136 protein-coding genes and 3 pseudogenes (1 of these 139 cut by a window edge) are annotated in these 113,448 nt (G+C 39.0%); 48 read left to right on the plus strand and 91 right to left on the minus strand.

Annotation, left to right across the window (positions count from 1 at the left end; genetic code table 11):
• On the minus strand, positions 1-168 hold the start of the coding sequence (locus ACQKL5_RS07500; protein ID WP_427607642.1) for an ATP-binding protein. The gene continues 1,431 nt to the left of window position 1, outside the view; 168 of the gene's 1,599 nt are visible here — the first part of the coding sequence; the start codon lies at positions 166-168; its stop codon lies off the left edge, out of view.
• 294 nt (positions 169-462) lie between these two features.
• Here ACQKL5_RS07500 and ACQKL5_RS07505 point away from each other — a divergent pair, with 294 nt between their 5' ends.
• The gene (locus ACQKL5_RS07505; protein ID WP_427607643.1) at positions 463-993 is read left to right on the plus strand and encodes a methylated-DNA--[protein]-cysteine S-methyltransferase; all 531 of its coding nucleotides are present in this window, start codon (positions 463-465) and stop codon (positions 991-993) included.
• A 113-nt stretch (positions 994-1,106) separates the two neighbouring features.
• Here ACQKL5_RS07505 and ACQKL5_RS07510 read toward each other — a convergent pair whose 3' ends face one another.
• From ACQKL5_RS07510 to ACQKL5_RS07525, 4 genes are all read right to left on the minus strand, one after another.
• Positions 1,107-1,742: an NUDIX hydrolase gene (locus tag ACQKL5_RS07510; protein WP_427607644.1), complete on the minus strand. Its 636-nt coding sequence runs from the start codon at positions 1,740-1,742 to the stop codon at positions 1,107-1,109.
• Complete coding sequence (locus tag ACQKL5_RS07515; protein ID WP_427607646.1) at positions 1,723-2,019, minus strand: transporter suffix domain-containing protein; 297 nt, start codon at positions 2,017-2,019, stop codon at positions 1,723-1,725. Before ACQKL5_RS07515 ends, ACQKL5_RS07510 begins: the two co-directional genes overlap by 20 nt.
• Before the next feature lie 213 nt (positions 2,020-2,232).
• On the minus strand, positions 2,233-3,462 hold the full coding sequence (locus tag ACQKL5_RS07520; protein WP_427607648.1) for a cytochrome P450: 1,230 nt from the start codon (positions 3,460-3,462) through the stop codon (positions 2,233-2,235).
• A 241-nt stretch (positions 3,463-3,703) separates the two neighbouring features.
• Positions 3,704-4,369 carry a DUF975 family protein gene (locus ACQKL5_RS07525; protein ID WP_427607649.1) on the minus strand — a complete coding sequence of 222 codons (666 nt, stop codon included), beginning with the start codon at positions 4,367-4,369 and terminating at the stop codon, positions 3,704-3,706.
• 311 nt (positions 4,370-4,680) lie between these two features.
• On the opposite strand from ACQKL5_RS07525, the gene ACQKL5_RS07530 reads away from it, so the two are divergent.
• On the plus strand, positions 4,681-5,100 hold the full coding sequence (locus tag ACQKL5_RS07530) for an NUDIX hydrolase (RefSeq protein WP_427607651.1): 420 nt from the start codon (positions 4,681-4,683) through the stop codon (positions 5,098-5,100).
• A 136-nt stretch (positions 5,101-5,236) separates the two neighbouring features.
• Here ACQKL5_RS07530 and ACQKL5_RS07535 read toward each other — a convergent pair whose 3' ends face one another.
• Positions 5,237-6,841 carry an amidohydrolase gene (locus tag ACQKL5_RS07535; RefSeq protein ID WP_427607652.1) on the minus strand — a complete coding sequence of 535 codons (1,605 nt, stop codon included), beginning with the start codon at positions 6,839-6,841 and terminating at the stop codon, positions 5,237-5,239.
• Positions 6,842-7,024: 183 nt separating this feature from the next.
• Entirely contained in the window at positions 7,025-8,218 is a 1,194-nt protein-coding gene (locus ACQKL5_RS07540; protein ID WP_427607653.1) for an ornithine--oxo-acid transaminase, read from the minus strand.
• 289 nt (positions 8,219-8,507) lie between these two features.
• Here ACQKL5_RS07540 and ACQKL5_RS07545 point away from each other — a divergent pair, with 289 nt between their 5' ends.
• Complete coding sequence (locus ACQKL5_RS07545) at positions 8,508-9,923, plus strand: sigma-54 interaction domain-containing protein (RefSeq protein ID WP_427607655.1); 1,416 nt, start codon at positions 8,508-8,510, stop codon at positions 9,921-9,923.
• 163 nt (positions 9,924-10,086) lie between these two features.
• Here ACQKL5_RS07545 and ACQKL5_RS07550 read toward each other — a convergent pair whose 3' ends face one another.
• Positions 10,087-10,239: a hypothetical protein gene (locus tag ACQKL5_RS07550; protein ID WP_427607657.1), complete on the minus strand. Its 153-nt coding sequence runs from the start codon at positions 10,237-10,239 to the stop codon at positions 10,087-10,089.
• A gap of 20 nt (positions 10,240-10,259) precedes the next feature.
• Here ACQKL5_RS07550 and ACQKL5_RS07555 point away from each other — a divergent pair, with 20 nt between their 5' ends.
• The 4 genes from ACQKL5_RS07555 to yppF all read left to right on the plus strand — a co-directional run bounded on the left by ACQKL5_RS07555 (position 10,260) and on the right by yppF (position 12,980).
• Complete coding sequence (locus tag ACQKL5_RS07555) at positions 10,260-10,487, plus strand: hypothetical protein (protein ID WP_427607659.1); 228 nt, start codon at positions 10,260-10,262, stop codon at positions 10,485-10,487.
• Between the two features lie 285 nt (positions 10,488-10,772).
• Positions 10,773-12,161 carry an L-cystine transporter gene (locus ACQKL5_RS07560; protein ID WP_427607660.1) on the plus strand — a complete coding sequence of 463 codons (1,389 nt, stop codon included), beginning with the start codon at positions 10,773-10,775 and terminating at the stop codon, positions 12,159-12,161.
• A gap of 129 nt (positions 12,162-12,290) precedes the next feature.
• Positions 12,291-12,554, plus strand: a complete 264-nt coding sequence (locus ACQKL5_RS07565; RefSeq protein ID WP_427607661.1) for a hypothetical protein — start codon at positions 12,291-12,293, stop codon at positions 12,552-12,554.
• Positions 12,555-12,785: 231 nt separating this feature from the next.
• Positions 12,786-12,980: a YppF family protein gene (yppF, locus tag ACQKL5_RS07570; protein ID WP_427607662.1), complete on the plus strand. Its 195-nt coding sequence runs from the start codon at positions 12,786-12,788 to the stop codon at positions 12,978-12,980.
• A gap of 64 nt (positions 12,981-13,044) precedes the next feature.
• Here the strand turns inward: yppF and ACQKL5_RS07575 are convergent, their stop codons facing one another.
• Both ACQKL5_RS07575 and ACQKL5_RS07580 read right to left on the minus strand, forming a co-directional pair.
• On the minus strand, positions 13,045-13,719 hold the full coding sequence (locus ACQKL5_RS07575; protein WP_427607663.1) for a phosphatase PAP2 family protein: 675 nt from the start codon (positions 13,717-13,719) through the stop codon (positions 13,045-13,047).
• 188 nt (positions 13,720-13,907) lie between these two features.
• Positions 13,908-14,126 (minus strand): hypothetical protein, encoded by a 219-nt coding sequence (locus ACQKL5_RS07580; RefSeq protein ID WP_427607664.1) that lies wholly within the window; start codon positions 14,124-14,126, stop codon positions 13,908-13,910.
• Between the two features lie 204 nt (positions 14,127-14,330).
• On the opposite strand from ACQKL5_RS07580, the gene ACQKL5_RS07585 reads away from it, so the two are divergent.
• The gene (locus tag ACQKL5_RS07585; protein WP_427607665.1) at positions 14,331-15,491 is read left to right on the plus strand and encodes an MFS transporter; all 1,161 of its coding nucleotides are present in this window, start codon (positions 14,331-14,333) and stop codon (positions 15,489-15,491) included.
• A gap of 67 nt (positions 15,492-15,558) precedes the next feature.
• Here ACQKL5_RS07585 and ACQKL5_RS07590 read toward each other — a convergent pair whose 3' ends face one another.
• A complete protein-coding gene (locus ACQKL5_RS07590; protein ID WP_427607666.1) occupies positions 15,559-16,410 on the minus strand; it encodes an MBL fold metallo-hydrolase in 852 nt (283 codons plus the stop codon).
• A 188-nt stretch (positions 16,411-16,598) separates the two neighbouring features.
• On the opposite strand from ACQKL5_RS07590, the gene ACQKL5_RS07595 reads away from it, so the two are divergent.
• Positions 16,599-17,231: a LysE family translocator gene (locus tag ACQKL5_RS07595; RefSeq protein WP_427607667.1), complete on the plus strand. Its 633-nt coding sequence runs from the start codon at positions 16,599-16,601 to the stop codon at positions 17,229-17,231.
• Between the two features lie 64 nt (positions 17,232-17,295).
• On the opposite strand, the gene ACQKL5_RS07600 is transcribed toward ACQKL5_RS07595, so the two are convergent.
• The 3 genes from ACQKL5_RS07600 to ACQKL5_RS07610 all read right to left on the minus strand — a co-directional run bounded on the left by ACQKL5_RS07600 (position 17,296) and on the right by ACQKL5_RS07610 (position 20,737).
• Positions 17,296-18,498 carry a CynX/NimT family MFS transporter gene (locus ACQKL5_RS07600; RefSeq protein ID WP_427607668.1) on the minus strand — a complete coding sequence of 401 codons (1,203 nt, stop codon included), beginning with the start codon at positions 18,496-18,498 and terminating at the stop codon, positions 17,296-17,298.
• A gap of 105 nt (positions 18,499-18,603) precedes the next feature.
• Positions 18,604-20,025: a phospholipase D-like domain-containing protein gene (locus ACQKL5_RS07605; protein ID WP_427607669.1), complete on the minus strand. Its 1,422-nt coding sequence runs from the start codon at positions 20,023-20,025 to the stop codon at positions 18,604-18,606.
• A gap of 262 nt (positions 20,026-20,287) precedes the next feature.
• Positions 20,288-20,737, minus strand: a complete 450-nt coding sequence (locus ACQKL5_RS07610; protein ID WP_427607670.1) for a hypothetical protein — start codon at positions 20,735-20,737, stop codon at positions 20,288-20,290.
• A 175-nt stretch (positions 20,738-20,912) separates the two neighbouring features.
• On the opposite strand from ACQKL5_RS07610, the gene ACQKL5_RS07615 reads away from it, so the two are divergent.
• The 3 genes from ACQKL5_RS07615 to ACQKL5_RS07625 all read left to right on the plus strand — a co-directional run bounded on the left by ACQKL5_RS07615 (position 20,913) and on the right by ACQKL5_RS07625 (position 23,468).
• Positions 20,913-21,758, plus strand: a complete 846-nt coding sequence (locus tag ACQKL5_RS07615; protein ID WP_427607671.1) for an endonuclease/exonuclease/phosphatase family protein — start codon at positions 20,913-20,915, stop codon at positions 21,756-21,758.
• A 151-nt stretch (positions 21,759-21,909) separates the two neighbouring features.
• The gene (locus ACQKL5_RS07620) at positions 21,910-22,683 is read left to right on the plus strand and encodes an endonuclease/exonuclease/phosphatase family protein (protein ID WP_427607672.1); all 774 of its coding nucleotides are present in this window, start codon (positions 21,910-21,912) and stop codon (positions 22,681-22,683) included.
• A gap of 329 nt (positions 22,684-23,012) precedes the next feature.
• Positions 23,013-23,468, plus strand: coding sequence for a hypothetical protein (locus ACQKL5_RS07625; protein WP_427607673.1), 456 nt, complete (start codon positions 23,013-23,015; stop codon positions 23,466-23,468).
• A 214-nt stretch (positions 23,469-23,682) separates the two neighbouring features.
• Here the strand turns inward: ACQKL5_RS07625 and ACQKL5_RS07630 are convergent, their stop codons facing one another.
• The 3 genes from ACQKL5_RS07630 to ACQKL5_RS07640 all read right to left on the minus strand — a co-directional run bounded on the left by ACQKL5_RS07630 (position 23,683) and on the right by ACQKL5_RS07640 (position 26,028).
• The gene (locus ACQKL5_RS07630) at positions 23,683-24,045 is read right to left on the minus strand and encodes a VOC family protein (RefSeq protein ID WP_427607675.1); all 363 of its coding nucleotides are present in this window, start codon (positions 24,043-24,045) and stop codon (positions 23,683-23,685) included.
• A 65-nt stretch (positions 24,046-24,110) separates the two neighbouring features.
• Positions 24,111-24,422, minus strand: a complete 312-nt coding sequence (locus tag ACQKL5_RS07635) for a putative quinol monooxygenase (RefSeq protein ID WP_427607677.1) — start codon at positions 24,420-24,422, stop codon at positions 24,111-24,113.
• A gap of 157 nt (positions 24,423-24,579) precedes the next feature.
• A complete protein-coding gene (locus ACQKL5_RS07640) occupies positions 24,580-26,028 on the minus strand; it encodes a DHA2 family efflux MFS transporter permease subunit (protein WP_427608084.1) in 1,449 nt (482 codons plus the stop codon).
• Between the two features lie 256 nt (positions 26,029-26,284).
• Here ACQKL5_RS07640 and ACQKL5_RS07645 point away from each other — a divergent pair, with 256 nt between their 5' ends.
• Positions 26,285-27,193: a TetR/AcrR family transcriptional regulator gene (locus tag ACQKL5_RS07645; protein ID WP_427607678.1), complete on the plus strand. Its 909-nt coding sequence runs from the start codon at positions 26,285-26,287 to the stop codon at positions 27,191-27,193.
• Between the two features lie 124 nt (positions 27,194-27,317).
• Positions 27,318-27,524 carry a DUF5316 family protein gene (locus ACQKL5_RS07650; protein ID WP_427607680.1) on the plus strand — a complete coding sequence of 69 codons (207 nt, stop codon included), beginning with the start codon at positions 27,318-27,320 and terminating at the stop codon, positions 27,522-27,524.
• A 51-nt stretch (positions 27,525-27,575) separates the two neighbouring features.
• Here the strand turns inward: ACQKL5_RS07650 and ACQKL5_RS07655 are convergent, their stop codons facing one another.
• On the minus strand, positions 27,576-28,220 hold the full coding sequence (locus ACQKL5_RS07655; protein ID WP_427607682.1) for a hypothetical protein: 645 nt from the start codon (positions 28,218-28,220) through the stop codon (positions 27,576-27,578).
• Between the two features lie 201 nt (positions 28,221-28,421).
• On the opposite strand from ACQKL5_RS07655, the gene ACQKL5_RS07660 reads away from it, so the two are divergent.
• The 4 genes from ACQKL5_RS07660 (at position 28,422) to ACQKL5_RS07675 (ending at position 33,223) form a co-directional block, all read left to right on the plus strand.
• Entirely contained in the window at positions 28,422-28,865 is a 444-nt protein-coding gene (locus ACQKL5_RS07660) for a YwqH-like family protein (RefSeq protein ID WP_427607684.1), read from the plus strand.
• Entirely contained in the window at positions 28,862-29,149 is a 288-nt protein-coding gene (locus ACQKL5_RS07665) for a DUF5344 family protein (RefSeq protein ID WP_427607685.1), read from the plus strand. The genes ACQKL5_RS07660 and ACQKL5_RS07665 overlap by 4 nt, the downstream gene beginning before the upstream one ends.
• Before the next feature lie 15 nt (positions 29,150-29,164).
• Complete coding sequence (locus ACQKL5_RS07670; protein WP_427607687.1) at positions 29,165-30,718, plus strand: ribonuclease YeeF family protein; 1,554 nt, start codon at positions 29,165-29,167, stop codon at positions 30,716-30,718.
• A 1,695-nt stretch (positions 30,719-32,413) separates the two neighbouring features.
• Positions 32,414-33,223, plus strand: a complete 810-nt coding sequence (locus ACQKL5_RS07675; RefSeq protein ID WP_427607688.1) for a hypothetical protein — start codon at positions 32,414-32,416, stop codon at positions 33,221-33,223.
• A gap of 557 nt (positions 33,224-33,780) precedes the next feature.
• Here the strand turns inward: ACQKL5_RS07675 and ACQKL5_RS07680 are convergent.
• The 7 genes from ACQKL5_RS07680 to ACQKL5_RS07710 all read right to left on the minus strand — a co-directional run bounded on the left by ACQKL5_RS07680 (position 33,781) and on the right by ACQKL5_RS07710 (position 36,427).
• Positions 33,781-33,969 carry an IDEAL domain-containing protein gene (locus ACQKL5_RS07680; protein ID WP_427607689.1) on the minus strand — a complete coding sequence of 63 codons (189 nt, stop codon included), beginning with the start codon at positions 33,967-33,969 and terminating at the stop codon, positions 33,781-33,783.
• Positions 33,970-34,242: 273 nt separating this feature from the next.
• Entirely contained in the window at positions 34,243-34,602 is a 360-nt protein-coding gene (locus tag ACQKL5_RS07685; protein ID WP_427607690.1) for a hypothetical protein, read from the minus strand.
• Between the two features lie 38 nt (positions 34,603-34,640).
• On the minus strand, positions 34,641-34,850 hold the full coding sequence (locus ACQKL5_RS07690; RefSeq protein WP_427607692.1) for a DUF4083 family protein: 210 nt from the start codon (positions 34,848-34,850) through the stop codon (positions 34,641-34,643).
• 304 nt (positions 34,851-35,154) lie between these two features.
• On the minus strand, positions 35,155-35,298 hold the full coding sequence (locus tag ACQKL5_RS07695; RefSeq protein ID WP_427607693.1) for a hypothetical protein: 144 nt from the start codon (positions 35,296-35,298) through the stop codon (positions 35,155-35,157).
• A gap of 243 nt (positions 35,299-35,541) precedes the next feature.
• Complete coding sequence (locus ACQKL5_RS07700; protein ID WP_427607694.1) at positions 35,542-35,757, minus strand: hypothetical protein; 216 nt, start codon at positions 35,755-35,757, stop codon at positions 35,542-35,544.
• A 189-nt stretch (positions 35,758-35,946) separates the two neighbouring features.
• A complete protein-coding gene (locus ACQKL5_RS07705) occupies positions 35,947-36,165 on the minus strand; it encodes a DUF2922 domain-containing protein (protein ID WP_427607695.1) in 219 nt (72 codons plus the stop codon).
• Positions 36,166-36,208: 43 nt separating this feature from the next.
• Positions 36,209-36,427: a DUF1659 domain-containing protein gene (locus ACQKL5_RS07710; protein ID WP_427607697.1), complete on the minus strand. Its 219-nt coding sequence runs from the start codon at positions 36,425-36,427 to the stop codon at positions 36,209-36,211.
• 211 nt (positions 36,428-36,638) lie between these two features.
• Here ACQKL5_RS07710 and ACQKL5_RS07715 point away from each other — a divergent pair, with 211 nt between their 5' ends.
• Entirely contained in the window at positions 36,639-37,031 is a 393-nt protein-coding gene (locus ACQKL5_RS07715) for a thiol-disulfide oxidoreductase DCC family protein (protein WP_427607699.1), read from the plus strand.
• Between the two features lie 44 nt (positions 37,032-37,075).
• Here the strand turns inward: ACQKL5_RS07715 and ACQKL5_RS07720 are convergent, their stop codons facing one another.
• A complete protein-coding gene (locus ACQKL5_RS07720; RefSeq protein WP_427607701.1) occupies positions 37,076-37,591 on the minus strand; it encodes a hypothetical protein in 516 nt (171 codons plus the stop codon).
• Positions 37,592-37,777: 186 nt separating this feature from the next.
• Here ACQKL5_RS07720 and ACQKL5_RS07725 point away from each other — a divergent pair, with 186 nt between their 5' ends.
• Entirely contained in the window at positions 37,778-38,335 is a 558-nt protein-coding gene (locus tag ACQKL5_RS07725) for a cysteine hydrolase family protein (protein WP_427607702.1), read from the plus strand.
• Between the two features lie 123 nt (positions 38,336-38,458).
• Here ACQKL5_RS07725 and ACQKL5_RS07730 read toward each other — a convergent pair whose 3' ends face one another.
• The 5 genes from ACQKL5_RS07730 to ACQKL5_RS07750 all read right to left on the minus strand — a co-directional run bounded on the left by ACQKL5_RS07730 (position 38,459) and on the right by ACQKL5_RS07750 (position 40,475).
• The gene (locus ACQKL5_RS07730; protein WP_427607704.1) at positions 38,459-38,644 is read right to left on the minus strand and encodes a hypothetical protein; all 186 of its coding nucleotides are present in this window, start codon (positions 38,642-38,644) and stop codon (positions 38,459-38,461) included.
• A 21-nt stretch (positions 38,645-38,665) separates the two neighbouring features.
• Positions 38,666-38,884 carry a DUF2922 domain-containing protein gene (locus tag ACQKL5_RS07735; protein ID WP_427607706.1) on the minus strand — a complete coding sequence of 73 codons (219 nt, stop codon included), beginning with the start codon at positions 38,882-38,884 and terminating at the stop codon, positions 38,666-38,668.
• A 41-nt stretch (positions 38,885-38,925) separates the two neighbouring features.
• Entirely contained in the window at positions 38,926-39,144 is a 219-nt protein-coding gene (locus ACQKL5_RS07740) for a DUF1659 domain-containing protein (protein ID WP_427607708.1), read from the minus strand.
• 141 nt (positions 39,145-39,285) lie between these two features.
• A complete protein-coding gene (locus ACQKL5_RS07745) occupies positions 39,286-39,825 on the minus strand; it encodes a PadR family transcriptional regulator (protein ID WP_427607709.1) in 540 nt (179 codons plus the stop codon).
• A gap of 158 nt (positions 39,826-39,983) precedes the next feature.
• Positions 39,984-40,475, minus strand: coding sequence for a hypothetical protein (locus ACQKL5_RS07750; RefSeq protein ID WP_427607710.1), 492 nt, complete (start codon positions 40,473-40,475; stop codon positions 39,984-39,986).
• A 150-nt stretch (positions 40,476-40,625) separates the two neighbouring features.
• Here ACQKL5_RS07750 and ACQKL5_RS07755 point away from each other — a divergent pair, with 150 nt between their 5' ends.
• Positions 40,626-41,300, plus strand: a complete 675-nt coding sequence (locus ACQKL5_RS07755; RefSeq protein WP_427607712.1) for a hypothetical protein — start codon at positions 40,626-40,628, stop codon at positions 41,298-41,300.
• Between the two features lie 58 nt (positions 41,301-41,358).
• On the opposite strand, the gene ACQKL5_RS07760 is transcribed toward ACQKL5_RS07755, so the two are convergent.
• Together ACQKL5_RS07760 and ACQKL5_RS07765 are read right to left on the minus strand one after the other, a co-directional pair.
• Complete coding sequence (locus ACQKL5_RS07760; RefSeq protein WP_427607714.1) at positions 41,359-41,676, minus strand: sigma-G-dependent sporulation-specific acid-soluble spore protein CsgA; 318 nt, start codon at positions 41,674-41,676, stop codon at positions 41,359-41,361.
• A 45-nt stretch (positions 41,677-41,721) separates the two neighbouring features.
• Positions 41,722-42,270 (minus strand): TetR/AcrR family transcriptional regulator, encoded by a 549-nt coding sequence (locus ACQKL5_RS07765; protein ID WP_427607716.1) that lies wholly within the window; start codon positions 42,268-42,270, stop codon positions 41,722-41,724.
• Positions 42,271-42,428: 158 nt separating this feature from the next.
• Between ACQKL5_RS07765 and ACQKL5_RS07770 the strand changes: the two genes are divergently transcribed.
• Complete coding sequence (locus ACQKL5_RS07770) at positions 42,429-43,175, plus strand: SDR family NAD(P)-dependent oxidoreductase (RefSeq protein ID WP_427607717.1); 747 nt, start codon at positions 42,429-42,431, stop codon at positions 43,173-43,175.
• Between the two features lie 139 nt (positions 43,176-43,314).
• Here ACQKL5_RS07770 and ACQKL5_RS07775 read toward each other — a convergent pair whose 3' ends face one another.
• The 9 genes from ACQKL5_RS07775 to ACQKL5_RS07815 all read right to left on the minus strand — a co-directional run bounded on the left by ACQKL5_RS07775 (position 43,315) and on the right by ACQKL5_RS07815 (position 51,391).
• Positions 43,315-43,719, minus strand: a complete 405-nt coding sequence (locus ACQKL5_RS07775) for an Imm50 family immunity protein (protein ID WP_427607718.1) — start codon at positions 43,717-43,719, stop codon at positions 43,315-43,317.
• 223 nt (positions 43,720-43,942) lie between these two features.
• Entirely contained in the window at positions 43,943-44,518 is a 576-nt protein-coding gene (locus ACQKL5_RS07780) for a suppressor of fused domain protein (RefSeq protein ID WP_427607720.1), read from the minus strand.
• A gap of 29 nt (positions 44,519-44,547) precedes the next feature.
• Positions 44,548-46,113, minus strand: a complete 1,566-nt coding sequence (locus ACQKL5_RS07785) for a T7SS effector LXG polymorphic toxin (RefSeq protein WP_427607722.1) — start codon at positions 46,111-46,113, stop codon at positions 44,548-44,550.
• 336 nt (positions 46,114-46,449) lie between these two features.
• Entirely contained in the window at positions 46,450-47,055 is a 606-nt protein-coding gene (locus ACQKL5_RS07790) for an alpha/beta hydrolase (protein WP_427607723.1), read from the minus strand.
• A gap of 22 nt (positions 47,056-47,077) precedes the next feature.
• Entirely contained in the window at positions 47,078-48,022 is a 945-nt protein-coding gene (locus ACQKL5_RS07795) for a ring-cleaving dioxygenase (protein ID WP_427607725.1), read from the minus strand.
• 142 nt (positions 48,023-48,164) lie between these two features.
• Complete coding sequence (locus ACQKL5_RS07800; protein WP_427607727.1) at positions 48,165-48,764, minus strand: NADPH-dependent FMN reductase; 600 nt, start codon at positions 48,762-48,764, stop codon at positions 48,165-48,167.
• A gap of 14 nt (positions 48,765-48,778) precedes the next feature.
• Positions 48,779-49,762, minus strand: a complete 984-nt coding sequence (locus tag ACQKL5_RS07805) for a ring-cleaving dioxygenase (protein WP_427607729.1) — start codon at positions 49,760-49,762, stop codon at positions 48,779-48,781.
• A gap of 248 nt (positions 49,763-50,010) precedes the next feature.
• On the minus strand, positions 50,011-50,664 hold the full coding sequence (locus tag ACQKL5_RS07810) for a 3-oxoacid CoA-transferase subunit B (RefSeq protein ID WP_427607731.1): 654 nt from the start codon (positions 50,662-50,664) through the stop codon (positions 50,011-50,013).
• Between the two features lie 25 nt (positions 50,665-50,689).
• Positions 50,690-51,391, minus strand: a complete 702-nt coding sequence (locus tag ACQKL5_RS07815; protein ID WP_427607733.1) for a CoA transferase subunit A — start codon at positions 51,389-51,391, stop codon at positions 50,690-50,692.
• Between the two features lie 239 nt (positions 51,392-51,630).
• Between ACQKL5_RS07815 and ACQKL5_RS07820 the strand changes: the two genes are divergently transcribed.
• Together ACQKL5_RS07820 and ACQKL5_RS07825 are read left to right on the plus strand one after the other, a co-directional pair.
• On the plus strand, positions 51,631-52,182 hold the full coding sequence (locus ACQKL5_RS07820; protein WP_427607734.1) for a DUF2975 domain-containing protein: 552 nt from the start codon (positions 51,631-51,633) through the stop codon (positions 52,180-52,182).
• 9 nt (positions 52,183-52,191) lie between these two features.
• Positions 52,192-52,401, plus strand: a complete 210-nt coding sequence (locus tag ACQKL5_RS07825; protein WP_427607736.1) for a helix-turn-helix domain-containing protein — start codon at positions 52,192-52,194, stop codon at positions 52,399-52,401.
• Between the two features lie 170 nt (positions 52,402-52,571).
• Here the strand turns inward: ACQKL5_RS07825 and ACQKL5_RS07830 are convergent, their stop codons facing one another.
• From ACQKL5_RS07830 to ACQKL5_RS07850, 5 genes and pseudogenes are all read right to left on the minus strand, one after another.
• Positions 52,572-54,251, minus strand: coding sequence for a MutS-related protein (locus ACQKL5_RS07830; RefSeq protein ID WP_427607737.1), 1,680 nt, complete (start codon positions 54,249-54,251; stop codon positions 52,572-52,574).
• Between the two features lie 70 nt (positions 54,252-54,321).
• A pseudogene (locus ACQKL5_RS07835) lies at positions 54,322-56,117 on the minus strand (M3 family oligoendopeptidase).
• Positions 56,118-56,288: 171 nt separating this feature from the next.
• Positions 56,289-56,492 (minus strand): zinc ribbon domain-containing protein, encoded by a 204-nt coding sequence (locus tag ACQKL5_RS07840; RefSeq protein ID WP_427607739.1) that lies wholly within the window; start codon positions 56,490-56,492, stop codon positions 56,289-56,291.
• 278 nt (positions 56,493-56,770) lie between these two features.
• Positions 56,771-57,301, minus strand: coding sequence for a GNAT family N-acetyltransferase (locus ACQKL5_RS07845; protein WP_427607741.1), 531 nt, complete (start codon positions 57,299-57,301; stop codon positions 56,771-56,773).
• Positions 57,302-57,315: 14 nt separating this feature from the next.
• Entirely contained in the window at positions 57,316-57,834 is a 519-nt protein-coding gene (locus ACQKL5_RS07850; RefSeq protein ID WP_427607743.1) for a GNAT family N-acetyltransferase, read from the minus strand.
• A gap of 128 nt (positions 57,835-57,962) precedes the next feature.
• On the opposite strand from ACQKL5_RS07850, the gene ACQKL5_RS07855 reads away from it, so the two are divergent.
• The gene (locus tag ACQKL5_RS07855; RefSeq protein WP_427607745.1) at positions 57,963-58,397 is read left to right on the plus strand and encodes a DUF2383 domain-containing protein; all 435 of its coding nucleotides are present in this window, start codon (positions 57,963-57,965) and stop codon (positions 58,395-58,397) included.
• Positions 58,398-58,465: 68 nt separating this feature from the next.
• Here ACQKL5_RS07855 and ACQKL5_RS07860 read toward each other — a convergent pair whose 3' ends face one another.
• Together ACQKL5_RS07860 and ACQKL5_RS07865 are read right to left on the minus strand one after the other, a co-directional pair.
• Entirely contained in the window at positions 58,466-59,140 is a 675-nt protein-coding gene (locus tag ACQKL5_RS07860; RefSeq protein ID WP_427607746.1) for a nitroreductase, read from the minus strand.
• A 388-nt stretch (positions 59,141-59,528) separates the two neighbouring features.
• Positions 59,529-59,717, minus strand: coding sequence for a DUF4017 family protein (locus ACQKL5_RS07865; protein WP_427607747.1), 189 nt, complete (start codon positions 59,715-59,717; stop codon positions 59,529-59,531).
• A 405-nt stretch (positions 59,718-60,122) separates the two neighbouring features.
• Between ACQKL5_RS07865 and ACQKL5_RS07870 the strand changes: the two genes are divergently transcribed.
• Both ACQKL5_RS07870 and ACQKL5_RS07875 read left to right on the plus strand, forming a co-directional pair.
• Complete coding sequence (locus tag ACQKL5_RS07870) at positions 60,123-60,416, plus strand: hypothetical protein (RefSeq protein ID WP_427607748.1); 294 nt, start codon at positions 60,123-60,125, stop codon at positions 60,414-60,416.
• Positions 60,417-60,608 (plus strand): helix-turn-helix transcriptional regulator, encoded by a 192-nt coding sequence (locus tag ACQKL5_RS07875; protein ID WP_427607749.1) that lies wholly within the window; start codon positions 60,417-60,419, stop codon positions 60,606-60,608. It abuts the gene before it with no gap.
• Positions 60,609-60,759: 151 nt separating this feature from the next.
• Here ACQKL5_RS07875 and ACQKL5_RS07880 read toward each other — a convergent pair whose 3' ends face one another.
• Entirely contained in the window at positions 60,760-61,545 is a 786-nt protein-coding gene (locus ACQKL5_RS07880) for a GNAT family N-acetyltransferase (RefSeq protein ID WP_427608086.1), read from the minus strand.
• A 116-nt stretch (positions 61,546-61,661) separates the two neighbouring features.
• On the minus strand, positions 61,662-62,036 hold the full coding sequence (locus ACQKL5_RS07885) for a peptidylprolyl isomerase (RefSeq protein WP_427607750.1): 375 nt from the start codon (positions 62,034-62,036) through the stop codon (positions 61,662-61,664).
• A 236-nt stretch (positions 62,037-62,272) separates the two neighbouring features.
• Between ACQKL5_RS07885 and ACQKL5_RS07890 the strand changes: the two genes are divergently transcribed.
• The 4 genes from ACQKL5_RS07890 (at position 62,273) to ACQKL5_RS07905 (ending at position 64,269) form a co-directional block, all read left to right on the plus strand.
• A complete protein-coding gene (locus ACQKL5_RS07890; RefSeq protein ID WP_427608090.1) occupies positions 62,273-62,461 on the plus strand; it encodes a hypothetical protein in 189 nt (62 codons plus the stop codon).
• A gap of 28 nt (positions 62,462-62,489) precedes the next feature.
• On the plus strand, positions 62,490-62,918 hold the full coding sequence (locus tag ACQKL5_RS07895; RefSeq protein ID WP_427607752.1) for a DMT family transporter: 429 nt from the start codon (positions 62,490-62,492) through the stop codon (positions 62,916-62,918).
• Between the two features lie 13 nt (positions 62,919-62,931).
• Positions 62,932-63,399, plus strand: coding sequence for a DMT family transporter (locus ACQKL5_RS07900; RefSeq protein WP_427607754.1), 468 nt, complete (start codon positions 62,932-62,934; stop codon positions 63,397-63,399).
• 228 nt (positions 63,400-63,627) lie between these two features.
• Positions 63,628-64,269: a DUF4272 domain-containing protein gene (locus tag ACQKL5_RS07905; protein ID WP_427607756.1), complete on the plus strand. Its 642-nt coding sequence runs from the start codon at positions 63,628-63,630 to the stop codon at positions 64,267-64,269.
• A gap of 291 nt (positions 64,270-64,560) precedes the next feature.
• Here ACQKL5_RS07905 and ACQKL5_RS07910 read toward each other — a convergent pair whose 3' ends face one another.
• The 3 genes from ACQKL5_RS07910 to ACQKL5_RS07920 form a co-directional block, all read right to left on the minus strand.
• The gene (locus ACQKL5_RS07910) at positions 64,561-64,806 is read right to left on the minus strand and encodes a hypothetical protein (protein ID WP_427607758.1); all 246 of its coding nucleotides are present in this window, start codon (positions 64,804-64,806) and stop codon (positions 64,561-64,563) included.
• Between the two features lie 186 nt (positions 64,807-64,992).
• The gene (locus tag ACQKL5_RS07915; protein ID WP_427608088.1) at positions 64,993-65,244 is read right to left on the minus strand and encodes a YesK family protein; all 252 of its coding nucleotides are present in this window, start codon (positions 65,242-65,244) and stop codon (positions 64,993-64,995) included.
• A gap of 232 nt (positions 65,245-65,476) precedes the next feature.
• Positions 65,477-66,025: a GNAT family N-acetyltransferase gene (locus tag ACQKL5_RS07920; protein ID WP_427607760.1), complete on the minus strand. Its 549-nt coding sequence runs from the start codon at positions 66,023-66,025 to the stop codon at positions 65,477-65,479.
• 273 nt (positions 66,026-66,298) lie between these two features.
• Here ACQKL5_RS07920 and ACQKL5_RS07925 point away from each other — a divergent pair, with 273 nt between their 5' ends.
• Positions 66,299-66,784: a GNAT family N-acetyltransferase gene (locus ACQKL5_RS07925; protein ID WP_427607762.1), complete on the plus strand. Its 486-nt coding sequence runs from the start codon at positions 66,299-66,301 to the stop codon at positions 66,782-66,784.
• A 252-nt stretch (positions 66,785-67,036) separates the two neighbouring features.
• On the opposite strand, the gene ACQKL5_RS07930 is transcribed toward ACQKL5_RS07925, so the two are convergent.
• Both ACQKL5_RS07930 and ACQKL5_RS07935 read right to left on the minus strand, forming a co-directional pair.
• Entirely contained in the window at positions 67,037-67,771 is a 735-nt protein-coding gene (locus tag ACQKL5_RS07930; RefSeq protein WP_427607763.1) for a glucose 1-dehydrogenase, read from the minus strand.
• Positions 67,772-67,893: 122 nt separating this feature from the next.
• Positions 67,894-68,646 carry an SDR family NAD(P)-dependent oxidoreductase gene (locus ACQKL5_RS07935; RefSeq protein ID WP_427607765.1) on the minus strand — a complete coding sequence of 251 codons (753 nt, stop codon included), beginning with the start codon at positions 68,644-68,646 and terminating at the stop codon, positions 67,894-67,896.
• A gap of 495 nt (positions 68,647-69,141) precedes the next feature.
• Here ACQKL5_RS07935 and ACQKL5_RS07940 point away from each other — a divergent pair, with 495 nt between their 5' ends.
• Entirely contained in the window at positions 69,142-69,354 is a 213-nt protein-coding gene (locus ACQKL5_RS07940) for a DUF3951 domain-containing protein (protein ID WP_427607767.1), read from the plus strand.
• Between the two features lie 197 nt (positions 69,355-69,551).
• Here ACQKL5_RS07940 and ACQKL5_RS07945 read toward each other — a convergent pair whose 3' ends face one another.
• Entirely contained in the window at positions 69,552-70,037 is a 486-nt protein-coding gene (locus ACQKL5_RS07945) for a MarR family winged helix-turn-helix transcriptional regulator (RefSeq protein ID WP_427607769.1), read from the minus strand.
• Positions 70,038-70,247: 210 nt separating this feature from the next.
• A complete protein-coding gene (locus ACQKL5_RS07950) occupies positions 70,248-70,733 on the minus strand; it encodes a GNAT family N-acetyltransferase (RefSeq protein WP_427607770.1) in 486 nt (161 codons plus the stop codon).
• Positions 70,734-71,065: 332 nt separating this feature from the next.
• Between ACQKL5_RS07950 and ACQKL5_RS07955 the strand changes: the two genes are divergently transcribed.
• Positions 71,066-71,449 (plus strand): VOC family protein, encoded by a 384-nt coding sequence (locus ACQKL5_RS07955; protein WP_427607772.1) that lies wholly within the window; start codon positions 71,066-71,068, stop codon positions 71,447-71,449.
• Positions 71,450-71,717: 268 nt separating this feature from the next.
• Here the strand turns inward: ACQKL5_RS07955 and ACQKL5_RS07960 are convergent, their stop codons facing one another.
• From ACQKL5_RS07960 to ACQKL5_RS07990, 7 genes are all read right to left on the minus strand, one after another.
• A complete protein-coding gene (locus ACQKL5_RS07960; RefSeq protein ID WP_427607774.1) occupies positions 71,718-72,221 on the minus strand; it encodes a GNAT family N-acetyltransferase in 504 nt (167 codons plus the stop codon).
• 367 nt (positions 72,222-72,588) lie between these two features.
• Complete coding sequence (locus ACQKL5_RS07965) at positions 72,589-72,957, minus strand: VOC family protein (protein ID WP_427607776.1); 369 nt, start codon at positions 72,955-72,957, stop codon at positions 72,589-72,591.
• Positions 72,958-73,240: 283 nt separating this feature from the next.
• A complete protein-coding gene (locus tag ACQKL5_RS07970) occupies positions 73,241-74,191 on the minus strand; it encodes a helix-turn-helix transcriptional regulator (protein WP_427607778.1) in 951 nt (316 codons plus the stop codon).
• Positions 74,192-74,217: 26 nt separating this feature from the next.
• Positions 74,218-74,976, minus strand: a complete 759-nt coding sequence (locus ACQKL5_RS07975) for a DNA/RNA nuclease SfsA (protein WP_427607780.1) — start codon at positions 74,974-74,976, stop codon at positions 74,218-74,220.
• A 335-nt stretch (positions 74,977-75,311) separates the two neighbouring features.
• On the minus strand, positions 75,312-75,578 hold the full coding sequence (locus ACQKL5_RS07980; protein WP_427607781.1) for a CPCC family cysteine-rich protein: 267 nt from the start codon (positions 75,576-75,578) through the stop codon (positions 75,312-75,314).
• A gap of 169 nt (positions 75,579-75,747) precedes the next feature.
• Positions 75,748-75,975, minus strand: coding sequence for a DUF3953 domain-containing protein (locus ACQKL5_RS07985; protein WP_427607782.1), 228 nt, complete (start codon positions 75,973-75,975; stop codon positions 75,748-75,750).
• A gap of 162 nt (positions 75,976-76,137) precedes the next feature.
• Positions 76,138-76,344: a hypothetical protein gene (locus ACQKL5_RS07990; RefSeq protein WP_427607784.1), complete on the minus strand. Its 207-nt coding sequence runs from the start codon at positions 76,342-76,344 to the stop codon at positions 76,138-76,140.
• A 253-nt stretch (positions 76,345-76,597) separates the two neighbouring features.
• Between ACQKL5_RS07990 and ACQKL5_RS07995 the strand changes: the two genes are divergently transcribed.
• A complete protein-coding gene (locus tag ACQKL5_RS07995) occupies positions 76,598-76,807 on the plus strand; it encodes a hypothetical protein (RefSeq protein WP_427607785.1) in 210 nt (69 codons plus the stop codon).
• A 111-nt stretch (positions 76,808-76,918) separates the two neighbouring features.
• On the opposite strand, the gene blaOXA is transcribed toward ACQKL5_RS07995, so the two are convergent.
• Positions 76,919-77,731 (minus strand): class D beta-lactamase, encoded by an 813-nt coding sequence (gene blaOXA / locus ACQKL5_RS08000; protein WP_427607787.1) that lies wholly within the window; start codon positions 77,729-77,731, stop codon positions 76,919-76,921.
• A 204-nt stretch (positions 77,732-77,935) separates the two neighbouring features.
• Between blaOXA and ACQKL5_RS08005 the strand changes: the two genes are divergently transcribed.
• On the plus strand, positions 77,936-78,787 hold the full coding sequence (locus ACQKL5_RS08005; protein WP_427607789.1) for a DUF2785 domain-containing protein: 852 nt from the start codon (positions 77,936-77,938) through the stop codon (positions 78,785-78,787).
• Between the two features lie 209 nt (positions 78,788-78,996).
• Complete coding sequence (locus tag ACQKL5_RS08010) at positions 78,997-79,473, plus strand: hypothetical protein (protein ID WP_427607791.1); 477 nt, start codon at positions 78,997-78,999, stop codon at positions 79,471-79,473.
• A gap of 140 nt (positions 79,474-79,613) precedes the next feature.
• On the opposite strand, the gene ACQKL5_RS08015 is transcribed toward ACQKL5_RS08010, so the two are convergent.
• Positions 79,614-81,008, minus strand: coding sequence for a right-handed parallel beta-helix repeat-containing protein (locus ACQKL5_RS08015; protein ID WP_427607793.1), 1,395 nt, complete (start codon positions 81,006-81,008; stop codon positions 79,614-79,616).
• 360 nt (positions 81,009-81,368) lie between these two features.
• Between ACQKL5_RS08015 and ACQKL5_RS08020 the strand changes: the two genes are divergently transcribed.
• Positions 81,369-81,566, plus strand: coding sequence for a helix-turn-helix transcriptional regulator (locus tag ACQKL5_RS08020; protein WP_427607794.1), 198 nt, complete (start codon positions 81,369-81,371; stop codon positions 81,564-81,566).
• A 2-nt stretch (positions 81,567-81,568) separates the two neighbouring features.
• Positions 81,569-81,985 carry a hypothetical protein gene (locus ACQKL5_RS08025; RefSeq protein WP_427607796.1) on the plus strand — a complete coding sequence of 139 codons (417 nt, stop codon included), beginning with the start codon at positions 81,569-81,571 and terminating at the stop codon, positions 81,983-81,985.
• 199 nt (positions 81,986-82,184) lie between these two features.
• Here ACQKL5_RS08025 and ACQKL5_RS08030 read toward each other — a convergent pair whose 3' ends face one another.
• On the minus strand, positions 82,185-83,537 hold the full coding sequence (locus tag ACQKL5_RS08030; protein WP_427607797.1) for an MATE family efflux transporter: 1,353 nt from the start codon (positions 83,535-83,537) through the stop codon (positions 82,185-82,187).
• A gap of 137 nt (positions 83,538-83,674) precedes the next feature.
• Here ACQKL5_RS08030 and ACQKL5_RS08035 point away from each other — a divergent pair, with 137 nt between their 5' ends.
• Together ACQKL5_RS08035 and ACQKL5_RS08040 are read left to right on the plus strand one after the other, a co-directional pair.
• Entirely contained in the window at positions 83,675-84,355 is a 681-nt protein-coding gene (locus ACQKL5_RS08035) for a TetR/AcrR family transcriptional regulator (protein WP_427607799.1), read from the plus strand.
• A 6-nt stretch (positions 84,356-84,361) separates the two neighbouring features.
• Positions 84,362-84,466, plus strand: a pseudogene (locus tag ACQKL5_RS08040) (oxidoreductase); the annotation flags it as partial.
• A 96-nt stretch (positions 84,467-84,562) separates the two neighbouring features.
• Here the strand turns inward: ACQKL5_RS08040 and nagB are convergent.
• From nagB to ACQKL5_RS08060, 4 genes are all read right to left on the minus strand, one after another.
• Positions 84,563-85,300: a glucosamine-6-phosphate deaminase gene (gene nagB, locus ACQKL5_RS08045; protein WP_427607801.1), complete on the minus strand. Its 738-nt coding sequence runs from the start codon at positions 85,298-85,300 to the stop codon at positions 84,563-84,565.
• Entirely contained in the window at positions 85,287-86,483 is a 1,197-nt protein-coding gene (gene nagA / locus ACQKL5_RS08050; protein WP_427607802.1) for an N-acetylglucosamine-6-phosphate deacetylase, read from the minus strand. The genes nagB and nagA overlap by 14 nt, the downstream gene beginning before the upstream one ends.
• Positions 86,484-86,662: 179 nt before the next feature.
• Positions 86,663-88,201 carry a sodium:solute symporter gene (locus tag ACQKL5_RS08055; protein WP_427607803.1) on the minus strand — a complete coding sequence of 513 codons (1,539 nt, stop codon included), beginning with the start codon at positions 88,199-88,201 and terminating at the stop codon, positions 86,663-86,665.
• Positions 88,202-88,348: 147 nt separating this feature from the next.
• Positions 88,349-89,218 carry an N-acetylneuraminate lyase gene (locus tag ACQKL5_RS08060; RefSeq protein WP_427607805.1) on the minus strand — a complete coding sequence of 290 codons (870 nt, stop codon included), beginning with the start codon at positions 89,216-89,218 and terminating at the stop codon, positions 88,349-88,351.
• Positions 89,219-89,391: 173 nt separating this feature from the next.
• Between ACQKL5_RS08060 and ACQKL5_RS08065 the strand changes: the two genes are divergently transcribed.
• From ACQKL5_RS08065 to ACQKL5_RS08080, 4 genes are read left to right on the plus strand one after another with little or no spacing between them, the layout of a single operon-like run.
• Positions 89,392-90,093: a FadR/GntR family transcriptional regulator gene (locus ACQKL5_RS08065; RefSeq protein ID WP_427607806.1), complete on the plus strand. Its 702-nt coding sequence runs from the start codon at positions 89,392-89,394 to the stop codon at positions 90,091-90,093.
• On the plus strand, positions 90,080-90,751 hold the full coding sequence (locus tag ACQKL5_RS08070) for a FadR/GntR family transcriptional regulator (RefSeq protein WP_427607808.1): 672 nt from the start codon (positions 90,080-90,082) through the stop codon (positions 90,749-90,751). The genes ACQKL5_RS08065 and ACQKL5_RS08070 overlap by 14 nt, the downstream gene beginning before the upstream one ends.
• Before the next feature lie 9 nt (positions 90,752-90,760).
• Positions 90,761-91,648 carry an ROK family protein gene (locus tag ACQKL5_RS08075; RefSeq protein ID WP_427607810.1) on the plus strand — a complete coding sequence of 296 codons (888 nt, stop codon included), beginning with the start codon at positions 90,761-90,763 and terminating at the stop codon, positions 91,646-91,648.
• Positions 91,638-92,318, plus strand: coding sequence for an N-acetylmannosamine-6-phosphate 2-epimerase (locus tag ACQKL5_RS08080; RefSeq protein ID WP_427607811.1), 681 nt, complete (start codon positions 91,638-91,640; stop codon positions 92,316-92,318). Before ACQKL5_RS08075 ends, ACQKL5_RS08080 begins: the two co-directional genes overlap by 11 nt.
• Positions 92,319-92,511: 193 nt before the next feature.
• Here the strand turns inward: ACQKL5_RS08080 and ACQKL5_RS08085 are convergent, their stop codons facing one another.
• From ACQKL5_RS08085 to ACQKL5_RS08110, 6 genes are all read right to left on the minus strand, one after another.
• Positions 92,512-92,757, minus strand: a complete 246-nt coding sequence (locus ACQKL5_RS08085) for a hypothetical protein (protein WP_427607812.1) — start codon at positions 92,755-92,757, stop codon at positions 92,512-92,514.
• Between the two features lie 165 nt (positions 92,758-92,922).
• Complete coding sequence (locus ACQKL5_RS08090; RefSeq protein ID WP_427607813.1) at positions 92,923-93,810, minus strand: peptidoglycan DD-metalloendopeptidase family protein; 888 nt, start codon at positions 93,808-93,810, stop codon at positions 92,923-92,925.
• A gap of 375 nt (positions 93,811-94,185) precedes the next feature.
• The gene (gene pcp / locus ACQKL5_RS08095) at positions 94,186-94,833 is read right to left on the minus strand and encodes a pyroglutamyl-peptidase I (protein WP_427607815.1); all 648 of its coding nucleotides are present in this window, start codon (positions 94,831-94,833) and stop codon (positions 94,186-94,188) included.
• A gap of 11 nt (positions 94,834-94,844) precedes the next feature.
• A complete protein-coding gene (locus ACQKL5_RS08100; protein ID WP_427607816.1) occupies positions 94,845-95,807 on the minus strand; it encodes a DUF979 domain-containing protein in 963 nt (320 codons plus the stop codon).
• A gap of 36 nt (positions 95,808-95,843) precedes the next feature.
• Positions 95,844-96,518, minus strand: coding sequence for a DUF969 domain-containing protein (locus ACQKL5_RS08105; RefSeq protein WP_427607817.1), 675 nt, complete (start codon positions 96,516-96,518; stop codon positions 95,844-95,846).
• A 364-nt stretch (positions 96,519-96,882) separates the two neighbouring features.
• A complete protein-coding gene (locus tag ACQKL5_RS08110; protein WP_427607819.1) occupies positions 96,883-97,608 on the minus strand; it encodes a ZIP family metal transporter in 726 nt (241 codons plus the stop codon).
• A 541-nt stretch (positions 97,609-98,149) separates the two neighbouring features.
• Between ACQKL5_RS08110 and ACQKL5_RS08115 the strand changes: the two genes are divergently transcribed.
• Positions 98,150-102,475, plus strand: a complete 4,326-nt coding sequence (locus ACQKL5_RS08115; protein ID WP_427607821.1) for a S8 family serine peptidase — start codon at positions 98,150-98,152, stop codon at positions 102,473-102,475.
• Between the two features lie 69 nt (positions 102,476-102,544).
• Here the strand turns inward: ACQKL5_RS08115 and ACQKL5_RS08120 are convergent, their stop codons facing one another.
• From ACQKL5_RS08120 to ACQKL5_RS08180, 13 genes and pseudogenes are all read right to left on the minus strand, one after another.
• The gene (locus tag ACQKL5_RS08120) at positions 102,545-102,745 is read right to left on the minus strand and encodes a YkvA family protein (RefSeq protein WP_427607823.1); all 201 of its coding nucleotides are present in this window, start codon (positions 102,743-102,745) and stop codon (positions 102,545-102,547) included.
• A 50-nt stretch (positions 102,746-102,795) separates the two neighbouring features.
• Positions 102,796-102,918 (minus strand): hypothetical protein, encoded by a 123-nt coding sequence (locus tag ACQKL5_RS08125; protein WP_427607824.1) that lies wholly within the window; start codon positions 102,916-102,918, stop codon positions 102,796-102,798.
• Positions 102,919-102,978: 60 nt separating this feature from the next.
• Positions 102,979-103,332 (minus strand): hypothetical protein, encoded by a 354-nt coding sequence (locus ACQKL5_RS08130; RefSeq protein WP_427607825.1) that lies wholly within the window; start codon positions 103,330-103,332, stop codon positions 102,979-102,981.
• Between the two features lie 160 nt (positions 103,333-103,492).
• On the minus strand, positions 103,493-104,278 hold the full coding sequence (locus ACQKL5_RS08135) for an SDR family oxidoreductase (protein WP_427607827.1): 786 nt from the start codon (positions 104,276-104,278) through the stop codon (positions 103,493-103,495).
• 153 nt (positions 104,279-104,431) lie between these two features.
• The gene (locus ACQKL5_RS08140; RefSeq protein ID WP_427607829.1) at positions 104,432-104,884 is read right to left on the minus strand and encodes a DUF3997 domain-containing protein; all 453 of its coding nucleotides are present in this window, start codon (positions 104,882-104,884) and stop codon (positions 104,432-104,434) included.
• A 61-nt stretch (positions 104,885-104,945) separates the two neighbouring features.
• A complete protein-coding gene (locus ACQKL5_RS08145; protein WP_427607830.1) occupies positions 104,946-105,305 on the minus strand; it encodes a hypothetical protein in 360 nt (119 codons plus the stop codon).
• Positions 105,306-105,452: 147 nt separating this feature from the next.
• A complete protein-coding gene (locus tag ACQKL5_RS08150) occupies positions 105,453-106,232 on the minus strand; it encodes a class I SAM-dependent DNA methyltransferase (RefSeq protein ID WP_427607832.1) in 780 nt (259 codons plus the stop codon).
• A 134-nt stretch (positions 106,233-106,366) separates the two neighbouring features.
• Positions 106,367-106,645 (minus strand): annotated as a pseudogene (locus ACQKL5_RS08155) (DUF4181 domain-containing protein); the annotation flags it as partial.
• A 78-nt stretch (positions 106,646-106,723) separates the two neighbouring features.
• Complete coding sequence (locus tag ACQKL5_RS08160; RefSeq protein ID WP_427607833.1) at positions 106,724-106,903, minus strand: DUF4083 domain-containing protein; 180 nt, start codon at positions 106,901-106,903, stop codon at positions 106,724-106,726.
• 220 nt (positions 106,904-107,123) lie between these two features.
• Entirely contained in the window at positions 107,124-107,984 is an 861-nt protein-coding gene (locus tag ACQKL5_RS08165) for a Cof-type HAD-IIB family hydrolase (protein WP_427607835.1), read from the minus strand.
• Positions 107,985-108,085: 101 nt separating this feature from the next.
• Positions 108,086-109,354, minus strand: coding sequence for a PTS ascorbate transporter subunit IIC (locus tag ACQKL5_RS08170; protein ID WP_427607836.1), 1,269 nt, complete (start codon positions 109,352-109,354; stop codon positions 108,086-108,088).
• 28 nt (positions 109,355-109,382) lie between these two features.
• Complete coding sequence (locus tag ACQKL5_RS08175) at positions 109,383-109,649, minus strand: PTS sugar transporter subunit IIB (RefSeq protein ID WP_427607838.1); 267 nt, start codon at positions 109,647-109,649, stop codon at positions 109,383-109,385.
• Positions 109,646-111,712 (minus strand): BglG family transcription antiterminator, encoded by a 2,067-nt coding sequence (locus tag ACQKL5_RS08180; protein ID WP_427607840.1) that lies wholly within the window; start codon positions 111,710-111,712, stop codon positions 109,646-109,648. The genes ACQKL5_RS08175 and ACQKL5_RS08180 overlap by 4 nt, the downstream gene beginning before the upstream one ends.
• A 450-nt stretch (positions 111,713-112,162) precedes the next feature.
• On the opposite strand from ACQKL5_RS08180, the gene ACQKL5_RS08185 reads away from it, so the two are divergent.
• Positions 112,163-112,570 (plus strand): VOC family protein, encoded by a 408-nt coding sequence (locus ACQKL5_RS08185; RefSeq protein WP_427607841.1) that lies wholly within the window; start codon positions 112,163-112,165, stop codon positions 112,568-112,570.
• Positions 112,571-112,689: 119 nt separating this feature from the next.
• Entirely contained in the window at positions 112,690-113,106 is a 417-nt protein-coding gene (locus ACQKL5_RS08190; RefSeq protein ID WP_427607843.1) for a DUF4362 domain-containing protein, read from the plus strand.
• The last annotated feature ends 342 nt before the right edge of the window (positions 113,107-113,448 follow it).

The raw sequence follows: 113,448 nt of genomic DNA on the forward strand, positions 1-113,448 counted from the left end.
CGGCATAAAGCTAATCGTCCTGGATAACTCCATAGCCAAATTGCCTTTATCCTCTGCTATTTGCATACCCTCCATATAGGCAAAGCAAGAAGTTAAGAGGAGAACTAAAAATAAACTTAACGATAAGACCAACCCAAGAATCTTGGTTACTAATGATACACGTTTCATTTTTACTCTCATCCTCAAGTTTCCTTTATTTTCATAATAGTTATTTTATTTTACCATCTCTTCCTCCCTATGAATATGAAAGACCAACCATCCGCTAATTAGTAAAAAAAACCGAAGTCCGTAAGACTCTTCCCCTGATACTAATTTCTTCGTTCTATACTGCCGTTTGTTTTTTAGCGTATGTAAATTTTCTTATGGTCTTGCTTTTATACAGTCTAGTTTTAAGTTTTTGAACGGTTTCTTGTATACTAAGAAGAGAATGATATTGGGATTTTAACAAATAGGAGGATGAATATGGTAGAAACCGTTAAGTGGACAATTTTAACATGCGACAAGTGGCAATTATATATAGCGAAAACGACGAAAGGTCTTTGTTATGTCGGTTCACCTGGCCAGTCCTATGCTGAACTGGAAAATTGGGTGCAAAAACGCTTCCCTCAGGCTATTCTTTTGGAAGATGAGGTAGCTTTACACCCTTATGTTGATGAACTGCATGAATATTTCGCAGGGACACGGCGAACGTTCTCCTTACCCATCGATGTGCATGGAACTGCTTTTCAACTAGCCATTTGGGAAGCATTGAATCAGATTCCGTACGGGAAAACGTCTTCTTATTCCGATATTGCCAAGATCATTCAAAAACCTACTGCGGTTCGTGCGGTGGGAACAGCGATTGGTGCCAATCCGGTGCTGATCACCGTCCCATGCCACCGAGTCATCGGGAAGAATGGCAGCATGACCGGATACCGTGGTGGCATGAAGATGAAACAGTTCTTGCTGCAATTAGAGGCGCGGAACAATCAGGGCGGAGATATATCTACCTAAGGAGCGAGTTTATCTTTTAAAATTAAAATATATCTTCCTTAGAAGTGTTTGTTTCGTCGAAAAACCTCCATATATCGATTTTTCGACAAAAACAACCACATCCTGCACTCTTCTTAATTTAATAATACATTCTTAATGGATCTGATCAGGCTTTCATAGTAGGAAGTTTCATGCGGCACAAAGCGATTTCTCCCCACATATTGATCAATCATAACCCGCTCATCTAAATGATTGATCTCAAACCCTTGAATATGCACCTTATCTAAAGGACCGAACCATAGCTGTTCAAATTCCTCCAGTTTAACCTTGACGATTCCCGAGACTTCTTCCTTTTGCAAGATGAAATCACCTAAGGGGTTGGAGCTTTTATATAAGAATAGATGAACCAGTTCCTTATCGATGAAATTCTCCATTGTCGCGCAGTCTTCAATCACTCCTAATGAAAGCAACTCATCAAAAGGTATTGTTATGCCTAACTCTTCTTTAATTTCCCTTACACCGTCATGTACTGTTTCATCGGCCAGTAAATGCCCTGCAGCCGTGATATCCAACAAATCCGGGTAGTCCTTTTTCAATGAACATCGATGTTGAAGATAAAGATAATCGACTTCCTCTTCCCGACTGATGAACCAGCAATGAAACACCTCATGCCAATGTCCAAGCCGATGCACTTCTTCCCTCGTTGCCTCACCTATATGGTTTCGGTCCTCACTAAATATTTTCAGCCGTTCATTTTCGATGATTTTCACCTTCTCGCTTAATTTTCCTCCAGTTTTTAGGATTGAGGTACCCCTTGAATTTGGCTGCTACTTCTTTCCCGACCAAAATGGCCCCTACCCAAAACATGACTTCAGCAATAATGATCGCTCCTGCAACGACAATTGTCTTTGTGTTTGTAGAAAACGGTGTAAATGGCGCCACTACTGGAATGATCCAAGTGAGTAACGCCAAAATCAGAAGCACCATCCCTATTTTATAAGACTTAGACTTTCTTTCCTTTCTTACAACGACAGCTTCCTTTTCCAAAAGAAGACCTCCCATTTTCAGTCACTCTTTACAGTGCTCTAAACCACTCACTTATGCATTCCTTTTTCCGAACAGCCTTAGAACGTCTTTACTTTACCCCCTCCCATAAGATGGATGCACTATGTACGTATACGAATGAAACAGCATTCCGTTTCACAACTATTCCGTATAATACAAAATAAGGAACTGTCATTTTGACAGTCCCTTATTTCCTCAGGCTTTATACCCCATCATCGGCAAGGATGTTAATGCTTGTCCGGTCGCTGCATCGGTCAACTTGTCTTCTAAAGAGAAAGAATCAACCGGTTCAATGCGGGCATATTTCTTCACGAATGTCGTGAGGGCGATCTTCGCTTCAAGTCGGGCAAGCGGTGCCCCTAAGCAGAAATGCACGCCATTCCCAAACGATAGATGTTTCTTATTATTAGGACGATGGATATTCACTTTGAACGGATCTTCGAACATGGCTTCATCCAAATTCGCGGCGCTCATCCAAACGACCACGACATCGCCTTTCTTGAGTTCCACTCCCAATAGATCGTTATCCTCTTTAACCGTACGATCCAGTTTAACTAAATTAAACCGGTACCGCAGCATTTCTTCGACAGCTTGTGGAACCAACTCAGGATTTTGATGAAGTTCTTCATAAACTGTAGGGTCATCATACAATAGCGAATAGAACGTGTTGGCCAGCAAGTGACTGGTTGTTTCCACTCCCGCTCCCAATATCAACATCGTCGTCCGTACCACTTCATCATCTGTGAATGTTTCTCCATCCACTTCCGCCTGTAACAAATCCGAGATGATATCATCGGCTGGATTCAAACGTTTTTGCACGACAATTGGATAGATGTACTCATAGTATTCCTTTGCTGCTATTTGCTTCTTTTTATTGACCTCTTCTTCTTTTTCCTTTTCATAGGGAAGAAATAAAATATCCACCCATTTTTTGAAAAGCAAACGATCCTTTGAAGGTACGCCCATCAAGTCGGACATGATAATGATTGGAAGAGGGCTTGTCAATGATTGGACAATATCCATTTCGGAGCCCCCTATGTCCTCAATCAGTTCATTCACGATTTCTTGAATGCGAGGCTCCCAGTTTTGTAGACTCCTCGGTGTGAAGGCTGCCGCCAATAGTGAGCGGTGCTTTCTATGGGAGGGTGGATCCACACCGATTAAGTTAATTTTATCTGGGATGGCCCCTTCTTTACTATCCGCACCAACCGAAATCGTGGTACGTTTCCTTACACTCGAAAAGTTTTTGTAATCGCTGAGCACCAGCTTAACATGTTCATATTTAAAGGCATTCCACGTATCCGTTCCTTCGTGATACATGATGGACTCTCTCTCTAACATCTTTTTGCACCATTCATACGGGCTAAATTCTTCCGTACGGGTCTTAAATTGTGGTATTTCTTTTACTGCAATAACTTCATTCATGATATCGACTCCCCTATCTTTTCATAATATCTACCAAAAAGGTGCTATAGAATCGTCATTTTTCCATCAATCAATCTCTTAATTTACCTTTACTGTACAACCAACCCATTATAAGATAAATGTCTAAGACAGACCATGAACCATCCTTACCACCACTTTCTACCCACTAAAGAAAAAATTACCTTCACGCCAAGTTCCATAACAAAAAAAACCGGCAGCGATTTCGCTACCGGCTAAGAAATTATTCTACTATTTGATTATCATCTTGTGAGGCAATTAATTCATTGTAAAAGGCAGCCATTGTTGTCCCAACATACGGTATCAACCATATGAAGCCGATGCCTACCGTGAATAAACAAAGAAATCCCCATCCTATAAAGCTTAAAATCATAAGGAAATACTTCCCCTTAAGGCCGTTCATCCTTTTCCGGCTCTCTGTAATGGCTTCGAGCGTCGATAATTGGGGATGATCCCTTAATAGGAAAAATAATTGAGAATAGGCCAGACTTTTGATGATCCCCGGTATGAGAAATAATAAAGACCATAAAAATACAAATATACCTTGCACAATTGAAGCGATGATCACCTTTATAAAAGTTTTACCGTTGGTATAGATGGAGAATGATTTCTCGAACGAGGTACTTTCCATTCTAACCAGGTCAAGGTAATACCAGTAAATACCTATTGACAACGGAATTAATGCAATCGATAAAAGCATATTGAATATTGATACCCCTACTGGTTCCATATCCTGGTTAGATTCTGACCACCCACCACTAAAAATCACTTCAATGACGGTAGGCAGGACCATGTTAAGCAAGAAAATGATTAACGAAAGTGCTACGGCCGTTCCCCAGTTGCCTTTCAGAGAAAGCCTTGCTTCCCTTTTTAATTCTGAGATTTTCATAGTTGAATGACACTCCTCCTTTTTACATAGTACTATTTAATGAATATGTAATCTGTCCCAATAAAATTCATAAAACATACTGATGTTACTTAATTTGGGTTATTAATTTATTCTACCATAATTATTCTTACATAAGATTTTATCCCCAATGTTATATATAGGTATATTGTTTCATTTATTCGATGTTTTATTTTTGAGTGGCCCCCTCTAAAAGGTATTAATTTACATTTAATGGTATTATGAAGAAAGAATGATTGGGAAACAGATAGACTAATAAATAAAAGAAATGGGGAAGTCGATTGGAACATGGCATGCAGAAAGTCTTTACACCACCAAAACACATAGTCTCAGCAGCAACGATTGTAACGAATGAACAAGGGGAGATCCTATTAATCAAAGGGCCCAGGAGAGGTTGGGAAATGCCCGGGGGACAAGTCGAAGAAGGGGAGTCCTTGAAAGAAGCCGCTAAAAGAGAAACGAAAGAAGAAACAGGCATCGACATTGAAGTGATGAAATTTTGTGGCATATTCCAAAATGTAACAGACTCCATCTGTAATACACTATTCTTGGCTAAAGCAATTGGAGGAACATTGACAACTTCACCAGAGAGTTTAGAAGTAGGCTACTATCCTATTGAGCAAGCTTTTGAAATGGTGACTTTCAAGAATTTCAGACAAAGAATTGAATGCTGTTTGGATGAAAGCACCCATCCATTTTATATAGAATTTTAAGAATTTCATCCTCCTTGATTACCTTTCACCTAATAAAAAGGGGCTTCCAGAGAGGAAGCCCCTAGTATAGAGCATTGTACAATAGCTCTATCAATCTTTTATCGGTTTCAATCGGACCCTTTCCTCTTTTTTAACATCACACTGCTGTTTCTTTTTGAAAGACCTTCTTACCGGCCATATATGTTTCTTCAACCCGAACTTCCCCTATTTCTTCAGGCATGATGGCCAAAATGTCTCGGTCTAGGATAATAAAGTCCGCATGATAACCCGGTGCAAGCTGCCCAACATCCGGGATGCGCGTAACTTCCTGTGCCGCTTTTGTATAAAGCATAATGGCCGTTTCAACATCTACACGTTGTTCCTGTCCTGTATCTGTTCCATCATGAGCCATACGCGTGACAGCCGCCATCATTCCCACAAACGGATTGACAGGATCCGCCCACGCCGTTGCAGGTGCATCAGATGAGAAGGCCACCATGATACCCGCATCCATCATCGATTGAATTGGATACGTTTGCTTCATGCGCTCAGCTCCAAGATTAGTAAGGTACGATTCAATTTCAGCGTATAGAAAGATCGGTTGCGGGACAAATGCGATTCCTATTTCACCTGCATGTTGTAGAGCCTTCTTAGACGGCATCGCTGCATGCTCAATTCTGATGGAGGGACCATCATCAATCCAGCCCTTTTTCCCATTAAAGGTATCGACAATTAAATCGATTGCCTGCTCACCCATTGCATGTATAACCAATTGTATCTGATGTTTCTCGGCCGCTTCCCCTGCACGTAACAGCTCCTCTTTAGTGGTCATCGGAATTCCAAAGTTCTCGTTTCCCCCTAAAAAAGACGGATTGACCCATGCCGTTTGACCTGACACACTGCCATCAGCGAATAATTTAATGCCTCCAACATGATTGGCATGTTCTCTATTCGTATTGTTCTTTTTTAAAATCGGGTCATCCTTAATATTTCCCCATATGTAGTAAAGCACTGCACGTTGCTTCATACCTTTATCGGTGGCAGCATTATATAGGTCCAAGTAATCCACAGGGTTTTTCTTTGCCATCAAGTCCGTAATGGCCGTAATTCCATGTGAAAGTAATTTCGGGCTTAAATCTGCAAGCGCGTTACTATCATGTTCAATCGTTTGAACCGGCATGATTTTCATGACTAAATCCTTAGCATTTTCCCGCAAAACCCCCGTCGGCTCCCCATCTGAATCTCTGTCGATTTTTCCTCCAACTGGATCTTTTGTGCCTTTATTTATTCCTGCAAGCTCCAGCGCCTTACTATTCACCACAACAATGTGGGTACAGGTGCGCGTGATGATAACGGGACTTTTTGTTGTGGCTTTATCTAAATCCCAGCGAGAAGGCGAACGGCGGTCAGCCAATTTCCCTTCATCATACCCCCAGCCTTCTATCCAACTCTCTGGGTCTTGTATTTTCCTTGCTTTACGCACTTCTGTTATTAAATCCTCAATTGATTCGACATCCGGTGGCATACAAGGAATTTGCTTGGAAGAGCTAGCTAGATATAACGGATGCATATGCGCATCGATGAGGCCCGGCAACATGCGCCGTCCCTGAAGGTCTACTCTTTCCCCCTCCATCGCCTCCGTTTCATCTTCTTCCCCAATCCAGTGAATGCGTCCATCACGAATAACCATAGCACTTGCAAAAGGCTGTTCTGGATTAGCTGTGAAGATCTTTGCGTTCACATAAATGATGTCACTGGTCATTCTATCTCTCTCCCTTTTATGAAGTTATCCTAATTTTCCGATTATTCATCAAATAAATCAACCAACTTATTAATCAACTAAAAAAGAGCATCCCAAAATATATCTCATCTTTGGAATACCCTTTTTCATTAATGGACCAGTTATTCTTCGAGGCCTGCACGAAATAGACATGCCCCTAGGAGATTAGGATAAAACTTTCTTAATACGTGCGATCGCCCAATCCAGTTCTTCTTTCGTTATCACTAATGGAGGAGCAAACCGGATTACGGTATCATGCGTTTCTTTACACAGTATATTTTCTTCTTTTAATTTTTCACAATACGGCCTTGCTTCTTCTGTTAATTCGACTCCGATGAAAAGGCCTTTTCCACGTATATCTTTAATCTTCGGGTTATTGATTTCCTTCAAGCTCTCTTTAAAGTATTCGCCTAATTCCAACGAACGTTCCGCAAGTTTCTCATCTTCAAGAATCTCTAAGGAAGCGATGGAAACCGCACATGCCAAGGGATTGCCGCCAAATGTCGAACCGTGTGAACCAGGGTTGAAGACACCTAGGATTTCACGATTGGCAGCTACGCAAGAAATCGGGAAAACCCCGCCGCCAAGCGCTTTGCCCAGAATGTACATATCAGGAACAACATGATCCCAATCGGATGCGAATGTTTTACCTGAACGGCCAAGGCCCGATTGAATTTCATCCGAAACGAATAAGACATGGTTTTCTTTACACAAATCATACGCTGCTTTTAGGAAACCAGCTGGTGGAATGATGATGCCCGCTTCCCCTTGGATCGGTTCGATTAGGAATCCGGCAGTTTGCGGGGTGATGGCCGCTTTCAATGCCTCAAGGTCTCCATAGGGAATCAACTTGATTCCTGGCAGCATCGGTCCGAATCCCCTTCTATATTCCTCATCAGAAGATAATGAAACGGCTGTCATCGTCCGGCCATGGAAATTGCCGATACAGGCGATGATTTCCGCTTGGTCTTCAGCGATTCCTTTTACGTCGTAGCCCCAACGTCTAACAGCCTTGATGGCTGTTTCAACCGCTTCCGCCCCCGTATTCATCGGAAGAGCCATGTCCTTTTGGGTAAGCCTTGCCACCTTTTCATACCACGGACCCAGTTGGTCACTATGGAACGCCCGGGAAGTCAATGTTACACGGTCCGCTTGATCTTTTAGCGCTTGAATGATTTTTGGGTGCCTATGACCCTGGTTCACGGCAGAATACGCACTAAGCATATCCATATATTTGTTTCCTTCAGGGTCTTCCACCCAGACTCCCTCTGCCTTCGAAATGACGATGGGAAGTGGATTATAATTATTGGCCCCATATTGTTCGGTTTGTTCGATTACCTTTTCTGTAACAGTCTTCATGTCGATTCCTCCTATGAATGAAGCGGTTTTCCGCTAATAATGAGTAAAAGTGTTCGTATCCTTACTACAAGATGTCGTTTTTCTTCTATGATTAGTTAATTTGCAAGTTTCATGCCAAAACTCTTACTCCTTACAAAACAGGTCCGTACGCCATTAATCTCACTGAGCATGCAAAGGTATTCGGCACTTTTATGCAAAATACACTTGCGGTGCAATAAACAATTGCACCAATATTGGATTTACTTTACAATTGTCTCAAACAAAGGAAAAACCTAAGGGGGGGTGCATCATGGATTTTAACCAACTTATGAAGATGGATGGTTTTCAACCGATTCTTTATTCGCTCGTGGATGTGATCGATACAGGTATTCATATTATAGATAGAAAAGGCCTGACAATTGTCTATAACAAAAAGATGGCCGAAATTGAGGGAATGCCTTCAGAAGATGTATTGGGGGAAAAGATTCACGATATATTTAAATTTAAAGAAGAAACGGAAAGTACCCTGATCAGGGCCCTTCACTCCGGGAAAGTAACCGAAAACTCGAAACAGACCTACTTCAATAGCCTCGGTCAGCAAATTTCCACCATCAACAATACGTATCCGATATTTGACACAGAGCAAAAGATTATTGGGGCCATCGAGGTCGCCAAGGATATCACTAATCTTGAAAGGATCATTCGAGATAATATATTAAACAAGGGAGACACCCGATATACCTTCGACAGCATCTTAGGGGTCAGTGAGAATTTCTTGGAGGTCATCGAAAAGAGCAAGCGTTCCACAAGAACCTCTTCCTCGATTCTCATTGTCGGGGAAACCGGGACCGGTAAGGAACTTTTTGCACAAAGCATCCATAATGGAAGCAGCCGCTCGAACCATCCATTCATCAGTCAAAACTGCGCAGCACTACCTGATAGTTTGATAGAAGGAATCCTTTTTGGAACGAAGAAAGGAGCCTTCACGGGATCGATTGAACGGCCAGGACTGTTTGAACAAGCAGAAGGCGGTACCATTCTTCTTGATGAAATCAATTCCTTGAACCCGAGCTTGCAGGCGAAATTATTGCGGACCCTTCAAGAAAGGACGATTCGTCGGGTAGGTGATACGAAAGATAAGAAGATTGACGTTCGTGTCATCGCTACGATTAACGAAGACCCCATTGATGCGATTTCAAGCGGGCGCTTACGGAAGGATCTTTATTACCGTTTAAGTGTGGTGTCTTTATTCATTCCGCCGCTCCGTGAACGAAAAGACGACATTTCATTGCTCGCTCAGTCCTTTATTGAAAAATTCAATGCGCTGTTCGAAATGGATATCGAAGGAATCAGTGAAGAGGTCTACAATCTTTTTTATGAATATGAGTGGTCTGGAAACGTAAGGGAGCTTGAACATATCATCGAAGGAGCCATGAATTTGCTAGAACCTGGTGATAAAAGCATAGAAATTTCGCACCTTCCCTCCCTCTTCAAAAAGAAGGCTCATTTGGAAGAAGCGGAACCAAGACGCATAGTGGATTCCCTCCCTCCCGCGGGAACGCTCCCTCTCGATGATTATATCGCGCATACAGAGAAGCTTTATTTGGAAAAAGTGTTAAAAGAACATAACCAAAATATCTCACAAGCGGCGAGGGCCTTGAATATTAGCCGCCAAAGCCTTCAGTACCGCTTAAAAAAGTATCAAGTCAAAAATCCCCTCACTTAGAAAGTGGGGGAATACCCTTTTAAGAAAAGTACGAACCTGTCTTTTTATAGCGTCTCCAGCATATGAACACATAGATCATGGCTACCGTAATAAAACAGACAAGGTAATACATCAACATCTCATTCGTCATCATAATTTGAAAAACGTCTTCCCAGCTCGTATCCTACAGAAATATTTTGTATGGAGTTTCTACACCATAAGAAATCGGAACCGGCCGATCTTTATATGCATAATAGGAATGGCTTGTGACTTCTTTTGTCAGGTACACAGTTCCGTTCGCTCGCTTCTCAAAGCTGAGTGCTAAAAAATAATTCAATCCATCTAGGAGATGTATAAATGGATAATCTCTCTACATTAATGGGGACAGGTAACTGGTTAGGCATTCTTTCTACGATATTATTCATCCTTGGCTTTTATTTCACCCTTACTTTCTTCCAAAGCTTAAAGTCAGGGGATGAGCGCATTATCAGACAGTATAAATTAGCGGCCGTTATTTCCTTAGCCCTTGGATTGTTGGTTCCTGCACTTTATAATCTGTATTTGGTAAACGAAATGATGCCATGACGTGGCAACTAAAGCTTAAAGTGCAATGCACTTCAAGCTTTTTTCGTTCTCTAGTTCTTTTACCATCACATAAGCCTTATTCATTCTCCCTCTTCTTGCATTTCAATCCTGCAAAAAGCCTGTATAAATCCATTCCAATCTTCATCAAAAACCCTAAATTCCTATGTTTCCAAAAAATATCTTTAATTCATACTATTTTTCGCTGGTAAAAAAGTAATAAATGATGTATCATACTCCTAGTATTTATTATTCAGAGTAGATTAATAGGAATTGGAGAGGATTAAAATGATTGGTTATGTTTTCTTGAATATCGCCATAATGATTGTCCTATTGGGCGTTCTGTTTTATATGAACAAAAAACATATTTCCTTTACAAAAAGGGTGTTCACTGCACTTGGGTTAGGGATTGTGTTCGGTCTGCTGATGCAGTACTTTTATGAACCTGGATCGGTAGCGATTGTCAAATCTGCCGATTGGTTTAGCATCGTAGGTTCTGGTTATGTTAAATTTCTACAAATGATCGTTATGCCACTCGTATTCATTTCGATTTTGTCGGCGTTTACGAGATTGAAACTTACAAGCAATATCGGTAAAATCAGTGTCTTGATCATCGGGATTTTACTTGGTACGACTGCTATTGCGGCAGCCATCGGTATTACATCCGCTACCGTCTTCAATTTAGAAGCCGTTCAAATTGAACAAGGGGACGCGGAAACGAGTCGCGGAGTTGAAATTACGGAAAAAACAGGTTCTATCGAAGATAAAATGTCCATGCCGCAACAAATCATCGAGCTAATCCCAGCCAATCCGTTCCTTGATTTAACGGGTGCTCGTTCGACTTCGACGATTTCTGTGGTTATCTTTGCCGCATTTCTTGGAATCGCCTATCTAGGGGTTAAAAGAAAACAGCCGGAACACGCTGAGTTTTTCTCTAAAATCGTCGATGCCCTGCATAGCATCATTATGCGTGTAGTGACATTGATTTTACGCTTAACTCCTTATGGGATCTTGGCAATCATGACAACTACCGTCGCTACAAGTGACCTTGATGCCATCCTTAAATTGGGTAAATTCGTGGGAGCTTCTTACGTAGCCCTTATCGTGATGTTCTTGATTCATCTGCTATTACTGACGATTGCAGGATTGAATCCAATCACCTATTTCAGAAAAGCATTCCCTGTCTTATCGTTCGCTTTCACAGCTAGGTCAAGTGCAGGTGCATTACCAATGAACATCCAAACGCAAAAGCAACTAGGTGTCTCTGAAGGGATTGCCAACTTTGCCGGATCATTCGGGTTATCCATCGGACAAAATGGTTGTGCCGGTATCTATCCAGCCATGCTGGCCGTCATGATTGCACCGACAGTCGGAATCGATCCGCTATCTCCATCCTTTATCGCCACATTGATCTTGATTGTGGCCATCAGTTCGTTTGGAGTGGCAGGTGTCGGTGGTGGTGCAACATTCGCAGCCATCCTCGTCCTTTCTGCAATGGACTTACCGGTAGCATTGGCAGGACTATTGATCTCGGTTGAACCATTGATCGACATGGGTAGAACCGCCTTGAATGTTAGCGGAAGCATGACTTCAGGTGTGCTGACTAGTAAAATTACGCACGACCTGGATAAAGAACAATATAACGAAACATCTGTAAAACTAGATACTGAAATGTAATTCCTTAACCCCCATCTCAGCAACGAGATGGGGGTTTTGTTTTTCCGTTAACCTTTTTAAAAGAAAATTCACTTTCTAGAGAAGAAAAGTTATATAATAATTGTTAGATAATGGATACGGAGGTTGAGTATGAAAAAAAGTTCCTCAATCATCATTGCGGTGGCCATCATAATAGGTTTCACGATCCTCGGTTTATTTCTAAGAGTTGCATTAGAAGATGATTCAAAGGGAATAAACCATGAAGATCGATATGAACTAGTGCCCGTAAATGATAATAATATGGTCATCTTTGATAAGAAGTCCGGGGATTACTGGAATAAATTCATTCCGAGTGAAGAAGGCCCTACAGATTGGAAAAAAGGTTATTCTCCCATTAAACATAGTGACCATTAGAATAAGTAAATTGGACCATCTCATTTTGAGGTGGTTTTTTAGTATGCAGCACTCTCCCCTCACTCCTACAAAAACAAATTGATCGACCTTCCGCACCTTCATTTTCTCGATACCTCGACTCTCTTGTCTGTAATTGTATGATAATGTCGGTAGTTTAAATTTTCTAAAAACATAACTTACTTTATTTTCCATGTTATATTATTAAAGTAAAAAATCCAAAAGAAATGTAAGGTGAGCAAACTGACAATAGAAGTTTTAATTTTGCACTATATTCAAGAGACACGCCAAAAGCCTTTTCATGCAGATGAGTTATTAGATTATATTCAAAAAGAATACTTAAGTGGAAATTTATCAATTCTCCAATACAAAGACCTTTGCAAAGAATTATATAGGCGAGGCGCAAAAAAACAACTTCATTTAGGATAACTCCCCCGATAGCTTGCATACTACCAAAAAAGGACTGCCCTTATGAGACAGTCCTTACTATTTTTTATAGGTCGCTATTTTTCATTCTTTTTTTCAAACGTTCTGCCCGAAAGTGGTGCGCCTGAAAACCCTTTCTACCGCTGAACATATACTGGGCCGCAGCATATACACCGCAAGCAACAAGGATACCCGCCAAAGCATCCAAAATGGCATGCTGTTTCGTGAATAAAGTGGATAGGATAATAAGCGCTCCCATAACCGTCACACTCATGTACTCCCACTTGTGATCCTCTTTCCTGTTATAAACGATAATCATCATGATAAACGTCGTCATTACATGGATACTCGGCAAACAGTTGACCGGCTGATCATGCATGTAGATGAAACGAATCAGATTAGCAAAGATATCATCCCCCGTCACTATTGGACGTGGCACTGTCGTTTGCCAAAAAATATACACAACAAAGCAAATCAGTTTCCCTGTTACTAAACTACTTATCGCAACGAAATATTGCTTTCGATCGACAAAGCAATAATAAATCAGCAAACCATATATAAATGGATACCAAAGTAAATAGGGGAAAATAAATTCCTTGATAAAGGGAATTCCATCATCTATCTTCGTCGTGACTTCAACTACATCACTCGGTATTTGGTTAATGACTGAGTAAATGACACTAGTAACGACAAACAATAATAAATAACTCAATGGGTAAAGATTTTTCATGGTTTTTTTCATAGCTTACTCCGTTTTTATATATTAGTATTTTTATAACAGGTTTTTACCCTGATCCATCCTATATGAACCATTTCTTAATTCCTACCGTTTTTAAAGCTATGATTAGGTTAAAATCTTTATTCTTGGCGGACAAAACCCTATCCAAGAAAAAGTTTTAAGAAGACAACTTAAAAAAAGGTATGTAACCCCTACTCTAACCACGATATAACAATCATTAAAACCCCAATAACCGCTACGACAACCGGTCCTACGACAAACAATCCGAATAATAACGATAAAATGGCATCCATAAAGGTACGTCCGGGGCCTACTTTCTCTTTTCTTTCGGCAAGTAATAAGTCTTCAAGAGATGCAACCTTTTGTTTAAGTTCCTGTAACTCCTGAATAACTTTTGTATCTTGATCCAAACCCCCAACTCCCTACCTCATTTTCTGTCGTTAATTATATCACGCACACCCATCAAAAGTATTAAATGATTAAAAAACACTCACATATTTTACCTGGTAAAATAGGAAAATAGTAATCTATAGATTTCAAATAATTCAGGAAATGTTACAATAATAAAGTTGAGTTCCATCAATCTATAGAAATTGTGGGGTACTATACATTTTATGAGAACATTAGGATTACTGAGAGGCTTCAACTTTTTATACTTTGGTTTACTTGCCATTTTCATTCCTTTTCTACCAGTCTATCTAGACGATCAGGGACTGTCACCAGGCCAAATCGGCTTTATCATTGGGACAGGAGGGTTTGTGACGTTGATTACCCAGCCTTTATGGGGCATGATCAGTGACAAGACGAAGACGATTCGTAAAGTCCTGTTGCTGTTGATTCTTTTCTCAAGCATCCTCGGTTATTTTCTATACGATTCGGGAAGCTATCTTCTATTGATTCTATTTGCAATGCTATTATATTTCTTCCTGATGCCGATTGACCCACTGACGGAAAGCCTCAATTTTACGATTGCTGAATCGAATGGAATCAGTTATGGATCTATCCGTACATATGGCGCGTTAGGGTATGCTGTCATCTCACTGATCACGGGGTATGTGATGTCCCATTTCGGTGCGAACAGTCTGGCATGGCTCTTTTCTGGTATTGGTTTTATCGGTTTTGTGATCATCTGGATGATGCCAGACGCACCCGTCTCTGGAAAGCCCGTTACGATGAAAACACTCAAGCACTTTTTTAGCAATAAAGAGACCCTACTATTCCTGTTACTGGTCTTCATTTGTGCCGTCCCAGCCAGGATGAACGATACGTTCCTAGGTGTGTACATTCGAGAACTGGGAGGAAGCACCACACTTGTAGGCCTCACTTGGTTCTTGGCAGCCGGTAGCGAAATTGTCGTGTTCGCACTAAGCTTCTGGTGGCTTCGGAAGGGTAAGGAAATCATCATCATCTCCTTCGCGGCCGCATTTTTCTTTATCCGGTATTTCGTCTCGGCCTGGCTGACCGATCCGCACCTGTTAGCTTACTTGCAGATCATGCAACTGTTGACATTCCCTATTTTCTACTCGGCTGCCATACAGTATCTGTACCGGATCGTGCCGGCAGAATGGCGTGCCACAGGGCAGACGATATTGGCCTTGCTGTTCTTTGGAGTTTCGGGAATCCTTGCTTCTTATATAGGGGGAGCTATATACGGAGCGTTTGGAGGGAAAGTCCTTTATCTTTCGATTTCTTCCATCTCATTCGTCGGAATGGTGTTCGCACTGATTCTTTACCGGATTTATGGGAAGAAGGAGATTATGGTGAAAGCAGAATAAGGCACGAAAAAGTCGACTCCTGTTACAGGAATTCGACTTTTTTGTTTTATTAAAATTACCTACTCCTTCACTTAGTAAAGCCATTCACAAAAAGGCCCACCGTGTCTAGCTCATCTTCGGTTAAATTGCGGTTTAGCTTTATGGCCAACTCTTGCTCCATCAATTCTTGGTTCCCCTGATGTTTGCCGACAAGATTGGCACAATCCTTAAATAACTTGAACTCCTGCTCCATCTCCTGTTTCGTGCATGGCTGATCATGATGGGAAAGGATATACGTTTCGGCATGATAGGCTTCGATCTTCTCAACAAGCTTCAATGCCTTTTCAGCCGTGTAATTCCATTTATCCGCATAGAGGTTGGCATACAGGCAATCGCCCAATATTAAGGTCTTTTCCTCAGGTACATACACAATACAAGAATCAGCGGCATGATCCCCACCTACGTGTTCTACGATGCATGTTATATCCCCCAAATCAATGGTTAGCGACTTTTCAAAAACAATATCAGGAAGCTTCAGGGAAATGTCCCTTTCTGTACCGAACTCCAACTTGATGGCGTCGGCACAAAATGGAATCTCGATCCCTTCCTTTACCCGCTGATCAAGGGAATGATCATCCCAGGAAAGCGGCTGCATCTCTTTAATGTTCCTGTACGTTCCCTTCTCGCATATCACAGGAATATCGACAGTTTCCAGCCCAAATACATGGTCCCAATGTGAATGGGTAAGAACAAGCATGTCCCCGCTCAGATTGGCCTTCAGCAATTCATCATGAAACAGTTGCGCATGTGAAACGGAATTACCCGCGTCAATGACGAGTGTTTTCTTTGTTCCGGAAACAGCAGTTAGAATCGGGCGATCGGTTTCCTCTACTCTCGTCAGATAGACGATATGTTTCGATACAGGTTGTAAAGTTTGCATGGTTCACTTCTCCTTTGGCCCGATGGACAGTCTTCAATCAATCAGTATAGATAAAGTATAGCAAATTATAGGACCATAGTTATAAGGTAATATAAAAATTTCGTAGGCCCTATCCACTTTCAGGAAATTTGTGGTACAGTAAATAATAATTTTATCAGAATAATCAAAATAAATTTGGTGGTGTTAACATGGAAAACTTTTATGTATTTATCATGATGTGCATTCTTCTCATACTATTACCCGGTCCCGATACGGCGATCGCAACTAAGAACACCTTTTTGGTCGGGAAAACGGGAGGTCTACAAACGATGTTTGGTACGTGTTGTGCCCTTCTCATTCATACAACGGCCGCTGTTTTAGGGCTATCAGCGATTATCGTTAAATCCTCCTTATTATTTTCCATTTTTAAATATGCTGGTGCCGTGTACTTAATTTATCTAGGAATTAAGACATTATGGGGTTTGAGGAATAGGGAAGTGGCAGCAACGGATGAAATGCCGGCCGAGTATAAATACGAAAACAAGTCTTGCTTTAAACAGGGGTTCCTGACCAATTTGCTCAATCCGAAAGTGGCCGTGTTCTTTCTTACATTTCTACCACAGTTCGTGAATCCTGGACATGATACATTCCTGCCATTTCTATTGATGGGGGCTACTTACACCATTTTGACTGCACTATGGTTCTTCTTCTACATCTACTTGCTTAACCAGATCAGTGCTTTCATGAAAAAACCGCGGACCCAAATGGTTTTTGAAGGAATTACGGGTACAATCCTGATCGGTTTTGGGCTAAGGTTAGCTCTGGAGAAAGCTCATAATTGATGTAAAGGGTTGGCTAATTAGAGGCAAAGGCAGCAATCACAAGATTGCTGCCTTTTCATTTGCTTCAAGCCACATGCCGGTCTCGTCCGGACATCATGCCAAATATCATGAGCAATACAGATATGAGGATGAGTGCAGTTAGCGGAATGGTCCACTCTTGAGCCAAATCAAACAAGAATCCAATGAATATCGGCCCAACGGCGGCAAGTAGGTACCCAGTTGATTGGGCCATTCCGGATAGCTCGGCGGCTTGACTCGCATTCCGAGCGCGAATGCCGATATAACTTAGTGCGAGTGGAAAATTCCCTCCCAGTGCGATTCCAATTAACGTGATACTGACAATCAGAATGGAAAAAGAAGAACCAAGCCATAACCCTGTATATCCGATGATTGAGCATAATCCCAGCCCAAAAGCTAGCCAAACCTGAGATTTAAGTCGTGTAGCAATTACAGGAATGAAGAAACTGGATGGCAGCCCAACCAATTGGGTGAACGAAAGTAACCATCCAGCAGTCTCCCTGCTTAGTCCATGATTAATTAAGACTTCAGGTAACCACGCAATCGTCACATAAAATAAAAAAGATTGAAATCCCATGTATAAGGCGATTTGCCAAGCAAGTGGGGAACGCCAGATTTTCGTTGCACTTAAACTGACACTTCTTATTGGGTTTCCTTTGCCCTCATTCAACCTGAGAAGGTATATCCAAACCACGATGGCCAGTATCGATGGAATCCCCCAGACGATTAATCCCCCTTGCCAACCAAGGTTCAACCCAATTGCTAGTGGAACGCTCAGCCCGGAAGCAAGAGAAGCAATCAACCCCATGGAAGTGGAATATACGCTGGTCATCAGACCGAATTTCTGCGGGAATTTATCCTTGATGATGACTGGTAAAAGAACATTTCCGATGGATATTCCCATCCCCACAAGAATGGTCCCCAGAAATAGGAATATCGTTATCGAAAGTGACCGAATGCATATCCCAATTAACAGAACGAACAACCCGAGCAATAAAGTCTTCTCATTCGTCAACCGATTGGCGATTTTCGGAACGATAGGCGACATGATGGCAAACGTAATTAACGGAAAACTCATCAACAAGCCTGCACTCCAATGGGAAAGCCCAAGGTCTGCCTGAATCACGCCAACTAATGGTCCGACCGAAGTGATGGCTGGACGCAAATTGAAGGCAACAAGGACGATGCCCAACGTGAAAAAAAATAAAAATAATGAGTTCTTTTGAACAGCTACCTTTTGTTGCTCCATTCAATATATCCTCCTAAAACGAATGAAATTTCTAATGATATTACAATAGAATATCACAATCGAAATGGAAGAAGTTTAATGGAGTTACTTTTTATAGAAAATAAATCAAACCAATGCTCTCCAAAATATCGCTATTTTTGAAAGGGTATTTAATAAGATAGCCTTATACGACTTGTCCTTTTTCTCATCTTTTGGTGTCTCTATCTTCTCTTTATTATCCGCAACAAGTGTGCTGCTACTGATTTTGTTATCTATGGCCTCTGTCAGCTGTTGTGCGAAATCCTCGCTATCAATGACGACCATCGAGTCTGTACTTAAAAATGATGATCGTGGATCCAGGTTGAAGGAACCAACTGCACTGATCCGTTGATCATAGACGACCGATTTGGCATGTAAGGAGTAGTGATCCGCATATTCATAAAGTCGTACACCAGTCTGTACGATATCTTCTCTCGTATCCAAGTAGCCAGAAAAGGCAAAAACATTGGGAGTGGATTTTACGGAATTCGTGAGCATTGTCCAATCGGCAGCCGAATTCATGTTATCTGGTACATACTTCTTCATCTCTTTTGTAGGTATCACATACGGACACTGCATCAAGACGGACTGTTCTGCTTCCGTTCCTAAATCAATAAGCGATTGCCAGACAACAGGTTGTTTCTTGAACCGTCCGATTGGATTTCGGATAAAGCTCACTCGTTTTGTGGGAGTCGTTATTGCACTCCATTTAATCGAAGGGGTAACAAAATTCTCATTGGCTTTAATGGCCTTGTTATATTGACTGGATAACTTTTTCTTTTCCTCTTCCCCTTTTGCAACCTGTCTTTTTGAAAGGTCAGAGAAAGGATTGCTCGTATAGGGATGATGCCATAATTCATCTATATACTCTTTCATTTGAGCGTTTGCACTTTCTTCTCCTTGGTCTTCATTGAAGATGATGACATCCCGATCATGAACAAAGTTCTTTGGTGGTTTTTTTGCTAAATATTTATCGGCTATATTTCGTCCACCAATAATACCCAGCCTGCCATCTGCCAGCATGATTTTATCATGAAGCCTGTTGTTCCATGTCCATGGCTGGAATATCTTAAACGATTCATAATACCTTAATTCAATATTATCGTGCGACGCCAAAGCATAACGGACATCACTCATTTTAAAGCGAAGGCCATGACAAATCCCATCCACAAGGATTCGGACCTTGACACCACGATCAGCTGCTTCGATAAGGGCACCCAGAATGAGCTCTGTTGATTTACCTTTTGCGATAGAATAATAGGCAATATCAATGGATTCTTCCGCTTCCTGAATCATTTGGATGCGAGCACGTCCTGACTCGTAACCATCTTCAAGCAACAGAACCCGATCTGAAGAATTTCCCCTCCCCATAAATTCACTCACATCATTAGTTGGCATATCCCCTTTTTTCTCCAACGGAAAATAGAACAGAACAACCGCTGTAGCCAATGCATAAAGGACATATAAGAGACATACAAGTAGTGCTCCTATCACGATTTTTTTTGCCATTGAATTCCTTGCCTCCTTCCTCCCACTTTCCTCATACTATTTGTATAAAGGAAAAACTCTATACAAGGGAGTTCTTTGGTTGCCTGTTACCCCGCACAATCTCTTGAATTCTTTAATATTCTGCTTTTGCCTTTTTCGAAATCAAATGGAAAATATGAGTCGAGGAGTCTTGTGTAAAGGGGTAACGTAAAAAAAGGTTCCTCTCAGTGGATACCACTTCGAGACAACCTTGAGGAGGATTATATGTTTTAAGTTATTTTTCCTACGGGGTAGTAGTAGAGAGTAAAATAGTTGCTGCTACACCTCCAGCAAATGCTCCACCACCAGTGGTGATTCTGACTGTTATTAAATCACACTGCTCCACTGCAAAATCAGCGGCTGCAAATGCACAACAATTCGGGGTTACCGCTGAATTCGGCCCCGTTATTGAGGCAATGATACCCGTTGCTTCAGGAGTACCAAAACCACAATTCGTGCTTATAAATATCTCAGCGGATGCTATGTTTCCGGTTCCTAAAGCATTATCACGGATATTTAAGACCAAACCTGTAATGGTGGCATCCTGAGGAACAACTAATGTGTTTCGTACAAAACTTGCTGAAGAAGTACCTAAACTAAGAAAATCCAGATTTCCAATGGATTGATCTGTTTCAAGGAAAACTGTCATTCCACCTGGACCAGTCGCTCCAATGGACACATCTTGTCTGTTCACCTTAATCTCTACTTTTTATTCAACAAACGCTATCCCGTTATTAGCCTTATTTCAAACAGATGCTCATAAAATTTTTCAAACAATCAAAGGATATAACTTATTGATAGGAATTTATAATTGATTAATATAACCTTCACAAAGATCCCTTATGATAAGTCGAAAAGGAGTGATTAGATTGGGGAAAGTAATTGGTTTTATTGGGAGTCTGCTTTTGCTTGTAGGAACCATGGGCATGGTCCCTACAAGTTATACCTATGCCGAGGAGCTATCGCACTTCAACAAAAAACTAGTGGATGTACAGGTATTATCCTTCAATATCCACCATGCCGTCGGAATTGACGGAGTTTTGGACATGGAACGGATTGCGAACACGATTGAATTGGGGAATGCAGAGATTATAGGGTTACAGGAGGTGGACAAGCATTGGTCGGGACGGAGTCATTTCGAAAACCAGACAAAATGGTTGGCTGAACGCTTGGACATGCATTATACATATGCAGCCAACTTGGACCGTGATCCTCTTAATGCAAGAGAGCATCGTCGTCAATATGGCACAGCCATCTTAAGTAAGTACCCCATTATTTCTGCACAAAATCATTTGTTGTCGAAGGTTGGGAATACCGAACAGCGGGGATTACTAGAGGCTAAAATTAATGTAAAAGGCAATCTTCTCGAAGTTTATAATACACACCTTTCCTTAACAACGGAAGAACGTCAACTACAAATGGATGAGATTGTCGCTATCTCCCATGACGTAAAAGGACCGAAAGTCATCATGGGAGATTTGAATACAACACCTGAAAGTAATGAGATGCAGCTACTTTTATCTAATTTTCATGATAGCTTTGCTCATCTTATCCATGCATTCACATACTACGCTGATGATGGAACGCCCAAAAGAATTGATTACATTCTGACATCCAAAGGGATAAAAACATCAAATGTAAAAGTGATTTCTTCTTTAGCTTCTGACCATCTTCCATTGACCGCTACCCTAACTTTCTTTTCTCCTGAATTTTAGAAAAATGAAATGACTACCCGCCCACTTTAATACTCAACTTTCAGGGGAGTCGAGTTCATTTTTTAAAAAGAATATACTTTATGTTTAACCCTAATCGCTTTATATTATGGAAACAAAAGGTATACTAAGAGAGAAAGAATAACGGAAAGGAGTGACTAGTTTGCGAAGAGGTCTCTCTTTTGGACGGTTGTTTTCCAAAAAGAAAGCATTGGATGTGAAGGTTATGTCCTTCAATATTCACCATGGAGTCGGCATTGATGGGATTCTGGATATGGAACGGATTGCGAGAATAGTAGAAGTTGAGGGCGCTGAAATAATTGGACTACAAGAAGTGGACAACCAATGGTCGGAACGAAGTGATTTCGAAGATCAAGCAGAATGGTTGGCCCAGCGCCTTAACATGCATTATATATATATGGCTAACATCGATCGTGCTCCTTTCAAGACTGGGAAAAACCGTCGACAGTATGGAGCGGCCATTTTAAGTGCCTATCCAATTGTCCATGCGCAAAATTACCTATTAACGAAAATTGGGGAATCTGAGCAACGCGGACTATTGGAGATCGTTATTGATATTAAAGGTTATAAAATTAACGTATACAATACTCACCTTGCCTTAACTGCTAATGAACGCCATATTCAACTGAATGAAATCATTCAGATATCTCATGCAAAAAAAGGTCCTAAGGTATTGATGGGTGACTTCAATACAACGCCTCAGAGTAAAGAGTTGCTTTCTATTTCCTCTCATTATAATGACGCTTTCGCCGATCAAAACGAAGCATATACGTACGATGCGGAGGGCATTCCCAAAAGAATTGATTACATTTTCACTTCGAAAGAGATAAAGACATCACAGGCAAAGGTCATCTATACCCCTGGCTCTGACCACTATCCTATTATTGTCACGCTAACATTAAATTAATTACTCGCCTTTTCAACTATTGAGGGCGAGTTTTTATGTACCATGAAACTCTTTCTAAAAGCATTCCTTAATAAGTAAGAAACGTATATAACGCATAAAATAACATCAAAATCTGTACGACAACAAAAGCACATTTACAGCCTTAATAGGATCTCAAAAGAGGTGCCTTATTTCTAAAATGAAAGTTAAATAAATTCAAAATACATATTACCCAGGAAACTTTATAACCCTCCCCCTGCCAAATGGATTATTTTTCAAAAAATATTGTGTCTAACTTGTGAACAAGTATGAAATAGCTTAATATATATATAAAAGAGGGAGGAATTTCCATGATTAAGCAACCGTCAAAAGTAAGCGTTTTCAACTATGGTTTTGCTTTAGGTGTCTCGGAAGTGTTTTTCTTAACAAGCTTTTACCTTAGCATTCTTGATGTATCTTACTTCGCTGTAGCTTTACCGTTCTCTGCTGTATTTCTCTTAGTCTCCTTGTACTTTTTTATCCGTACAGATAAAGTCGCAAAGACTTTACACAAACAACGGGTAGAAAGGGAAGCCGTCTATTCTTTTTATCATAAGTCATTCGGAATTTTCCTAATCATAATCGCCGCTTTGATTTGCATCGCACTTGCCTATTTACCTTTCATACAACAAGGAGGGCACTTCTACATCCTGTATTGCGTACCGATGGCCATCTTATGCTTGGTTCCTTGCATAGCATCTTATAAAGGGATGAAATTGTCCAAACTCAACATTGACAAGGTTTCACCTCATATTGATATGAACTAATGATGAATTCAATTTCATTTAGCTTACACTTTAAAAAGAGAGATGTGGATGGGTACTGTTCTTTTACAAACCATGTAATGAGCAGGCCCATCCCCTAACATTTACAGGTACAGTCGTCGCACATCCTCATACTTACCGTTAGCTGCTTTACAAAACCCCAAACTTCTTTCCAACGTTACTAGAATATACATGTGCATTTTCCAACCTTTTTACTTCATGCTTTTTCCTTTTCACTTACATATTCAAAGAAGCCCAGACTATTACCCCAGGGATCACTAAACGGTCCCCACTTCACTGGAACCTCCTCTCTTGAATAAATCTCAAAAAACTCTACTCCAAGTTCTTCAATAACTCTTTCTCGCTCTTTTTCCATACTATCTACCCCTATACGTAACGGTCCACTTCCTTCTGATGGCGTTCCTTCCGCTACCTGCAGCCAACTCCCTGGAATGAGTTCCCACTCCACGAAACCTTCATGAGGAATAAAGTCAGGTTTACGTTTCAAAAAAGATTCATACCAACGACGTCCTCTTTCTATATCGGCAACTCGAATTTGTACCGTCATTTCATATATCATTGATTCGCCTCCTTGAATAATTATTATCTACTTGCTATTCATGTTCTCCATTTACTTCCACACATTTAGTTCATTACGCCTTTCCCACCCTTTATTTTCAAGGTGTTGATCCTCTCCATTCCAGTAATCATTGGTTTTGCACGTTTTATTAATGTCTGTGTAGCTTCAAGTGTTAAAGAGTCTTGATGTGCCTTTTCGTTGCTCCATACTTCATGTACGTATACAGTGTGTAGCTCATCTTCAGAAACACTTACGAGATATATTTCGCATTCCTCTAGATTCCTCATCGATTCTGCTGCTTCTAATAAAATATCCACCACGTTATCTCGTTCCCCTTCTCGCACGATGAATTTGCCATACAAACCGAATTTACTCATATAATCCTCTCCATTTCCCATAATAACTACTCTAATCTTCTACAGCCAAGTACCATTATCCTTTGTTACTATTTGAATTTTCCGTCTATTTTGAGCAAAAAAAAGCATGACCATAGCCTAACTCGAAAAGGAGTTCGCTATGCTCATGCTTTTTTTATTATGATGATTGTTTTTCTTTTTGAACTCGCTTTTCCTCTGCAGGCCAAGCACGTTTAATGAACAATGTTAAAACTAGCGCCAAACCGGCAATGAAGGTTGAAACAAGGAAAGAGAAGTTAATGCCATCTAACATGGCTTGCATCCCAATTTGTTCCTGTGTTTTTGCCATCCATTCAGCTGTAGGTTGGCTTGTCAATTTACTCATGGCTGCAGTCATAAGATCCTTACCAGTTGATTCCGCTCTGTTAGACATGACCGTAACAAGCAATGCTGTTCCGATTGCACCTGAAACTTGGTTCAGCGTGTTATTCATCGCAGTACCATGTGGATTCATACGAGCTGGTAACGAGTTTAGACCATTTGTCATGATTGGCATCATCGCCATAGACATCCCTAGCATCCGTACAGAATAAAGAACCATAATATTTCCGTATGTTGTTTCCATGGACAACTGACTAAAGAAATAGGTAGTAACCACCGTGATTAGCAAACCTAGAGCCGCAAGAACGCGTGCTCCAAACTTATCAAAAAGCTTACCTGTAATTGGCGACATGAGTGCCATGATGATTGCACCAGGAAGCATCAATAGGCCTGAATCAAACGGTGAAATGCCACGAAGTGTTTGGATATACATCGGCATCAAAATCATGGCCGAGAACATTGCCATGTTCAACACAATGGAGATGGTCGCTGATAAGGCAAACATCGGATGTGCGAAAATCCTGAATTCAAGCATCGGTGTTTCCATTTTAAGTTGGCGTACAATGAATAGAATCAGTGAAACAGCACCGACTGCTAATGATCCATACACCCAAGGACTATCCCAGCCTTTACTACCCGCTGAACTGAATCCGTAAAGTAATCCGCCGAAACCTAAACTAGATAAAAGGACTGAAAGGATATCGATTTTAATATCCATTTTTTCTTTCTTGTCTTTCAGTTTGAAGAAGCCAAGAACCAGTACAAGGATTGCCAATGGAGTGATAACGTGGAAAAGCATTCTCCAGTTATAGTGTTCCACAATCCATCCTGATAACGTTGGTCCGATAGCAGGGGCAAACATCATGACTAATCCGAACAACCCCATTGCCGATCCACGCTTTTCAACAGGGAATGACGTTAAAAGAACGTTCATCAATAATGGCATCATGATGGCTGAACCAGCTGCCTGAACCATCCGTGCTCCTAATAAAAGTGGGAATACATGTGCAGCACCTGCAACAATGGTTCCGATTGAGAATAGGAGCATCGCTGTCAAGAACAGGTTCCGTACCGAGTATTTTCTTATTAGGAAGGCAGTTGTCGGAATCATGATTCCGTTCACCAGCATATATCCTGTTGCCAACCATTGGACGGTTGCTGTCTCGATTTCAAGGTCTCTTGATATTGATGGTAGTGCAATATTCAAAAGAGTCGAGTTAAGTATCGATATGAATGCCCCAATCATTAGGATGGCTAATATGCCATAAGGGGGCTTCTTTTCTATTGTCTGAGTAGTACTCACTTTTTATCTATTCCTCCATTCAAACTATTGGTTCATTTTCTTATACGGTAAGTCTAACTTTCTGCATAAAATATATAATATACTCCTCGTTCAGATTTTGCAATAAAAATTTATTACGGTATTATTGGGTTTGTGCTGTTATTGAAAATAGTATACGATTACATTTATACAGGCATTATAATGAAATAAGGGTGATCTGATGAATGAACGCAAGCAAAATGTCATCGAAACAGCTCATAAGTTGTTTATCGAAAAAGGCTATCAAGCGACTTCCATCCAAGATATATTAGATGGCAGTGGCATTTCCAAAGGTACATTTTATAATTATTTCCCTTCTAAGGGCGAATTATTTATGGCTATTTTCGGTTCCTTCTATAAAAAAGTCCGCTTCGAACGTGAAGAACTATTAATTGGACAAGATGTAGCCGATATTGAAATATTCATTAAACAGCTAGAGATTCAAATGATGGCGAATAAACAAAGTAAATTACTCATATTAATTGAGGAAGTCCGAGTATCCAACGATGAGGAATTAAAGGAATTCATCAAACGTATACAACTAGTAAGTGTTCGTTGGATGTTAGGTCGTTTTCTCGATATATTTGGGGAAAGTAAAAAACCCTATTTATTAGATCTCACTATTCTCTTCAACGGTATGATGGCCCATATGAGTTATTTTAGTTTTCAAGCCAAAGATGTCGCAGTATCAGAAATCAAAATCATCCGCTACTGCATGAATCGAATCGTCGACTTAGTCAATGGAGTATCCCAATGCGGAGAGCGAATCCTTGATCCAGAATTAATCGATACTTGGCTACCAACTTTTAAAAACAATATGCATCAATGTCATAATGACTTGATGAAATCCTCCTTGGCTCTAAAAAAGGCTACACACCGTTCCCTTCCTTGTCGAGAAGATCAGACGAAAGCAAATGAACTAATTGACTTCATTCAAGAGGAATTAATGTCCAGTAAACCTCGAGTATTTTTGATAGAGAGCTTATTACAGGTCATTAAGACCCAATATGCCGTCAATATCGAACAAGACATGAACCTTTTTGAAGAGAATATCAACATTTGTCTAAGCCTATTGGAAAAAGAAATATAAAGGATAATATCTTGATAAAAGACCTTTGTAAAAAAGTAGTCACCCCTTCTACTTCTTTAAAATAATCGGAACTAATTACCTTCTGAAACGTAGAGTTACCTAAGACGAATAAGGGGTGGGATGAATGCTAAAGTTATTCATGATTATTGGTGTGGTAGGAATCTGCCTTTCAGGAATATTCATAGGTGCCTGGACTACCGGAGCTGAGCAAAGAGCTAATTTCCATTCGGAAACAAGGGAACATCGACAGTTCAGAACAAAAATTTCATTGTATACTGGGATTTTAGGTGCACTGTCATTAGGCATTGCAGGGTTGATATGGTACTTCTAGCAGAAAACCAAAACAAAAAGAAGGCCGCCATAGGTGACCTTCTTTTTCGTTTCATTCGGCCCATTTCTCATCATCGGAAATCTGTTCTTTCTTCTTCAAATCAAAGGATTCATACTCATCATGAAAACAAAAATAAGAAGGCAATTCAATCGCTTCTCCATTCGCTTTTTCCCAACACTCTGCAAACCACTTTGTGATTGCCTGCTTCTCTAATGTATCCAGCTCTTCAGCGTTCTGATCATAAAAATTCCAAAAGTCATCTGTTTCGTTACCTAAGACGATGGAAAATGGTACATCTTCTACAATTCCCATGCTACCTGAAAAAATGTTGGAATCCTTTCCCTCATAAAAGACCTCATTAGCTCCTCTATCCATGGAAAACATCGTGATGGATAAATGAAAGTCATTCCGTTCAGCCATAAAATCCAAAAGCTCGACTTCAGAGAAAAAATTATAGGTTTGTACCTCTTTAAGCTTTTCAATCAATGCATCCGAATTCGCCTCAAGGTTCCCTTCAACGGACTTTATATAGTCCGCTGCCGTATAACTCGATTGAACTTCCTTCTTGGAATCTTCTATCTCTGTTTCTTCTATAATATTGTCTGCAGTATCGACTGCCTCTGACTTAGTATGATTCACCAGGTCACAACCACCCAACAAAACAGCACCCAATAACACGATCATGAACTTTTTCAAAAACTACCCCTCATCTCTTAGTTGCCCATTACTCATTCAAGATTCCTATTATAGCAAAAAATTACTATTTTACCAAACATGTTCGGAACAAAGAAATAGAATGATGTATCAAACAGTTTTAAAAAATTACTTATTAGTAAAATATAACCACAATCTTATTGATTTCAGTAAAAAATACCCATTTATTAAGAATTTTTCCACGTGTTACCATATAAACAACGTGACTATTATCACCATTCCAATAAGCTTAAGGGGCTGAAAGTATTGTCCTATCTAACAGACTTACAATCCGAATTAACCTTGAAGAAACAACAAGTCGAAAAGTTAAAAACCTGCAAAAACGAATTAGACAGTCTACAAGGAGAGTTTTTTCAAAATGAAAGATTAGTGACGGACCCACACCTATCATCTAAAACATGGCATGGAACGCTAGCCACCGATTTTACGGATGTTCGTGAAAGTCTTGAATTGGCCTATAAAGATCTATCTCAATCTCAGATGAATGCAGCGATAACGGCCATCGAAAATAAAATAATGAGTCTTCAATCAGAGATTACTTCATTAGAAACCAGGATTACGGCTGAAATCGAACGACATGCTAGAGAAGAAGAAAAACGAAGACAAGAAAAGCTACGAAAGGATTGAATGGTTTGAGTCAAGAAATAAAAGTGAATGGTGAAGATGTAAAAACAGCCATCTCGAAAATGGATCGTACAATGGAAACCTTCAAAACGAAATTGCTGGAAGATTTCGCAGCCGGGAATGAATTAGACGTTGTTAAAAAAATCAATGAACTAAACCATCAATTAGAAGCGATAGGCCAAACCTATGAAGAAATCTTAAAAGCTAATAATCAATCCGTACGAACGGCCATACAAGAAATAGAAAAGGTTGACCAACAGCTTTCAACTTCTATAAACGCTCATTAGAATATGGAGGATACAATGAGGACACTTCATTCTCAATCTTTACATAGTGGAATAGATGGATTACTAAGCAAAGTAAAAGCCCAAAGGAAACAGGCTAATGAACTGGAGAAGGTCATTCATGAATTTTCCAATCTCAATGATTCCTTAAAAGGAAAAGGTGGTTCAGCGATACGCGCCTTTTATCAAGATTGGCATATCCCTTTCCTATCATTCTATGACTCTTCTCTTAAAAACTATGAAGCCGTCCTGACGACTCTTAAAGAGGCTTCTACTGAATTGGAGTCTGATTCAAACGGTTTTATCCGCCAAAGTTTTCTTGAAGGTGAACTCACGACAGGTTTAAAGAATGCACAAAATGTAACCATTGACTTAGTGGATGAAACCAACACCACCCTGGATCAGATAAATGATATCGTTGCCATCGAAAAGCTCAATGACCAGACATTTCTCACCCATTATCAAAGAGCTAAGTCCAGAATAAAGAAAACGATTGATAATTTAGGTACATTTGATACAAGCCAAACAAAGGAGCTAGCATCCGTAGAGGATGACATACAGTTGATGAACAACTATCTCGCTGAAATTCAAGGTGTATTCAGTAGCGGAAACTTCAGCATACAATATTATGATGGTAATCAATTAAAGGATAAGCCGGCATTTTCAGAAGTAGAAAAGCAAGTAGCTTCAAGAGATATGATGACATTTGGACAAATGCTTACCTCTCCTTTTGCATATATTAACGGGAAAATGAGTTTTGGCGATAATTTCCTAGTAGGATATCAAGCGGCTTCCTCTATATCTACCATTTTTTTGTCGAAAAAATTAAGTATTCATTACTTTGGAAGCAAACCGACACTATGGCAAAAACTAAAAGGAAATTATGAGTTTTCCGTCAAAGCAGATCCATCTTGGACATCAAAAGGTAAACATAGCTCGAAAGTTTCGAAATGGCTCTTGGACTTATCCAGATCCACACCTACTAACCCAGTGATGCAGAAACTACAGAAATTTGCTGCTTCTTACACAAGTCCTTCGCATATGTTAAAACATCTGGCTGGTTTCCCGAAAAACTCAAATCGGTTGACAGGTGAATATTTAGTTAAGGGAACAACTGAAAGAATCAAATCCAATGGTACAACAGGTCTCTTAAGTAAAGCAGTAGGAGCTAGAGGATTAACATCCGTAGCAAAAAGAATTCCATTGGTCGGAACTCCAATATCTGCCATTTCAAATCTTGGTGAATTTAGCAATCCAGAGAACTCCAATAAATCATATGCAGAAAAGACAGGACGATTCTTATTCGGATTTGGAGCAGATATGGCTGCCATTGGTGGTGGTGCACAAATAGGAGCTACAATAGGTAGTATCGGTGGTCCTGTTGGAATTGTAGTAGGTGGAGCGGTAGGAGGCTTAGTTGGCGGTGTAGTGAGCTCTACTTTTGGTAATCAAATCAAAGATGTTGGCGAAAAAGTCGGAGAAGTTGCTGATAAAATTATCAATAAATCAGGTAAAGTAATTGATAATATTGGTAGTAATATTAAAAATTCAATTTCCAGTTGGTTTAATTAACAATTAGTACAAAAAAGGTAAATATTTTCATTTTATCTTTCACGAGAAAAGTCACCATTCTAACACGTTTTATAATAGCAAGGGAAAGAGGAATATCATGGTAGACGATATAATTCAAGGCATCAGGATTTTTATAACATGTATACTCTCAACACAATTTGCATTTGGCTGTACTATTTTCTTATTCGAAAGTGCGATGATCAACTATTATGCTATGGGAACTTATGAGAGACCCAGTACCCCATATCAAAAATTCGTGAATTTTTTCATGTTCACTTTAATTGGTACTGGATTTCACATTTATCTTAAACTCAGGAAATACAATTGGTTTGTTAGGAAACTTCTATTCCTAATAGCTCTTCTTTTACAAGGAATTGCTTCCGTGATTATTTATAAAATCATTTATGGGACGTTGAAAGCTATTTTTCTATAGTTTTAGAAAGAGGAGAAAATGTCATCAGGAACTTCGGAAATAATCAGCAATTTAATTGGATACTTACTCTCCATTCAACTTATGTTTGGTTTTTTAATCTTTTTATTAGAAAGTACTATGATAAATTATTATGCTCTAGCCACCTATGAAAAACCTAATAATTCCTTCCATAAGTTCGCAAACCTTTTCTTGTTTGTTACCGTCGGTACCGGTTATCATATTTACCTTAAACTTAGAAATTATAAATGGTTTGTTCGAAAGTTTTTATTTCTTATTGCCCTTGTTTTACAAGCAATGGTGTCCGTTATTATTTATATAGCCGTGCTTCGTACTCTAGAAGCAATAATTCTTATATAAATATATTTCATTACACTATTTATGGGATAGCATGTGATTTCCTATACACTTACTTTTAAAGTTTGTATAGTAAACCTCCTAAGTTCAGGAGGTAACAACTGGTTTATTTTTTATACCTTTTATATATTTCAGAAAGAGGAGAACCATGATATATAGCATAATAGAAGGTATAAGACTTTTATTATTATGTATTCTTATAACGCAATTTGCCTACAGTCTCTCAATTTTTTTATTAGAAAGAGCGATGATTAATTTTTACACTATAGGGACTTACGAAGAACCTTCTACTCTTTTTCAAAAGTCCATTAATTTTATTATGTTCACTTTAACCGGGATTGGATACAACCTTTACCTTAAAATCAGCAAATACAATTGGGTTATTCGGAAGTTTTTATTCTTAATAGCCCTTATTTCACAAGGAATTGCTTCTATCATTATTTATAAAATCATTTATGGAGTATTGAAAGCTATTTTTCTATAAGGGATTACATTCCATTTTTTTGAAAGAGGACAATAATGACATACAGCATAATTGAATGGATAGGAATTTTATTACTATATCTCCTCTCAATCCAATGGGAATCTAGCTTTGTAATCTTCTTATTCGAAAACACTATAATCAGCTACTATTATCATTTAGGAACGTATGAGCAACCTAGTAACCTTTATGAGAAAACCGTGAACTTTTGCATGTATGCCATGATGGGTGCAGGCTTTTATATTTATCTCAGACTACGTAAATACAATTGGTTTGTTCGAAAATTTTTCTTCCTTATTGCTCTATTTATCCAAGCTGTTACTTCTGTGATTATATATAAAATCCTATATGGGATAGTGAAAGCTATCTTTATATAACTTATCAAAAAGCGGATACATACCCATAATTCTTAAAAGGACGTGACATAATGAATCATTTGTTAACCTGTACGACTGAAGAGTTAGCCTTGATGGTGAGTGTTGCCGGTCATCATGAGATTGCAAAAGGGATTGCGGAAACGGCTATTGGGGATAAGTCCGAAAAAGAGTGGTTGGCTATTCTTGAAGTGACGAAAAACCAATTGATGATGAAAAACATGTGGAGTGAGGAGCAAGAAGCTCGAGACGAAGTACCATTAACGCAAGAAACTCAGCGTTTCATCGAGAAGTATATTGGCTCAAAACGAATGATTCGCTGCTCGAATTTCCCTCAAAAGTCCGTTTTAATGCTACATCACTTTGAAGGGGATGAATGGCTTTTCCACTTAATCGATCGAGATATCATTCATGAATTCACGACCATCCCCTCTTCTGAAATCCAGGTGATTATTAGAGATTATTATGGAATCCCCTTTGACAAATATGAGGGTGAAGAAGCTTTCTCTCTGACCGAGCAAGGTTTTGATTGGTTAAGTAATCCTAAAAAAATTGATAAAGTACGCAAGAAGTCCAAGTTTACTCAGCATGAAGAAGACAGTTTCTACTTATTCTCTAATGACCTGCGCACTTACGAATGGACTTTGTTCAACATTTCCAATTTCAGTATAACTAGTTATGAAGAAGAAACATACTTAGAGAACATTCTATTCTTTTTACCTTCTGATCGTGGAATATGGCTTGCAGAATATACGGAAGATACCAAAACCCCTGTACATATCCATTTGGCCAACGATGCTGAATGGGAAGACACTTTAGCTGGTATTGGTGACTTGGCTGCCTACCAGGGACAATCAATATAAAGGAAGTTAATAGATGTATAAAGCGAAGGGCCCTTCAATAGAGAATGGCCTTTCGTTTTGAAAAGAGGCAGATTTTGTGCACGACATTATTCAAGGTATACGAATTTTATTATTATATTCACTACTAACCCAACTTGGATATGGTTTTACCATCTTTTTATTGGAAAGTACAATGACCAGGTTTTATTCTTTAGCCAACTATGAAAAACCTAGCAGTCCTTATCAAAAATTTATCACCTTGTTCATGTTCCTTCTCGTTGGTTCCGGTTACTATATTTATCTAAGACTCAGAAAATACAATTGGTTTGTTAGGAAAGTTCTATTCCTAATAGCTCTTGTTTTACAAGGAATTGCTTCTGTAATTATTTATTACACCATTTATGGGGCATTAAAAGCTATATTTCTATAATTTATCACAAAGTAGTTTAAGCTATCCATAGCATAAGATTTGGCCGCCTATCTTGAACAATCAAATATAGAAAAACGAAGGACCAATTCAATAGAGGATTGGTCTTCGTTATAAAGAAATATTAAAATGCCTGATTCATAAGCCCAATCTAACAAAGACTCTTCAATTCATTGGTTAATCTGATAAATTCTTTTTTATCACGGATTACCAACGAATGATCGATTTCTTTTTCGATTTGATTTTTCCGATAATCATTGAGCGCCTTGATAATTACCATTTCTGCCAACGTTTCCATCATCTCGGGTTCTAGTGGTGTAATAGGCAATTGCTTCTCCATACGAAACCAACTCCTTCACCTTTTTTCTATTATATTGAACAACTTGAAAAGTAGTATTCATTCTTTATATTTTCCCTAAAATATGAACCGTTTCCCTCTCCCTTCTCTTACTCTCATGATTAACTGGATTGGGCTATTCTATACATGAAAATACGAAAAAACCCTACCCTTCTATTATTAAATAGGAAGAGTAAGATTTTATTATATGTGCTATTTTCCCCTGACTTTTAGTATTCCCCAAGATAGCAAACAATTGGTCCTACTATAATTTTATCAGGTTTGTTCCTGTTTCAACTTCTTCCACCGGGAATATATATCCAAACACGACATTAATAGAATCAACCATAGGAAAGGACTATCAATTGTAATTCCCGCAGTGGACTGTCCTCCCAGTATGGTCAGCAAAGCTAGTAATGAGAGAAAATAAATGAGGGATAAAATTTGCGACTTAAGTTTCTCTTTATGATTGGCGGATTTTATCCTATCAAATAGAAAACTTATGATAAACAAGCCAAAAATAACCCATAGCAAAATATCATTGGGAATTGAACGTGCAAGCGATAGATTCGGGAAATAATCGTTCACGATTAACAGTGTAAAAATAATAAGCGTGATCACTTGTAAAGACTTCATTTTGTTCCTCACTTTTTTGCAAATTCATAAAGCTCCTATTAACTATCCCGGTTATCCATTTTCTTATTAATGACGCGCAATTCATCTTCAATTCGATTGAGTCTACTGTCTATATTCGTTTGATTATGGCTTTTGTCTGAATTCTTAAGTAACTTCCTAATAAATGCAGAAAATGATAGGAAGAATAAAGCAATAAGTGCAAATACGATGATAATTAAAATGATTCCCGGTATCCCAATATTACTCATTAAAACAGCTCCTTTTATAAACCATTTTATCCCATATGAGTTAAAAAATCATACTTTTTTCAAAAGGAAGGCTCTCTGCTTCCATAATTTCTATAATTCGACGTTCGTGCAATTAATTCAACGTTCAGCATCATTAATTCAACATTCGTAGCAATAATTCAACATTCCCCCCACAAACAAAGCCGATAGCATTTGCCGCTATCGGCCGTAATACCTTGCCTGAACTGGTTGTTAGTGAGCTGTGCCGGAAGTCAACGAAGCGGGGAAATTTATAGGAAATCATTTGATAAGAAAACTAATGACCTTAAAATAGGATCAATCCCACCAACCGACCCACTCCGTAACCAACCAATATAATTAAGAAACCTCCCATAATGTAATAAGACGCCCGCATAAACTGGTCCTGTTCATTTATTTTTGTAAGTAGCTTCCTCATTAACTTATTCATAGTAAATCCCCCTATGCCCTCAACTCTTTTTTTTTTACTTCATATAAAAAGAACAATTGGAAATTATTGATATTTAATTTTATCATAAATTGCACTCAGCGTTTACTGTTATAAATCACTAACATAAAGGATATATGAAAATGAAGACTGGACTGATCATCTGGTCTATTAGATAAATTCTAAGTAACTTCTCTTGTATTAATCCTAGAAGCTAGCAAATACATTCCTTATATAAATGATCCCTCAATAAAGCACCGTGAATGCATTATTCATCCACGTGCTCTTCTTTATCCTTTGAGCTGGCTCTGGAATCCTTCTCGCAAACGTTCCGGCAGCTCGATTATGGTTTCGTTCAGTGTATCCAGCTTTGTTTCGATACGATGAAGCAAATACAGGGTTACGATGATAGGAAACCCGATATCGCTGACAAACGGCAGGATTTGGTCCACTTTTGTTCACCTCGCTTCTGATAGTTTCTTACGAAAGAGCAGGCTCACCGCTTCTGGACTTGTCCTTCGAAGATGAGCCTGCTGAATCTTAATGGAATTCGAACGCGGATCCGGTTAATTCAACCGTCATGACGATTAATTCAACCGTTAGAGTCGATAATTCAACATTCGCGGCCATTTATTCAACATTCAACAAATTTTACAGCACTTTCATATCCTCGATATTGCGCTCGACCACGCGTGCTCCCTTAATGCTAGCGAAATCTCCTGACGAAGTCGTGAATACATTTTGCGTGATGATTTGCTGCATGGCTTGTTTCACCTGCTCCACATTAACCGGTTCCTTTGGGTTATCCACGGAGATTGTCGAGGACTTCCCTTCTCCAGTTACGAAAATCATTTCTAATGATTTAGCCATATCTTCTCACCTCCCTTTTTTTAGACATGCATTCTTACATTTCTTAACCGATGACAGCGTTCGTATCCACGCGGGTGACTTCCCCCATTGGATAATTCTGCACGCTCGCAATTGCTTTGGCTGTCGCTGAAAGTTGATCAGCCAGTGCATCGGACTTAATGTTAGAGAATGATTTCCGTTTAAAGATGATCTCCCCTTTTTCATTGAGGCCCGTTTCGAAATCCAATCGTAGCGTCGTCGATAACTTGATTTGGTTTGCCATGTCGCTCACCCCCTTTCACACTCTATATAAACTTTTTCGAGGGAAAAGTAGCATGGCAGGAAAAGTTTTTCATAATAGAGTAGAATTCAAGTAAAATAAAAGTAAGCGCATCGAAGAAACAGGGCCGGAACGGCGAACGTTTCCGCCACGACAAGGTGGGTAAAGGAAAAGGAAGAGCTTGATTCTACGTTAATGTTTAGGAGGAAAGTACATGAATCCGATCATATTATTTGATGGGGAATGTAACTTTTGTGATTCAAGTGTCCAGTTCATCATTAAGCTCGACCCAAAGGGACTGTTTCAATTCGCCTCCCTTCAGAGCCCAACTGGGCAAGTGTTACAAAAGAAATATGGGGTACCCGAGGATATAGATAGTATCATTTTGATTGAAAAAGGTAAGGCCTACTATAAATCGGCTGCAGCACTGAGGATATGCCGTCATTTGAAAGGGGCGTGGAAACTGTTATCTGGCTTTACCATCGTTCCCCGCCCCATTCGGAATGCCGCCTATGATATCATTGCCAGGAACCGTTATAAATGGTTCGGAAAAAAAGAAGAAAGCTGCATGTTACCTTCAGCTAGTATTAGGAAACGTTTCTTATAAACCAAAAAAGACGGGAAGCAGATAGCTTTTCCGTCTTTTTTCGTTTAATTGTCAAGCGAATCAAAGCTTTCCCCCTCATAATTAGGGTTAAACTCCCTTGGGTTTTTATCTGTTTCTTTGTAGGTAATCGGCTTTTCATTTGGCATCGTTACGGTCAGTTCCTTTTTATCTTCATTTAATTTCAAAGTGAAAAATGAAGTTCGATTCCGTTTTTCTTCATTATAAAGTATACCAGTTATTGTGGATTCGGTCGGCTCCACGATTTCAAAATGCCTTAGTGGTTCGACTTCATTTTTCGTGATTCTTTGAAGAGTGTACGTACTTCTTTCATCCCTCATGATGATGAGAAATGAATCGCTTGATATCCAATGGTTGTACAAGTGACTGCCATAGTACGTAGGGGAATTATATGAAGGTGCCTCATTTGATTTTACTGTGTCTTTCCCCTCTTTTGTTTCTTGCACCTGGGACTTTCCTTCTTGGATCATGTTTTGGGCGTCACACGCAGCAAGACTACAAACCACAAGCAACCCCATGACTATTTTTCTACATTTACGCACTCCTAGTCCTCCCATGCCCTCTCCTAGGTATGAATATTCTAAAATCTTCATCTATTGATTATAATCCATTTGGCTATCTTTAAGAATATTTTACCAATATTAATGCTGTTTTTTGGAATTTAATCCCTATTAATTGAAACATTTGATACACTTATATAAAAACGTCCTATGATAGGGGGAAAGCATGTGAAACAAGCTCTACTGATCATCGATGCGCAACAGGAATTAATAGAAGGAAATAGTGCAGAGCAAGAGGTTTATGAGAAGAAAAGAATCATCGATAATATCAATACTGTCATCGAAAAAGCGCTAAATGAAAAGGTCTCCATCATTTTTATTAGAGATGTGGATGTTGCGAATGGAGATGGACCCGGTTTCCAGGTACATAAGGATATCATAGTGCCTACCACTGCCATCATATTTGATAAGGCCGCTACCAATTCGTTCTATGGCACGCCATTAAACGCCTACTTGAAAGAAAACGACATCGAGCATCTAGTGATTATGGGATGTAAGACGGAACATTGCATTGATACTGCCGTTAGAACCGCAACGATTCATCAGTATGATGTAACGCTAGTCGGGGATGGACATTCGACCACTGATTCCAAAATCTTATCTGCCGAACAAATCATCCTTCACCATAATGAAACACTTCATGGACATTATAATGTAGACCATTTTTCTCTAGTTCGTTATACGAATGAAGATTTGTTTAAGCCATCACATCATACATACCGGTAATTGATAGGAAAGGCAATGATAGCACGCAAGGATATCCGGTAAAAAACTGATGGTCAAAACTTTTCAACAAATGAAGTACATTCTTACAAAAAAAGACGGAAAGCGACTTGCTTTTCCGTCTTTTTACTGTGTGTATGTCATGAATAGTTGCCATTGGACTGAAATCCCCGGTCGTATCCCACAAAAAGGCTCATCCTCAAAGGACATGTCCTTTAAGGATGAGCCTAATTCAACCAAACATATCGATAATTCGACCGTCGTGACGATTAATTCAACCGTTAGAGTCGATAATTCAACATTCGCGGCCATTAATTCAACATTCGCCGATTTTTACAGCACTTTCACGTCCTCGACATTGCGCTCGACCACGCGTACTCCCTTGATGCTAGCGAGATCTCCTGACGAAGTCGTGAATACATTTTGCGCGATGATCTGCTGCATGGCTTGTTTCACCTGCTCCCCATTAACCGGTTCTTTTGGGTTATCCACGGAGATTGTCGAGGACTTTCCTTCTCCTGTTACAAAAATCATTTCCAATGATTTAGCCATATCTTGTCACCTCCTTTTTTAGACATATGTTCTTACATCCCTTAGCCGATGATGGCGTTCGTATCCACGCGGGTGACTTCCCCCATTGGGTAATTCTGCACGCTCGCAATTGCTTTGGATGTCGCTGAAAGTTGATCAGCCAGTGCATCGGACTTAATGTTAGAGAATGATTTCCGTTTAAAGATGATCTCCCCTTTTTCATTGAGACCCGTTTCAAAATCCAACCGTAGCGTCGTCGATAACTTGATTTGGTTTGCCATGTCGCTCACCTCCTTTCACACTCTATATAAACTTTTTCGTGCGAAAAGTAGCATGGTAGCAAATATTTTTTTGATAAAAAAAAGACGAAAAAGCAACATCTGCTTTTCCGTCTATCTATAGTCAACCCTTGTTAATACGTATTATCTAGCGTTTTCTTTTATGCTTACGATAAGCTTCTTAAGCCATTCGGCGTTATGTTGGGCACGACTGTAAGCATGCTCCTGAATAAATTTCACACTCCAATAAGCTTCGGATTGTTCATCAATTTCCAGGTCAAAGCTTAAGTACGTTTCCCATGCTAGTCGTTGCTTTTCGATTTTTTGCTCTAAAATGTCCAGTACCTTATCTACCTTCACATGCTTTATATAGGATAGCGCAATATACATTTCATTCATTTCAATGGCTTTTTCGAACGTTTGATAAATCCGTTTTGTTAATTCTACTCGCCCTTGATCTGTTATTTGATATACGTTTTTATCTGGTCTATTCTCTTCCTTGATGGTTTCAACAACTTCGATATACCCCTTATCTGCTAACTTGTCAAAATGATAATATAATTTACTTTCACTAATACCAGTAAATTTATCTATCGGAATCGGATCAGATAATAGCTTTTTCAATTTATATGGATAACTATTTCCTTCAGCCAACTTACCTAATATGTAAATTTGAATCGACATGTTGAAACTCCACCCCTCTGCCGTCGCTTTCTTTATTTTAGCAGAGTTAAGCCATTTGTTCAGCTAGGATTTCGACTGCTTCTTAAAAGCTGTTATGACAAATGCCCGATTATTATCAGGAGAGACCTGGACCGATATTTAGTTCCTGGTTATTCCTCTTATCGCCATTTATAAGTAGGATTGAATTCTTCTGGCTCTATCTCTGTTTGTTTATACGTTACCGGGGATTCATTCGGCATGGTAATCGTTAGTTCCGTATAATCTTCATTTAATTTTAATGTGAACGTTGTTGTTCTATTTCGCTGATTTTCATTATAGAGGATGCCTGTTAGGTTGTTATCAACCGGTTCGGCGATTTCAAAATGCTGTTCTTTCTCATAATCACTTCTCGTAATCCTTTGCATCGTAAAGTTGCTAACTTGGTCCCTCGCAATTAGCAGAAAGGATTCACCTTTTATCCAATTTCCATATAGGTGCTTTCCGTTATACTTCGCTGCTTTATTGGATGGTACATCCTCTCGAGATACATCCTCGACTTGTTTCTTTGCTTGTGCATGTTCCTTATCCCTCATGGGGATTTGTTGTTCTTCACAAGCGGCTAGGGTACTCATTACAACGAATCCCATCATTATCCTTTTGAATACTGACAATGCCACGCCCCCCCACCTAAGCATTTTATCCTTTATTATAAAATATCTTCCATTGATTAACTACTTATAAATACCTTTTATTGGATATGGGCAAAATGGAGTTAATTTGGCATTCTGGTAAAGAATAAGATGTGAAAGGATGTGGGTGAAATGTCATTAGAATGGTTTGACAGAGTATGTGGGGAATTGCAGGACCATCTACAATCGATATGTGACAAATACGATCGAATTGGCAGCATGACCGTGGAGCGAGGAGCAAAACATCCACGTATCGAATTTTTTACAGAGTTGGATGAAGATGAGGAAGAGAATTTTTGTGCCTTGTTTTTCGATCCGAAAAGCGAAGAATTCTATATGGAATCCTTCGATATCGATTTTGGGCAGATAAGCAAGGTGCTTTTACCTGATATTGAAGATATCGTCGAGGCCGTCCATGAAACCTTTCATGCTTACATAGAAGGGGACGACGATGAATACGAATATGAGCTTGATGATGACAACCAGGAATTGGAAGTCGTTTCAGGTTCGCTGTCTTATTCTTCAAAGGGGAACGATGATTCAGAAGTGTTCGAAATCGATGTAGAGTGGGAAACGCCTGAAGTCACGGCTTACCTCAAGGAAAATGAAGTGGAAGTCACCTACCAATTCGGAATCGTCCAGGAAACAGGTGATGGATTATTAAGGAGGGTCAATCGTATTTGGACGGACGATGATGACCTAATCTTAAGAGATGAAACGAACTTTATGTTCAGTAAAGAAGAAGCAGGAACGATCATCTCGATGATTGCCAGTCATATGGATTCTCTGACAAGTTTAGATGAATAAACCTGATGACGCAAAACAAGAAAACCTTGTCCAGTAGGGAACATGGACAAGGTTTTTCTCACGTAATCAGTAGTTCATATACTTCATTTAATTGCGTGAATCGTTCTGAATCCATCGCTTCTTTCGCATGCTCCATTTCCTTAGGAAGAATTCGGTTCAGAAGATCTGTTTCCTTTCCAGTAAGTTCACGAACAAGCTCCTCCTCCGAATGAAATTGGCCATGTTTGATCTTATCGTAAATGTGCTGTGCCTCAGGGTTTTGATCTGTATAATTAGACAGAATCTCACGTAAGTAACCAATCGTGCGGTCCATCAAACCATCCCTCTCCTGGATATGTGTGTAATCTAAACTAGATTGTCCAGGAATGGCTGCCACTATACAGCCTTCAAGAGAGATGGAAGCAAAGATCCAAATTTGTTATCAATATTCCTTTGCAAAAAACTTAGTTAATTGATAGTTCATTTCTTCAGCTGTTTTTTTATAACCCGTTTTTTTCCAATGATAAATCATGCCCATTGTGGCACTTGAACAAAAGGAGAGGAATAGATCAATATCAGTGTCTTTACTTACATTTCGAATGATAACCTCAAGTGGAAACTGCACTAAATAATCATTAAATTGGAGTAGATACTTAATAGGAGCATTTTCAGAAAGTAAAATATCGTAAAAATCTCGATGTTTTGCTATATGTGTGAATAAAGGCGTCATACTTTGATGAATGGGATTATCTAGGTTTTCCAATACTAGATTGTAATCAGCTCTCAATTCTTCGATTAAATTAGTAAAGTGTTCTAGAAAAAGTTCGTCGATGTTCATATAATGCGCATAAAAAGTCGAGCGATTTATTCTCGCTAACTTACAGATTTCCACCACGGTAATTTCATTAAACGTTTTTTTATGTAAGACTTCGATTAAAATTTCTCTGAGCAATTTTTTGGTTTTAATTACACGTAAATCATTCGTATTCATTTTAATCTCCTATCTCTTTTAACTTAACATACATTTTTCTCTTATTTGTCGTTTATGCTTCATAATACCTTTGATTGTTTGTTGTATATTGTATAGTCCTATAATAACTTTAACATACACGTGTTGTTTAAATACACGATTTTAAGGAGGCAGTTTATATGAGTAATGTAGTAGTGATTACAGGAGCAGCAACAGGTTTAGGACGGGCAACCGCTTTAAAATTAGCTGCATCGGGCTACCGTTTGGTACTAGTGGATTATAATGAAGCAGATGGGGCAAAAACAACTGCAGACGCTAAGGCTTTAGGTGCGGAAGCAATATTTGTGAAAGCAGACGTTTCAAATGAAACAGATGTACAAAATTATGTTACGAAAGCTGTAGAAGCTTTTGGTTCAATCCATTACTTTTTAAATAATGCAGGCATCATGATTCCATTCCGTTTATTGCATGAGTATGATGGGAACGAATACGATCGCATCATGAATATTAATTTAAAAGGTGTTTTCCTTGGCATTAAATATGTAATTCCAGTTATGCTTGAAAATGAAGGTGGAACCATTGTAAACACTGTATCATCCAATTCATTTAAACCAACGGCATATAATGGGCTGTATTCAGCAACAAAGCATGCTGTACTAGGTTTAACTAAATCAATCGGACAAGATTATCAGTCAAAAAACATATTCGCGGTAGGTGTAGCGCCAAATAATATGCAAACAAACATTTCAGCTAGTGCAGCTGTTACTTACACAGAAGAAGTTGGACAAGCAATCGGTGCAACGACACCACCTAATATTTCAGCAACTGCTGAAGAAGTCGCTGAGGCAATGGTATTTGCCATGACAAATGGTAAGCTATTAACAGGTTCTGTAGTCAATTGTGCAGGTGGCCAAATTTTGATTTAAGCATGTCTACCGTTTTGAGGATTACTGTAAGAGGCCACCGATTGGCGGCCTCTTTAATGTTGTCTACAAATAAAAAACCTTGAATGACTAATTAGCCATTCAAGGTCTCTAAGCTACACACAAACTTTGCTCTATCCTATTAGTAAGTGTTTTCACCCTGTAAATGATCTATGTAACCACTTACCGTTTGAATGATACCAATATCCGCCACCAATTCCATATTCACTGCGCCAGATATACGAACTTTGAATTTATCTTGTTCATTTTTTTCAAGAATAATATTCCCCATCAAGTTTTCCTTACTATAACTAACTTTCAACTCTTGTATATCAAAAAAGTCAAGTTCTACAAACACAGTATTGTAACCTGAAATTTTCCATTTTGCAGGAGGATTTTCTGCAAATTTTGGCATATTGAAATGTAGTGATACTCTTCTACCTTCATCTGTTATCTTAATACCAACAATACGTACATTGATAAGCTTAGGAACTTCATGATATAAACTTGAAATAAACTGATTTCTTTCTAAAACTCTATGCCACATAGATTACACCACCTATTTAAAGCAGATTTTACGTTATGCCATCCCGCTATACGTCCTCCACTATGTTATTTCTAAAACTGACCTTTTTTTTAATTAACTAAAATAAGTACGTAGTGATACCCTTCCAGAATTGTCACTTTAAATAATGACGGCAAGAGTAGCCCTCTCATTATAAAGAAAAGAAACCTTGAAAAGCATTAGCTTATCAAGGTTCGAATTATACTTATAATATAGAATTTCTTCCTACATTGAATATATCTATTTCTTCCTTCTCAAACAAAGTTTCAAGAGCTTCTAATCCTTCTTTCTCAGCGAATAAGAACTCTTTTGTCGATATCGGTACTGCAAGTAACCATGTAACCTTTTTATCTGGGAAATCTATGGTCTTAAGTTTATCCCAGATAAAAGGTGACATAAATAGCACATGTTCCATTTCACTATCTGGATAGTACATCTTTATGACCTCTTTGAATATTTCTCCATGAGAAATAGGTAACTTTGTATTAATGATATTGAAGGCACATGTGGATAATATATTAGGGAAAAATTCATATATTGTAGCACTGGCCCCAACAATTTCTATCCTCAATGGCTTTTCATCTACTGAGTACCCAATTGAATAATCAGATAAACCAATAGTAGAATATGCGGTAATACCATCATAAGGTCTATCTATAGCATCTAATATATCCACATCGCTAACATTATTCTCATCCCAATACTTAGATACACTAGGCTTTCCTCCAAATGCTTCTAAAGCTGTTCTTGCTATGATTTTATTCTCTTTCGTAACTGTCATAGTAAACCTCCCAAAATGATAACCGATTTTTAATCTCCAAAATAATCATCTGTTAAATCTTCTCCCTTATGACTCCTATTTGTGGATGGTAATTCTGGACGATAATGGTCTGGGTTATTATGTTCATCCAAAAACTCTTTCCTTGTGATACGCCTTTCCATTGCACTTTGTTGGTGTTTTCTAAATTCATAACCTGGTTTGTGTCCCATATCCCAAGGCTCATCTTTATTCATAATTGTATCATTAAGTGGGTCTCTAACATTACCATCTGTACTCTTAGCTTTTTCCCAAACCTCATCCCTTACACCTTTTCTAAATCCAGAAGGTCTATTATACGTCTTCTCAACATTAGCCTTACTAGCCTGATTCTTCGACGTAATCTTCTGTGCAAGATCCTTTATTGTCGTCTTATCAACAGCGAAATTTTTGTAAGCATTTCCAGATGAATCCGCTACTTCGGTTACTTTAAAACTAGTTGGCACTTCCGCTTTTCCAATGGCCTTTCCCAAATCCTTAATCATATTTTGAGATTTCTCAGTTAGCTTTTTCACATATTCTTTACTATATGGGATGAATTTCTTTCCGCTTGCAATTTTGTCCGCAGTGCTGAGTCCCTTAGCTGTTTTGTAGACCGCACTTCCTCCTTTGGCAGCCTTACCTGCCCATCCAATGACCGGAATGAACCCAGCAGCAGCCATCGCTCCCGCCGCGATTCTTTCGGATTTTGACAGTTTGCGGCCCGTAACTGGATCAATGCCAGTTGTTGCTCTCATAAAATCATAATACCCAGTCATTTCTCCTGCAAGTGTTTTAGTTGTATCCAAAGCTTTTTCTAAAGCCGAACGGTTCTCGAGTTCTTCCATTTCCTTTTCGAGTTTCCGTGCTTCCTCTTCTTGCTTTTTGAAGTCCCGGTATCCTTGCATACTCTCGGCCACTTCATCCTTCACTTGATAAGCTTGACTCGCTTGAAAGGCGCTTTGGTTGAAGTTCATCGGAGAAACGGTGCCATTCTGACTCGTGGCTTCAAGTAATGCCTGGAAAAGGCCAACGGCCACGCTTTCCTGGGCTTCGCTCACTTGGTATTCTTCTACTAATTTATTATCTACTTCATGCACTTTGTTGATGGTATCGTTCTTTTCTTTTTCGGCCTTTTCCATTTTCTCATGGAAATCCTCTTGATCGAACACCTTTAGTGGAAGGATATCATCAATGGTCTGAAAAATCTTCTGAAGATCGGTGGACTGCTGGTTCACCATGGACTTGGCATTGTTGAGACCATGGGTCACTTCTCCTTCTAAAAAAGGTACCTCGACCACAGTCTCACCGGATAAGTCCGCATCTTCCAAAATCGCCGGAACGCCTTTTAAAAAGCTGATTTGGGTCGTGAATAATTCGATCCAGGCATCAGCACCGATGACTTGTGCCCGGTAAAAGTTCTTGATGGCTGTAGCCCCGGAACCCGCCAGTTCTTCATCCAAATCGACAATTCCTTGGAATTCCTTTTTCAGTGTCTCCACTTGCCCCAATAGGTCCTCATATTGCTTGGCACGTGACTCGACTGCCGATTTCAATGGTTTCGCTTCAAAAATCGTCATAAGGGCTCACCCCTCTGTAGGAAAATGGGGACGGTGCTTGGCAAAAAATAAATCAGAGCTTTCTCCTGTCCTATCTCCAAAGGAAACACCTCGTTATAATTTACATATTTTTCATATTATATAATTATAAGGAAGATAATCAGGGAGATAAATAGGGATAACTATGCTAATTACCCGATTAACCAGGATATAATACTCATCTATTAACGAACACTACTAAGACTTTATACCCTCTCTGCATATAATTTCAGATGGTGATAGAGGGTAATAATGAATAGCTCAACACAAAAAAATCCACCATACAACTTGTAGGTGGATTTCTTGATTGATCATTATTTAGTATTTTTCTTGATACCATTGTTTCGCGGCATTCACTTCATTCATCGTTAATTGATGTCCATGGTTCTCCCATTGTACATCAACCGAGGCATGTGCCACTTCTAGTAATTCTTTAAGGTCGATGGATTCTTGCTGTGGACAAATCGGGTCATTGACTCCGGCTGCGATGAAGACGTTTGTACCCGTTAAATCTGGTAAAGCGATTCCACGTCTTGGCACCATCGGATGATGTAAAATTGCACCCTTCAAGGCATCCGTAAAATGGAATAATAGACTCGCCGCGATATTCGCTCCATTTGAATACCCGATTGCGATGATATTTTGACGATTAAATGCATAGGTAGTGGACGCTTCATCCAGGAAGCTATTCAGTTCATTCGTACGGAAAATCAAATCCTCTTCGTCGAATATCCCTTCCGCCAAACGTCTAAAGAATCGGGGCATCCCGTTCTCCGATACATTTCCTCTTACACTAAGGACAGAAGCTTCTGGATCAACGATGTCAGCTAGCGGAAGCAAATCATTTTCATTCCCTCCCGTTCCATGTAAAAGCAATAAGACTGGTTTATCCGAATTCGTCCCTGGCTTAAAGATATGTTTCATTCTATATTATCCCCTTCCTTATTCATCTCACTTTATTGGGTGGTACTTGAATGGGAATCAATGATTGAACGAGGTGCTCACGTTGCTGCTCGAATTGTGCCGGCAGCATAAGTTTCGTCCCCATCATTTCCTCAGTTTCGTCAATCGCGAATCCTGGTGGGTCTGTCGCGATTTCGAATAAGATTTTTCCTGATTCACGGAAATAAATCGCATCAAAGTAGTTACGATCCTTCACTTCGGTCACGTGCTGTCCTAGATTCATTGCATGCTCTTGCCATTCCAAGTGGTCGACTTTGTCGTTCGCACGCCATGCGATATGATGCACCGTACCGACACCTATTGTGCCCCGAACGCCTGTGACCATTTTCAAATCGATGATATTGCCGATGTCCGCAGAAGCTTTGAACCGTGTGTAATCCCCTTCTACACCCATCATTTCCAGGCCTAACACATCCGTTAATGTAGCGGCCGTTTCATGAGGTGCACTTGAATAAAGGGTGGCGCCTCCAAATCCCTTTATCGCCACTTCCCTTGTCACATCATCGACTGCCCAAGCATTCTCTTCACCCGCTTCACGAGCGACGAGTTCGAGGTGAAGCCCATGTGGATCGTCAAATTGTAAAAAGGTTTCTCCAAAACGCTTCACCTTTTCAAACTCCACATCATTTTTCTGTAACCGTTTCTCCCAAAAATCTAGTGCTCCGGTAGGCACGACGTATGACGTCACACCCACTTGTCCATCGCCAATCCTCCCTTGACGAGCATTTGGCCAAGGGAAAAAGGTAATGATGGTCCCGGGATTTCCTCCTCCGTCACCAAAGTATAAATGATATGTGCCAGGATCATCGAAGTTTACCGTTTGCTTCACCAAGCGTAAGCCCAGTACACCTGAATAAAAATCAATATTTTCCTGTGGATGGCCGACAATGGCGCTTATATGGTGAATCCCTGCCGTCTGTTTTTTCATCTTCATTTCCTCCCTTTTTTAGATGAATGCTGAGCACATAGTTCAAACAAACTAATTTAACCTATTTGCTCAACATTCTCTTTTGTTTAGAACACAACATGTACACGTACTCCATGTACATGTTGTGGTTTTTCCTTTTTAATTAGCGGATGGTTTTTAATGCAGTCGCCCAAGGGATGACTTGATCTAGCATTTGGTTCACCGAATCCACTTGTACAGCAGCTGGTTTGAAGACTGTACCGTTTTCAAAATCGGTGAATAAGGATAGAGCTGGGTGAACCCGAACGTCCGCTACTAATAATTCTCCTAAAATACCACGTAAGTGCTCAGCTGCACGAGCACCGCCCACTGAACCGTAAGATACGATACCTGCAGCTTTGTTGTTCCATTCTACACGTAGGTAATCCAAAGCATTTTTCAATGCACCCGTAATGGAGTGATTATATTCTTGAACGATGAATACGAATCCGTCACAACCGTTGATTGCCGCTGACCATGCTGCTGCGCCAGAAGCATCTCCTCCTGCTTCACCTAGTAATGGTAACTTAAAATCGGCGATGTCGATGATTTCATATTCTGCATCACCGCGTTTGTCTGCTAATTCTTTAACCCATGCTCCTACTTGTGGACTTACGCGACCTTCACGTGTTGAACCTAATACGATACCGATTTTCATCATTTCATTACCCCCTGTATTTTCTTGTTCATTATTTTGACCAAATAGTTTCTTAAAAAAGCTCACTGGGTGTCATCTCCTTACATGTATTCCTTTTCAAAGTTCCTCGTACTGCGAACCGTATCGATTGGACGAACCATTTTCTCGATTTGTTCACGTTTTGGTTCTAAAAATGGCGGCAAGGATAGGATTTCACCTACTGTTTCATATGGCTCATCGCCCATGAATCCTGGGCCGTCTGTTGCCCATTCAAACAATATGCCAGGTGCGACCCGTGCATAAAGCGATTCAAAGAAGAAACGGTCTACATAGCCGGAAGTACCAAATCCGAAACTCTCCATACGATCGATCCATTCCTTCAATACGCTCGTATCTTCCACACGGAATGCCGCATGATGCACCGTACCGAAGCCTTGGCGTCCACGTGGCAAGACCGTATTATGTTCCACGATGACTTGTGCCCCATTCCCACCTTCACCAACTTCGAATAAATGAAAGGAACCTTCTTTGGCAATCTCACGGAATGCCATGACTTTCTCCAGCACTTCCTTAAAATAGTCAAATTGGTCAACCCGTACATGAATCGGTCCTAATCCTGTAATCGCAAACTCGAGTGGGATGGGCCCATTTTGCCACGGTGTACCCGAAGCCACTCCCTCATTCAACTCGTCTGAGACTAATTGATACTGTTGATCGTCGAAATCAACGAATGTTAAAGACTTTTTCCCGAAAAGATCTTGAATGCCGGTATGTTTTACATCAAGCTTGTCAAAACGTTTGACCCAATATTCAAGCGAAGCATCCGTCGGAACCCGGAATCCCGTCTTGAAGATTTCATTGGTACCATGTGTCCCTTTTGTGATGCCTGGGAAATCGAAGAATGTCATATCCGTCCCGGCACTTCCTTTGTCATCGGCAAAGAATAAGTGGTACGTTTGAATATCATCTTGGTTCACCGTCTTCTTGACTAGACGCATGCCCAATACGAATGTGAAAAACTCATAGTTTTTTTCTGCACTGCTTGTAATGGCTGTTACATGGTGAATTCCTTTAATGTGGTTCATCAACTTTCTCCCCTTTTTATCGTGCTTTATTTTACAATTTATCTTGAATTCGAGATATTATACAAAAAAATAAATGAAACAGTGTTCCGCATTACTCTTAATTAAAATATATTTAATTCGAGATAATAATATCACAGATTTTCATTCTGTGCAAATGATTTTCGAAAGATTTTTTTCTTACACACTCCATCCTAATTTCCCCTTTACCATGCAAAGAGAAAATTAGGATGAAACACAACACCAACCTTTTAGTTTCTAGCCAAACATTCTGGCGAGACAGTAAATTGTGCTTCCGTCTTCTCTTGCACTTCCTCTACGGAAACATCCCCTTGCGTTTCGATCAGAACCATTCCTTCCGGAGTGAAGTCAAACACGGCAAGATCGGTAATTAAGCGGTGTACCACCTGCTGTCCGGTCAATGGCAGGGTGCATGCTCTCTTAATCTTCGACTCTCCGTGTTTATTCACATGCTCCATGATCACAACCACCCGCTTGGCCCCGTTAACAAGGTCCATCGCACCGCCCATTCCTTTGACCATTTTCCCGGGAATCATCCAGTTAGCCAAATCACCTTTTTCGGACACTTCCATTCCGCCGAGAATGGCAAGGTCGATATGACCGCCGCGGATCATTGCAAACGACTCTGCGCTGTCAAAAAAAGCCGCACCTGGAACGGCGGTGACCGTTTCTTTTCCCGCATTGATCAGATCCGGATCCACTTCCCCTTCCACGGGATACGGACCAATGCCAAGCAAGCCGTTCTCCGATTGAAGCAACACATTGAAATCATCCGGAATTTCATTGGCAATGAGTGTCGGCATACCAATGCCCAGATTGACATTCATGCCGTCTTCGATTTCCAAAACCGCCCTTTTTACAATATCCAACCGTACATCTTTCATAGAGACACCCCATTCCATTAAAGTTTTATGCTCGTGCAACCGTCCGCCGTTCGATCCGCTTTTCATAATTCGTGCCAAGCAAGATCCGCTGCACATAAATGCCTGGTGTATGAATTTCATCCGGGTCCAACTCACCTGGCTCCACGATTTCTTCCACTTCCGCAATCGTTATTTTTCCGGCCGCTGCCGCAAGTGGATTAAAGTTCCGTGCTGTCTTGCGGTACACAAGATTTCCAAGGGTGTCGGCTTTCCAGGCCTTCACTAGAGCGAAGTCCCCGACAATTCCCCTTTCTAATAGATATTTCTTGCCGTCAAACACCTTCGTTTCCTTTCCTTCTTCTATAGGTGTGCCGACGCCCGTCGCTGTATAAAAACCAGGAATGCCCGCTCCACCAGCCCGAATCCGTTCAGCCAATGTCCCTTGGGGTGTCAATTCTACTTCCAACGCCCCACTTAAATACTGCTGTTCAAATATTTTATTTTCTCCCACATAAGAGGACACCATCTTCTTTATCTGCTTATTCTGAAGCAACAGTCCAAGTCCCCAGTCATCGACCCCGCAATTATTGCTCACAACCGTCAAATCTTTAGTTCCTTGCTCCTTAAGCGCCTGGATGGAATATTCCGGAATGCCTGAGAGTCCGAAGCCACCCACGATTATGACCGAACCATCCTTGATATCTGAAACCGCTTCCAAAAATGAGTTCATTACCTTTCCTTTTTTCATATGGTCGCCCCCCTTGGTTATCACGAATATAATAAATATTTCACTTGTTTAAATTTTACAATTATATCCCGTATAAGTAAAATACTTAATGAAAATGGCTAGAATCATAGAAAGAATGGGAGAAAATTCACAGAAAAGTATAGTAAACAATAATTTTTTATCGATAAACAATAAATATTTATTGTTTTTAACTTCCTATCATGGTAAATTATTACTAGAAATCATTAGGAGGTTACTTTATGAAGAAAACAAATATGTATCTTATTCTTTCTTTTGTGATGAACTTGTTATTTTGGGTTACTGTCGTCAGTTTATTTCTAGTAATAGCGGCTATATCAGTTGTCAGCATCGATTCTAGAATCTTACAGGAAAAAGGTAATCTTCAAATGCATATAGGCGTTTTTGATTTTCATTTAACGGAGGTTAGCCCATATCTTGCTTTGATGAAGGGTATTTTATACGGTATTGGCGGAGTATTTTCTGCGGTTATGTTTTGGAATTTCAAGGTTTTATTTAGAAATACGGGGAATGGACAGTTATTTGTCAGAAGTAATGCAAAAGCCATTTTCACGATTGGAACGATTATGTTAATCAGCTCTTTAGTTGGTAATATCCCTAAAGTCTATGTAGCTAATAAAGTGGCGCCACGGATTCATCTGACAAATGGAAGCCTTGATATTGCCTATTCAGTAAATACCCCTTTATTATATTCAGCCATCTTCATTATACTGCTTGGTGTTTTCTTCAATAAAGCTATCAAAATTGCAAAGGAAAATGAACTTACTATTTAGGAGGTCACAATGATTAGAATACATTTAGACGTCATGATGGCCAAACGAAAAATGTCATTGAATGAACTAGCCGATAAAGTCGGCGTAACCAAAAGCAATCTTTCCATCCTCAAAACCGAAAAAGCAAAAGCGATTAGATTTTCAACACTGGATGCTATTTGTGTAGCCTTGGATTGCCAGCCTGGAGATATACTGGAATATACTTCTGAAGATCAATGAAGCTGTACCGTCCGTTGCGAGGAAATGCCCATTCATACAAGGAGAGGGATGTGTTGGCCGTTCCCCCCTTGTATGGAATTAACAAACACAAATAAATGAAGAAAATGACAGCCATCTTCCAATATCATTCAGTTTCTGTTCACAAGGAAATAATACATGTTATTTCCGTCTTATCGTGCAGGGTGATGATCCCTTAAGACGCCCCACTTGCGTCTCTCGCTAAAATGTTGTGCCAGTTGGTTCGCTTTCTGAGTGATGCTTGTTGGATAGTCGGTTATTTCAAGTAGTTTGATGGCGTTCCTGGATACAGAAGGACCTGAATGAACTTGATAATCAAACTGAACTTCTCCGTTTACAATCGTTTCCCTGAAGTGATAGTTCGTGTACATGTTAACGGCAATCTCTGTTAGTTCAATATCATGTGTGGCTAACACATTCATCCCTTTATTTAAGGAAAGCCATTCCATCATGGATGCAGATGCTGCGATACGTTCAATTGTATTCGTGCCCTTTAATATTTCATCGATAAAGGAGAGACATGGTTTTCCTTTTTCCACAAGGTCGATAATACGTTTGAGGGATTTTATCTCCGCAATGAAATAACTATCGCCATTTAACACGTTGTCTTGGATGGCCATGGAAGTAACAATGTAACTCGGCATCATCGTCCATTTCTCCGCAAGTACCGTGTTGATAGTCTGGGCTAAAATGGCATTAATCGCTACCGCTTTAATATAGGTGGATTTTCCTGACGCATTAGATCCTGTTATGAGCGTGCATTTTCCGAGATGAGATGTGTTGGGTATCGCCTTTTCTATAAGTGGATGAACCATGTTCTCAAATGACAGTTCTTCCATATCTGTAAAAGTAGGTGTGCAATATGTATCCAGGGAATGCCGATAAAAAGAGACGGCTATCGCTGCGTCCAGTTTCCCTATACGTTCCCAAACTTCACGATATTCTTTTTGATGGGTGGAGATGGTTTTAATAATCTTGTTGTGCGATATAAAATCCAATAAAAAGAAGATACGTACATATTCAAATAGAACATCAAAATCTCCACCACTTCGACTGCCTAATGTGGTTATTTTGTTAAACGCGATGACTTTCTTGATGGGTTGAACACACTCTTTGAGACCACTTGTATATGGTAGCAATGAAGGGTGTCTAAGCGAGGCAATGCGTTTCCCAGCATGAATAATAGCTGCGGCGTATCCCACCGAAATAAGGTCATGTTCTAACCTCGTTTTATGACGATAATAAATAATGGCATTTAAGAACAGAGAACCCAAAAGACCGGCGATGCCCAATTGAAGACTAAAAAACAACAAAAGAATGGAGGCGACCGGCAATAAAGAGAAAATGCCAAACAAATAGGCATGTTTTATTTCATGATGTTTCAATTCAAAGAAGAAGGAAGACGAATCTGTATACTCTCGTTTGCCAAGATTGGAAAGGATGAGGAGGATGTTTTCTCTCAACTTTTGATCCGTGGCAAATAACCGATACAATTCCTCGTCGCATTGCTCTTTCCTTGGATCAATGTCCCTAAGCTGATTAAATAAGTATTCGGAACCAACCGTGGATTGTGTATAATTGAGTTTTTTGAATACATCATCCATCGCCAAATCTTCCCACGTTAGTTGATCTACGCCGTCATAGCCCTGGGACATTCTTTTTCTATTGGACCAATAAGATGAAATGGAATGAAAACCTTCGCTCGGTGAGAGAAACTCTGCCGTTTCCCATTCTTTTCGGATCTTTTTGATGAACTTACTATTTTTTGTTATCCCATGATAAACCATAGCAAGAACTACAAAGATGAACACAATGGCAACTGGATTGGACATTAGCTCCCCTCCTTACAATTCTAAAATTTCCTCCTTATGCTGACAGGTTTGAGCAAGAAGAAAGGGGGGTTCAAGGCGATGTTAAGGATATAAATTCTTCGGCATTTTTAATGCATAATTCAATTCCTTTTTCCCAAAAGGCTTCTGATGTAATATCTTCCCCTAAATGCTTCATGACTAAATCTTCTGTGGACATACTTCCTGAATCACGAAGCAAATCTAAATATTTTTTTCAAACTCTTTTCCTTTTTCCTTTGCTTCTGCATAAATACTTAAAGAAAATATGTACCCGAATGTATATGGGAAGTTGTAAAATGGAGATTTGGTCAAATAATAATGTGGTGTCCATATCCACGAATGGATTGAAGCATTATCAAGAGAACCTGCATACCCTTCATCTATTGCTAATTGCATTAGTTCATTTAAACGTGATGATGAAACAAAACCCTCTTTACGTTCCTCGTGAAATTTCTTTTCAAACAAGAACCTAGACTGTATATTCATGAAATTCATCACACTACGTTTTAGTTTCTCATCAAGTAAAAACAATTTTTCTTTAGTTGATTCAGCTTCTTCCATTGCAGCATCTAAGACAATCATTTCACAAAATGTTGATGCAGTTTCTGCAATACTCAATGGATATTGTTTATTCAATCCATTAACGGATTTCATTGCATGGTTATGAAATGCATGACCTAATTCATGTGCTAGGGTTAGAACATTGGTCATTGTACCACCATATGTCATAAAAATTCGTGATTCTCCTGAAAGTGGGAATCCCGCACAAAAAGCAACAGTTGATTTATTTGGACGATCTTCAGCCTCTATCCAACCTTTATCAAATGCCTCCCGCGTAAAACTTTCTAATTCCATCCCAAAGTGACTAAAATGGTCCAAAATAAATTCCACAGCATCTTCATATTTTATCTTTTGATTACCTTTTGTAACAGGAGCCCAAAAGTTATATGAATGCATCTTTTCATCGCCATTCATTTTTGCTTTTTGATTAAGGTAATTTGTAAAAGGTGTTTTGTATTTACTTACGGCTGACCACATTGCATTCAGTGTTTCCTCTTTGATGCGATTTTCAATCAAAGGAACTTTTAGTATATTTTCTAATCCTCGTTTTTTGTACACTTGTAATCGAAAACCTGCGATATGATTCAGTATTTGGGCAAATAGTTCTTCATGCTCGAACCATTTATCTTCCAAAACCCTATGAGACTCTTTGCGAACCTCTTCATCAGGGTGTGAACGTAAGTTTATCGCTTGACCAACGGATAATTCTTTTCTTTCTCCGTCGATTTGAATAGTAACTCTAATACTACTAACAAGTGAATTATAAAACTGCCCCCAAGCATGATAACCATCTACCATCAGATCTGAAACTAAACGTTCTTCTTCATCCGAAAGGTGCATCTCAGCCTTTTTACGCCATTCATTTAATATGAACTTATTGTTTTTTAAATCCTCAGTATCTAATATCCCTTCCCACAAACGTTGATTTGTGTTTACAAGTACTTTTTGTACTTTTTTTAAAGCAGACTCAAAACGAGCATTTAAAGATGTTGTTTTTCCTCGTATTGCTGTAGCATTTTGATCCTTTGGGTTTTGTGCAAGAAGACAGGTTATAAAAGAATTGGCTTGTGATAAATTCATTCGAATGTCTATTATGAATTCAATGATTTCTTTTAACTTTAATGATTCATTTAATTCTTGCGGAGTATGAAAACACTTCGATTTTTCTTCAAAGTTGGAAACTTTGATTTCCAAGAGTTTTATATGTTCACGAAATTGTGATGATTGGTTTTTATCGTGAAACACTTCCTCTAAACTCCATACTTGCAGATACTTTCTTTCCTCCATTTGTTTACCCCCGAAAGATTTAAGCATACTTCCTTACATTATGAACCTTCTAACTAATGGGCTTGATCCTATAGCAAAGTTTCATATTTTTATACATTATGCCAATTTTAAAACCCCAAAAAGGAAAGTTCTTAAATAAGGGAAGGGGCTGTCCCTACCCCCCTCCACTGTTTAACCAAAGAATAAATCCAACAAGTTACTTCCCATTGATGATTGTTTATTATAAAACTCTGAATACCCACACTTTTTGCAATACACAACCGTGAATTGATTATGCTGGACATCAAACATTTTCGATAACCCCGTTCCTGTCATTGCCACGTCCTTCTTAGCAGCATCATCGCTTCCACATTTTATACATCCCTTTTCATTCATGAAACTTCTCTCCCTGTTTAAATATTTTTTAAAGATTCCGTCTATTTATTTCATCTAAATGCACGATTATTTATCTGCTTTTTCTTGGTGAAATCTATATATCTTGTTCCTTGAAACTAACTTTCGGAGCAAATATGAATAGCCAATTCCACCTTAGGTCCGATGATAAAGTATACGGGTAAAGTGAAATAAGGTTTCATGATTCTATCATGAAGGGTGATCTTTCTCCATTAGTGCGTACCTATCCAACTTTGCAGCCATATATAGAGCTGTAAAAGTTATTGTTTATAGTAGTCTTCTCGAAGCATTGCCATAATCACTTCATCCGAGTAGGTATCGTTGAAATAGAGGGATTGCCGTAATGTCCCTTCTTTTTTAAATCCTGCTTTTTCGTATGCTTTTATGCCACGTACGTTATGGGAGAATACCTCTAGTTGCAATCGATTTAATTTAAGCTCCTCAAAAGTGAATGCTTGTGCAAGTTGGGTTGCTTCAGTTCCATACCCTTTGTTCACATTATTTCTATTATGTAATGATATTCGGAAACCTGCCTTTTTATTGTCTTGATCAATCTCCAAGATAGCTAGGTCACCTATTATTTCATTATTCTCCAATAGGCAAATGGCAAAATCATACCGTGTGGGGTCGTTGCTAAACTGTTTATAACTTTCAATGATTTCATCAAGGGTAAATGACTTACTCGTACCGGTCATATATAAAAACTCTTCATCCTGACAAGACTGATAAATACTGACCATATCTTCGTCTTTAATGGGTCTTATATACACATGTCTTCCCTTTATCACCATTTGGATTCCTCCTTCTATTGTTGTTCCTTAGTCCATGTATAATATATAAAGTTTGCTTTTTGTCCATTGAACGCGAATGGCTCACCAGTAGTAACGACCTTCTCAAATCCATTCTTCTCCAACACTTTTTGAGAAGCTATATTATTTGTTGTTGTTTTTGCTTGGATGATCTCGATGTTTGGATCAAGATGGGATTCTACCAATAAAGCTAAAGCCTTACTGGCCATGCCTTTTCCAGTATGCTTTTCACCAATACGATAACCAAGATGACATGATTTTAGGTTTTCCTCATAATCAACTACGTTTATTCTTCCTACAATACTATGTTCTTTATCTTTAATTAAATAGAATCGCGATATTCCTTGAAGTTGTTCTTCAAGTAAAGCATCAAGCCTCTTGTTGAAAATCTCTGGAATGTAATACTCATCTCCCCGAGCAGGTACCGTTTCTTCAAAGAAAACTCTATTTCGAAGCTCAAATTCAAGCAAATCTACTGCGTCACTTTTTTTCAACTCTTCAATAAATATAGACATCAGATAGCCCCCATTCTATCTGTAAGTTATTCTACTTATCAAAGAGTAATCCTCCTTCCGCCTACTCCAAGTAATATTTCTTACTTTAAATGGAATAATAAAATGATTAATGCAAGGGAGTGATAGGATTGGATCAAGAACTAACGATCAAGACGCTGAACAAATTCCTACAGGGCTCATACATGGGCATTCACGCCTATGAACACTTTATAAAAAAGCTGCAACATTCCACATTAAAGGATTCGTTTATTTCGATTCAAAAAGACCAGAAAAATCATGCTGCCCTTATTTCCGAGAGAATTCAGAAACTAGGGGGTACACCCGTAACAAGTGAAGGCATAATCGGTAAGATGGAAGCTGGAATTGTAAATGTAGTGGAAAACTACAATTCAGAGGAAGAAATCATAAAACATGCAATCAAGGGGGAAAATCTATACGGGATAAAAATGTCCGAGAAGCTAGTAAGAGATAAGTTAGATGAAGAAAGTCTGAATCTAGTCCATAAAATCCTCGATAAAGACCGAGAACATGTGGATTACCTAAAGTCTCTTTTACATTCCTAAAAACAAATCCTACTCATTATAAAAAGGGCGTAATCCACCCTATCGGATTACGCCCTTTTCTCGTCATATCAGTTATGCAACGTTACATTGTTTTCGATAGAGTCGCGTCCCACACGAAACTTATTTACTTTTGCTTCTTGATCAGGATAACCAAAGGATATGCCAAACAATAACTTCTTATCATCGGATACACCTAATACTTGGCGAACCGTGTCAGCGTGAAATCCTAAGATTGTCTGAGGAACACTTCCTATCCCACGTGCTTTCAGTGATAAAAGAAACGACTGGGCATACATGCCAATATCAGAAGCGACACGTACATTATCACCGAATGAAGGCATGAATAGGAACGCAACATGTGGTGCATCGAAGAATGTCAGGTTTCGCTTCACTTCATTTTGACGGGCTTCGTGATCTTCTCTAGCTATTTGCAATTCTCCATAGTATGTTTGGGCCTGTTCTATTTGTCGTTCAGCATAGCGGCCATAATAATCTTTTAAATCAAAGGTGAAATCAGGCGTGATTTGCCCTTGTTCTCCCATATTTAAGAGGGCTTTCTTCAATTCCTCTTTCTTTTCACCTGAAACGATATGAACATCCCAAGGCTGAGTATTGCAATTCGATGGGGTAGCTTGAGCATCCTCTAAAATTTCACGTAGAACTTCTTCTTCAACAGGTGTAGAAAGAAATTGACGAATTGAACTTCGATTGCGTATAACTTCTTGAAAAGAATGATTATCCAAAAAAAATCTCTCCTTTATTATGTATTATGAACTTCCAAAGCTCGTTAATTCTTACAAAAGAACCCTGTATCGTTCATACTAAATTAGAAATCATTTATTCTCAAATATCCTGTTTGGGACTTTATCGTTTACAATCCATTCTGTCTAATCATAAGCTGCTTATTAATATAACTTGGACTTCTATTACAAAAACACCCTAAGTGAACTGCACCCCTATTGTTAGACACATCTTACAATTGGAGGTGCAGTTCATTCGTTGCTGTATCAGTGCATAACAAGGCAGATGGGGGGATGAACATTACCACATATCATTCACGTCTATCATTTAGCGAAGATAGTGTAATGAAATTAAAAACGGATAGCAGTAGCCATCCATTTTAGGTTTTACTTATCTATGCGAATGTCTTTTGCTCACAAAATATGTGACTAACGAAACAACGATTAAAACTGGAATTGCATAAATTTGTCCAACTACTAATTTCCATCCCACCGTATTATATCCATCAGACGCTGGAAAAAAGACAGTTATTATACATACAATAAAATAGGCTAATAATGGCAGAGTGATTTTTTTCATAGATTCTTTATCCTCCCTTCTTTGTACCAATCAAACTGCAATTGGTTAACTATTTATTATAGATTATAGATTTTAATACTTACTACTATAAAGCAACCATATTCACGAACATATCCTTCTATTATTAGAAGAGGAGTTTGATTTCTTTTTTCCTCTCAAGTGATCAACTCCTTCACAATTCATTGGCGTATCATTATTTTATGCAAGGAGATGGAGTGAGGAATAGGCTATCATTTTTTGTTAGGGAATTTCAATTGAGAAATCTTCGAAATACCTTTTTGGAATTTTCAAATACAACTCCAAATAAATCACAAGAAATGTAAAAACATTTTGACATTTACAAAGACCGTGATACAATAAAAGTGTCAAATACTTTTTACATTTTCCGATAAGGAGGAAACTAAAATGGATTGGGTTAAACTTGTGTATTCAATCATATTGTTAGTTTGCGGAATTGTGATTTTGGTTGCATCATCATCTAAGAAGGGTGATGAAAGAAGGAAGTTCATCAACACGAAAGCTCAATCCTATGTATTTATCGTAGTGACAGTTGTGCTACTTTTAGACGTTGCAGAGTCCATTTACCGAACGGTCCAGGGGAATACTCATGATGGGATTTCACCATTGGTGTTTCTGACCTTAATCCTAATTATCTATCTGTTAACATTAATAACTTACAGGAAAAAGTATGGTGATTAAATGCAAAACCACATTAAAACATTAAGAAAATCAGCTAAGTTATCTCAGGATGAACTGGCTAAGCTCTGTAAGGTATCTAGACAAACAATAAACGCCATTGAAAATGACAAATACGATCCTACTTTACAATTAGCTTTTGACATAGCCACTGTATTGAATACCACAGTAGATGAGCTTTTCACCAACTCCTAATAGAAAGTCTTGAATGGACCTCCTATCGAGGTTTTTTTTATGTATTCCTAAACCTCTGAAGAGTCCTGTCATATGAATGTTGATACGCTGAAAGTAAGATCACCATACACATATTTAAAAGAGAAAAGCATCCGCCTAGAATCAAAAAAACCTATTCACGAATCTCACTAATACTTTTCCCACTTGAAAATGCGTGTCCCATCGTTAATTTAGCCACTGTTTGAAATCCATATTTCTCATACACTTTTTCTATTGATTCATTTATTGGAAAAACCCAAAGTTCTTTGAGCCCTCTCTTTTTCACTTCTTTTTGTAAAAATTGAATCAACTCACCTATTAAGCCCTTCCCTCTAAATTCCTCCAATGTAGCCACACTTTCCATTCGAGCTTGTTCTCCATCTTCAAAAATGCAAGCAGTTGAACAAGCTTTCCCATCGTACCGAAGAAGATAATGTGTAAAAGAAGGATGATCGAATTGTTCTTTAAATACCTTCTCAATGGATTCTTTTCCTCCAAACTCTGTAATACTACTTTCCACATCGACAGCTTCTTGATAATTTTCATCTGTAACGACCTCAATCATCACTCTATTATTATTCGGTATGTTAATCACTTGGTTATTCCACAATTGAATAGGACTAACCAACTCCTCATATCTAAAATTTCTTGTTTTTAATTCGTTGATGAGATTTTGTTGGCCTTCAATATTATAGATGTAAAACCTCGGTTTAATCTTTTTTGATTGATAATAACTGATGACTTCATCTACTACTGTCTTTGGATGCAAACACTGATCAATAATGTGAGCGTGATTGGAGTCATAATAATTTGGTTGGTTTTCATTACAAAATAACGTTCCCCAGGAAGTATCCACTCGATGGGAAATAGTTTCTAAGTATGAACGCTCAAGCATTAAAAGTTCTTTTAAATCCTTGATAAAATTCCCTCATTTCCAAAAATACATTTCGATAAAATGCTCTTGAAACTTTAAGTGAAAACGCCACTAGGCAGCAATAGACTCAATTGCATTTCTAGTAATCATGTCCTTTAGATTTATATACCTGAAACTACATCAAACGGTATCGTTTCTTCATTAACTAACACAAGAAGTACTTTCGGTTTACCATTGAACGTTAACTTATAGACATGTTGGATGACTACATCATCATCTTCTTTCGGTACATTTAACTTTATTTTTAATGTATCTCCTTGTTCCTCAAGCCCTGTAATCACTTTACCTTTTGACTGAAAAACCACATAAGACGTCTTTTCCCCTTCATTAATTAACTGAAGTCTACTTTCAGAGTCAATTGCATCTTGTACCTTACTTGGTACGACTTCTAATTCGCTAATACTTAATTCGGACTTATTAGAGTTACAAGCTGTTAAAAGAATGGATACGAATAAGATTAATACTATTTTTCTCAATTTTCATCTTCCTTCTTTTTCATAGAATTGTTTTACTAGGTGCAATATCGGCTTGATTATTTCTAACCCCTTATTATTTTTAGTTTTACTTACTTTACAAGTCGAGGGTTAAGTTTAAATTATATGCTTTTTTACCATTATAAACCTTTTTCTAATAAACAGATTGTAATCATAACCAAAGTTTTTTGTTTCTTCCAGTTTGACATATCGGGAAATCTAGATATAAAATGACACACATGGCACCAATTGATGTATTCAAAATGATGCAAAAAGTTGGTCTACTTGAATCGATTCTTCATGGTCAATGGACATACTATAGGCGGAATGAAGAATTCATTCAACAAATTGGTGATTATTTTAGGACGGAAACTCTACTTATCTTGATTTCTGTTTTTTTACTTTATTATATCTATTTTTCTAGATAAACAAATATATTAAAAAGGAGAAACATCTATGCGCTTTATATCATATATACTAGCTCTGTTAGCTGGAGCAGCACTTAGCTTTGAAGGAGCAATCTATGCTGAATTGGGAAAAACGATTGGACAGATAGAAACAAGTTTCTATAACTTCTTTATGGGCTCCATAATCATGGGGTTATTGTGGTTATTTTTTGGTAAAGGACGGATTTCCTATACATTGGAAGCACCTAAATGGTCCTTACTTGGCGGCGTCTTGGGTGTTGTTTATTTAACCTCTATTGTAATAAGTGTTCCACATGTAGGTGTTGGTATCACAATGGTTGCGGTAATTATCGGACAATTGGTCATGAGTATGGTCATTGAACATTTTGGGTGGCTAGGTAGTAAAAAAACTAAAATTAATAAAGAAAAGATTTTTGCAGTTATTTCTATGATTATCGCACTTATATTAATCAACTAGGAGGTAGACAACGATGGGATTATTTATGATTTTATTTACGTTTTTAGGCGGAATTACACTAAGTGCTCAATCATCCATAAATGGTACATTGAGTCGAAAAGCTGGAACACTCGAAACAACTCTTTTGACCTTTCTCACCGGAACCATGTTTCTTACGGTTTTCATTATATTTTTCGGTAAAGGCAATGTGCTTGGCCTACTAGATGCACCAAAGTGGCAATTGAGTGCCGCATTTTTAGGCACGATGTATCTACTTCTGACTGTCATGGCCGTTCCTAGAATTGGGGTCATCGCAACTAATATTGCTGGAATAACGGGTCAACTTGTAATCGGTGTAATCATCGATCATTTTGGATGGTTCAATAGCTTAGTCATAGAAATAGATGGTAAACGTATCTTTGCATTACTCTTTATGATCATTTCCATTTATTTCATATATAAGGGTAATAAACGCTCAAACCAAGAGACTGAAGCACTGTAAAATCAACTAACTCATAGCATAAGACCGGAGTGGAGCCTGATAGATGCATATCAGGCTCCTTGCTAAACTAAGGGGTGCGTTAGCTGAAGATTAGGGCTGTCTTTAAGGCAGCTCTTTCTTTATGCAACTAAAAGGGAGTTGTATAAAAGCGGTGTATTTGTTAAGGTAAGTGGATAGTTTTTCTAATAGTGGTTGGTGGAGAATGAGATTACCCTAGTGAGGTGCGGAGTGAAAAGTTCAAAAAAAAGAAAAAAAGAATCCGAAAAAATTTTAAAGAGGCTAAAGGTTCCAATAAATAAACATTTACCGCTTATAGAAAATGGAGAAGTCGTTTCTCTTAGAACAAAGGAAGAGATAATAAACAGAATTATTCCTTTAACGATTGTCGCAGCGAAAGCTATGGAGGCTCCACCAGAAAAAATTAAGGAATTTATTGAAAGGTATAACGCAAATAAACTATTTACTGAAGAAGAACATAATTTTCTATTAAAAAAACACTTCAATTCTAACGAGGGGATTCAGTACTCTTGGAAATTAGAATGCATATGGCTGTTGCTTTGGTCCGTTAATTTAATATCCGATATAGGGATTCCAGCCGATACGTGTAATGCTGAATTTGTTTTTGAAAAGGTGCTTAGTAATACGAAACAGGATCTGATGGATAATTCCACTTTAAAACCAATCAGTGATATATTGGATAGCCTTGATTTTATTTATAGAGCACATTGGGCAGTAAGAGAAGCGCAATTAAATGATTTAATAATCCCAGAATCTCTAGATGAAGGCGTTGTCTATGAAAGACATTATACACTTAATTGGCTAGTAAATTATATGGACCAAGAATGGGAAGAAGTAAGTACAGATACTTAAATGTTCCTTTATGTCATAAAAACTTTTATGCTTCTTTAGAGATGGTAGATTAAGGTTTGAACTGGAGCCTTACTCCTAAACTAATAGGCTTTTGACTTCAATAAATAGGTTGCTGCGGCAATCTTATTTATTGAAGTAACGGGGCCTTTAGTATAAAACGGACAGCAAAATAAAATGAGCTGGGAGATACATTTTCCAGCTCATTTTTTGTGTATTATAATTCGTCCGCTCCCTTTAACATAGCCAAAATAAAAGAAGGAAGGTACTGTCCCCTTTGTTCATATAAGTTAATTAAGGTGCAAAATTCCCTGCAAAAAGAAGCAGCAATGAAAACAAGATAACAAAACTGTTTAAAAGGATGCCCGGTATAATGGAATACCATTTCTTAGATAGTGAAGCACATACAAGCCCTATTACTGCGATTATAATCCAGATTGTACTATGAAAATTAATATCTGCATTTGGACCACGAGCCATAAAAAAGTATAAAACAACCGCAAAAAATGTCCCGAATGCTAAGTAGCCATATTTATTCATAAAACCTCCACCATATATGCCTGATCTAAGCAAGATTATGTATTTCCAGAATAATACCGATACCTATATCACAAATGATCATTTTATTTACTAATTATAACATTTATGTAAAATTGATTGATATTTTTATGTACCACTATTTGTATAAACAGCGCAAGATGACACAAAAAAAGACGGATTTACCGTCTAAAATTTATGAGTATCTTTTGCCCTGTAAGAAATAAAAAGACTATTTATAAGTTGTGTAATTGCTCCCCGCACTAAAAAAATAAAACCGTATATAGAAACAGCCATTCCTTCAAAGCCTCCAACAATTAAAAGACCAGATAAGAGATAAATAATGCCTAAAAGTATAAAAGTAAGTGGACACGCAGTGGTAATCATTTTTTTGTTCCTTATAAGAGCTATGACAAAAGTAACTAGAAGAATAAAGGTTATAACGTAACTTGTATAAGAAGAAAATAATTCATTAGATTACCCCTTTCGAAATAATTGGCGAATGACTGATTTCACCTTGAGATTCAACTATGTGAATACGGATAACATCTTTTATTCTCGTTATGTCACGGTACGACAACACTACTCTATTATTAATATCTTCCATACTATGTGCTGACTTTTATGCAATTATGTACTCATCTATATCAAGGATACTTTGCTCGATTAAAAATTATTGCCCTATGGAATTCGCTTCCCATTCTTCTCTCAAAATTCCCATCCGGATAGAGTCGTAAAATTCCCCATTATACAACCGACATTTTCTTAGTCTTGCCTCCATTGTCATCCCTAGTTTTTCTCCGAGTTTAATCATACGTTCATTCCCTGACCAAGTCGTATATCCTACACGTACCAATGGTAAGGTTTGAAACAAATGGTCGATCCACAGACGAAGAGCTTTAGTCCCATAACCACCACTCCATAAATTTGGAGTGTAAATGCCTATCCCCATTTCTAGCCAATAAGAGGCTTCGTGTTCCCAATAATAACTAACTGTTCCAATCACCTCTCCATTCACTTCAATTGCCCACCGATTATCTTGATTCACATAGCTTTCTTTTTTGGAGACAAATTCATCAAATGGTATATGTTTATGTTCAAAGTATGGAGCATCCCATTTTTTCCACTCAGGAGATTCATCCTTATACATTAACTCCCATAGTCGAGGTAGATCTTCCTCTATAATTGGCCGAATCAATAATTCGTTTTCCTCGTAAACCATTACATTTCCCCCTAGTACTTACATTTTTTCTATATCATATATTTCTGTACCTAGCCTGTTATCTCCTTCTTCTTCCTGACCTCCTTCATAGTAATAGTATTAACGGCAAGAACTTGGAAGAAGGGTTCTGTATGTTTCACCCCGAATATATTCCTTCTGGGAGAGATTTAAATGTCTTTGAAAATAGGAGATATCCTTCCATTTGAACGGACGTTTACAGTGAGGGACGTTGAAAATCAAAAATAATCTTAATTATAGGAAAGGATAAGAATCTTGCTTGAGACAAATAGATGTATACTTTCAGCTATACAAATGGATGATTACGATGATGTAAAACTATTATATATTAATGAAGAAGTACGGAGATACCTTGGAGGAACTCAGAGTAACGAGGACATTCAAGCGAGTTTTACTAAGATGATCCATTCCACAACAGAATCGTTATATTTCATAGTTAGAGAGAAATATACAAAGGCGTTTATTGGACTGATATCATTAGACACCCATCACCATGGCATCTCAACTGAAGTTTCCTATCAGTTGCTTCCAAAATGGTGGGGAGATGGGTATGCTACCGAAGCTATTAATGAAATCATCAACTATGCTTTTAATAAGCTAAAACTAACAGAAATAGTTGCCGAAACACAGACAGCTAATAGAGCCTCTTGTAGGTTATTGGAAAAGTTAGGATTTAATTTAAGGGAAACTGTCCACAGATTCGGAGAAATACAATCTATCTATTGTATTAAGTACAATTAACCAAACCTTAGCAGAAAATATCAGACTAGGTCATGGAACAGTAAGATTATATGGAGAAATTCAAAAAATGAAGGCGGCTTGCCATTGTAGGTTTTCCTACTCGGTCAAGAAATGGATGGATGGTTGAACTTGGTGAAAAAAGTCTATGATCACTACCTTTAACTTTGCCCCATCCATCTCAGCTTTCAAATCCAAGCAATAGAAAAACGCCACAATTCACATTGCGGCGTTTTTTCTTTGATACAGTATGGATTAACGAGCAGTCATACCGCCATCGATAACAAATTCCGAACCTGTTGAATAAGAAGATTCTTCAGAAGCCAGGAATAATACCATGTTTGATACTTCTTCTGGTTGCGCTACACGACCAAGTGGAATATGTTTAGAGAATGCTTCAACTGCTGCTTTTGTATCTTCTTGTACAACCATTGGAGTAGCGATGACGCCCGGGTGTACAGAGTTAACACGAATGCCATACTCAGCAAGTTCCATGGCAGCTGCTTTTGTCATACCACGTACCGCGAATTTGGTGTCTGTGTAACCAAGTGCTCCTGCCACTAAACCGTTCATAGAAGAAACGTTTATGATTGAACCGCCACCCGTTTTTTGCATAGAAGGTAATACCGCTTTCATACCTAAAAATACAGAAACTTGGTTGATCTCAACGATACGACGGTAATCTTCAACAGAAATATCCATCATTTTTTTAGCCATCGTAATACCAGCATTGTTAACTAATACGTTAACTGGACCAAATTTATCTTCAGCAACAGCAACTACATTAGCCCAATCCCCTTCGTTTGCTACGTTTTGTTTTACGAATACAGCATTTTCGCCTAGTTCAGCAGCAAATGCATGCCCTTTTTCTTCGTTTAAATCCGTTAATACGACCTTAGCGCCTTGTTCTACGAATAGTTTAGCATGAGCCGCGCCCATACCTTGAGCTGCACCTGTGATGATTGCAATTTTACCTGATAATCTTGTCATATTAAAACACTCCTTTAGGTTATATTACTGATGTATTTTTTTCCTCAAACAAGTATGTGTTGTTATTAGCATGCGCCAATTCTGTATATATAGTATCGGCTTAGATGTACGATTGTTTAATCTTAGTGGAGCATGATGGAACCACCGTCAACCATGAAGGTTTGACCAGTGATATACTTGGAATCTTCAGAAGCTAGAAATACCGCTACACGACCAATATCTTGTTCTGGGTCACCGAATTTGCCCATTGGGATACCTGCCAATACCTCGTTGTAGTATTCTGGCTGAGCTTTAGCCCAAGCCTGCACGCCTTCTGAATTTGCGATGGGAGAAATTAAGTTGGCAGTAATACCTTCTCCGCCAAATTCGTTAGCGACTACACGTGTAATACCACGGATCGCTTCTTTTGCAGCAGAATAAGCAGCTTGTGTTTTGTGTCCCTTAATACCTGCACCTGATGCAAAGTTGATGATGTTCCCTTTCGTCTCTTTCAAGTGAGGGATAGCAGCTTGCATTAAGTACCAAGTTGGGTAGAAACCTGTGTCCATTGATAAAGCCAAGTCCTCTGGAGTTGTTTCTAAGAATGGTACTTGTTTAGAAGCGTGAGCATTGTTTACCAAAACATCTAAACGGCCATATTTAGAAACTACCTCTTCAACAATATTCTTTAAGTTCGCATGATCCGTTAAGTCCGCTTGGATGAACATCGATTTAGGAGTAATTTGTTGCAGTTCTTCAGCAACTTTTGCACCTGTTTCAGGGTTTACGTCAACGGCTACGATGATTGCGCCTTCTTTAGCCATGGCTCGTCCCATACCCGCACCGATTCCACCAGCACCACCTGTGATGATAACTACTTTATGTTGTAATTTCATAGGTCATACTCACTCCTTACATGTTTTTTACTTCCAGCATAACCGCTTCATTCATGTAGTTTGTTGACTAGTAAAATCTTAGCTATCCCTCATTGTTCTTTTTAGAGTTTTTAAGCTAGTGACGATTACTCTACCTCCAAGATAATGCTTTGTTTTATAAAAGGCAAATACAAGCACCAGGTCAAAAAAACATTTAATTAGCTGACAGGAGGGACTCCATACAATTTTACTTTAATCATCACTATTGAATGAAAGTATAAAAGAGATAATCTAAGGTATTGATACCTTAAAACAAAAAATAGCTTTTTCATACGTATTTATTATATATCATTCGAATTGAAATAACATATTTTCTTTCTGAAATTTGATTAAAATCTTTTCTCTGATTATGCGCCAGAAGTTATACTCGTAATAAATATAGGCTGTTTTCATAAAGGAATATCATGGACTGCAATAGAATAAGGTGGTGGGTAAATGTAAGGGGTGATTTAGTTAATGGGATTTGTTTATGCTATATTTGTTATTTCAATAATAGGTTTGGTTTGTTATCGAATGATAAAAAAGAAGTCAACACCTTCATATAGGTATACACCCTATGATGACATCACAATGGGAATTAAGGAGAACATTAAACGAGATAGCCCTATACAAGACACAAAACATTACATTGCATATGAAGAAAAAGCAAATAATGATAAGACCGTATAATACTATGCTCTTCTTCCCATTTCAACCGTAGTGTAAAGCTGAAAAATAGCATTTGTGCCACTTGCTTTTTAATCCATACTTGGTGTTGCTATTTGAAACGAATGGTCTTCAAGTTATAGCACTAAGGGTAAATAAAAAAGGTTGTGCGCAGACTTCTTTGTCTACTCACAACCTTTTTGTATACTATATAAGCGAACCTATTTACTTAGTAATTTATGTAATAGGCGATTGAAAACATCCACTTCTTCTTTTGTTAATTTGCTTGTATGAACCTGTTCCCTCTCATTTACTTCTTTAGATAGGACTTTAAGTAAATCGACTCCTGTGTCTGCTAGATTCACTAACACCAATCGACGGTCTAGTGGTTTATATGAACGAAAAACGAGCCCTTTTTTTTCAAGTGTATTCGTTAAGCTGGTTACCGACGAAGGGGCTAATTGCAAACGTTGAGCAATAATTCTTGTTTCACTCGGTCCCCAAACCCAAAGTGTATACATCATAAGCATGGCCGTCCAAGATAGCTTGTGCTTCATTAAAAGTTCTTTTTCAATATCATGGCGTACAAGTAAAGAGGCGCTATACAAATCGGAAATGAGCAAACTCGATGAAGCATCAAATGCGTTTCCATGTTGTTTAGCTAAAAATGCTTGTACTTCGCCAGCGTGTTTTACATACTTCTCCAAAAACGTCCCTCCAAAATTCTATTTATCCATAGTATACAGGAAATTTTAAAAAAGAGCGTCAATCTCTTGGATAACACCTCTACGGACCTACTTTTAACATCTTACATATTTTCGTTTGAAATTAAGTCTTCCACTATCCCTATATCCTCCAAATCATTCCACGCTTTCTTTTTACTTTGATGTCCCTTTTTTACTAAAGCGCCCGCTTGTTTAAGAAGATGTAGATACTAATTTATGCATTCTAAATCTCGGAACAGTATCTTCCTCTTCTATTCCTAATACATCAAATCCATTTTTCTCATAAAAATTTATCGCCCTTTTATTTGTGGGGGATACCCTCAATTGGTATTCATTAACGCCATATTCGCGAAAGAAACGTTCTGCAAATTCAATTAGTTTACCACCGTATCCTTTCCCACGGTATTCTGAGATTAAGTAAAATAGATTAACATATCCAATCTCTTTATTATCGATTTGTTTAATCTGCAACTCAACTTGTCCTATTTGTTTATAATCTAATTCAACAATAACAAGCCCACCAGGAAATTTTATAAGCCTATCGTTAATCTTCTTCAAATAACTGTAATTATCTCCGTATAAACTCTCATCGCCGAAACTAATGCTGTACGAATCTCTTCTAAACTTAATAATGGTTTCAGTATCTCTTGATAGGTCAATATTACGAAATGAAATCAAACGGATGCCCCCCCATTCCTAATTCACGATAACTTGATTTGTAAACAGGATTTCTTAACACATATATTGAATATATAACAAGTATTTTAAAAAAATAAGTACTGGTTAACTAGAATGGAGATAAGTTTTAAAAGAAAAGCAAGTTTCCAATTTTTATGAAGTGACCGATAATTTTATCAAAATGACAGTTCACGATCCCATGCTGAGATGCATCGAAACAAGAGAAAAATTAGCACCATTTTTTCAATCAGCAATAGAGATTTTCCAACTGGTTATTAATGATTGATGATAGTGTGATTATATTTTTATAGAAGAATGCGAGGGGAATAAGAATGAAAATAGAACATATTGCCATGTACGTAAATGACTTAGAAGCTACAAAAGATTTCTTTGTAAAATTTTTCGATGCTTCATCTAATGCCAAATATCATAATCACAAAACTGGATTAGAGGCTTATTTCTTATCATTCGAAGATAGTACAAGACTTGAGATAATGACGCGTCCTGATATGATTTCTTCCGAAAAACCCCTAATGATAACTGGATACATACATTTAGCATTTAGCGTAGGAAGTAAAGAAAGAGTAGACGCATTGACAAGTCAATTGGAACAAGAAGGATATAGGATTTTAAGTGGTCCGCGTACAACAGGTGATGGTTATTATGAAAGTTGTATATTGGGACCCGAAGGTAATCAAATAGAAATAACTGAATAAATAACGTTCAAATTTATCTTTCTTTATTTCTCGTCTTCCGTTCATTTGCCTCGTTAGTTCTGTAGTATTGTCACTTGAATTTTAATGTATGATTAGTGTAAGAATCATACATTAAAAAAGGTATATTAATTGATCCCTCTAATAACTCTAACGCTGATATTTGGGAAGAAATATTTCAATCCTATTCAGTAATTAATTTTAATTTACGTCTTATACTCCAATTAAAAGAGCCACCATTATGTGGCTCTCAATAATCAACAAAAAATTTTCAGGACATTCTCCAATAATATAATTCTTCTGTTTCTTTATACATTTCTGCTCCTGCTTTTTCTAATACTCTGTGCGATGCAATATTGTCTTTTTCGGTATCTGCAATAATGGACATTACATCAGGCTGATTTAACAACCAATACTTAATATTAACAATAGTTTCAGTCATATAACCATTTCCTTGATATCGAGGAATAGTATAATAACCAATTACTACTTCACCATTTTTATTTGGAAGACCTTTTAACATTATTCCACCAACATAACAATTTGTATCTTTTAACACGATTAGCCAGTTTGTATACCAAATATAATTTTGCTCATCATTCAATAATTTTGAAAGTCTGATTTCCAGAGCTTGTTTAAGTTCTAAATCAAGATAATTTTCTGTTTCACATAAACATAACTTTAATTCCATTTCCTTTTGACTATCCATTAGTAATTTCAAATTTTCTGCATTCAACGGAATTATTCTTAATCTATCTGTTTTTAATTCAATCATTATTACACTCCTATCATAAATTGCAGGCTATTTTAAATAGACAAAACAAATTTAAAAATAGGTATATGTTATTGGCAGCGACTCCTATTATATTTATTCCGAAATAAAGGCTTTAAGCCTTTCTATCCAGTATTAAGGCTAACCAAGTTTACCATTCCATTAATTTCCTGTAAACTCTTTTAGAAATTGGGGCCTTTTTTATTCGCTAGTGTATCAATAGCCTGAACTATTGGTTCTAAAAAGGAAAATCTTCACTTTGAATGTATGATTAGTGTAAGCCTCGTACATTAAAAAGGCCGCCAAATGGCGGCCTATATCTATCATCAGGGGGTTATCTGTAAGAATTTAAGCTTGATACATCTGCGTATTAGGCTTTACTGTGAAGTGTAACTAGGTAACCGTCTGGGTCGGCAAATGTAAAGGTTCTACCGAACGGTCCATCTATTGGTGCGGCCGTAATCTTTACGCCAGCTCCAATAAGCTTGTCATGAATTTCTTGCGTATCAGGGGCATAAAGCCACAGTGCAACTCCAAGTCCAGGCTGAATACCCGAACCGAGTTCAACTTCTTCTATTAGATCACGAAGAGCAAATGCAATAGGCTTAGTATCAAAGACCACAGCATGAGGTGGTCCTGCCTGTGAGCGGACGAGTCCGAGATAGTTTTGATAAAATTCAGCAGAGCTTTCAAGATTGCTTACTTGTAGTGAAATGAAGTCTGGTCCAATTACTGGCATAATGTTCTCCTTTTATATATGTTTTTTTTATCTTATTAATATAAGTCGTACACTGAAATGAGTTTAAAAACTGTCGCAGATAGATTTGGTTACCTGTACTCTTTAGGTCAACACCGGCGGGGAATAGAAAGTCATCAGCTGAGAGAGTCATAATCATTTCAGAATCTTGATTCACCATCGCCTCAAAATAATCTTTCGCAATCTAGGTGTTTTAAGTCATCTATATAGCCTCACTTTCATTTTGTATATCCTTATTATACAAGCCCCTATTGCCAACGGTATGTCAGTAGCGTTCTTTCATTTTTTCGATTTCTTCTCTTACTCGGTTTTTTAATGATTCAGGTTCAGTGACTACAACATCTGCCCCCCATCCAAGAATCCAGTACAGCAATTCTTCCGGTTGTCGCACACGAAAAGTGACATGGTAACCGTCCTCTTTTGATTCGGAAGCTTCCATATAATAGTTGTTTGCTTCTTCAACTTTATCCTTGATTTCTGAATTAAAGATTGCACAGACCCGTATGCTACGGGTATCCTTCGGCCGATAGGATTGAAGGTTGAAGTTATCGGGAATCTGAAACGTATCATCTGTCATAGTCATGTCACTCATTCGGGAGACTCGAAAATGGCGAATATCCTCCCGTAGGTCACAGGAAGCTAGTAACAACCAGCCATTCTGCTCATCATGTGCCAAACCGAATGGTGATACAGTTCGCACAGTTACCCGGTTCCCATCAGCTTCAGCAATCCGTTTGTGATATGTAAAACGAAGTTTCTTGCCCTCCAACATGGCTTCACGAATGATTCCCAAGTTCACTTTCTCCTTCGTCATTATGTCCTTTTCATCTTTTTGGAGCAGACGAATGCTCTTTTGTATTCGGTTTGTTTCATCACGGATGGGTAGAGAAAGAATTGCATCTATTTTTCTGCGGGAAGAACGGGCACCTTCGCGAAATGTAGGATCAAACCGATTCTCTATGAATTCAGCTCCAAGAAGAAGTGATACTGCCTCTTCTACAGAAAAACTAATGGGTGGAAGAAAATAGCCTTTCAACAAAGAATATCCTAATCCTGTCTCACCAATTATGGGGACACCTGCTTCACTCAGACCCTGCATATCGCGATAGATCGTTCTTACACTGACCCCTAAGACCTCTGCTAATTCATCAGCTGTTAGTAATTTGCTTCGCTGTAATTCCATGACAATCGCTAATAGACGCTCTGTTTTATTCAATTGACAATGCCCTCCCTTGCTGGAAATCAACCATTCATAATATCTTTCGTTGTTTCAAAATAACGTACGAGACTTACTTCTGTAGGGGTTATTTTGAAGTTAACCTGCCATACTTCAACCCCGCGATTTATTGATGATTGCACAAAATTCCGAATATAGCTACTACTTTCCCCGTTAGAAGAGCCAATATATTTAGAACTATCATAGAGGAAACACATTAAAAGGATGGCTTTGTCATTTTCATTTAAACTATCTGCCAATTCCCCCATGTGTCTTATGAATCTTTCAAATGAGGTGAAACTGCTTCCTGCCTTAGTTTCAATATGTTCCTTAACCTCAACCTGCAATCGTGTTAGGGGTGTTTTGACCTCAATGTAAGTATTACCTACCAGAAAATCAAGTTTGGAATTACCTACTTTTTGTTCTCTCTTTACTAATTCACCATTACTCACCATACTAGTAAGTTGGCCACTTCTTAAAAAATGTTCCACATATCTATTTGCTGCATTCTGATTAATTCCAATCCATGACTTGTTTACATTTGATGGTAAATCAACTGAAATTGCCTCCACTGTATAAAGGGTCTTTCTTGATAAATTATTGCTTTTTGAAAGCAAGCATGGGATATTACGAAAAACGATATCTCCAATACGACCTGTAGTAGGACAATGGCAGTCACAAAGTTCTCCTTCAATCTCAACTTCCATAATGAATCGATTTCGTCGTCTGTATATTACACCTTCAATGAGAGGTGTATCAAAAATTAATGGATTGTTAGTTTCCATAGTAAATTCTCCTTCGTAATCTCTTTAAGCAATGGTCAATTAATATCGCCTTTATCTTTATAATACTTAGATTATACAAAAACACTACTGACAACTGTATGTCAGTAGTCGCATGAATTTTACGATTAGATGTTGATAAATAAAGAAGTTTTATGTTTGATTGTAATTTTCTACTCTGCACTAAGTATGATGGACTCCTTATTCAACAAAACTGCCCGATAGTTAAACAAGAGTATTTTTTTACTTGAATTTGAATGGATGATTAGTGTAAGCCTCGTACATTCAAAAAGGCTGCCACTTGGCAGCCCTTTTATGACGTTAATGCACCCCGTTAGTTAAAAATCAAGAGGTTTCCAATTTGGATCTTTTATATCAGACTTATTAGGCTTTCTTACATGAGGTAAACTTCTTTCACCTTTAGCCCCAAATTTTTTGAAATTTTGTTGTGCTTCTCTAAAGGAAATATAATTTGCTCCATCCTCATCTGGATGTTTATATTGGTAACTATCATCTTCCCAAAAACAGATTTCACAAATATCATAAGTATCTGGAGGTTCTTCATCTAAAGTTTTATAACCACAACATGGACAAGTATATTTCATACAATCACCCCAATACCTATACCATACCCTTGTTCAACTATTCTGTCCTGATAATAGTTGAACAAGGGTAATTTTTATCTGAATTCGAATGTATGATTATGTTAAGAATCATACATTCAAAAGGCAGCCAATTGGCTGCCTCCTTATGGAGCTAACGCCCCCGTTATTTCTATAAGAAACTTATGATTGATACATTTAAAATAAATATAAATACACCTATACTTAACCAGCCGTACCCTTTGTGCCCCTTTTGAAATTCTCTTAATCCCATTACGAGCATCGATAAACTTAAAAATAACATCATATATGGTTGAATCGTATAATCATCAGTAATCAATGCATACCCTGCAAGTGACATGACAGTTATTGCTAATATAATATGCAAAAGCTTTAGCAATTATAAAACCCCCTTTACCCAAACTGATTGTTAAAGAAGGGTATTTTTTTACTTGAATTCAAATGTATGGTTTGTTTAAGAATCATACGTTCATAAGGCCGCCAATTGGCGGTCCTTTTATGACGTTAATGCCCCCGTTTCCTCTTGAATTAAATATAATATTTAATCTTTTATACCTTGATTGAACTTAATTAATTCATCAATCTTCTCATTTCTCTCTCGATCTAATATTATTTTTTCATTCATGAACTTAATTACCCTAATTACAAAATAAATAGCAAAACCAGTAAGAACCAAATAAATAATAATAGGGAATAAGGTTAAAAGGACATATAAACTATCTGATGCAAACCATGTACCATTACTCAAACATTTCATCCTCCTGTATCAAATGATATACCATTATTATACAATACCTTCTCAACAAAATTAGGTGAGTTTTTTTTCTTGAATTTGAATGTATGATTATATTAATTATCATACATTCAAATCCTTGATTTCATTGACTTTTTTCGTTTTCTCTCTTTATACTGAAAAAAGAGAAAAAATCGTACATTCAAATCCTTGATACATAAGGGTTCGGAAGACCGATTTTGAGACGTGATAGAAAGGTCGATGAAGCATGACAAAACAAAAAGATGTGCTGCCGATCCGTGATCAGCAGCAACCTGAAGAAATGAAATGGGCGTTGAAGAGCCACTGTTCGGAGCTTGATTATCTCCTGTTTGTTGTAGGTCGCGAGTCCGGCCTGCGGGTCGGGGACCTGCTCAAGCTCACCAAGAAACACATTCTGGTCCTGAAAGGTATGCAACACAATATCCTGCCCCATTAGTTGAAGTGTACTATTCAACTACAATATCATTCTCACTATAGCTCAGTAAATATAGATAAAAAAAAGAGGATAGATGTCAAATTTCAACATCTTATCCCCTTATTCGATGTTTCATTCCCCAGTCATTAATTTATATTTCTTTAAAATGTCCATGGTGATGGCTTTAGCGTCCGTGCTGGTTCCAGCGATATTCGTAGCAAAACTATACGAACCATTATCTGTTTCAATGAAACCGACATACCAGCCAATGCCTGACCCTTGCCCTGTTTTCCCGTAAAGGGTGAAGGTTTCCCCTTCTTGTTGGATCATCATCCGTTTTACGGTCTTCATTACATTCTTATCAAAAGGAAGGTTCTCTTCATACAATTTTTCCAAAAAGCCTACTTGCTCCATTGGGGAGATCTCAAGGGAACTACTTAACCAAAACTGATCAATGCCTCCACTAATATCTTGGTTGCCATATGAAATGTTTCGCACCCATTTCGACATTTGCTCCTCACCAATGTCACGAGCCATCGCTTGATAATACCAAACGACGGAGTTTCTCATCGCGGATCCAAGCGTATGGTCTCGGTTCCAGGCTTCGATTTCCCGCTCAACGCCATCCCAATATTTAATGTCGTACTCGTCTTCTACTGCACCTACCTGTAATCCAATCAATGAATTAGGCACTTTAAAGGTCGATTGCGGTGCAAACCGCTGATTCGCGCGTTGCTGATTATAGACGAATGTTTTTCCTTTTTTCATTTCACGTAATAAGAAAGTTCCATCACGGTTCGCAAAGAATTCATCGACTTCGAGTTTTTTAAGATTCAAGTTTCCCTTGGCTGCATTTGCTTCCTTTGGTAGCTGAATACCTGTAATGAATAGAACAACTGCACTCATGACCGCTAAAAAAAGCACCACATTCTTTCGTTTATTCATACTCGATTCCTCCCTGTCACTCTATCACCCTACTATATCAATAATATGGTAAAGAATGTTGTAAATTCCAGTGGATATTAATGGTAAAATAAACACGTGGACTTGAAGACTTTTCCTTTAGGTACTTTAGTGCAAAAGTGCAAAGAAAAGTTCACCCACTAGTTATCTATCATTTTTTAAAAAATCCAAAGAGGCGGGAAAAATATGAGTGTATTATCCAACACAGTTCCGATGAAGGCAAATGAACTGAAAACATTCTTACGGGACATGAAGGATGGAGAGAAAACCTGGGAAGAAGCAAGTAACGTTTTGATAGTCAAATCCATGCTTATACATATTGGTTCCCTTGATAGTGACCTTAGAGACCATTTGATATATAGCTCTTTTTATCAGATCATTATAGAAAAAAATCTACTTGAGCCTGAACTTTTAACGGAAATACTCGACTTGTGTTTACGAGAATTATTATTTAAAGGAATTGGTGAAAATGGAACGGATACTGTGTTCACAAGGTCTTTTACTACTCTTTTAATTGCACTCATTTTGTACAAGGACAATGAAGACAATTTTCTCTCCCCTGAGATGGTGTATATAGTAAAAGATAGATTAATTGATTACTTGAACTCCGAGATGGATTTAAGGGGATATGTCTCTGCGAAAGGTTGGGCTCATAGTATTGCTCATGTGGCCGACGCCTTTAATCAACTTGTAGAAAGTCCAAAGGTAAATCAGGAGTTGTATGCAGACATACTTAATCCAATATGGAATAAGGTATTTGTCTCTAATTATGTTTATGCCCACGATGAAGACGAAAGGCTTTTAACGCCTATATTAGGAATGTTAAAGAACGGATTGGATACTAAAGAAATAGAATCATATATTCAGTATGTACCGGAAAAGCTAAGGTTACTGAAAGACAATCTAGATGAAGAAAACTATTGGTTTTTACTTGCTAACTGTAAGAGATTCTTAAAAAGCTTCTATATAAAGGTTATGCAGGATCCCAGCTTGCTATCTCTACAAAAGAGCATGGAAAATTGCCTAAAAGAAATGTAAGGGTACTTTAATTAAAGGCTCTGTTGAAATGATACCTGCCTGAATCCTTGATACAATCAACTACAAGAAACAATAAGTGTTCAGTGGAAATTAAGCTCAAACTACCACACTCAAAAAGATGGTTTAAATGTTATGTTGAACCTTCTTCCTCTATGGTGTCGGCTTAATCAATAAAGTGAAAGAAACTCTCGCTACAAAGGGGTGATATTTTGAGATTAAAATATTTCTTTATAATGATATTAATTTTATCAATATTATCGGTTATGGGTTGTTCAAATAATGTAGATAAAACAATCGAAGACATAGATAGTGAGTTCCCTCCTTCTCTTAATGGACTAATCGTAATTAATGGTAAGGAATATCAGGTTGAAAGCGGAAGTTATAGATGGGAAAGAAAGAAAGGCTTAAAAACTGAGGTTGTACAAACAGACCACGCATCTCCATACCAAATGGCAGAGCATATAGAATCAATTAGCACAAAGCCAAATCAAAAAGTTGATATTAAGATTGAAGGAAATCCGAATATCCAAGTTTATTTATGGAATAAAAAAGGAAGGGAAATAGAAATAGAACATAAGGATAATCAACTAACCCTTCCTTCAAGTAAAGGTAAATATATCTATGAAGCATTAGCAGAATGGACTAACGGAACAATTTCTTACACATTTGTTTTGGAAATTAAATAGATTAGTCATAAAAACAAAGGGAAACCTTAACAATCTGGTTTCCCCTTTGTTTTTATAATTATCAGCTTTCCAATTTAAAAGAGCCTACTAAAAAGGTGTGGCTAAAGATTATAATGAGTTATCATCATCACCTTTAGCCTTTATTTGGACATGATCCGTAAATCGCGTTTGCTTTCATTCACGAACTTCGGCTTCCGAAAGATACTGTTTTTGTCTTGGAGACTTTTCTTTTTATAGGCAGAGAACCCTTCGATTTCTTCCGTTTTCCATATCCAACGTGTTTCTTTCTCTCCCCTATTTAGATAATAGACATTGTTATCTATTGTATTCCCTTCGTTTTGCTTGAAAGGGTTGCTGATAAGGAGATTGGACTTACCCGCGACCATGATGTTTTTTTCGATTCGATTATTTTTTGTATGCGATTGGAGTAATATCTGTCCGCCATCTTGATATTTTGTATCATTTTTATACAGGACATTGTCGGTGATTATACTGTTTTCCGTGCTTCCTCTTCTGCTGTCATACCCACCTATTGCAATGCCAGCACTTCTATTATCGTAAATCGAATTGTTTCGTATCGTGATAGAACTTGTGACTTTGCCCTTATGTTCGCTAGCCGCTTCTATCCCTATATCGTTTTTATATACCTTATTCTTCTCGATAACGATATCTTTACCACCATCGACATAGATTCCGCCAGCCGCATATTGGTTTCCATAGGCTGGATTTCCGTAACTGGATATTTCATAAACCGTGTTGTTACTGATGAGACCGTTTCTTGCTTGATCAAATTTTCCAACAGGAGACACGCCTTCAAACCCAATAATATCGATGCCGATATTGTCATTTCTCCTGACCGTGTTATTGGTAACCTGGAAGTTCGATACATTACCATTCAGCACCAACGTTTCACTGGCACCCAGTTTCATCTCTTCCAGTTTGTTGCCCGAAATAGTGATATCTTTAATAGCCTGCGGTGCTTTGGTGCCATAAACGGCAATCCCATGAGCATTTCCGTTTTTGTGGTGTGTTTCAATATGATGGATATGGTTACGTAAGATATGGATACCTTTTCCGCTCCCGCTTACGGATATTCCAATTGGCACTACCTCTTCTTTTTCTGTTTTATAATTTTTGATTTCTAATCCATCGATGGTGACATAGCTTTTATTATGAATTGATACCAAGCCCTCGTTGTCCCACGAAACCTTAAGGCCCTTTCCATCGATGACCGCCTTTTCTTTTGGATAGGCCCTAATGATGATTGGGGCGTTCTCTTTCCCGGAATTCCGTATGACGACTTGTTCATTGTAGATTCCTTTTCTTACAAAGACAGTTGTACCGGGTTTCGCTAAAGTGACGGCTTTCTGTATGCTCCTTAAAGGCTCTTTCTTACTTCCCGCATTTTTGTCATCCCCGCCGGAAGACACATACAGTTCATTTTTCGAAGTAGCTTGATTTGCCATTCCAAACAGGACAAGCCCTACACACAAGGCCAACAAAATAACCATCGAGGTTCTCACTTTTTTGTTCATAGATGTCCCCCCCTTTTGTTTATTTCGGTTCAGAGCATCACTTTTTCAGTTTCCTCTTTTTAGTCCCATAAAAACAGAATCGACGAAGTAACCCTTTCTCTCACAATAGATAGAACCTTCGAATAATACAAGCTACACCTTCACCTGCTCATCGCTCACTTACGTTCCAAGCCGAATAAATTCTCTCAAAAACCCTTTTCCCTATTCATGTACATAAAAAATAGATACCTTATCTTATTCAACTAACGGTGCAGTTTAGTTGAATAAGATACATAGCAAATACGGAAAGCAAGCTTGTCATTTTTCTAAGATAGTGTATACTGAAATGGAAAGTTAACTTTCCTTTAGGAGGGATAGCATTTGAAAAACAGATTAGAAATGATAAGGAAAGAACGTGGAATTAAACAAGAAGAACTTGCAACAGCTTTAGAAGTTTCTAGACAAACAATTGGTTCTTTAGAAAATGGACGATATAATCCATCTATTATTTTAGCCTTCAAAATATCACGTTTTTTTGATATGTCGATTGAAGAAATATTCATTTATGAGGAGGAGTAATCGTGTTAAAGAAAACATCATTTTATGTAATCACTTTAATAATTGGGCTAATTTTAATTGGCATTAGCTTTATCTTTAATGGGGACGACGTAAAAACAATTGCTGGATTATGTATTGGAATAGGTGCTGGTTTATTTGGGATGAGTATCGCAAATATTTTTATGATACGTTACGAAAAGAAAAATCCAGAAGTAATGAAACATAATGAAATAGAGTTTAAAGATGAAAGAAATACCATCATTCGATATCGAGCTAAAGCAATGGCAGGAGATATTGTACAGTGGTTTATCATAGGTATTGCCTTTGTTTTAATCCTAATTGATGCTCCACTTTGGACGATTATTTTTTCTGTTGCTGTTTTTCTTCTATACACTGTGTTGGGAATTTATTTTATGAATAAGTTTCAAAAGGAAATGTAATTATGTTTTATTTGTTAGACGAATTTATTTAGATGTAATATACCTTTTAGTTAATGATTTGTCAGATATTTCGCTTAAACTAACGGGTGCGTTCGTTCAATAACAGGGACAGCTAAACTATAGCTGTCCCTGTTTTATATAGCTGATAGCAACAATCTTTACGAATTCCCTTTTCCTTCTTTAATAGGCGTTTATGTTTTTAATGTACTAAATCATCTAAATCCGGTTGCAATTTATTCCGCAGCATATACAGCATGACGGCACCAACAAGAAACGTGATGGCATCAGCAATGACAAGCGACCAGATCACCCCTTGGAAGCCGTTCATTTGATTGGCGATAAACAACACAGGAATCAGGGTAATCCCTTGAATAATTGACATAATGAACGCGGCAGTTCCTTGCGCTGTTGCCTGGAAGATCCCGGTAAACAATGTGGTCATACCTGTAATGAACAAGGATAAAAACGTCACATGTAGAATGTAGCTACCCATTTCAATTAATTGCGGGTTATTTGTAAATAAGCCAATTAAGTGGTCAGAAATCAAATAGACGATGACACCGAACAAGACTGCTAACGCCACAATCGCTTTGATTGTAAAACCAATGGTATTCTTCATGCGTAATTTATTCGCTGTAAATGAGAAGGCAATCAACGGCACGACTCCCTCACATAAGCCCATCAGAATAAACTCAGGAAATTGCAATAATCGTGATGAAATTCCGAATGCCGCTACAGCTTGATCTCCATATTCAACAAGAAAATGGTTAAAGATGAGCGACATTGCACCCAAAAAAATACTCATAATAAAGATGGGAATACCGATTTTTAATACATTGCTCAGAATGTCCTTAGTAGCCTTGAACCATTTTACGGAGACGGTTAAGAATTGACTCTTATATCCCATATGGAAGGCGTAGAATATACTTCCAACCGCGTTGGAAATGACCGTTGCAGTTGCAACGCCGATCACGTCCAAATGTAATACGAAAATGACAAACGAATCCAGGATAATATTTACAACAATACTGAGTATCATTCCAATCATCGACATGATTGCTGCACCCTCGGAGCGTACGATGTTTTCCAGCGTAAAGAATAATACGAGGAATGGTGAACCAATAAGCATAATCGTGACATATTCCTTCGTAAAACCGAAGGAGTCAGGCGTTGCCCCCAGGCCATGAACGATTGAATCAATCAACGGTAGACCGACGGCCATCACGATAAGACCGAGGACTAAACTACTGTAAAAAGCGAATGAAGAAACATGTTTTACATCATCATATTTTTTCTCTCCCAGCAAACGGGAAATGAATGTCCCGCTACCCATGCCAATCAAGTTGCCTAACGCCATAATGATCGCAAATAACGGCAAGGTTAGTGCAAGTGCGGTTAACATGGCAGTATTGTGTAGTGTACCAAGGAAATAGGCATTCAAGATTGAATATATCACACTCATTGACGTGCCTATCATCATCGGTACAGCGAAGTGGGTTACGGCTTTTGCTACCGGTGCTTTTTCAAAATAATAGAGGTTTTCTGCATCCATGTGGGTCACCACTTTCATCATTTATTATCGCTAGAGTCTAACGGTGTTAGTTTGCCCCTAACAGTATTAGATGCTATCATAAACCTATGAACCTGTAAAGGATAAACTTACACTGTTAGTTACAAGGAGGCATACCGATGAAAAAGCAGCAACCACAGATTTCGGAGGATAAAATCTTAGAGGCTTCATGGGAGCTTCTGGGGGAGGAGGGCATTGAGAAATTCAGCTTGAGACGATTAGCAACCAGGCTTGGGATTCAGGCGCCTTCTCTGTACTGGTACTTCAAAAGCAAGCAGAATCTCTACCAGCGACTGGCCAACCATGTATCCAAAGTGATCCTCGAGGAGTTTCACTCCGACGGGGACTGGAAGGAGCAACTGATGGTGCTAGCCGTAACGATACGGAGTGTGCTTAGCCGATATCCCTGTTCTACGCAGCTCATGATGATGACGCTGCCCCACGAACCGGACATTATCCGGTTCACCAACCGTATGCTGCTTTGTGTGGAATCGACGACGCTTGAGCAAGAGCAGAAAATCCAAGTCGTTACCACGCTTGTAAATTATGTCTACTACTTCGTTCTAGATGATTATCAGCATGAGCGCAATGTTTCTGCCATCATGAAGGACCAGGATATGGAGCCGGGTGAGGAGGTGAATCGCCTTCTGGACTCCATGAGCGAGACGGATGCAGGACTGTTCCGGAGGATGTTCACAAATGGGCTGTTCGGCCTGATGGGGACCGATAGTTCGTTTGAGTTCGGATTGAAACTGATTCTCTCAGGGATTGAGCAAGTGATGAAGGATCAGGATAATTAGTATCTCATCTCTATTTCACCCAATTCCATTGCTCGTACCATCCTTTTTGCCATTGAACAGCCTGAGGATGTTGCTGTAAATGAAATCATAGTAAGACCAACGGGTACGTAATGATAGATGTGTAGAATACCAATAAAGGCATTAACCATTTTTCTCTTTCAAAATGGTTAATGCCTTTGCTTTTTAAGATTGTCATCTATGTGATCCTTATCTAATTTGCTTAATTTCCATCAAAGCTTCCTGATCAGCAATAATCACCACATGATCATGTTGTTTTAAGATGGAGGCTGGGACTTGTTCATTTGTAGGTTCAGTTAGCAGCTTAAATAAAATCTGCGCCTTTTGCTTTCCGGAGACAAGAAGCACGATTTGTTTACTCTTCATAATGGTCGAGATCCCCATCGTCACAGCATGTGTGGGTACGTCGAAAGGGTTATCAAAGTAACAGGCATTCTTTTCCCGTGTTGAGGCTGTAAGTTCAACAACATTCGTCGTGGACGCAAAAGAAGTACCTGGCTCATTGAAGCCAATATGCCCATTGACCCCAATGCCCAAGAGCTGAAGGTCTATCCGGCCAAGCTTTTCAATAAGTTCCTCATATTTTTGACATTCCGCTTGCAAGTCGTTCGCCATGGCATTTGGCAAATGAGTTTGTTGGCTGGGAATATCAATATGTTGAAAGAGATGTTCTTTCATATAAGTATGATAACTAGTCGGGTTTTCTTTTTCGACTCCCACATATTCATCCAGATTCACTGTATGAACATGCTGATAGGAGGTACCATTTTCTTGATAATCCTTCACCAAGTGTTCATACGTCCCTACCGGCGTTCCCCCAGTCGCGAGACCTAACACTAGAGATGATTCCTGTTTTACTTTGGCCAGAATAAGTTGTGCCGCTTTCTCGCTCATTTCATCGTAGTTCTTCGCTTCAATGATCTCCATACTCAACCTCCATTCTACTAAATGCAATCTGTCCTCTACAGATGGTCATAACCACTTCATTTCCTTCGTTTAAAATGACCAAGTCCGCATCTTTTCCCACTTTAATGCTTCCTTTTTTCTCATCAAGACGAAGCTGTTTAGCCGGATTCAATGACGCCATTTCAACGGCTTCTTCAAGTGAACAATTTGTATAGGATAGTAAGTTCTTAACCGCTTGCCCCATCTTCAATATGCTTCCTGCCAGTGTTCCGTCCGCAAGAACCGCCTTGCCATCTTTCACCGTGACGTCCTGGCCACCTAAATCATAGGTTCCGTTTTTCAAACACTTCGCCCGCATGGAATCGGTGATTAGAATCAATCCGGTTTGTGTTTTCTGTTTATAGGCAAGCTTGACGATTTCCGGGCGAACATGAACGCCATCTATAATCAGTTCGGCTTTCAACTCATCCCGCAAAAGGGCAGCTCCCACAACTCCCGGTTCACGATGATGCAGCCCTCTCATCTGATTAAAAAGATGTGTGACTTGGGTTGCACCATCCGAAATGGCTTGATCCACTTCATCGTACGTGGCATCCGTATGTCCAATGGAAGCGACAATTCCATGTTCTTTTAGATACTTGATGAATTCACTTCCTCCCGGCTGTTCCGGTGCAAGCGTCACGACTTTGACCGTATTCTTGGATAATACGTTCCATTTTTTAAAGATATGCAGATCTGGGTTCATCATATATTGTTCGGGTTGCGCGCCTGCCATCTTCGGATTGACGAAAGGGCCTTCCAGATGAAGGCCAAGTATTTCGGCTAATCCTGGTGGCTGTTGCTCTTGAATGTATTGACCGGCATTGATTAGCGCTTTCTCGATGGCTTCGGGTGACTGCGTCATGGTAGTAGCTAGAAAGCTTGTTGTTCCTTCTCTTGGAAGAGCTGTCGCCATAGTATGTAATGCATCCTGTGTGGCGTCCATTGTATCGGCTCCGTCTACACCATGTATATGGATATCGATCATCCCCGGTATCACTTTATACCCTTGAAAAGTGGTAAAATCGATGACCTCTGCTTCTTCATGAATGTCATCTAAATTTCCCATGGATCCAAAGGCCACGATTTTATCATCATTAGTAAGTAGGTACCCACGTTCGATGATTTCTTCTTCACTATAAATCGTGATATTCTTAAAAATCATGCTCTTTGCTTGGTTTGTATTCACAAGATATTCCTTTCCCGATCTATTGTATTTTCACCACTGAAGACATGGCAAATCGTTCTAACCTTATTCATACAACATATTCCTGATTTTGTAAAAGTATTGAAATAGCCAATCATCTTAAATGACTGGCTATTTCCTTATATAATTCCGATACCTTATATCGCTTTAGACTTAGAATAAGGGGAAGACCCCACTTGCGGCTTCACATATTCTTCATTCTTACTATAAATAGTAAGCCCTGTCGTATTCTTGTTGAACTTAGGGAATAACAAACTTACTATATAACCGAATGCAAAAGAAGTAAAGAACGCGACGATACTAACGATGAACGGTGTCATGTCTGTTTGTTTCACAAAATAGGACGTAATTGCACTTAACACGAGTCCGATTAATACGCCAGGTGTGTTGGCGCGTTTCGTGAATATCCCAAGTGCAAAAATACCGGCAATCGGAACACCGAACAGCCCTGTTATAGCCAAGAATAAATTCCATGTTTCAGCTTGATTACTTGAAATAAGATATAAAGCTGCTGCCATGCCCAGTATACCAGAAACGATAATGACAACTCTGGCCATTACTACATCACTTTTTTCGTTTTTACCTAAAAATCTTTGCTTAAAATCGACCGTTATACAAGCAGAAATACTATTTAAACTGGATGAGATGGTGGATTGACAAGCCGCGAAAATGGCTGCAATCAGTAACCCCGCTACCCCCGCTGGTAAACTCGATACAATGAAATACGGCACAATGGCTGAAGTATTGAATCCTTCCGGCAACGCTTCAACATTCGTATAGTAACTATAAAGGACGGTACCAAATCCAAAAAAGACAGGAATTGTGATAAGAGCCAAAATTCCATTCGTCCATAAAGACTTATTGGTCTCTTTTATGGAACTAGTCGTTTGATACCGTTGGACAACGTCTTGACTCGCTGTATATTGGTGCAAATTATTAAAGATGGATCCTAAGAAGATAATCGGGATGGCTGCCGTGACGGCACTGAATTTAAAACTGTCTGCCGTTACCAATTTCTTGTTATCTACCGCATCGTTGATAACGGTAGAGAGCCCGCCATCAATAGCACCGATTCCTAGGACGACCAGCAAGATGGCGCCGCCTAAGAGGATGATACCTTGAATAACATCGCTCCAAATGACGCCTTCTATTCCTCCTAAGAACGTATACACAATACATAACCCGCCAACCGCTACCGCAATGATGAAGGGGTTTATATCCGAAACGAGTGTGATCGCAAGTGTTGGCAAGTAGACGACAATGGCGATACGACCGATGTGGAAAAGTGTGAATAGTAAACTTCCAATAACACGAAGGGATACACCAAAGCGTTCTTCTAGGTATTCATAAGCCGTCGTTACATTCAGCTTTCTGAAGAAAGGAATATAAAAATAGATCAAGACAGGTATGATGGCCAGAATTGATAGATTACCTGCTGCATAGGTCCAATCAGATAAAAATGCCTGTTCTGGCGTCGACATATACGTAATCGCGCTTAACGTTGTTGCATAAATACTGAATCCTGCTGCCCAAGCAGGAATTTTCCCTCCTGCCGTAAAGAATGCATCGGTATTCTTGCTCGATTTTTTTGTAAAATAAAGTCCCACTGCTAACATCGCTAGTAAATAGACGACCATTACCGCCCAGTTGGCCACACCAAAACTAATCTCCCCCATATATACACCCCTCATCATAAAATCTAATTAAAAGCGCTTTCCTAAAGATACTAAAGGTGACTGTCCCCACTACTAGGGGAACAGTCTTTTCTTTACGGAAAATTCAGATAGTTAAACTTGCGAATCATTCAGATATGTATGTCTATCTTATAAATTAAACTCTTTTACGAGTTGTTCCACTTCTGCTCTTTTACTTGCATCAAATGATGACATTGGTTTTTTAACCGTACCAGCTTGAATGCCTTTTACATTCAGTACTTCTTTCAACGTTTGATATAATCCGAGATCCAGCACTTTTTCAATCAGGTCATTTGTTACATGCTGAATTTCATAAGCTTCTGCCACTTTGCCTGCTTGAGCTAATTCTAGAATTTGTCTAGACCGTAGGCCGTTTATGTTATATGTACTACCTATTGCCCCATCCACTCCGGAAATCGCTCCATAGATCAGCATTTCATCGAATCCAGAATAAATCAATTTATCCGGGAATCTCTTACGAAGTCGTTCCAATAGATAGAAGTCTCCATCCGTATACTTCACGCCGATGATTTTCTCATTTTGGAAGAGTTCCTCGAATTGATCCATGTTCATGGATACACCCGTTAGGAATGGAATTGCATAAATGATCATATTGTTGCCCGTATTATCAATGATTGTTTCATAGTAATGTTTGATTTCTTCAAAATTGAACTTATAGTAAAATGGCGTGACGGCAGATAAGCTATCATAGCCAAGCTCTGTCGCATATTGCCCCAGTTCAACGGCTTCATCCAGGTTGATTGACCCTACCTGGGCTATCAGCTTCACTTCACCTTTATTCTCTTCACTGACAATTTCGAAAATTCGCTTTTTTTGATTGGTAGATAGCATGAAGTTTTCACCTGAGCTACCATTGACGTACAGCCCGTCCACTTTTTGAACATCAATATTTTGTCTAACAATCTCACGTAACCCTTGCTCGATGATCTTTCCATTTTCGTCAAATGGGATGAGTAATGCTGAAAATAACCCCTTCATATCTTAACCCCCTAATGTGATTTGAAAAATTCAGATAATAAAGATATAATATTGTCAGACCAATTTGATTTACAAATTCATCATAAAATCCTTTGATAAAAATGTCAACCAATTTTAGTAATTACTTTCCTTCAATTCCTCAATATGGTAGACATAGATAAAGGAGTGATTACGTGGCAATACACAAGACCTCATTGGTCACAATCGCGATGGAAAGAATCAAGAACCATATCGTAGAAAATAAATTGAAGCCGAATGATAAGTTTCTAACAGAAAAGGAGCTTGTCGAACAACTGCAAGTGAGCCGGACGGTGGTAAGAGAAGCGTTAATCTCCCTCCAAACGGTTGGAATCTTGACTGTAAAGCCAGGCGGCGGCGTTTATATTGCTGAACCTACATTTGATTCGATCCATACGATATTAAAACATTATTACGACACGTATGGCGTGAAGATGAAAGAGTTAATGGAGATCAGGGAAATCATTGAGTTGGGGGCATTAAGATTAATCATCGAGAAACAAGTTGATGTGGATACCAGTCACCTCCATTCCCTCAATGAATCGTATCATGATGCGATCATGAAAAAGCAAGACACGAAAAATACCGACCGCTTATTTCATCAAGCCATAATCAAGGCAACGAATAATGAGACCTATTTTAAGTTTAGCGAAGTAATCAGTGAGTATTTCGCACTTGTTATAATCGATTTCTTGGAAAAAGAGGATACACTGATAGATTCATATAAACAGCATAAACAAATCATCGAAGCGATCAACCAGAAAAACTTGCCAGAAGCACAACGTGTATTGAAGGAACATTTCCAACCTGTTTTTCGTTTTATCAATACTTTGGAGGAGACAAATGGAACCCATTAATACGGCTGAAAAAAAGCCACTTAAGAAAACGGTCATCCAGGAAATTAAACATTATATTATTTCGCAAAACTTAAAAGCAGGCGATCAACTCCCTACTGAGCGTAAGTTTACGGAAATGTTCGGTGTAAGCCGGTCGGTGGTCAGAGAAGCCTTGAGCTATCTTGAAAATACGGATGTCATACGCATTAGGCAAGGTCAGGGTGCGTTTTTGAACGAATCCAACATCGAAAACCTTTTAGATAATTTCTTCTTTTTATGGCAAATAAATAGCGGGAATACCCGCGATATTCTCGGTTTGAGAGTTATATTTGAATCAAGCGCCATCGATGAAATCGTCAACCATCATAAAATGGACGAATTATCACGTTTAAAGGAAATCGTCGAAGAAAGCGAAAGTGCCACAACCCAAGTTGAATTCAAAGAAGCAGATGCCTTATTTCACAAACAGCTTCTGCAAGCAACCAATAATGATTTATTCATTCAAATGACAAATATGATTACCAGTTATTTTTTCCAAATTCAACACCATAATATAACACTCGAAGAATATCAATTGATAATAAATGAGCATAAAAACATTGTCGAAGCACTCCTTGCCGGGAACGGTGAGCAAGCCAAAATACTACTCATTAACCATATTAAACAAACGAAAGTGTAGGGAGATAAAATGGCTGATTATTTATCGATCGATATCGGCGGTACTTTTATTAAATATGCCCTCTTGAATGAACAAAAACATTTGCATGGGCACCAAAAGATAGCCACGAAAGAAAATAACGATAACGACATACTAGAACAAGTGGAATCCATCATTTCCTCTGTTTCCGAACATACGGAGATCAGGGGCGTGGGCATTAGTACAGCGGGGATTGTCGACCGAGAAAAAGGGGAGATCATCTATGCTGGCCCAACGATTAAAAATTATAAAGGCACCGCATTTAAAGCACATTTATCTCAAAAATTCCATTTACCCATCTCTGTAGAAAATGATGTGAATGCGGCGTTGATCGGTGAGCTTTGGCAAGGTGCTGCCCAAAAGGAAAACGATGTCTTCTGCATTACGCTAGGGACAGGGATCGGCGGGGCCTATTACCATAATAAGATCATGGATGGAGCGCATCATCAAGCACACTCGGTCGGATATCTTTTATATGATCCGAATACACAATCTAACTATGAATCGAGGGCATCCACTTCCGCTTTAAATAGAATGATTGAAGAAGAGCTAGGCAACGGTGTCTCAACGGAGGAAGTCTTTGAGAAAGCCAAGCTCGGTGAAGAGCCATATCTTACCCTCATTGAATCATGGAGTAAAGAAGTGGCCAATGGATTGGCGCAAATCATCCTTATGGTGGACCCGGCCTGTATCCTCATAGGCGGAGGAATCTCTCGCCAAGGTACCTATTTATTAGACCATATCCAGAAACAACTGCCCCAGTTTCTTCCCAATGGGTTTTTAAAGACAAAATTAAAAATCGCTCAATTATATAACGACGCCTCCCTATACGGGGCGATCTATCCATTTTTCAAGGAGGAAAAAGTTCATGTTAAATAAAGTTAACGGTGGTTTAATCGTATCCTGTCAGGCCTTACCCAATGAGCCTCTACATAGTTCTTTCATCATGTCCAAAATGGCATTGGCCGCAAAGCAAGGCGGGGCAAAAGGCATTCGGGCCAACTCTAAAGTAGATATTATTGCGATAAAGAAAGAAGTGGATTTGCCTGTAATCGGTATCGTCAAACGCGATTATGACAATAGTTCTGTGTTTATAACCGCCACGTTTAAGGAGATCGACGAGTTGCTAGATAGCGGCTGTGAAATGATTGCCATGGATGCTACACATCGTCCTCGGCCAGACAACATTCCTCTAGGTGATCTAGTGAAATATGCTAGAGAAAAGAATCCTTCCATTCAACTCATGGCAGATATAGCAACTTTAGAGGACGCCATCCAATCCGAGAAATTAGGATTTGATTGTATTTCCACGACACTACATGGTTACACGGAAGAAACGTCTGGAAGTAAACTCTATGACAATGACTTTGATTTTTTAAAGCAGGTTCTCCAACAGGTGAACATCCCTGTTATCGCGGAAGGAAATGTGATGACACCCGACATGTATAAAAGGTGCATGGATCTAGGTGCTCATTCGAGCGTCGTCGGCGGGGCAATCACACGTCCAAAGGACATTACGCAACTTTTCGTCAATCAATTGAAAGCCTGATTTGTAATGAACTCGCATATTCACGGAATGTGCGAGTTTTATTCTCTTGGCTCCTTTGAAACAGGCAGGTACTATCAATCTCTATAATTAACAAACGCTGTTTTCTTATAGACTGTTGCTTTCTTGCCCATACTGTACGAAGGTCGGTATAATGCGATGTGCTGTGTAATCAAAAAAAGATAGAGAAAATTCTCTACCCTCGGTCTTTATCTTCTTTATCTTCTTTCTCTTTCAAATAGTTTTCATAAGTCTCTTTTGCTTTGTCTGGTTTTGGTGCATCTTTTGATAGTCTTTTATGTATGTCGTTTACTAGATAAAGCCCTCTAAATAGGGTGCCAGCAACTATCCCAAAAGCAAGGAAGCCACCAACCAAAGGTCCCATCATAAGCAATAGATAACCTAATATAACAGATAAAATAATTGATATTAACAAATACAAAGTAAATTCCCCTTTATTCTATTTATCAGTAAATAAGCTTAACCTTTTATTACCATAATTATATTACATCTAAAATCCATTATAAAATCAACAAAGTTTACGAAAACAGCCTTAACAAAAGAACATTGAGTACTGCCATTTAAAAGACTATTAAAGAAGTTCTTGTCATTTAGTTTCCGGTGCTATACTATCACCTTTTACTGGCATTGAACTACCACTTATCCCTTCAAAAAACAAAGGAAGTCCTTCTGCCAATACAGGATGAATAGTCTTGGTTGGATTTTGTCTTTGATGGTGGATATGCAAATGTGGCTCCGAGGACGAACCACTATTCCCTACACGTCCCAATAGATCACCTGGCTTCACTTTTTCTCCTACCTTAACTACGACACTATCTTTCTTCAAATGGTTTAGTAGTAGATAGGTACCTGTCTCTTCTATTTCTATGTATACGTAATTACCCTCCAATGAATGAAAGTCTTCTGAACCTGGCGTAATATCAGCTTCACCCTCATATGTGGCACTGACTACACCAGAAACAGGTGAATGAACTTCTTTATTCCAAATACCGTAATCTTCGTTGTTATCACTGTTCATATTGAATGGTTCCATCACTAAGTCATATGCCCATCTCTCGGATGACCATATGGCATGGGGTAAGTTATCTTTAACCTGCTGCCCACCCCAACCAATTACTGTTTGTTCCCTTAAAGGGAAATTTACAGTGACCGCTGGTTGCGCATGTTCAACGGTATTGGGATAAGCAAAAGGAATGATGTTCATCGTCATTAATATTGGGAAAAACATTAATAGATTCACCATGGCATTAAAGACGACCTTTGTTTTTTTCCTTTTTCTTGATAGTAGAATAATAAAAAAGACTACATTTATTAACAAACCAATTGCCCCTATAAAGGGTAGAACTAGTTTGAGTAGGGTCCATGAATAGGCACCCACTATCCCTCCAATTAAAAAGACACCGATCCATAACAATAGAAGGAATCCTATTACTACGCAATTTATGTAACCAATTTTCTGAATGGCTGCTTTCAAAATAAGCTCTCCCTTTATTAAAAGATGAGTAGAAAAAAAGTGCGAACCTTCAACTTGGATTTTAGGTCCTTGAGATGCATGTAAGTTTCTTTCCCTGATTTAATATCATGGAAAGAATAAGCCATGAAAGTCTGACCATCCAACAGTGAAATTATACCACGACTCTTTACCATTTATTGTATATATACTAATAAAATGAAGAGAACGGCTTTTTTCCTCAATGAGTGCCATTCCTGTGATTGAAAAGGAGTTTTCAACGCAAAAAAACCTCATGATAGGATGAATTGCACTCTGCTCAACAGCAAAAGCACAACTACATCATAAACATGAGATCCATTATGACATGTCACTAAACAAGTAAATCAATTATTAGAATTAATGGGTCGTCCCGCCTACCGTATGGATATCCGATTCATGTTTAGCCGCTGTGACAGCAGCTATTTTTATACCCTTAACAATTGTCTCAAGGCTTAAACTAGGCGCTTCTTTATGAATGGTCTGCTCCGGAATGAAAGGAATATGGATAAATCCACCCCGGATGTTTGATTCGGTTCGGGATATATAGTTCATTAATCCATAGAAGATGTGATTGCATACAAACGTTCCGGCAGTATGTGATACCGATGCAGGAATGTTGCTTTCCTTCATGTTTTCTACCATTCTTTTGATGGGAAGCTGAGACCAATAGGCTACTGGGCCTTTGTCTACAATCGCCTCATCAATTGGTTGGTTTCCCTGATTATCTGGAATCCTAGCATCATCCACATTGATTGCCACTCGTTCTGGTGTGATGTGAAGCCGCCCCCCGGCTTGTCCTACACAGATCACGATGTCAGGATTATGCTCCTGGATAAGTTGCTCCAATACTTCAACTGATTTCCCGAATACAGTTGGAACTTGTTCAGCAACTAGAGTCACATCATCAATAACCTCTCCATGTAACTGTTTTACCGCTTCCCAGGAAGGGTTCACCCTTTCGCCACCAAAGGGATCAAACCCGGTTAATAACACTTTTTGCTTCATGCCGTCCCCTCCTATATTTCTAATGAAACAAGTATGTACATAAGTATGATATTGAACGCTAATACCGCCAAAGCTGTTGGAACTTGAACTTTTATGACATGGTTCTTATCTTTCAAGTCCAGCAAGGCTGCCGGCACTATATTAAAGTTGGCAGCCATCGGTGTCATCAAGGTTCCACAATACCCCGCAAACATAGATATGGCAGCTATATGATTGGGATTAGCATCAAATTGATTGATTAGAAAAGGGATGGCGATTCCTGCAGCCATGACTGGGAAGGCAGCAAAGGCATTTCCCATGATCATCGTGAAAATAGTCATACCAAGACAGAAAATGATAACAATCAAAAGCAGCGAATCTTCTGGAATGATGGCTGTCACCACTTTGGATACGACTGTACCAACTCCTGCATTCATGTAAATCGTTCCCAATGTTGCAAGTAGTTGTGGCAATAATACAGCCCAACCAATGGATTCAAGCAGGCGACGTGATTCTTTCACAGCTCCTGTAGGTGTTCCTCGAGTCATCCACATTGCAACAATAATGGCGATCAAACACGCCAGGCCTAATGCAACCATCGTTACATTAGATGGATCCAACAATGCCTTACCGCCAATTTCCACTCCGTTTAGTAGCTTAGAACCAGCCAAAGTTAGAATAGGAATCAAGATGGCAGGCAGAAAAAGCCGTCCGCCAAGTCGTTTTCTTCGCTCTTCCTTTACAGCAATGCTTTCTTCAATATGTTCGCTTTTCTTTAATCCCCCACCTACAATAATGAGAACCATAAATATGACCATAAGCCCAATATAAAATGGTGGAATAACTTTACCGAACATTAATGTAATGGAATAAATCAAGTAAAAGCTTCCTGTAGTCAACCGGCGACTGTTCGTCCGGTCACTGAAAATATATAGGGAGCAACCTAAAACAATGATGCCCATCAATATGTAAATCATTTCAACTGAGAATATCATAAAGGATGCTCACTCTTTCTTTTGGTTGTTTTTTTGTTATTTACCACGACTGCCCAAGCGCTTGTCCAGCCTTTTATCAAACATACGGAGACGAATGGCATGTACGATAAAAGCGAATATGGCAGTAGGAATTCCCCATAATGCCATGGATATTGGGTCAGCAGGGATATTGTTCTGTTCAAAGAATCCGTTCATCAATAGAATGGCACCTACCGCGACGAAAATATCTTCGCCGAAAAACAAGCCGATATTATCGGTAGCCGCTGCGTGTGCACGGATTTCCTGTTGCTCTTTCTCAGGTAGCTTACCGTATTTTGTTTGAGCAGCCCCTTCTGCCATTGGGGCAATTAGCGGACGTACAGTCTGGGGATGACCACCAAGACTGTTTAAGCCAAGAGCAGCTCCGACTTCCCTGATTAATAGATACATGGTCAATACTCGACCAACAGTGATAGCTTTAATTTTCGATACAATCCTTGAAGCTTGCTGCTGGAGACCATTTTTCTCAAGCAGCCCAATAACCGGAAGTGTGACTATGAGAATAGACATGTACCTATTAGTTGTAAATGCTTCACCAAATTGCGTAATAATACTGGTAATGGGAATACCGGCAATCATCCCTGTTACAAGTGCGGAAATCGTTACCACCACTGCCGAATTGATTCTAAGTAAGAATCCAATCATGATTAAAAGAACACCAATGAGTACCATACGTATCCCCTTTCTTCTTATTAATACTACTCTACAAAAATATTAACTACATGTATTGTACATTAAATTAAGAATTTTTAAAATATTTTTTTATTTACATAAGTGAATATTTATTCAAAAATATCAGTCTATTATTGGATTTACAGACCCTTCCAATTAATTTTTAAGGCATAATCCCCTGAAGAGTCAGCTACCCACCTTCCATATGCAACCTCCTATATCTTATTTCAATATATTGTATGGAGGGATCTCATCATACATAGAATTCAAAGCAATAAAAATCTCCAGATGGTCATTCCAACGGAAATAAAGCATATCCGGGTTAACTTGGATACGCTTCTTATTTTGGTGTATTAACTTCCACTTACATCGAATCAAGAACTAATGAAACAAGCAGGCCTGCCGCAGCGAAAATACCCGTGATGGGGCCTGAGTCTTCATACGCTTCAGGCATCATGGTGGAAGCAACCATGGCAATAATTCCGCCACCTGCAAAGGCCGCCACCCCTGCCATCATAGCTTCTGATGCATGATTGAGAAAAAGATACCCTCCCATTGATGAGAGCGCCGAAATCAACAAGACAGAAAACCAGAGAGCCATGATTTTCTTCTTCGAATAGTGGCTATTCATTAACCCCGTTGTACTGGAAAGTCCTTCTGGAATGTTGCTGATAAAAATGGCGATGACAAGCAACCAACTAACAGTTCCTCCACTAATCAAGCTGGCCCCGATCATGATCGACTCCGGTATCGCGTCCATCACGGTCCCAATGAAGATTGCCAGGCCCGCTTCCTTCGATGAAGAATGATTGGAGCGTTTCCTACTAGATGCCCCCTTCTTTGAAACGAGAAAATCCAAGACAGTAAATACCGCTGCACCTGCTATAAAACCTATCGAAGTTGCTAGGATTCCCCCATCACGAACGGAATCGCCTAATAATTCATAGGCCGCTGCACCGATTAAAACACCTGTCCCAAACGCCATAATATACCCAATTATCTGCTTCTTGATTGGCACAAAAAGAGCGGCAAGGGCCCCAAGCAAAACGGCTGAACCTGAAACCCCACCCCAGAAGACCGCATTCCACATGAATTTTCCTCATTTCCTTTTTAATAGGTTAATACCCATTAATACCCTTGATAAAACGAAATCCACCCTAAATGCCTATACCCGTGATCACGAGGCGATTTACTTTTGGAATGGATGATTACAACGATTTACCCCTCATCATTGGCAATCTGCTAGAAAATTCACTACCCCATTATGTATCAATCTGAAGGTGATCAATTGGTGGTTTTCATCCTTTCCTACCATTTTTCATTATCTCGCGCAAGGAAAGTTCTTTTGGCCCTCGTAAATTAGCATATTTTTTCTATGAATGACCACATATGTTCAAAAAAGAGAAGGTATTATTCCTTATTTTGCCAAATATAACTTTCCTACAATCTATTCATTTATGATCAAGCAAGTTTTCCGTCCTATAATACGACAATTTTCTCATTTAACGATTTGCTATCATTGGGGGGACATCAGTGTTCTACATACCGGCCATCTATAAAGAACGGAGGTGGATTCTACCTATAGTGCGGCCAATAATTTGTTCTTTGAAAATAGAATAGGGGGAAATAGTTTGCGAAAAAAAAGAAGAACAAAGTGGTTAGCAATAGCATTTGTCATCATGCTTATTGGATCACTGATCATTCCATCAAACTCCATCGCTGCATCTACTAACAAGCTCCACACCTCTGCTAAAGATGAGTTAGCGGGAAAGAATCAAAAGAAAGTGGCCTCTAAGGTCCTTAAACAGTTTGAAAAAGATGAAAAGGTAACCTTTCTCGTTAAACTCAAAAAACAAGTAGACACCAAGGAAATCTCCTCAAAAGCTGCTAAAACAGCCAAATCACAAAAGCTATCTGCAAATAATGCAAAGTTACTGAAACGGTCAAGTGTTGTTTCCGAGCTTCGTGCAACTGCTCTTGAAACACAAGTTGATATCAAGAACTACTTAGAAAAACAGAAAAAAGCCGGCAACGCAAAGGATATTCAATCGTTTTATATTGTGAATGCAATTGCCGTGACAGCCACGAAGGAAGTTATGGAGCAAATCGCCATTCTTCCGGAAGTAGATAAAATCATGCCAAATGAAATAAGACAACTTATTACACCAGCAAGTAAGACGCTTGAATCGAAAGCCTCTTTAGGCTTAAGCGTGAGTAAACCGAAAGCAGACACCTCTTCCATTGAGTGGAATATCGATAAAATCGGGGCTCCTGCTGTATGGGATATGGGCATTGATGGAGCAGGTACCGTTATTGCTTCTATCGATACAGGTGTTCAATGGAACCACCCGGCATTAAAAACCAAGTACCGCGGATATAACCCTGCCAACCCTGATGTCGCAGACAATGAATACAACTGGTTTGATGCGGTAAGCGGGCAAGCTTCCGCCTATGATGATTTAGGTCATGGAACTCACACAATCGGTACAATGGTAGGATCTGAACCGAATGGTGCCAATCAAATCGGTGTGGCTCCAGGCGCTAAGTTCATTGCAGTTAAGGCATTTTCTGCAAATGGGGGTTCAGATATCGATTTATTGGAAGCCGGTGAATGGATAATCGCCCCAAAAGATGCGGCTGGTAATCCTCATCCTGAGAAAGCACCGGATGTTGTTAATAACTCTTGGGGGGGCGGAGCTGGTCTTGACGAGTGGTACCGTCCGATGGTACAAGCTTGGAAAGCAGCTGAAATCTTCCCTGAATTTTCTGCAGGAAATACAACAACAACAAATCCCGGCGGAGCTGGTTCAGTAGCTAACCCAGCCAACTATCCAGAATCCTTTGCCACTGGTGCAACAGACATTAACAACAAAGTCGGAAGTTTCTCTTTACGCGGTCCATCTCCATATGGAGAAATCAAACCGGATATTTCGGCACCTGGTGTTAACATTCGGTCTGCCGTTCCTGGTGGTGCATATGAAGGCGGATGGAATGGAACATCGATGGCTGGCCCTCATGTTACAGCAGTAGCTGCGCTATTAAGACAGGTAAATGCCAGCTTAACGGTTGACCAACTTGAGGAAATTTTACTGACGACGGCGACTCCTTTGACAGACAGCAATTACCCAGAAACTCCTAATCATGCATATGGCTATGGCCTAGTAAATGCATTTGATGCCGTTTCTTCCGTTGTAAGCGGACTGGGTAAAATCGAAGGTCAAGTAACCAAGTCTGGTGATGACTCTGAAGCAGCAGTCATTTCTCATCAAGCACCAGAAAAATCGTATAAGAAAATGAACCTACAGCTTCAAGCTGAAGTAACAGATAACGTAAGTGTCACTGCCGTTAAACTCAGCTACAAGAAAACGGACGGAAGCTGGGCTGATGTCAAGGCTGAGAGAAAGACTGGTGATTATAAGTCTGGGACGTACGAAGCCACGATTCCAGGTTCTGATTTGACTGGAAATACAGTCACTTATAAATGGATTGCAACCGATTTTGGTGGCTCCGTCACTACTTCCGATGCTTATTCCACTGAGCTATTGCCTGGAATCAGCGTAGGCTATACAGAGGATTTTGAAGAAAATCCAACTGGGTGGACTTCTTATGGCACAAACAATAACTGGGAATGGGGCATTCCGACAAGCGGACCTGGTTCAGCAGCATCCGGTCAGAAGGTCTATGCTACAAACCTGGCTGGAAACTATGCGAATAGTGCCAACATGACTCTTTCTATGCCTCCAGTAGATGTTCCAGAAGGCACAAGCTATTTACAATTCAAGCAATGGTTTGATTTTGAAAAGAATTATGATTTCGGTCATGTATTCATCTCCACTGACGAAACGAACTGGGTACAAGCTGCCCGCTTTAACGAAAGCTCAGGTACTTGGATCGATGGTGAAGTGAACCTAAGCGAATATGCTGGGGAACGCATCTATATTGCCTTTAATGTCACATCAGATAGTTCCATCCGAAAATCAGGCTGGTATATTGATGATATTAAATTGGCAGATACTTCGATTCTACCGACGACAAAAGCAAAAACGGGATTAAGCGTCAATAAATCTGATTCTTCGGTATCAGCTAAACCACAAGTTAATCCTGATAAAATCAAGCCGGTTATGGAAAAAGAGCAAAAAGAACCTGAAAAAGAACAACCTGCTCCAGTGCTTCTTCCATTACAGGCACAGGTAAGTGTTTTAGAAACCGGACGCTCTGTGTATACAAACCCACAAGATGGATCATACCAACTTACACATGCGACAGGTACATTTACCATGCAAGCAGAAACATATGGATATCGTTCACAAACAGCGCCAGTCACCATCGAACAAGATGCAACATCAACAGCTAACTTTACCCTTCAAGAAATCCCTAAAGGAACGATCAATGGTACCATCACCAACAAAATTACTGGTGAACCAGTCTCTGGTGCTACCGTTTACCTTCTAGAGGATGCGGCTATCCAACCAGTAACAACAAATGCAGACGGTGAATACTCACTAACTGCTTACGAAGGGAATTACACGTTAAAGGTAATGGCCCCTTCTTATTACGGAAATGAAGCATCCGTGATGATTTCTGAAGAAACTAGCACAAAAAATATCGAACTAAAACCGTTCATCGGGTACCCAGATGAAATCAAGTATGATGATGGAACAGCTGAAAACGCCCGTGCCTATAATGCGGCAGGCAACAGCTGGGCTGTAAAAATGTCCTTGGCTTCAGGGAATAAAACGGCCAATGTAACTGGCGCTCTATTACGCTTCTGGGATACTACATGGCCTGCCCCAGGTGGGACTGAGTTCCAAGTTTCCGTATATGATGCTTCAGGAACAGACGGATCACCTGGCAAGAAAATCGCTGGACCTTTCAACGAAACAGCCTTACGTAACGGTCAATGGACACATGTTGACTTGAGCGAACATGGAATCATGGTTGAAGGCGATTTCTTTATTGTTTATACCCAAACAAAAGCCAATCCGAATGCACCTGGTCTAGCTACAGATGAAAATGGACCGAATGCAGAACGAAGCTGGCAGGGTGTAAGTGGCGCTTGGTCGCCAACGCCAACTGAGGAAGGAAATTACATGATTCGGGCAACTGTCGATTACGAAGTAAAAGAACCGGTCATCACCTCTCCTAAAGACGGTTCTTACTCGAATCAAAAAGAAGTAACGGTTGAAGGTACATCTGCACCTACAACTACAGTAGATATCTTTAACAAGGGCGAGAAAGTAGCCACTACAGATTCTACTACCGAAGGAACATTCTCCATTCCTGTCACATTAAACAACGGGGAAAACACGTTGACTGCAAAAGCGCGGACGAGCAAAGGCTCAACGGAGGCATCTGCACCAGTAAAGGTGATATTGGATACCAAAAAGCCAACACTCGCCATTACTTCACCAACTGATGCTAGCAAAGTGAACCGTGAAACGGTAACTGTGAAAGGTACCATCTCAGATGAAAACCTGGATACAGTTAAAGTGAACGGGAAGAAGGCCGAAGTGAAAGATAACACTTTCTCTTATCGCCTTCTACTTGACGAAGGAATCAATAAAATCAAAGTAGTCGCTCTAGATAAAGCTGGTAATTCAGTCACTAAATCCATTTCCATCGATGTGAAATTCACAGCTCCAGAAATCTCTGGTTTAGTGCCAAATCAGGATAAGGTCCTGAAAAATGGGGAATCCGTCAAAATCGAATTTGACAGTGAACCAGGTCTATCCGCAGACTTCTCAATCTTATTGCCATTGACCAATGCCGGTGGCGTTGCCAATGCAACGGAATTACCAATGAAAGAAACATCATCAGGACATTATGTCGGCTACTACACCGCCACAACGAATGTAAAAGCACCAGGTGCCGTCGTTGAGGTAAAAGCCGAAGATCGTTATGGAAATGTTACAACACAAAGAGCAACAGGTAAGCTTTGGATTAACGCTCAAAAGTAAAACATAAAAGCCATGCTTCCAGCCTTAAGGTTGGGAGCATGGCTTTTTTTACATGATCTTATCAATCTATTAACCTTTCAATACCTCAGGACGAGATTTCTTGGCAAACAAATCCGTATATAAACATTTGCCCAGGAAGAGCAGTACAGCTGCGTCATCAACCTGTCCAAAACCTACTATAAAATCCGGAATGAGATCCGTCGGTACAATCACATATATGATGGAAGCTACCAGAGCTACCTTTGTTTTCTTCGATAATCTATTAAACACGGGTTATTCAATCTCCTTTAAGACGAATTACATTCAGTATAGCGTACAATTCACGCAAAATCGATTCTTAAACGGAGCTGGCGTCGGTATAATTCAACCATATAGAGGATTAATTCAACCATATAAGCTGATAATTCAACATTCAACACCAATAATTCGACGGATACACGCATTAATTCAACATTTAGTCTACATGAAGAAAAGACCCTCACTATGTAAGGGCCTTCCGATTACTAAAAACCTAACCAGTTTTCGATAAGCACGATAATATACAAAACAAACCAAATCCCCTGTAGCAGAAGCGCAGCACTGAACAACCGGCTTTTCGTGTAAGCATCCCGGATGAAAAGCCTCCAGGTCAGCATCAGAACGACCGATACACCTGGAATTAAAATCGCGGTCATTATGAAATAGCTGGATGCAACATTCCACACAAGCTGAAAGACAATAATGATAATAGCGAGCAAATAATGAACCTTTTCCTTCCGTGCCCGGATGACCCAAAGTAAGGTAAGCACCACTGTCGTAAGCAAGATGATTTCGGTCGCCACGATGAAGAAGAGATCATATAACGTAACTCCGTCCAAAGCAATCCTCCCTCTCATTACAGAATCGCTTATATGTATATGCCACTTGGACGGAAGAATTGAAAAAGTTTACTACGCTACTTCCCATATAGGAAGGCAAACATTGCTCAAAAAAAAAGACCTTTTCGCCAAAGCGAAAAGAATCTTCTATTACTACCATTTAATATTTATACGATTGTCCACCATCGATCGGAATGACGGCCGCATTGATGAAGCTTGCTTGTTCGGATAGTAAGAAAGCGACCAAGTACCCGACCTCTTCCGGTTTCCCGAAGCGTTTCATTGGGTTAACGCTGACGAATTCCTTACCCGCTGCCTCCCAATTTTCGCCTCCCATCTGTTTCAAGGAAGCTTCCACCATTGGCGTCATGATGGCACCCGGGGCAATCGCCTTGATGCTGATGCCGTATTGACCGTACTCGATTCCGGAGTTTCGCGTCAATCCAACCACACCATGCTTACTTGCCGCATAGCCCGATTGATTCCCCACACCACGGATTCCTCCGACAGATGCCGAATTGACGATTGTACCGTCTTTCTGCTTTTTCATGACTTCTAGGACATATTTCATACCAAAGAAAACACCGTTTAGGTTCACGCCCACAACTCTCCGGAATTCATCAATTCCGTAATCTTCCGTCAAGTCCTGTTTCCCTTCAATCCCGGCGTTATTGAAGAAACTGTCGATGCGGCCAAACTTTTCGACCGTTTGATCAACGTACTTCTTCACATCTTCTTCCTTTGCAACGTCCGCTGTAATCAAGAGCATGTCCGCACTAGGTACCGCTTCCCGAATCAATTTCTCGGTTGTTTCCAAGAAATCGCTTTTCAAATCCACCAAAGCAAGCTTTGCTCCTTCTTTGGCCACTTGCAACGCAGAAGCCTGTCCCAATCCGGATCCAGCTCCTGTAATCAGCACGACTTTTTCGTCAAAACGATTATTCATTTTTCATACCTCCGTTTAAAAGTAAGTAAGTAATTAGATCAGATGATATTCTTCCCTACTCGGGTTCAGTCATTCGTTTACAGATAATATTCACTGTAAAAATTGTCAGAATGAAATGAAGGAACACGGATATTCTTCTTTAAGTGGGAACGCCTATCCTTCCCCGGGCCATTCTTTAATGTCATCTATTTCTTGTAGCACTATCTCATTAGGTATTCCATATTCGGCTTTTTTCTTTGTAAAACTAGTACCATCTAAAGGTCCAGTCACTTCGCCTGTAGTCACTTCCAGTATCCAAAAGTTCATGTTTTTTTCATCAGGAATTTGATAGCCGTTGTTGCTAGCCTCGTCATCCTTCAAGCCAAGTTGCTTCGCGAGAATATAATGGTCATCCCAAGCAACTTCGGTAACTTTCGTGGGAATGACGGCGGTTCCCCAACTACCTTCACTTTCTTTTGGCGCAATCTTGACTTCGTGGGCTGATGTTCTTATAACAGAATATCCTCCAGGTAGGTCCTTATCATAGTCAGATAGGCCTGGACAACCTGTTAAGAATAAGAGTGAAAGCAAGCTTAATAATAAATAACGCCATAGTTTAATATGCATTACATTCTCCAATCCACAATAGATCAAAAAGATATCTGAAACGACGTTATATCTACATCTACTAGAACAGTTGTAGTAGTTGGGTGATCAGGAACATCAAGAACGATAATAGTAAAAGTAATCCTATACTTTTTATTTTGCTATCCTTCCACAAATTCACTATCGAAAAGATTCCACCAATACTCAATAGCCCTATGCCTATTGCCTTCATGGCATGTATGGTGAATACAATTGATAATTGTGTTAAGAAAGCCCCCATTATAAGAAGGCCAATTGTAAATATAAAACGTGGGGTCCTGAAATCATGAACGACTGATTTCCTATCGTCGGTATTCATTTTTAAATACCCTCTAACAACCATGAATGCGGGTATTCCCCACATGATTATAAAAGTTACAATAGAATCAGTATGTGTTGTCAATAGTACTCTCTCCCATTCAATGTATCATTTTATTACAAAGACCCATTGTTAATGAGAAATAGCATTCAATACCTGCTGGTACATGTTCATTAAGAATCCTTTACGACTTACTCATTACGTATAAACACACCACTCTTGAAGAAGAAGTCAATCTCTAATTTTCTTACAGACATAGACCATCCCATAACTCTCATTTGTCACAGGTGTTTCATTCCAATCCTCAAATAGATGGACGATTTCCAGTCCATGAACGGAGAGAATGCGTTCCATTTCTTTAGGGAAAACATATCGTAACCGTATGTTCGTTCGTTGTTCATCTACTATTGTTCCTTCGTCATCTACATACTTTCTGATTGTCGTGTAATGTTGAACCTGTTTGAGTGAGTCATAGGTACTTTTCGTATACACATCGATTTTTTTTGGAGTATCCTCATCCTCAATGGTTCTCCAGTATTCTTCTGTTTCAGGTTGGAGCAACTCATCGGCGCTTGGAAACCTCGTGTCAAAAATGAATACCCCATCAAGTTCTAAATGTTTATTAACAGAAGATAAGAATTCGTCCTGATCTTCATTGGTAAGAAAATGCTGAAAGACATTCCCGACTGAGAAAATCAATTGACTTCTTACATTCAGGTTCAGCATTCTAGCATCCTGCTCAATCCAATCAATGTGCACGTTCAGGTTCGCCGACTTCCGTTTTGCTTCGTCTAGCATTCCTTTATGGACATCCACACCGATAAGTTTATATCCTTTCCTCGCTAAAGGAATGGTCGCCCTCCCTGTCCCACAAGCTAAATCAAGGATGGGGCCTTCGGTTTTCGAAGCCCATTTCAATAGATAAGGAAGGTCTTGCCTATATGATTCATTTTCCTTATCATATAAAATCGGGTCATCGTACTCTTCTGAATTTGCCTTAATGTTCTCCATGCATACCTCCTTTAACGAAAAGATAGATTGCTAGTATTTAATAATTTTACCACATTACCCATATATTGTTGTTATTAAACACTACTCCCTCAACAAGAAAAGAACTACCGAAGCAGTCCCTTATTTCAGAATAACTAGATTGTAAAATAATTTATTCCAAACACCATAACCAAAGCAAATACTAAGTATGTAAGTGTTATCAAATACTGTTTGGAAGGTTTCAAGTACTTCCACTCCAGAACTGTTTGAAAACCCATTAATACGTTTAAGAATAATACCCAATACCATTTAAGTATATTTTCATATTCTAATACCATGGGAAGTGCACACAAAAAAATGCATAGGATGATCCCTCTTCCCCATCGTTCCATATTCTTACCAGGAGTTTCTGATATACTTTCTTTTTTTTCTACACCAAGCCATTTCGTTCATCAAAATATAAACCTCCTACCATATTGAATAAGCAATGGTATTCATGAATGGCTCATATCTTACTCTCTTTTTTCCTTTTCAAGCAACTCGATGATTTTATCAAGTTTTTGTTCTAGGGGATTAGAATGGCGAGATCTTGTAACGAGGGCCCGGACAAAAAAGTAAATGGCAAAGATTATGCCAAATAATAAAATAAACATAATTAGTTGAAATAGTATATCACCGATATTAACACTCAAATAAATCCACCTTTTCCTTTTTTATCAATCATAACATATGATGGATGGCCGTTGTCTTAAGAGCGCTATGGGCATTTGACCCATATAACATTTTCGCCATTATGTACGAAGCCCGCTTAACCACGTTCTCAAAAAAACGCACATTCAAATCCTTGATACATAAAGGTTTTGAATGTGCGTTTTAAGTTAGATCAGAGCCGACGTGAAAAACGTATGCTCATTACTTTGGTTGTGCTATCGGGAATGTTTTTTTCAAAAAGTGATACAGGCCATCTTCTCGATAGGAGTACTCCGTCACTTCATCCGCCTGTTCCTTTACCAGATCGAGCGCGTTTTTCATAGCTACACAGTGGCCAGAGAGCTTGAATAGAGGAAGGTCATTTTCTCCATCTCCTACGGCCAGAATATCTTCCGGTGATAGAGCAAAGCGATCAAGTAAGACTTGGACCGCTGTTGCTTTAGATACACCGTCCACGGTCACTTCCACGTTGTGATGTGTGGAGGATGCGGTTGTAAAGGCCGTTTTCTTCTTGAACTGTTCGAGATCTGTGATCCAGTCTTTGATGGCCTTCATTTCTTTACTGAAGAAATAAATCTTGGCCACACTTAATTCTTCGAGCTCATCGACCCAGTTGATTTTGCTCTCGACTGCGACTTGTCTCGATAACCATTCGTTTTCATCAACCGTCTCCGGTTTTGTCCCCATTATTTGTTTAACCATATACTCTTTATCTTTTTGCAAGGACATTCTGATTCCGTCATTTGGATGAACTTCGTAAAATATCTCTCTTGTTGCCGCTTTATTAATCATGTCATCCACGAGTTCAGACGGTAGAGCATGTTCGAATATCTTCTCCGTCCCAATAAAGGCCGACATGCCATTGGCCGTTACCATCCCGTCGACGATTAAATCCTCCGGCAGGACATCTCTTAATTCTTTTACCGTTCTTCCGGTTGCAATGAACACTTTCATTCCACTATTTCTAAGTTCGATCAAGTAGTTTTTCAGCGTATCATTCACCGTATTCACTTCATTCAATGTCGTGCCATCCATATCGAGCACGATTGCTTTGTATCTCATATTTTGCACCTCATCCGTTCGAATTCTGTAACAAAAAAAGCCAACAGCCTATGATCTATAAGATTTTAGGCTGTTGGCGAATCATCTATATTTCTAGTAGATTAAGAAAATCCTAACATTTTCAAAATACTTAATATTAATAGACCTACCACACCGAAATCTGAGTCACCGAATGTCGTGCCTTCAAATCCTATGTCACCTAATAATATCAGTAAAATGGCTGGTAGGAAACTAATGATGAGTCCATTGGCGAAAGAACCCAGCATAGCACCGCGACGACCACCCGTTACATTTCCAAAGACACCGGCGGCAGCTCCGGTAAAGAAATGTGGGACAAGCCCTGGAACAATAACCTTCAACCCTAATACCGGCAACAGGAACATGGATAAGATCCCTGCAATAAAACTAAATAAAAAGCCAATAATTACCGCATTTGGAGCAAAAGGAAAAATTGTCGGACAATCTAGTGCAGGCTTCGTATTCGGAGCAATTTTATCTGCAATCCCTTTGAAGGCTGGCACAATCTCAGCAATCAACATCCGTACCCCAGCTAGGATGATATATACACCAGCTGCAAATGTAATGGCTTGTATAAACGAAAATACAAGGAAGTTGGAACCACCAGAAAGCGTTGATTCAATATAATCTTGTCCTGCAAAAAGAGCGACAATCACAAAGAAAATCGTCATTGTCAGCGATACGGCAACTGAAGTGTCTCGTAAAAATCCTAAAGATTTTGGCACCTTAATTTGTTCCGTAGTCTTTTCCTTGTTTCCGAACCATTTTCCGATCGTAGCGGAAACGAAATACCCGATCGTCCCAAAGTGACCGATGGCAAAATCATCACTTCCGGTAATCTGTCTTACAAAAGGCTGCAGAATGGCAGGAAATACTACCATACATAGTCCTAATAAAATGGAGCCGATAAGAATAAGCGGGAAACCGCTCAGTCCACCAACCGACAAAGCGACAGCTAGTAGGCAGGCCATAAATAATGTATGGTGACCCGTTAAGAAGATATATTTTAATGGAGTGAAGCGTGCCAATAAAATATTCACGATCATACCGAAGACCATAATCAGGGCCGTTGACGTCCCAAAATCACTTTGCGCAGCAGCTACGATGGCCTCGTTATTCGGAATGACACCCTCTACATTAAACGCATGGTCGAACATTTGACTAAATATGTTAAGGGCGCCAGTAAGGACGGTCGCACCTGCCCCAATGATAATGAACCCCATAACCGTTTTAAGCGTACCTGACACTACATCGGCACTGGACTTTTTCTGTAACAGTAATCCAATCAGAGCGAATAACCCGACGAGTATAGAAGGTGTGCCTAAAATGTCGTTCATAATGATATCCAACATAGTATTGTCTCCTTTTACCGAGATTTAGTTAGACAAGTGATTCCAATTTGGATGTAATCTCAGGAATGCTCATCATATTTTCCAATGTAACTATCGTACGGGTTCCATCATCTAGTTGGGCTACAATATCTGCTGCCCCTATGAAAATATCCGCTTGGGCCGATTTAGCAGATGTTAAATCCGTATGATCTACCTCAGCCGATTTCCCCATCTCTGTTAATGCTTTTTTCACATTCATCTCCATAATGAAGCTACTGCCCAATCCATTTCCGCAAACTACCATAATTTTCTTCATTCTGTTTCCTCCTTAGAATATTTATGTACGTAATCCATAAGTACTGTTTGATCCGTTGTCTCTAAAATCGCTTCAATATTAGCTCGTTCATTGAGTAATTGGGTCAGCTGGATTAACGCCCGTAAATGTGTATCATTATCTACGGCAGCCAAAACAATAATTAGCCTAACGGGTTTATTGGGTGCAAATTCAACCGGTTCATCCAATTTCAATAGACTCATCGATAATGAGCGAACACCTTGCTCTGGACGTGCATGAGGAATGGCCACGTCAGGCGTGATCACCACATAGGGACCATTCGTTTCGATTCCTTCAATCATCGCTTCCACATATCTCTCTTCGACCGTTCCTAAATCAACAAGAGGCTGGGCTGCAACACGAATTGCCTCTCTCCACTCTGAAACACGCGGCAGGATTTGAATGGTTTGTAAGTTGAGTAATTCATCTAACACTGGTTTCGCTGCCTCCTTTAAGGAATATTTATTCACATTGGGCGTATCTAAGTACATAAGGGATTCAAGGGCCTTTTCAAGAAGATCAGGTTCATGAATGGTTGCATATTTCGAAATCACTTTTAACAGAGCGGAACCATCTAGATTTTTTGTCGTATACCCGTACAATTCCTGCATGACCTGCTGACGCAGCTTATGTTTTTCCTGTCTTTCCAATATAGGCGGAACCACAAATAACGGAACTTTGGTTCTCATATGTACCGTTGAAAAAACAAGATCGTAAGCTAAGGGATACTCGGACGCAGTTCGAACAGATAATACATCCAAAAACAATATATCCGGAAATAATTCCTTCAATGTGTATATAAGAATATTGCTGATGCCAATCCCATTCGGACAAACGACAATCGCTCTTTTACGGTCATCTAAAGTAGTCCCTTGTCTTCGCAGCCAGCCTCCAAAATAAATCGTAAAGTATGCGACTTCCTCTTCAGGTACTGGCCGACCAATCTCTTTCTCTAGTAACCATAAAGATTTTTTGGTCAGATGATGCAGTTCAGGATAAACCTTTTGTACCTTTTCCGTCATCAGATTCATGAGTGAAAGCCCGTATTTTAGACGATGATAAGCCGGTTTAAAATGAACGTACAATTGCTGGCATAGCTGGTCTTTATCATGTAGATGAACAAAGGCTAATTTTTCGAACTCTTTTACAATCTCCTGCAAAAGAGTTTCTATCACTTCATCCTCCTTGAGAGGAGAAATATCCTTTGTCCGATTCATGCTTAGGAGATGGAGAGTTACATACAAATTTTCCGTTTCGCTCCAAACTGATTGAAACGCATCCGTTTTCGTCATTTGCTCAACAGCTTTATATTCATCTGTTCTCACAAAAGGTATCCAACTCGGATTGGCTTGCAATTCTTCTCCTTTTCCAATGAGCTGATCTGTACACAAAAATAAATAGGTCAATTCATACAGCCGCTCATCCGTAAAGGTAATCCCCAATTCACGTTCAATCTGCTCCAACTGATACCGGATGGATTGAATTTTTGTTTGTTGTCCTCCCCAAATACACTCAATAATCAGATTATTATCCGGACGACTAAGGACATCATGTACCAGTTGTTCAATCATGTAGCGTTTGATTCTACTCTCACCCTTTATCACGTAACCCTCTTGCTTGGAGTACTGGATCTTAAGCTTAACCTCTTGTGCTTTCTCCTTGAGCTGCTTCAGATCCTTTAGGACGGTATTACGAGACAGACCCGTGATTGATTGAAAATGATAGACAGATAACACTTCGGGACTTAGCAAAATCATGAGATAGAATAATTTTTCTCTATCCGTCTCTGAAAATACATAATTACGTTTCGTTAGTTTTACGTTCAATTCTTCCTCTTGAACTTTGTCAGGAAGGGAATACCCTAATTCTTTTTGATAGAGAATCGCTGGATACCCATGATAGTGAAGCCAATCATTCACTTTATTAAAAGCATATTGGATTTGTCTTCTGGTCAAACCGGTTTGCTCTTCGATATCTTTCATTTTCGAAATGGGTGAGTGCTGTAATATTTTTATTATGGTTGCGCTTCTTTCATCTAGAAACATCGGTTCTCCCTCTCCCTACTACCAAGATACCTTACTTTACATTTGAAATACATGCTTTCTCAGTCCGATTGTTGTCCACATGCCTGCACAAAAATATATTGTTCCATGATGTGCACCTGGTTTTTGAACTAGTGTACCATACCTCAATCCTTATGTACCGTTCACATCAAATCCAAGTAACAGATATCCATCCATTCCGAGTGCAATTGAGACTAGCGATATTCAGTATACGAACATCTCTGCTTCTTAGTTTCTATCGCTAAGACAAAATTAATAAAGCAGTAATATCCACCTTCGTGATTATTGCCGCTCTCTATCTATTTATTTAGCTCTGTTCGCAGAGATTGTTGCTCTAGATACCTTACCTTATTCAACTAACGGGAGTTTTTACTTCCTTTATTTAGGGAGTTTAGTTGAAGTAGTGATAAAATAAAGGAGAAATTAGTTAAAATGAAAGAAGTGAATGTTTTGATTAACTATAAATGCCTCCATCATGTAAGTCTTACTGTGACAGATTTGGTAAGAGCAAAAGAATTCTATGGTAAAACTTTATGTTTAAAAGAAATAAAGCGTCCTGATTTTGATTTTCCAGGTGCCTGGTATGAAATAGAGGGACATCAACTTCACTTGATAGTCGATCCCTCTTCACAGACGATTCGTAAGGATAAAAGTTTATCCAGCAGAGAAGGTCACTTTGCCCTTAGAGTAGAGAACTACTATGACACTCTTAATTGGTTAAAACAGAATGAAGTTGAAATCCTTGAAAAACCATACGGAAAAAGTGGATTCGCACAAATTTTTTGTGCCGACCCAGATGGTAATTTGATTGAACTAAATGTTAATCAAAGTGATCTATAAGTAGGCAAAGATAAAGGCTGCCATTTCTGGCTCTTTTCTTATTGAAGTAACGGATCAGGTTAGTTGCATAAGTGAAAACGTAAACAATTTATAATGTCATATAAATAAAGGGGGAGTTTATGATAAGATATTTAGGTTTTGCAACTGTCAGCATCATATTTTTGCTTATAGTTGGTTGTGTCAATATGAAGACTGATTCAAAGAACTTTGTTCCTTCTGATACGGATATTGTGAATACAAATAATGGTGATCTTAAAAACGAAACTAGGTTAAAAGAATTTATCAAGAATACAGAAACAGGGAAAAAGGATAAGATTCGTGTGGTTGCTTACACAAAAGAAGGAGACCCACTACTAACTGATTTAACCTATAACGGAGAGCAGATTGAAATTACTGATGATACCACTAGAGATGAGTACGGGCGTGGAGAAATTAACACATTTGGATGCGAGAAAATGTTAGTTGAAGGAACCAAATACTCGATCATTGGTTGCCAAGGGTACGAAATACCTTATTACTTAGCAGAAAGAAGGTAATTAATGTGCTGATTGACTGTGAAATTCTCAACGACTCTCTATCACACATTGATTCCTTAATCAACAAATGGGTGATACTTTACTAGGCGACTTGCATTGGTAGCTCTTTGTCTTAATGAGCTAAAGTGGCAGGTTAGTGGAATATCAAAAGTTTACTTTTATAATGATAGTTGGGATGAAAAGATGGAAAAGGAATTCAACGAAATATACGAATGATTACAAGAGTATATTATTGCAGATTCTGGAATGATTGATTTGGATTGATGCGGAGAGTTTCTCTATCCTTTTTATAATCATTTTAATGACAGTGATATACGACATAGAGCAGGTTCATTAATTGCT

The organism is Peribacillus sp. NPDC097675, from assembly GCF_050277655.1.
Lineage (GTDB): Bacteria > Bacillota > Bacilli > Bacillales > DSM-1321 > Peribacillus.

Bases quoted from the DNA above. Each gene is read 5' to 3' on its own strand.
- ACQKL5_RS08180 (WP_427607840.1), bottom strand. From the start codon at position 111,712: ATGTTTCTAGATGAAAGAAGCGCAACCATAATAAAAATATTACAGCAC.
- ACQKL5_RS07670 (WP_427607687.1), top strand. From the start codon at position 29,165: ATGAGGACACTTCATTCTCAATCTTTACATAGTGGAATAGATGGATTA.
- ACQKL5_RS07635 (WP_427607677.1), bottom strand. From the start codon at position 24,422: ATGAGTAAATTCGGTTTGTATGGCAAATTCATCGTGCGAGAAGGGGAA.
- ACQKL5_RS07640 (WP_427608084.1), bottom strand. From the start codon at position 26,028: ATGATTGGGGCATTCATATCGATACTTAACTCGACTCTTTTGAATATT.
- ACQKL5_RS08170 (WP_427607836.1), bottom strand. From the start codon at position 109,354: ATGTTGGATATCATTATGAACGACATTTTAGGCACACCTTCTATACTC.
- ACQKL5_RS07595 (WP_427607667.1), top strand. From the start codon at position 16,599: ATGGAAAACTTTTATGTATTTATCATGATGTGCATTCTTCTCATACTA.
- ACQKL5_RS08135 (WP_427607827.1), bottom strand. From the start codon at position 104,278: ATGAATAATCGTTTTGACGAAAAAGTCGTGCTGATTACAGGAGCTGGA.
- ACQKL5_RS07755 (WP_427607712.1), top strand. From the start codon at position 40,626: ATGTCATTAGAATGGTTTGACAGAGTATGTGGGGAATTGCAGGACCAT.
- ACQKL5_RS07965 (WP_427607776.1), bottom strand. From the start codon at position 72,957: ATGCCAGTAATTGGACCAGACTTCATTTCACTACAAGTAAGCAATCTT.
- ACQKL5_RS07875 (WP_427607749.1), top strand. From the start codon at position 60,417: ATGCAAAACCACATTAAAACATTAAGAAAATCAGCTAAGTTATCTCAG.
- ACQKL5_RS07765 (WP_427607716.1), bottom strand. From the start codon at position 42,270: ATGAATACGAATGATTTACGTGTAATTAAAACCAAAAAATTGCTCAGA.
- ACQKL5_RS07795 (WP_427607725.1), bottom strand. From the start codon at position 48,022: ATGAAAAAACAGACGGCAGGGATTCACCATATAAGCGCCATTGTCGGC.
- ACQKL5_RS07895 (WP_427607752.1), top strand. From the start codon at position 62,490: ATGCGCTTTATATCATATATACTAGCTCTGTTAGCTGGAGCAGCACTT.
- ACQKL5_RS08165 (WP_427607835.1), bottom strand. From the start codon at position 107,984: ATGAGATACAAAGCAATCGTGCTCGATATGGATGGCACGACATTGAAT.
- ACQKL5_RS07820 (WP_427607734.1), top strand. From the start codon at position 51,631: ATGAAGAAAACAAATATGTATCTTATTCTTTCTTTTGTGATGAACTTG.
- ACQKL5_RS07585 (WP_427607665.1), top strand. From the start codon at position 14,331: ATGAGAACATTAGGATTACTGAGAGGCTTCAACTTTTTATACTTTGGT.
- ACQKL5_RS08005 (WP_427607789.1), top strand. From the start codon at position 77,936: ATGAGTGTATTATCCAACACAGTTCCGATGAAGGCAAATGAACTGAAA.
- ACQKL5_RS08030 (WP_427607797.1), bottom strand. From the start codon at position 83,537: ATGGATGCAGAAAACCTCTATTATTTTGAAAAAGCACCGGTAGCAAAA.
- ACQKL5_RS07770 (WP_427607717.1), top strand. From the start codon at position 42,429: ATGAGTAATGTAGTAGTGATTACAGGAGCAGCAACAGGTTTAGGACGG.
- ACQKL5_RS08035 (WP_427607799.1), top strand. From the start codon at position 83,675: ATGAAAAAGCAGCAACCACAGATTTCGGAGGATAAAATCTTAGAGGCT.
- ACQKL5_RS08140 (WP_427607829.1), bottom strand. From the start codon at position 104,884: ATGCATATTAAACTATGGCGTTATTTATTATTAAGCTTGCTTTCACTC.
- ACQKL5_RS08175 (WP_427607838.1), bottom strand. From the start codon at position 109,649: ATGAAGAAAATTATGGTAGTTTGCGGAAATGGATTGGGCAGTAGCTTC.
- ACQKL5_RS07715 (WP_427607699.1), top strand. From the start codon at position 36,639: ATGAATCCGATCATATTATTTGATGGGGAATGTAACTTTTGTGATTCA.
- ACQKL5_RS07545 (WP_427607655.1), top strand. From the start codon at position 8,508: ATGGATTTTAACCAACTTATGAAGATGGATGGTTTTCAACCGATTCTT.
- ACQKL5_RS07930 (WP_427607763.1), bottom strand. From the start codon at position 67,771: ATGACAAGATTATCAGGTAAAATTGCAATCATCACAGGTGCAGCTCAA.
- ACQKL5_RS07910 (WP_427607758.1), bottom strand. From the start codon at position 64,806: ATGAATAAATATGGCTACTTAGCATTCGGGACATTTTTTGCGGTTGTT.
- ACQKL5_RS07520 (WP_427607648.1), bottom strand. From the start codon at position 3,462: ATGAATGAAGTTATTGCAGTAAAAGAAATACCACAATTTAAGACCCGT.
- ACQKL5_RS07745 (WP_427607709.1), bottom strand. From the start codon at position 39,825: ATGTCGATTCAAATTTACATATTAGGTAAGTTGGCTGAAGGAAATAGT.
- ACQKL5_RS07890 (WP_427608090.1), top strand. From the start codon at position 62,273: ATGGCACCAATTGATGTATTCAAAATGATGCAAAAAGTTGGTCTACTT.
- ACQKL5_RS07775 (WP_427607718.1), bottom strand. From the start codon at position 43,719: ATGTGGCATAGAGTTTTAGAAAGAAATCAGTTTATTTCAAGTTTATAT.
- ACQKL5_RS08080 (WP_427607811.1), top strand. From the start codon at position 91,638: ATGTTAAATAAAGTTAACGGTGGTTTAATCGTATCCTGTCAGGCCTTA.
- ACQKL5_RS07995 (WP_427607785.1), top strand. From the start codon at position 76,598: ATGACAAAACAAAAAGATGTGCTGCCGATCCGTGATCAGCAGCAACCT.
- ACQKL5_RS07780 (WP_427607720.1), bottom strand. From the start codon at position 44,518: ATGACAGTTACGAAAGAGAATAAAATCATAGCAAGAACAGCTTTAGAA.
- ACQKL5_RS07730 (WP_427607704.1), bottom strand. From the start codon at position 38,644: ATGGCCGCGAATGTTGAATTATCGACTCTAACGGTTGAATTAATCGTC.
- ACQKL5_RS07865 (WP_427607747.1), bottom strand. From the start codon at position 59,717: ATGAAAAAAATCACTCTGCCATTATTAGCCTATTTTATTGTATGTATA.
- ACQKL5_RS07935 (WP_427607765.1), bottom strand. From the start codon at position 68,646: ATGAAATTACAACATAAAGTAGTTATCATCACAGGTGGTGCTGGTGGA.
- ACQKL5_RS07980 (WP_427607781.1), bottom strand. From the start codon at position 75,578: ATGAAATATACTTGTCCATGTTGTGGTTATAAAACTTTAGATGAAGAA.
- ACQKL5_RS07735 (WP_427607706.1), bottom strand. From the start codon at position 38,884: ATGGCTAAATCATTGGAAATGATTTTTGTAACAGGAGAAGGAAAGTCC.
- ACQKL5_RS07850 (WP_427607743.1), bottom strand. From the start codon at position 57,834: ATGTCTATATTTATTGAAGAGTTGAAAAAAAGTGACGCAGTAGATTTG.
- ACQKL5_RS07790 (WP_427607723.1), bottom strand. From the start codon at position 47,055: ATGAAACATATCTTTAAGCCAGGGACGAATTCGGATAAACCAGTCTTA.
- ACQKL5_RS07575 (WP_427607663.1), bottom strand. From the start codon at position 13,719: ATGAAAAAAACCATGAAAAATCTTTACCCATTGAGTTATTTATTATTG.
- ACQKL5_RS07555 (WP_427607659.1), top strand. From the start codon at position 10,260: ATGGATAATCTCTCTACATTAATGGGGACAGGTAACTGGTTAGGCATT.
- ACQKL5_RS08075 (WP_427607810.1), top strand. From the start codon at position 90,761: ATGGCTGATTATTTATCGATCGATATCGGCGGTACTTTTATTAAATAT.
- ACQKL5_RS07565 (WP_427607661.1), top strand. From the start codon at position 12,291: ATGAAAAAAAGTTCCTCAATCATCATTGCGGTGGCCATCATAATAGGT.
- ACQKL5_RS07830 (WP_427607737.1), bottom strand. From the start codon at position 54,251: ATGTCCAATCCAGTTGCCATTGTGTTCATCTTTGTAGTTCTTGCTATG.
- ACQKL5_RS07680 (WP_427607689.1), bottom strand. From the start codon at position 33,969: ATGGAGAAGCAATTGCCTATTACACCACTAGAACCCGAGATGATGGAA.
- ACQKL5_RS07740 (WP_427607708.1), bottom strand. From the start codon at position 39,144: ATGGCAAACCAAATCAAGTTATCGACGACGCTACGGTTGGATTTTGAA.
- ACQKL5_RS07870 (WP_427607748.1), top strand. From the start codon at position 60,123: ATGGATTGGGTTAAACTTGTGTATTCAATCATATTGTTAGTTTGCGGA.
- ACQKL5_RS07630 (WP_427607675.1), bottom strand. From the start codon at position 24,045: ATGATATATGAAATGACGGTACAAATTCGAGTTGCCGATATAGAAAGA.
- ACQKL5_RS07525 (WP_427607649.1), bottom strand. From the start codon at position 4,369: ATGAAAATCTCAGAATTAAAAAGGGAAGCAAGGCTTTCTCTGAAAGGC.
- ACQKL5_RS07690 (WP_427607692.1), bottom strand. From the start codon at position 34,850: ATGAGTAATATTGGGATACCGGGAATCATTTTAATTATCATCGTATTT.
- ACQKL5_RS07535 (WP_427607652.1), bottom strand. From the start codon at position 6,841: ATGACCAGTGACATCATTTATGTGAACGCAAAGATCTTCACAGCTAAT.
- ACQKL5_RS08060 (WP_427607805.1), bottom strand. From the start codon at position 89,218: ATGAAGGGGTTATTTTCAGCATTACTCATCCCATTTGACGAAAATGGA.
- ACQKL5_RS08110 (WP_427607819.1), bottom strand. From the start codon at position 97,608: ATGTGGAATGCGGTCTTCTGGGGTGGGGTTTCAGGTTCAGCCGTTTTG.
- ACQKL5_RS07900 (WP_427607754.1), top strand. From the start codon at position 62,932: ATGGGATTATTTATGATTTTATTTACGTTTTTAGGCGGAATTACACTA.
- ACQKL5_RS07540 (WP_427607653.1), bottom strand. From the start codon at position 8,218: ATGAAGACTGTTACAGAAAAGGTAATCGAACAAACCGAACAATATGGG.
- ACQKL5_RS07650 (WP_427607680.1), top strand. From the start codon at position 27,318: ATGCTAAAGTTATTCATGATTATTGGTGTGGTAGGAATCTGCCTTTCA.
- ACQKL5_RS08125 (WP_427607824.1), bottom strand. From the start codon at position 102,918: ATGCGTGTATCCGTCGAATTATTGGTGTTGAATGTTGAATTATCAGCT.
- ACQKL5_RS07675 (WP_427607688.1), top strand. From the start codon at position 32,414: ATGAATCATTTGTTAACCTGTACGACTGAAGAGTTAGCCTTGATGGTG.
- ACQKL5_RS07645 (WP_427607678.1), top strand. From the start codon at position 26,285: ATGAATGAACGCAAGCAAAATGTCATCGAAACAGCTCATAAGTTGTTT.
- ACQKL5_RS08105 (WP_427607817.1), bottom strand. From the start codon at position 96,518: ATGGTACTCATTGGTGTTCTTTTAATCATGATTGGATTCTTACTTAGA.
- ACQKL5_RS07840 (WP_427607739.1), bottom strand. From the start codon at position 56,492: ATGAATGAAAAGGGATGTATAAAATGTGGAAGCGATGATGCTGCTAAG.
- ACQKL5_RS07815 (WP_427607733.1), bottom strand. From the start codon at position 51,391: ATGAAAAAAGGAAAGGTAATGAACTCATTTTTGGAAGCGGTTTCAGAT.
- ACQKL5_RS08150 (WP_427607832.1), bottom strand. From the start codon at position 106,232: ATGGAGAACATTAAGGCAAATTCAGAAGAGTACGATGACCCGATTTTA.
- ACQKL5_RS08190 (WP_427607843.1), top strand. From the start codon at position 112,690: ATGATAAGATATTTAGGTTTTGCAACTGTCAGCATCATATTTTTGCTT.
- nagA (WP_427607802.1), bottom strand. From the start codon at position 86,483: ATGATTTTTAAGAATATCACGATTTATAGTGAAGAAGAAATCATCGAA.
- ACQKL5_RS07600 (WP_427607668.1), bottom strand. From the start codon at position 18,498: ATGGAGCAACAAAAGGTAGCTGTTCAAAAGAACTCATTATTTTTATTT.
- ACQKL5_RS08015 (WP_427607793.1), bottom strand. From the start codon at position 81,008: ATGAACAAAAAAGTGAGAACCTCGATGGTTATTTTGTTGGCCTTGTGT.
- ACQKL5_RS07810 (WP_427607731.1), bottom strand. From the start codon at position 50,664: ATGAAAGATGTACGGTTGGATATTGTAAAAAGGGCGGTTTTGGAAATC.
- ACQKL5_RS07940 (WP_427607767.1), top strand. From the start codon at position 69,142: ATGGGATTTGTTTATGCTATATTTGTTATTTCAATAATAGGTTTGGTT.
- ACQKL5_RS07505 (WP_427607643.1), top strand. From the start codon at position 463: ATGGTAGAAACCGTTAAGTGGACAATTTTAACATGCGACAAGTGGCAA.
- ACQKL5_RS08185 (WP_427607841.1), top strand. From the start codon at position 112,163: ATGAAAGAAGTGAATGTTTTGATTAACTATAAATGCCTCCATCATGTA.
- ACQKL5_RS07825 (WP_427607736.1), top strand. From the start codon at position 52,192: ATGATTAGAATACATTTAGACGTCATGATGGCCAAACGAAAAATGTCA.
- ACQKL5_RS07625 (WP_427607673.1), top strand. From the start codon at position 23,013: ATGATTAAGCAACCGTCAAAAGTAAGCGTTTTCAACTATGGTTTTGCT.
- ACQKL5_RS07975 (WP_427607780.1), bottom strand. From the start codon at position 74,976: ATGGAAACTAACAATCCATTAATTTTTGATACACCTCTCATTGAAGGT.
- ACQKL5_RS07560 (WP_427607660.1), top strand. From the start codon at position 10,773: ATGATTGGTTATGTTTTCTTGAATATCGCCATAATGATTGTCCTATTG.
- ACQKL5_RS08100 (WP_427607816.1), bottom strand. From the start codon at position 95,807: ATGATATTCTCAGTTGAAATGATTTACATATTGATGGGCATCATTGTT.
- pcp (WP_427607815.1), bottom strand. From the start codon at position 94,833: ATGAAGCAAAAAGTGTTATTAACCGGGTTTGATCCCTTTGGTGGCGAA.
- ACQKL5_RS07605 (WP_427607669.1), bottom strand. From the start codon at position 20,025: ATGGCAAAAAAAATCGTGATAGGAGCACTACTTGTATGTCTCTTATAT.
- ACQKL5_RS07785 (WP_427607722.1), bottom strand. From the start codon at position 46,113: ATGACGATTTTTGAAGCGAAACCATTGAAATCGGCAGTCGAGTCACGT.
- ACQKL5_RS07955 (WP_427607772.1), top strand. From the start codon at position 71,066: ATGAAAATAGAACATATTGCCATGTACGTAAATGACTTAGAAGCTACA.
- ACQKL5_RS07530 (WP_427607651.1), top strand. From the start codon at position 4,681: ATGCAGAAAGTCTTTACACCACCAAAACACATAGTCTCAGCAGCAACG.
- nagB (WP_427607801.1), bottom strand. From the start codon at position 85,300: ATGGAGATCATTGAAGCGAAGAACTACGATGAAATGAGCGAGAAAGCG.
- ACQKL5_RS07805 (WP_427607729.1), bottom strand. From the start codon at position 49,762: ATGAACCACATTAAAGGAATTCACCATGTAACAGCCATTACAAGCAGT.
- ACQKL5_RS07920 (WP_427607760.1), bottom strand. From the start codon at position 66,025: ATGGTTTACGAGGAAAACGAATTATTGATTCGGCCAATTATAGAGGAA.
- ACQKL5_RS07960 (WP_427607774.1), bottom strand. From the start codon at position 72,221: ATGATTGAATTAAAAACAGATAGATTAAGAATAATTCCGTTGAATGCA.
- ACQKL5_RS07685 (WP_427607690.1), bottom strand. From the start codon at position 34,602: ATGAAGTCTTTACAAGTGATCACGCTTATTATTTTTACACTGTTAATC.
- ACQKL5_RS07710 (WP_427607697.1), bottom strand. From the start codon at position 36,427: ATGGCAAACCAAATCAAGTTATCGACGACGCTACGATTGGATTTCGAA.
- ACQKL5_RS07590 (WP_427607666.1), bottom strand. From the start codon at position 16,410: ATGCAAACTTTACAACCTGTATCGAAACATATCGTCTATCTGACGAGA.
- ACQKL5_RS07845 (WP_427607741.1), bottom strand. From the start codon at position 57,301: ATGGTGATAAAGGGAAGACATGTGTATATAAGACCCATTAAAGACGAA.
- ACQKL5_RS08055 (WP_427607803.1), bottom strand. From the start codon at position 88,201: ATGGGGGAGATTAGTTTTGGTGTGGCCAACTGGGCGGTAATGGTCGTC.
- ACQKL5_RS08070 (WP_427607808.1), top strand. From the start codon at position 90,080: ATGGAACCCATTAATACGGCTGAAAAAAAGCCACTTAAGAAAACGGTC.
- blaOXA (WP_427607787.1), bottom strand. From the start codon at position 77,731: ATGAATAAACGAAAGAATGTGGTGCTTTTTTTAGCGGTCATGAGTGCA.
- ACQKL5_RS07705 (WP_427607695.1), bottom strand. From the start codon at position 36,165: ATGGCTAAATCATTAGAAATGATTTTCGTAACTGGAGAAGGGAAGTCC.
- ACQKL5_RS07695 (WP_427607693.1), bottom strand. From the start codon at position 35,298: ATGAATAAGTTAATGAGGAAGCTACTTACAAAAATAAATGAACAGGAC.